Source organism: Pseudomonas sp. NY15356, from assembly GCF_048068175.1.
Lineage (GTDB): Bacteria > Pseudomonadota > Gammaproteobacteria > Pseudomonadales > Pseudomonadaceae > Aquipseudomonas > Aquipseudomonas putida_K.
Map to the genome: position 1 here is coordinate 1 of NZ_JBLUPW010000005.1, position 113,653 is coordinate 113,653.

Annotated in this window: 104 protein-coding genes and 1 pseudogene (1 of these 105 cut by a window edge); 51 read left to right on the top strand and 54 right to left on the bottom strand. The window is 63.6% G+C overall.

The features are described 5' to 3' along the window. Nucleotides 1-202: 202 nt before the first annotated feature. Nucleotides 203-1,090, top strand: coding sequence for a threonine/homoserine exporter RhtA (rhtA, locus tag ACNFCI_RS06015; protein WP_084854740.1), 888 nt, complete (start codon nt 203-205; stop codon nt 1,088-1,090). 190 nt (nt 1,091-1,280) lie between these two features. Then, complete coding sequence (locus ACNFCI_RS06020; RefSeq protein ID WP_084854739.1) at nt 1,281-1,562, top strand: hypothetical protein; 282 nt, start codon at nt 1,281-1,283, stop codon at nt 1,560-1,562. Nucleotides 1,563-1,612: 50 nt separating this feature from the next. Here ACNFCI_RS06020 and ACNFCI_RS06025 read toward each other — a convergent pair whose 3' ends face one another. Further along, nucleotides 1,613-3,421: an aminopeptidase P family protein gene (locus ACNFCI_RS06025; RefSeq protein WP_368830136.1), complete on the bottom strand. Its 1,809-nt coding sequence runs from the start codon at nt 3,419-3,421 to the stop codon at nt 1,613-1,615. A 197-nt stretch (nt 3,422-3,618) separates the two neighbouring features. Between ACNFCI_RS06025 and ACNFCI_RS06030 the strand changes: the two genes are divergently transcribed. Then, complete coding sequence (locus ACNFCI_RS06030) at nt 3,619-4,731, top strand: DUF3182 family protein (RefSeq protein ID WP_368830135.1); 1,113 nt, start codon at nt 3,619-3,621, stop codon at nt 4,729-4,731. Further along, a complete protein-coding gene (locus ACNFCI_RS06035) occupies nt 4,715-5,485 on the top strand; it encodes an alpha/beta hydrolase family protein (RefSeq protein ID WP_084854736.1) in 771 nt (256 codons plus the stop codon). The genes ACNFCI_RS06030 and ACNFCI_RS06035 overlap by 17 nt, the downstream gene beginning before the upstream one ends. On the opposite strand, the gene ACNFCI_RS06040 is transcribed toward ACNFCI_RS06035, so the two are convergent. After that, nucleotides 5,464-5,844, bottom strand: a complete 381-nt coding sequence (locus ACNFCI_RS06040) for an antibiotic biosynthesis monooxygenase (RefSeq protein WP_084854735.1) — start codon at nt 5,842-5,844, stop codon at nt 5,464-5,466. The two genes, ACNFCI_RS06035 and ACNFCI_RS06040, sit on opposite strands and share 22 nt — an antisense overlap. A gap of 87 nt (nt 5,845-5,931) precedes the next feature. Here ACNFCI_RS06040 and soxR point away from each other — a divergent pair, with 87 nt between their 5' ends. Beyond that, nucleotides 5,932-6,390, top strand: a complete 459-nt coding sequence (gene soxR / locus ACNFCI_RS06045) for a redox-sensitive transcriptional activator SoxR (RefSeq protein WP_084854734.1) — start codon at nt 5,932-5,934, stop codon at nt 6,388-6,390. Between the two features lie 6 nt (nt 6,391-6,396). Here the strand turns inward: soxR and ACNFCI_RS06050 are convergent, their stop codons facing one another. Beyond that, complete coding sequence (locus ACNFCI_RS06050) at nt 6,397-7,380, bottom strand: GlxA family transcriptional regulator (protein ID WP_368830134.1); 984 nt, start codon at nt 7,378-7,380, stop codon at nt 6,397-6,399. A gap of 82 nt (nt 7,381-7,462) precedes the next feature. Here ACNFCI_RS06050 and ACNFCI_RS06055 point away from each other — a divergent pair, with 82 nt between their 5' ends. After that, complete coding sequence (locus tag ACNFCI_RS06055; protein ID WP_084854733.1) at nt 7,463-8,020, top strand: cysteine hydrolase family protein; 558 nt, start codon at nt 7,463-7,465, stop codon at nt 8,018-8,020. Nucleotides 8,021-8,025: 5 nt separating this feature from the next. On the opposite strand, the gene ACNFCI_RS06060 is transcribed toward ACNFCI_RS06055, so the two are convergent. Continuing rightward, entirely contained in the window at nt 8,026-8,589 is a 564-nt protein-coding gene (locus tag ACNFCI_RS06060; protein ID WP_084854732.1) for a helix-turn-helix domain-containing protein, read from the bottom strand. 83 nt (nt 8,590-8,672) lie between these two features. Here ACNFCI_RS06060 and ACNFCI_RS06065 point away from each other — a divergent pair, with 83 nt between their 5' ends. The 7 genes from ACNFCI_RS06065 (at nt 8,673) to ACNFCI_RS06095 (ending at nt 15,831) form a co-directional block, all read left to right on the top strand. Continuing rightward, nucleotides 8,673-9,623, top strand: a complete 951-nt coding sequence (locus tag ACNFCI_RS06065) for a DMT family transporter (RefSeq protein ID WP_084854731.1) — start codon at nt 8,673-8,675, stop codon at nt 9,621-9,623. A 150-nt stretch (nt 9,624-9,773) separates the two neighbouring features. Continuing rightward, a complete protein-coding gene (locus ACNFCI_RS06070) occupies nt 9,774-12,689 on the top strand; it encodes a monovalent cation/H+ antiporter subunit A (RefSeq protein ID WP_084854730.1) in 2,916 nt (971 codons plus the stop codon). Beyond that, on the top strand, nt 12,689-13,033 hold the full coding sequence (locus ACNFCI_RS06075; RefSeq protein WP_084854729.1) for a Na+/H+ antiporter subunit C: 345 nt from the start codon (nt 12,689-12,691) through the stop codon (nt 13,031-13,033). The genes ACNFCI_RS06070 and ACNFCI_RS06075 overlap by 1 nt, the downstream gene beginning before the upstream one ends. Next, nucleotides 13,030-14,709 carry a monovalent cation/H+ antiporter subunit D gene (locus ACNFCI_RS06080; RefSeq protein ID WP_084854728.1) on the top strand — a complete coding sequence of 560 codons (1,680 nt, stop codon included), beginning with the start codon at nt 13,030-13,032 and terminating at the stop codon, nt 14,707-14,709. The genes ACNFCI_RS06075 and ACNFCI_RS06080 overlap by 4 nt, the downstream gene beginning before the upstream one ends. After that, nucleotides 14,706-15,194, top strand: coding sequence for a Na+/H+ antiporter subunit E (locus ACNFCI_RS06085; RefSeq protein WP_084854727.1), 489 nt, complete (start codon nt 14,706-14,708; stop codon nt 15,192-15,194). The genes ACNFCI_RS06080 and ACNFCI_RS06085 overlap by 4 nt, the downstream gene beginning before the upstream one ends. Beyond that, complete coding sequence (locus ACNFCI_RS06090) at nt 15,191-15,469, top strand: K+/H+ antiporter subunit F (RefSeq protein WP_084854726.1); 279 nt, start codon at nt 15,191-15,193, stop codon at nt 15,467-15,469. The genes ACNFCI_RS06085 and ACNFCI_RS06090 overlap by 4 nt, the downstream gene beginning before the upstream one ends. Next, a complete protein-coding gene (locus ACNFCI_RS06095; protein WP_084854725.1) occupies nt 15,466-15,831 on the top strand; it encodes a Na+/H+ antiporter subunit G in 366 nt (121 codons plus the stop codon). The genes ACNFCI_RS06090 and ACNFCI_RS06095 overlap by 4 nt, the downstream gene beginning before the upstream one ends. A 31-nt stretch (nt 15,832-15,862) precedes the next feature. On the opposite strand, the gene ACNFCI_RS06100 is transcribed toward ACNFCI_RS06095, so the two are convergent. From ACNFCI_RS06100 to ACNFCI_RS06110, 3 genes are all read right to left on the bottom strand, one after another. Beyond that, entirely contained in the window at nt 15,863-16,069 is a 207-nt protein-coding gene (locus ACNFCI_RS06100; protein ID WP_084854724.1) for a hypothetical protein, read from the bottom strand. Then, entirely contained in the window at nt 16,066-16,536 is a 471-nt protein-coding gene (locus tag ACNFCI_RS06105) for a hypothetical protein (RefSeq protein WP_084854723.1), read from the bottom strand. Before ACNFCI_RS06105 ends, ACNFCI_RS06100 begins: the two co-directional genes overlap by 4 nt. A gap of 445 nt (nt 16,537-16,981) precedes the next feature. Then, nucleotides 16,982-17,386: a TraR/DksA family transcriptional regulator gene (locus ACNFCI_RS06110; RefSeq protein ID WP_084854722.1), complete on the bottom strand. Its 405-nt coding sequence runs from the start codon at nt 17,384-17,386 to the stop codon at nt 16,982-16,984. A 325-nt stretch (nt 17,387-17,711) separates the two neighbouring features. On the opposite strand from ACNFCI_RS06110, the gene ACNFCI_RS06115 reads away from it, so the two are divergent. Beyond that, entirely contained in the window at nt 17,712-22,256 is a 4,545-nt protein-coding gene (locus ACNFCI_RS06115; protein ID WP_368830133.1) for a hypothetical protein, read from the top strand. A 35-nt stretch (nt 22,257-22,291) separates the two neighbouring features. On the opposite strand, the gene ACNFCI_RS06120 is transcribed toward ACNFCI_RS06115, so the two are convergent. The 7 genes from ACNFCI_RS06120 to ACNFCI_RS06150 all read right to left on the bottom strand — a co-directional run bounded on the left by ACNFCI_RS06120 (nt 22,292) and on the right by ACNFCI_RS06150 (nt 30,058). Next, nucleotides 22,292-23,065, bottom strand: a complete 774-nt coding sequence (locus ACNFCI_RS06120; RefSeq protein WP_368830132.1) for an enoyl-CoA hydratase — start codon at nt 23,063-23,065, stop codon at nt 22,292-22,294. 13 nt (nt 23,066-23,078) lie between these two features. After that, complete coding sequence (locus ACNFCI_RS06125; protein WP_368830131.1) at nt 23,079-24,206, bottom strand: acyl-CoA dehydrogenase; 1,128 nt, start codon at nt 24,204-24,206, stop codon at nt 23,079-23,081. Between the two features lie 8 nt (nt 24,207-24,214). Continuing rightward, the gene (locus ACNFCI_RS06130; RefSeq protein WP_084854718.1) at nt 24,215-25,408 is read right to left on the bottom strand and encodes an acetyl-CoA C-acyltransferase; all 1,194 of its coding nucleotides are present in this window, start codon (nt 25,406-25,408) and stop codon (nt 24,215-24,217) included. Nucleotides 25,409-25,420: 12 nt separating this feature from the next. Next, on the bottom strand, nt 25,421-26,188 hold the full coding sequence (locus ACNFCI_RS06135) for an SDR family NAD(P)-dependent oxidoreductase (RefSeq protein ID WP_084854717.1): 768 nt from the start codon (nt 26,186-26,188) through the stop codon (nt 25,421-25,423). 12 nt (nt 26,189-26,200) lie between these two features. Beyond that, nucleotides 26,201-27,847: an AMP-binding protein gene (locus tag ACNFCI_RS06140; protein WP_368830130.1), complete on the bottom strand. Its 1,647-nt coding sequence runs from the start codon at nt 27,845-27,847 to the stop codon at nt 26,201-26,203. Nucleotides 27,848-28,014: 167 nt separating this feature from the next. Then, nucleotides 28,015-29,043 carry an AraC family transcriptional regulator gene (locus ACNFCI_RS06145; RefSeq protein WP_368830129.1) on the bottom strand — a complete coding sequence of 343 codons (1,029 nt, stop codon included), beginning with the start codon at nt 29,041-29,043 and terminating at the stop codon, nt 28,015-28,017. Nucleotides 29,044-29,194: 151 nt separating this feature from the next. Further along, a complete protein-coding gene (locus ACNFCI_RS06150) occupies nt 29,195-30,058 on the bottom strand; it encodes a LysR substrate-binding domain-containing protein (RefSeq protein WP_416767650.1) in 864 nt (287 codons plus the stop codon). Nucleotides 30,059-30,170: 112 nt separating this feature from the next. Here ACNFCI_RS06150 and ACNFCI_RS06155 point away from each other — a divergent pair, with 112 nt between their 5' ends. Further along, nucleotides 30,171-31,277, top strand: a complete 1,107-nt coding sequence (locus tag ACNFCI_RS06155) for a 2-aminoethylphosphonate--pyruvate transaminase (protein ID WP_084854713.1) — start codon at nt 30,171-30,173, stop codon at nt 31,275-31,277. 37 nt (nt 31,278-31,314) lie between these two features. Next, nucleotides 31,315-32,142 (top strand): phosphonoacetaldehyde hydrolase, encoded by an 828-nt coding sequence (gene phnX, locus ACNFCI_RS06160; RefSeq protein WP_084854712.1) that lies wholly within the window; start codon nt 31,315-31,317, stop codon nt 32,140-32,142. A gap of 252 nt (nt 32,143-32,394) precedes the next feature. Here the strand turns inward: phnX and ACNFCI_RS06165 are convergent, their stop codons facing one another. After that, complete coding sequence (locus tag ACNFCI_RS06165; RefSeq protein WP_084854711.1) at nt 32,395-32,955, bottom strand: NADPH-dependent FMN reductase; 561 nt, start codon at nt 32,953-32,955, stop codon at nt 32,395-32,397. A 155-nt stretch (nt 32,956-33,110) separates the two neighbouring features. Between ACNFCI_RS06165 and ACNFCI_RS06170 the strand changes: the two genes are divergently transcribed. Continuing rightward, a complete protein-coding gene (locus ACNFCI_RS06170) occupies nt 33,111-33,329 on the top strand; it encodes a hypothetical protein (protein WP_368830128.1) in 219 nt (72 codons plus the stop codon). Here ACNFCI_RS06170 and ACNFCI_RS06175 read toward each other — a convergent pair. From ACNFCI_RS06175 to ACNFCI_RS06190, 4 genes are all read right to left on the bottom strand, one after another. Then, complete coding sequence (locus tag ACNFCI_RS06175; RefSeq protein ID WP_368830127.1) at nt 33,313-35,574, bottom strand: Orn/Lys/Arg decarboxylase N-terminal domain-containing protein; 2,262 nt, start codon at nt 35,572-35,574, stop codon at nt 33,313-33,315. The genes ACNFCI_RS06170 and ACNFCI_RS06175 overlap by 17 nt on opposite strands. A gap of 115 nt (nt 35,575-35,689) precedes the next feature. Beyond that, nucleotides 35,690-36,445 carry a DNA polymerase III subunit epsilon gene (gene dnaQ / locus ACNFCI_RS06180; RefSeq protein WP_324816617.1) on the bottom strand — a complete coding sequence of 252 codons (756 nt, stop codon included), beginning with the start codon at nt 36,443-36,445 and terminating at the stop codon, nt 35,690-35,692. Nucleotides 36,446-36,628: 183 nt separating this feature from the next. Beyond that, on the bottom strand, nt 36,629-37,075 hold the full coding sequence (gene rnhA, locus ACNFCI_RS06185; protein WP_084854707.1) for a ribonuclease HI: 447 nt from the start codon (nt 37,073-37,075) through the stop codon (nt 36,629-36,631). Between the two features lie 32 nt (nt 37,076-37,107). After that, entirely contained in the window at nt 37,108-37,866 is a 759-nt protein-coding gene (locus tag ACNFCI_RS06190; RefSeq protein WP_416767654.1) for a class I SAM-dependent methyltransferase, read from the bottom strand. Between the two features lie 83 nt (nt 37,867-37,949). Between ACNFCI_RS06190 and gloB the strand changes: the two genes are divergently transcribed. The 7 genes from gloB (at nt 37,950) to ACNFCI_RS06225 (ending at nt 47,844) form a co-directional block, all read left to right on the top strand. Next, nucleotides 37,950-38,717, top strand: a complete 768-nt coding sequence (gene gloB, locus ACNFCI_RS06195; protein ID WP_324816621.1) for a hydroxyacylglutathione hydrolase — start codon at nt 37,950-37,952, stop codon at nt 38,715-38,717. 100 nt (nt 38,718-38,817) lie between these two features. Beyond that, nucleotides 38,818-40,242 carry a lytic transglycosylase domain-containing protein gene (locus tag ACNFCI_RS06200; RefSeq protein ID WP_324816623.1) on the top strand — a complete coding sequence of 475 codons (1,425 nt, stop codon included), beginning with the start codon at nt 38,818-38,820 and terminating at the stop codon, nt 40,240-40,242. 226 nt (nt 40,243-40,468) lie between these two features. Then, nucleotides 40,469-42,298, top strand: a complete 1,830-nt coding sequence (locus ACNFCI_RS06205) for an extracellular solute-binding protein (protein ID WP_416767655.1) — start codon at nt 40,469-40,471, stop codon at nt 42,296-42,298. Further along, a complete protein-coding gene (locus ACNFCI_RS06210) occupies nt 42,295-44,136 on the top strand; it encodes an extracellular solute-binding protein (RefSeq protein ID WP_324816627.1) in 1,842 nt (613 codons plus the stop codon). Before ACNFCI_RS06205 ends, ACNFCI_RS06210 begins: the two co-directional genes overlap by 4 nt. 1 nt (nt 44,137) lies before the next feature. Further along, a complete protein-coding gene (locus tag ACNFCI_RS06215; RefSeq protein WP_084854702.1) occupies nt 44,138-45,211 on the top strand; it encodes a microcin C ABC transporter permease YejB in 1,074 nt (357 codons plus the stop codon). 1 nt (nt 45,212) lies between these two features. Continuing rightward, entirely contained in the window at nt 45,213-46,232 is a 1,020-nt protein-coding gene (locus ACNFCI_RS06220; protein WP_084854701.1) for an ABC transporter permease, read from the top strand. Nucleotide 46,233: 1 nt separating this feature from the next. Continuing rightward, entirely contained in the window at nt 46,234-47,844 is a 1,611-nt protein-coding gene (locus ACNFCI_RS06225; RefSeq protein ID WP_368830123.1) for an ABC transporter ATP-binding protein, read from the top strand. 40 nt (nt 47,845-47,884) lie between these two features. Here the strand turns inward: ACNFCI_RS06225 and ACNFCI_RS06230 are convergent, their stop codons facing one another. Then, the gene (locus ACNFCI_RS06230; RefSeq protein ID WP_416767657.1) at nt 47,885-49,138 is read right to left on the bottom strand and encodes an MFS transporter; all 1,254 of its coding nucleotides are present in this window, start codon (nt 49,136-49,138) and stop codon (nt 47,885-47,887) included. A gap of 146 nt (nt 49,139-49,284) precedes the next feature. Between ACNFCI_RS06230 and ACNFCI_RS06235 the strand changes: the two genes are divergently transcribed. Beyond that, nucleotides 49,285-49,740 (top strand): winged helix-turn-helix transcriptional regulator, encoded by a 456-nt coding sequence (locus ACNFCI_RS06235; protein WP_324818279.1) that lies wholly within the window; start codon nt 49,285-49,287, stop codon nt 49,738-49,740. Between the two features lie 141 nt (nt 49,741-49,881). Here the strand turns inward: ACNFCI_RS06235 and ACNFCI_RS06240 are convergent, their stop codons facing one another. Together ACNFCI_RS06240 and ACNFCI_RS06245 are read right to left on the bottom strand one after the other, a co-directional pair. Next, nucleotides 49,882-50,292 carry an SRPBCC family protein gene (locus ACNFCI_RS06240; RefSeq protein ID WP_368830121.1) on the bottom strand — a complete coding sequence of 137 codons (411 nt, stop codon included), beginning with the start codon at nt 50,290-50,292 and terminating at the stop codon, nt 49,882-49,884. 72 nt (nt 50,293-50,364) lie between these two features. Beyond that, nucleotides 50,365-51,375 (bottom strand): aldo/keto reductase, encoded by a 1,011-nt coding sequence (locus tag ACNFCI_RS06245; RefSeq protein WP_324818284.1) that lies wholly within the window; start codon nt 51,373-51,375, stop codon nt 50,365-50,367. A 286-nt stretch (nt 51,376-51,661) separates the two neighbouring features. On the opposite strand from ACNFCI_RS06245, the gene ACNFCI_RS06250 reads away from it, so the two are divergent. Continuing rightward, a complete protein-coding gene (locus ACNFCI_RS06250) occupies nt 51,662-52,123 on the top strand; it encodes a GFA family protein (protein ID WP_368830120.1) in 462 nt (153 codons plus the stop codon). A 371-nt stretch (nt 52,124-52,494) separates the two neighbouring features. Further along, the gene (locus tag ACNFCI_RS06255; RefSeq protein WP_043209625.1) at nt 52,495-52,734 is read left to right on the top strand and encodes a hypothetical protein; all 240 of its coding nucleotides are present in this window, start codon (nt 52,495-52,497) and stop codon (nt 52,732-52,734) included. Between the two features lie 205 nt (nt 52,735-52,939). Here the strand turns inward: ACNFCI_RS06255 and ACNFCI_RS06260 are convergent, their stop codons facing one another. Next, a complete protein-coding gene (locus ACNFCI_RS06260; RefSeq protein WP_416767661.1) occupies nt 52,940-53,950 on the bottom strand; it encodes a serine hydrolase domain-containing protein in 1,011 nt (336 codons plus the stop codon). Nucleotides 53,951-54,486: 536 nt separating this feature from the next. Beyond that, nucleotides 54,487-55,215, bottom strand: coding sequence for a carbon-nitrogen hydrolase family protein (locus ACNFCI_RS06265; protein ID WP_324818297.1), 729 nt, complete (start codon nt 55,213-55,215; stop codon nt 54,487-54,489). An 868-nt stretch (nt 55,216-56,083) separates the two neighbouring features. On the opposite strand from ACNFCI_RS06265, the pseudogene ACNFCI_RS06270 reads away from it, so the two are divergent. Next, nucleotides 56,084-56,324 (top strand): annotated as a pseudogene (locus tag ACNFCI_RS06270) (hypothetical protein). 68 nt (nt 56,325-56,392) lie between these two features. Continuing rightward, nucleotides 56,393-56,569 carry a DUF3077 domain-containing protein gene (locus ACNFCI_RS06275; protein ID WP_416767663.1) on the top strand — a complete coding sequence of 59 codons (177 nt, stop codon included), beginning with the start codon at nt 56,393-56,395 and terminating at the stop codon, nt 56,567-56,569. 102 nt (nt 56,570-56,671) lie between these two features. Here ACNFCI_RS06275 and ACNFCI_RS06280 read toward each other — a convergent pair whose 3' ends face one another. The 13 genes from ACNFCI_RS06280 to ACNFCI_RS06340 form a co-directional block, all read right to left on the bottom strand. Then, nucleotides 56,672-57,367 (bottom strand): response regulator, encoded by a 696-nt coding sequence (locus ACNFCI_RS06280; RefSeq protein WP_084854691.1) that lies wholly within the window; start codon nt 57,365-57,367, stop codon nt 56,672-56,674. Beyond that, nucleotides 57,364-60,018, bottom strand: coding sequence for a DUF4118 domain-containing protein (locus tag ACNFCI_RS06285; RefSeq protein ID WP_368829631.1), 2,655 nt, complete (start codon nt 60,016-60,018; stop codon nt 57,364-57,366). Before ACNFCI_RS06285 ends, ACNFCI_RS06280 begins: the two co-directional genes overlap by 4 nt. A 40-nt stretch (nt 60,019-60,058) precedes the next feature. After that, nucleotides 60,059-60,622, bottom strand: a complete 564-nt coding sequence (kdpC, locus tag ACNFCI_RS06290) for a potassium-transporting ATPase subunit KdpC (RefSeq protein WP_368829632.1) — start codon at nt 60,620-60,622, stop codon at nt 60,059-60,061. Between the two features lie 11 nt (nt 60,623-60,633). After that, a complete protein-coding gene (kdpB, locus tag ACNFCI_RS06295; protein WP_324812267.1) occupies nt 60,634-62,688 on the bottom strand; it encodes a potassium-transporting ATPase subunit KdpB in 2,055 nt (684 codons plus the stop codon). Nucleotides 62,689-62,698: 10 nt separating this feature from the next. Next, complete coding sequence (gene kdpA / locus ACNFCI_RS06300) at nt 62,699-64,393, bottom strand: potassium-transporting ATPase subunit KdpA (protein ID WP_368829633.1); 1,695 nt, start codon at nt 64,391-64,393, stop codon at nt 62,699-62,701. 9 nt (nt 64,394-64,402) lie between these two features. Further along, nucleotides 64,403-64,492 (bottom strand): K(+)-transporting ATPase subunit F, encoded by a 90-nt coding sequence (gene kdpF, locus ACNFCI_RS06305; protein WP_084854686.1) that lies wholly within the window; start codon nt 64,490-64,492, stop codon nt 64,403-64,405. A 296-nt stretch (nt 64,493-64,788) separates the two neighbouring features. Then, on the bottom strand, nt 64,789-65,850 hold the full coding sequence (locus ACNFCI_RS06310; RefSeq protein ID WP_324812273.1) for an AI-2E family transporter: 1,062 nt from the start codon (nt 65,848-65,850) through the stop codon (nt 64,789-64,791). Between the two features lie 13 nt (nt 65,851-65,863). After that, nucleotides 65,864-66,646, bottom strand: a complete 783-nt coding sequence (locus ACNFCI_RS06315; protein WP_084854685.1) for a DUF4892 domain-containing protein — start codon at nt 66,644-66,646, stop codon at nt 65,864-65,866. Nucleotides 66,647-66,755: 109 nt separating this feature from the next. After that, nucleotides 66,756-67,610 (bottom strand): alpha/beta hydrolase, encoded by an 855-nt coding sequence (locus ACNFCI_RS06320; protein ID WP_084854684.1) that lies wholly within the window; start codon nt 67,608-67,610, stop codon nt 66,756-66,758. After that, complete coding sequence (locus tag ACNFCI_RS06325) at nt 67,607-68,395, bottom strand: alpha/beta fold hydrolase (RefSeq protein WP_368829634.1); 789 nt, start codon at nt 68,393-68,395, stop codon at nt 67,607-67,609. The genes ACNFCI_RS06320 and ACNFCI_RS06325 overlap by 4 nt, the downstream gene beginning before the upstream one ends. A gap of 456 nt (nt 68,396-68,851) precedes the next feature. After that, nucleotides 68,852-69,310 (bottom strand): phosphohistidine phosphatase SixA, encoded by a 459-nt coding sequence (sixA, locus tag ACNFCI_RS06330; protein WP_084854682.1) that lies wholly within the window; start codon nt 69,308-69,310, stop codon nt 68,852-68,854. Then, on the bottom strand, nt 69,307-69,654 hold the full coding sequence (locus ACNFCI_RS06335; RefSeq protein WP_084854681.1) for a DUF4389 domain-containing protein: 348 nt from the start codon (nt 69,652-69,654) through the stop codon (nt 69,307-69,309). The genes sixA and ACNFCI_RS06335 overlap by 4 nt, the downstream gene beginning before the upstream one ends. 15 nt (nt 69,655-69,669) lie before the next feature. Beyond that, a complete protein-coding gene (locus ACNFCI_RS06340) occupies nt 69,670-70,695 on the bottom strand; it encodes an NAD(P)H-dependent glycerol-3-phosphate dehydrogenase (RefSeq protein ID WP_324812250.1) in 1,026 nt (341 codons plus the stop codon). Nucleotides 70,696-70,834: 139 nt separating this feature from the next. Between ACNFCI_RS06340 and ACNFCI_RS06345 the strand changes: the two genes are divergently transcribed. The 5 genes from ACNFCI_RS06345 to fabB all read left to right on the top strand — a co-directional run bounded on the left by ACNFCI_RS06345 (nt 70,835) and on the right by fabB (nt 77,839). Beyond that, nucleotides 70,835-72,988, top strand: coding sequence for a TonB-dependent receptor plug domain-containing protein (locus ACNFCI_RS06345; protein WP_368829635.1), 2,154 nt, complete (start codon nt 70,835-70,837; stop codon nt 72,986-72,988). Beyond that, complete coding sequence (locus ACNFCI_RS06350) at nt 72,988-73,878, top strand: ABC transporter substrate-binding protein (RefSeq protein ID WP_084854678.1); 891 nt, start codon at nt 72,988-72,990, stop codon at nt 73,876-73,878. The genes ACNFCI_RS06345 and ACNFCI_RS06350 overlap by 1 nt, the downstream gene beginning before the upstream one ends. Beyond that, nucleotides 73,875-75,797 carry an ATP-binding protein gene (locus tag ACNFCI_RS06355; protein ID WP_324812244.1) on the top strand — a complete coding sequence of 641 codons (1,923 nt, stop codon included), beginning with the start codon at nt 73,875-73,877 and terminating at the stop codon, nt 75,795-75,797. Before ACNFCI_RS06350 ends, ACNFCI_RS06355 begins: the two co-directional genes overlap by 4 nt. A 294-nt stretch (nt 75,798-76,091) precedes the next feature. Then, complete coding sequence (gene fabA / locus ACNFCI_RS06360; RefSeq protein ID WP_043211383.1) at nt 76,092-76,607, top strand: 3-hydroxyacyl-[acyl-carrier-protein] dehydratase FabA; 516 nt, start codon at nt 76,092-76,094, stop codon at nt 76,605-76,607. A gap of 11 nt (nt 76,608-76,618) precedes the next feature. Further along, nucleotides 76,619-77,839: a beta-ketoacyl-ACP synthase I gene (gene fabB, locus ACNFCI_RS06365; protein ID WP_084854676.1), complete on the top strand. Its 1,221-nt coding sequence runs from the start codon at nt 76,619-76,621 to the stop codon at nt 77,837-77,839. A 48-nt stretch (nt 77,840-77,887) separates the two neighbouring features. Here the strand turns inward: fabB and ACNFCI_RS06370 are convergent, their stop codons facing one another. Then, nucleotides 77,888-78,895 carry an amidohydrolase family protein gene (locus ACNFCI_RS06370; protein ID WP_368829636.1) on the bottom strand — a complete coding sequence of 336 codons (1,008 nt, stop codon included), beginning with the start codon at nt 78,893-78,895 and terminating at the stop codon, nt 77,888-77,890. 117 nt (nt 78,896-79,012) lie between these two features. Here ACNFCI_RS06370 and ACNFCI_RS06375 point away from each other — a divergent pair, with 117 nt between their 5' ends. Next, the gene (locus ACNFCI_RS06375) at nt 79,013-79,876 is read left to right on the top strand and encodes a pirin family protein (protein WP_324812237.1); all 864 of its coding nucleotides are present in this window, start codon (nt 79,013-79,015) and stop codon (nt 79,874-79,876) included. A 58-nt stretch (nt 79,877-79,934) separates the two neighbouring features. On the opposite strand, the gene ACNFCI_RS06380 is transcribed toward ACNFCI_RS06375, so the two are convergent. The 4 genes from ACNFCI_RS06380 to ACNFCI_RS06395 all read right to left on the bottom strand — a co-directional run bounded on the left by ACNFCI_RS06380 (nt 79,935) and on the right by ACNFCI_RS06395 (nt 83,649). Beyond that, nucleotides 79,935-80,660, bottom strand: coding sequence for a dienelactone hydrolase family protein (locus ACNFCI_RS06380; RefSeq protein ID WP_084854673.1), 726 nt, complete (start codon nt 80,658-80,660; stop codon nt 79,935-79,937). Nucleotides 80,661-80,718: 58 nt separating this feature from the next. Next, a complete protein-coding gene (gene htpG, locus ACNFCI_RS06385) occupies nt 80,719-82,623 on the bottom strand; it encodes a molecular chaperone HtpG (protein ID WP_084854672.1) in 1,905 nt (634 codons plus the stop codon). A gap of 94 nt (nt 82,624-82,717) precedes the next feature. After that, nucleotides 82,718-83,176 (bottom strand): PaaI family thioesterase, encoded by a 459-nt coding sequence (locus ACNFCI_RS06390; RefSeq protein WP_324812232.1) that lies wholly within the window; start codon nt 83,174-83,176, stop codon nt 82,718-82,720. Further along, nucleotides 83,173-83,649: a PaaI family thioesterase gene (locus ACNFCI_RS06395; RefSeq protein WP_368829637.1), complete on the bottom strand. Its 477-nt coding sequence runs from the start codon at nt 83,647-83,649 to the stop codon at nt 83,173-83,175. The genes ACNFCI_RS06390 and ACNFCI_RS06395 overlap by 4 nt, the downstream gene beginning before the upstream one ends. Nucleotides 83,650-83,808: 159 nt before the next feature. On the opposite strand from ACNFCI_RS06395, the gene ACNFCI_RS06400 reads away from it, so the two are divergent. Further along, nucleotides 83,809-84,054: a hypothetical protein gene (locus ACNFCI_RS06400; RefSeq protein ID WP_084854669.1), complete on the top strand. Its 246-nt coding sequence runs from the start codon at nt 83,809-83,811 to the stop codon at nt 84,052-84,054. A 66-nt stretch (nt 84,055-84,120) separates the two neighbouring features. On the opposite strand, the gene ACNFCI_RS06405 is transcribed toward ACNFCI_RS06400, so the two are convergent. From ACNFCI_RS06405 to sdhC, 11 genes are all read right to left on the bottom strand, one after another. Next, nucleotides 84,121-84,870 (bottom strand): DUF599 domain-containing protein, encoded by a 750-nt coding sequence (locus ACNFCI_RS06405; protein WP_084854668.1) that lies wholly within the window; start codon nt 84,868-84,870, stop codon nt 84,121-84,123. 179 nt (nt 84,871-85,049) lie between these two features. Continuing rightward, the gene (brnQ, locus tag ACNFCI_RS06410; protein ID WP_084854667.1) at nt 85,050-86,363 is read right to left on the bottom strand and encodes a branched-chain amino acid transport system II carrier protein; all 1,314 of its coding nucleotides are present in this window, start codon (nt 86,361-86,363) and stop codon (nt 85,050-85,052) included. 374 nt (nt 86,364-86,737) lie between these two features. Beyond that, nucleotides 86,738-87,622: a succinate--CoA ligase subunit alpha gene (gene sucD / locus ACNFCI_RS06415; RefSeq protein WP_084854666.1), complete on the bottom strand. Its 885-nt coding sequence runs from the start codon at nt 87,620-87,622 to the stop codon at nt 86,738-86,740. Further along, nucleotides 87,622-88,788, bottom strand: coding sequence for an ADP-forming succinate--CoA ligase subunit beta (gene sucC, locus ACNFCI_RS06420; RefSeq protein WP_011534748.1), 1,167 nt, complete (start codon nt 88,786-88,788; stop codon nt 87,622-87,624). Before sucC ends, sucD begins: the two co-directional genes overlap by 1 nt. Nucleotides 88,789-88,959: 171 nt before the next feature. Next, nucleotides 88,960-90,396 (bottom strand): dihydrolipoyl dehydrogenase, encoded by a 1,437-nt coding sequence (gene lpdA / locus ACNFCI_RS06425; RefSeq protein WP_084854665.1) that lies wholly within the window; start codon nt 90,394-90,396, stop codon nt 88,960-88,962. A 91-nt stretch (nt 90,397-90,487) separates the two neighbouring features. Then, nucleotides 90,488-91,702: a 2-oxoglutarate dehydrogenase complex dihydrolipoyllysine-residue succinyltransferase gene (odhB, locus tag ACNFCI_RS06430; protein WP_084854664.1), complete on the bottom strand. Its 1,215-nt coding sequence runs from the start codon at nt 91,700-91,702 to the stop codon at nt 90,488-90,490. A 42-nt stretch (nt 91,703-91,744) separates the two neighbouring features. Then, nucleotides 91,745-94,576, bottom strand: a complete 2,832-nt coding sequence (locus tag ACNFCI_RS06435; RefSeq protein WP_084854663.1) for a 2-oxoglutarate dehydrogenase E1 component — start codon at nt 94,574-94,576, stop codon at nt 91,745-91,747. A gap of 246 nt (nt 94,577-94,822) precedes the next feature. Further along, a complete protein-coding gene (locus tag ACNFCI_RS06440; RefSeq protein ID WP_084854662.1) occupies nt 94,823-95,527 on the bottom strand; it encodes a succinate dehydrogenase iron-sulfur subunit in 705 nt (234 codons plus the stop codon). A gap of 11 nt (nt 95,528-95,538) precedes the next feature. After that, complete coding sequence (gene sdhA / locus ACNFCI_RS06445; RefSeq protein WP_084854661.1) at nt 95,539-97,311, bottom strand: succinate dehydrogenase flavoprotein subunit; 1,773 nt, start codon at nt 97,309-97,311, stop codon at nt 95,539-95,541. Between the two features lie 3 nt (nt 97,312-97,314). Beyond that, nucleotides 97,315-97,683, bottom strand: a complete 369-nt coding sequence (sdhD, locus tag ACNFCI_RS06450; protein WP_043211427.1) for a succinate dehydrogenase, hydrophobic membrane anchor protein — start codon at nt 97,681-97,683, stop codon at nt 97,315-97,317. Next, a complete protein-coding gene (sdhC, locus tag ACNFCI_RS06455) occupies nt 97,677-98,063 on the bottom strand; it encodes a succinate dehydrogenase, cytochrome b556 subunit (RefSeq protein ID WP_172402947.1) in 387 nt (128 codons plus the stop codon). Before sdhC ends, sdhD begins: the two co-directional genes overlap by 7 nt. 351 nt (nt 98,064-98,414) lie before the next feature. Between sdhC and gltA the strand changes: the two genes are divergently transcribed. Next, complete coding sequence (gene gltA, locus ACNFCI_RS06460) at nt 98,415-99,704, top strand: citrate synthase (RefSeq protein ID WP_084854659.1); 1,290 nt, start codon at nt 98,415-98,417, stop codon at nt 99,702-99,704. A gap of 156 nt (nt 99,705-99,860) precedes the next feature. On the opposite strand, the gene ACNFCI_RS06465 is transcribed toward gltA, so the two are convergent. Next, nucleotides 99,861-100,553, bottom strand: coding sequence for an alpha/beta family hydrolase (locus tag ACNFCI_RS06465; RefSeq protein ID WP_368829638.1), 693 nt, complete (start codon nt 100,551-100,553; stop codon nt 99,861-99,863). 50 nt (nt 100,554-100,603) lie between these two features. Here ACNFCI_RS06465 and ccoN (ACNFCI_RS06470) point away from each other — a divergent pair, with 50 nt between their 5' ends. The 14 genes from ccoN (ACNFCI_RS06470) to hemN form a co-directional block, all read left to right on the top strand. Then, nucleotides 100,604-102,028, top strand: a complete 1,425-nt coding sequence (gene ccoN / locus ACNFCI_RS06470) for a cytochrome-c oxidase, cbb3-type subunit I (RefSeq protein WP_368829639.1) — start codon at nt 100,604-100,606, stop codon at nt 102,026-102,028. A 13-nt stretch (nt 102,029-102,041) separates the two neighbouring features. Further along, nucleotides 102,042-102,650 (top strand): cytochrome-c oxidase, cbb3-type subunit II, encoded by a 609-nt coding sequence (ccoO, locus tag ACNFCI_RS06475; protein ID WP_084854656.1) that lies wholly within the window; start codon nt 102,042-102,044, stop codon nt 102,648-102,650. A gap of 9 nt (nt 102,651-102,659) precedes the next feature. Next, nucleotides 102,660-102,848, top strand: a complete 189-nt coding sequence (locus ACNFCI_RS06480) for a cbb3-type cytochrome oxidase subunit 3 (RefSeq protein WP_084854742.1) — start codon at nt 102,660-102,662, stop codon at nt 102,846-102,848. Next, complete coding sequence (ccoP, locus tag ACNFCI_RS06485) at nt 102,848-103,789, top strand: cytochrome-c oxidase, cbb3-type subunit III (protein ID WP_368829640.1); 942 nt, start codon at nt 102,848-102,850, stop codon at nt 103,787-103,789. The genes ACNFCI_RS06480 and ccoP (ACNFCI_RS06485) overlap by 1 nt, the downstream gene beginning before the upstream one ends. A gap of 517 nt (nt 103,790-104,306) precedes the next feature. Then, complete coding sequence (gene ccoN / locus ACNFCI_RS06490) at nt 104,307-105,749, top strand: cytochrome-c oxidase, cbb3-type subunit I (protein WP_084854654.1); 1,443 nt, start codon at nt 104,307-104,309, stop codon at nt 105,747-105,749. Next, nucleotides 105,749-106,357: a cytochrome-c oxidase, cbb3-type subunit II gene (gene ccoO / locus ACNFCI_RS06495; RefSeq protein ID WP_084854653.1), complete on the top strand. Its 609-nt coding sequence runs from the start codon at nt 105,749-105,751 to the stop codon at nt 106,355-106,357. The genes ccoN (ACNFCI_RS06490) and ccoO (ACNFCI_RS06495) overlap by 1 nt, the downstream gene beginning before the upstream one ends. A 5-nt stretch (nt 106,358-106,362) precedes the next feature. Continuing rightward, nucleotides 106,363-106,560 (top strand): cbb3-type cytochrome oxidase subunit 3, encoded by a 198-nt coding sequence (locus ACNFCI_RS06500; RefSeq protein ID WP_084854741.1) that lies wholly within the window; start codon nt 106,363-106,365, stop codon nt 106,558-106,560. Continuing rightward, complete coding sequence (gene ccoP / locus ACNFCI_RS06505; protein ID WP_084854652.1) at nt 106,557-107,537, top strand: cytochrome-c oxidase, cbb3-type subunit III; 981 nt, start codon at nt 106,557-106,559, stop codon at nt 107,535-107,537. Before ACNFCI_RS06500 ends, ccoP (ACNFCI_RS06505) begins: the two co-directional genes overlap by 4 nt. Nucleotides 107,538-107,893: 356 nt before the next feature. Then, a complete protein-coding gene (gene ccoG / locus ACNFCI_RS06510) occupies nt 107,894-109,309 on the top strand; it encodes a cytochrome c oxidase accessory protein CcoG (RefSeq protein WP_324812204.1) in 1,416 nt (471 codons plus the stop codon). A gap of 11 nt (nt 109,310-109,320) precedes the next feature. Next, nucleotides 109,321-109,851: a FixH family protein gene (locus ACNFCI_RS06515; RefSeq protein ID WP_324812201.1), complete on the top strand. Its 531-nt coding sequence runs from the start codon at nt 109,321-109,323 to the stop codon at nt 109,849-109,851. 132 nt (nt 109,852-109,983) lie between these two features. Then, on the top strand, nt 109,984-112,458 hold the full coding sequence (locus ACNFCI_RS06520; protein WP_368829641.1) for a heavy metal translocating P-type ATPase: 2,475 nt from the start codon (nt 109,984-109,986) through the stop codon (nt 112,456-112,458). Further along, a complete protein-coding gene (ccoS, locus tag ACNFCI_RS06525) occupies nt 112,437-112,652 on the top strand; it encodes a cbb3-type cytochrome oxidase assembly protein CcoS (protein ID WP_084854648.1) in 216 nt (71 codons plus the stop codon). The genes ACNFCI_RS06520 and ccoS overlap by 22 nt, the downstream gene beginning before the upstream one ends. Next, on the top strand, nt 112,645-113,328 hold the full coding sequence (locus tag ACNFCI_RS06530) for a sulfite exporter TauE/SafE family protein (RefSeq protein ID WP_368829642.1): 684 nt from the start codon (nt 112,645-112,647) through the stop codon (nt 113,326-113,328). Before ccoS ends, ACNFCI_RS06530 begins: the two co-directional genes overlap by 8 nt. Nucleotides 113,329-113,480: 152 nt before the next feature. After that, on the top strand, nt 113,481-113,653 hold the beginning of the coding sequence (hemN, locus tag ACNFCI_RS06535; RefSeq protein ID WP_368829643.1) for an oxygen-independent coproporphyrinogen III oxidase. The gene runs 1,210 nt beyond the window's last position; only the first 173 of its 1,383 coding nucleotides appear in the window; its start codon is at nt 113,481-113,483; its stop codon lies beyond the right edge, outside the window.

Genomic DNA, 113,653 nt, shown 5'->3' on the forward strand with positions numbered 1-113,653 from the left:
CTGAAGCGTTCAACTCATTGAATCTCAAGGAGTTTTGCGTTTCGACTGCGTCGGAAGTGGGGCGCATTATAGGCCCCTGAAACGGCACGTCAACCGTTATTTTCAAAAAACGTTACCAAACCGCTCTTGCCGACGGCAGGGCCCATTGCGCACTATAGTGCTCAGCCGTATCACTTCCATTTATAAGGATTACCCTCCTGCAATGAACAACCAGCCTCGCAGCCTGGCCGCCACGCTGTTTCCCATCGGCCTGCTGCTGATCGCCATGGCCTCGATCCAGTCAGGAGCCTCCCTGGCCAAAAGCATGTTTCCCGCAGTCGGAGCCCAAGGCACCACCGCCCTTCGCCTGGTATTCGCCAGCATCATCATGTTGCTGTTGCTGCGCCCATGGCGTGCACGGATGGATGCCGCCACGCTGCGCAGCGTCGTCATCTATGGCCTGGCATTGGGCGGTATGAACCTGCTGTTCTATATGTCCGTGCGTACCGTCCCGCTGGGTATCGCCGTGGCACTGGAATTCACCGGGCCACTGGCCGTCGCGATCCTGGGCTCGCGGCGGGTGGTGGACTTCCTATGGATCGGCTTGGCGATCATCGGGTTGCTGCTGTTGATTCCTGTCGGCCAATCCGGCCAGGCCGTCGACTTGGTTGGCGCAGCCTACGCGCTAGGCGCGGGGGTGTGCTGGGCACTGTATATCCTCTATGGCCAACGCGCCGGTGCAGAACATGGCATCCAGACGGCCGCCCTGGGCGTGCTGGTGGCGGCGCTGTTCGTCGCGCCTATCGGCATCGCGCATGCTGGCAGTGCATTGCTCGCACCGGCCCTGATTCCGGTGGCCCTAGGCGTCGCAGTGCTCTCCACCGCCCTCCCCTACAGCCTGGAGATGGTCGCCCTGACCCGCATGCCCGCCCGCACCTTCGGCACCCTGATGAGCATCGAGCCCGTATTCGCTGCGCTTTCAGGGTTGTTGTTCCTGGGGGAAGTCCTATCCCTTTCCCAATGGCTCGCCATTCTGGCGATTATCACCGCTTCCGTCGGGGCGACCTTGTCGATGCGCAAGGAGACCCCGACAGCCGTAGCGGCGGATTGACATGAGAAATATTTTCATTTGCCCGGACTTTTCACATTGTCCCTCCAGCCTAGGCTGATTAAGCTGTCACAAAAATTTGATCTTTACGCTATCTACTGTACAAGACAGGGACGTTGGGGAAATTCCAGGAAGAAAAGAGCGATAACGACGGGGCCAGGCATGCTGGTCGGCCCTGCATTTAAGGACAGGAATGAAACGTATTTTGCTCATCCTGGCCATCTTGGCCATTGCTGGATGCGCCGCCACCGCCAAGACCGAGGTGAAGCGGGGGAAAAAAGGGCTGCATATCAATTGCTCCGGCCTCTCCTCCTCTTGGGAGAAATGCTACAGCAAGGCAGCCACGTCCTGCGGCAACCGCGGTTACAAGGTCATCGCCCGCTCCGGGGATACGGACGAAGAACCGGGCGACTACCTATTCGGTATCAATCCGGCCGGTTACACCAGCCGTAGCATGATCGTCCTGTGCAAATGAACTGAAAAGGGCAGCCAAACGGCTGCCCTTTTTCGTTGATGCCCGCCACGTCAGATCGGCACCGTTCGGGCCTCCAACCAGGCCAGCGCCTCTCCTTGGAGCAAAGGCGTCAACCGCTCACGCACGGTCGCGTGGTAGGCGTTGAGCCACTGGATCTCCTCCTGCCCCAACAGCTCGGGCAACAGGCAGCGCGTATCGATCGGACAAAGGGTCAGGGTCTCGAAGGCCAGGAAATCGCCAAAGGCGTTCTTGCCAACTTCCCGGTTGACCACCAGGTTCTCGATACGCACACCCCAGGCTCCCGGCCTGTAGGTGCCCGGCTCGATCGAACTGATCATGCCCACCTGCATCGCCGTCTGCGGCAATGTTGCAGCTTGATAGGCAATGACCTGGGGCCCTTCGTGTACATTCATGAAATACCCCACGCCATGACCGGTGCCATGGCCATAGTCGACCTGATCCGCCCAGATCGGCGCGCGGGCGATGGCGTCGAGCAGGGGCGAAAGAATGCCTCGCGGGAACTTGGCCCGCGACAACGCGATCATGCCCTTGAGCACCCGCGTGCAGTCCTGGCGCTGCTCGAGGCTCGGCGTGCCGATCGGTACCATCCGCGTGATATCGGTGGTACCGCCCAGGTATTGACCACCCGAGTCGATCAACAGCAAGCCATCGCCCTCGATCACCGCATGGGATTGTTCGGTGGCCCGATAATGCGGCATGGCGCCATTGGCGTTGAACGCCGCAATGGTGGAAAAGCTCAGCGACACGAAATCCGGCCGACGCGCCCGGGCTGCGGTCAACCGCTCGTCGATGGTCAGCTCGGTGATGGTTTCCTTGCCCAGGTTCGCCTCGAACCAGGCGAAGAACTCGCATAACGCGGCGCCGTCGTGCTCCATGACCCGGCGGATATGCACCAGGTCATCCTCGCCCTTGCGCGATTTGCTCAAGGTGGTGGGGTTGGCGCCCTCGACCAATTGCACGCGCTCATCCAGATGCCCCAGCAAGCCACAGGTGACGCGCGCCGGATCCACCAGCAAACGGCTGCCCGGCGCGATCGTGCCCAGGGCCTGGCCCACATCGGCATAATCGCGCACCTCGATGCCATCTGCCGCCAATACCTGTCGCAGATGCTCATCGACCTTGTCCCGTCCAACGAACAGGGTCGCTTGTTCCTGCCCGATCAGTGCGAAAGAAACGAACACCGGGTTGTAGGAGATATCGCTGCCCCGCAAGTTGAACAGCCAAGCGATATCATCGAGGGTGGCGAGGAAGTGCCAATCAGCGCCTCGCTCAACCAGCGTGCGACGCAACTCGACGAGCTTCTGCGCACGGTTGACGCTGGCATGGGGTGGCAGGTGCTGGTAGACCGCATTGCCCGGCAGTGCCGGCCGGTCATCCCACACCTTCCCCAGCACGTCCAGGTCAGTGCGCAGCCGCGCCTCCTTCGCCCTGAGGCGCTCCTCCAACAGCCGGGCGGACGCCAGGGCCATGACCGCACCATCGACGGCAACCGTGCCGTGGGGCTTGATATGTTCGCCAAGCCATTCCAGCGCTCCAGGCTGCCCAGGCAGCAGCTTCATCAGTTCGATGCCACTGCCGGCGAGTTCGTGCTGCGCCTGCTCCCAATAGCGGCTGTCGGCCCAGAGCCCGGCAAAGCCCGCCGTCACCACCAGGGTGCCCACCGATCCATGGAACCCCGACAGCCATTGGCGCCCCTGCCAGTGCCCCGGCAGGTATTCGGACAAGTGAGGATCGGCCGAGGGCACCAGGAGGGCATCCAGCCCGTCGTTGGCCATCACCTCGCGCACACGTGCCAGGCGGGCCTGCACGCTTTGCTGAATCGGGGACTGACTGTTCATACGCACTCCTGCGGATACATCTTCGACTATTCCAGGGCGCTGATAATGGAACAGCCGGCCAAGCGCCGCAATCGCGACGAGGTACGCAATGCTTCCCGGCCAACGATTCGAGCCACCTGCCACCGATCGATTGCGCTGAACTTTGGTCGGTCAAGCGGCTTCAGACACCATACATACCTAGCGGACACCCATCGCCCATGCCCCGACCCCGTGACCCGAAGACCGCCGTCGTACTGCTCGATACCCGCGAGCACACGCCCGACCACGAGCACGCCGTCCACCTCAAGCTCGTCGACTACCTGGCGCGCCTGCTCGGCATTGGCAAGGCCGCGCCTGACCAGCCCCCAGGCAGCAACGATCGCTACTACTACCTGCCGACCGAAACCTTGGTCGACCCGCAGCGCTACCGCCCCCTGGGAATCGTGGACGAGCACGACCTGTTCGGCGGCCTGGTCACGCACCCCTTCATGGCCACCAAGGCTATTTCCCACCCTCTGCCAACCGGGGCGAGCTTCCCATCAGGTTGGACCGATGCGTTCGCCCGCGACGCCCGCGACGCCCTGTTGCGCGGCTACACGGTGTTCAGCAAGACCGATGCCCGGCAGGCTGCGGCCTTGCTCCTGCGCGAGGGGCCGGTCCGGGTCAAGCCAGTGCTGGCCTGCGCCGGGCGTGGGCAGGAGGTGGTCGAGCACGCCGAGGACCTGGAGCCATTGCTGGCGCAGATGGACGACGCAACACTGGGGCTTGTCGGGCTCGTGCTGGAAGAGAACCTGGACGACGTCGAGACCTATAGCGTGGGCCAGGCCTGCGTCGGCGACCAGGTGTGCAGCTACTATGGCACCCAGCGCCTGACCCGCGATCATCAAGGCACCGAGGTCTATGGCGGTTCTGACCTGGTCGTGGTGCGAGGCGGCTATACGTCCCTGCTGCAGCTACCGCTTGAAGAACACGTGCGCCTGGCCATCAACCAGGCCATGGCCTATGAACGCGCCGCGCAGCGGCACTTTCCTGGCTTCGTCGCCTCCCGCCGCAACTATGACATCGCCCGCGGCATAGACCATCGGCAGCGCCTGCGCAGCGGGGTGCTGGAACAGTCCTGGCGCCTGGGCGGGGCCAGCAGCGCCGAGATCCTGGCCCTGCAAGCCTTCGCCGACGACCCGGCCCTGCAACGGGTGCATGCCTCGAGCCATGAAGTCTTCGGCCTTCCCGAACTGCCTGCCGACGCCACACTTTTCTACCAGGGAAACGACAGTGAACTCGGACAACTCAGCAAGTATGCACGGATACGCCACCATGACCATCCAGAGTGAATCAGTCGAGCTGCAGGTCGAGGACGACCGCATCGCCGGCACCGTGGTCAGCCCAGGCAGCAAGATGCCGGGCATTCTCTTCGTCCACGGCTGGGGCGGCAGCCAGCAACGCGACCTGGCCCGGGCACGCAACATCACCGGGCTGGGCTGCGTATGCATGACCTTCGACCTGCGCGGCCACGAAAAGACCGAAAGCCAGCGCCTGACCGTCACCCGCCGGCAGAACCTGGGCGACGTGCTGGCCGCCTACGACCAGCTAGCCAACCACCCAGCCGTGGACCCGGGGGCCATTGCCGTGATCGGCAGCAGCTATGGCGGCTACCTGGCGACCCTGCTGACTACCCAGAGGCCTGTCAAATGGCTGGCCCTGAGGGTGCCGGCCTTGTATTGGGACGATGACTGGGAAACGCCCAAGCAAGCCCTGGATCGGCAACGCCTGAACAGCTATCGCCAGCGTATCCTGGGCCCTGCCGACAATCGGGCCCTGGCCGCCTGTGCCGAGTTCGGCGGTGACGTGCTGCTGGTCGAGTCCGAAAACGACGACTATGTGCCGCACAATACGCTGATGAGCTATCGCTCGGCGTTCGTCGCGGCCCACTCGCTGACCCACCGTATCGTCGACGGCGCCGACCATGCCCTTTCCAGCGAGGAATGCCAGAAGGCCTACAGCGCCATGCTCGCGTCCTGGATCGAGGAGATGGTCATAGGCGCACGCCTGGACCGTTATCCGCATTACGCTCCCTGGTACGCCTGAGGCTCGCCCACCTGGCACTGCAACTCGCCATCGGCGCCCCGCACAAGGCTGCGCAGGGTCTGGTAGGCAGCGAAATTGATGCCCCGCGCCTGGTGCTGGCACAGCAAGTCGAGGAACGGCTCCTCCACGAAGCAATCTGCCGCCGCGGCCCACGCCTGGCGTGATTGCCATTGCAGGTACTGCAAGACCCGACTGCCATCGTCGCTGGCCTGGATACTGACCGCCAGCAGCCCCTCGCAACGCGCTGCCAACGCTTCGCTGCGCACCACCAATGCCTCGGCCAGCGCCTGCTGCTGGGTCGTTGGCACTTCGTATTCGATCATCTGGGTGAACCATAAGGTAGTGGGCTGGGCCGCCATGGACTGTCTCCTTGCTCCGGACGCTTGCAGCGCGATGGTTTGCAGGGTAAAACCTCGAGTTAAGTCAAGGTCAAGGAATTTCTTCCCATGCCAGGCAAAACGCCCTCTTGCGAAGAAAAGCTGCTGAGCGTCGGCCAACTGGCCGCACGCAGCGGCGTTGCCGTCACGGCGCTGCATTTCTACGAGACCAAGGGGTTGATCCACAGTATCCGCAATGCGGGCAACCAGCGCCGCTATCCCAGGGCCACGCTACGCCGGGTGGCGGTGATCAAGATGGCCCAGCGCCTGGGCATCGCCCTGGCCGACATCGCCCAGGCCCTGGACACCCTGCCCAGGGACCACACGCCCAGCGCCGAAGACTGGGGCCGGCTATCGGCGCGCTGGCGTGACGATCTCAGCCGGCGGATCGACGAACTGATCTTGCTGCGCGATCAGCTGGACGGCTGCATCGGCTGCGGCTGCCTGTCGTTGAAGGAGTGCCCCTTGCGCAATCATCACGACCGCCTGGCCGAGCAGGGCCCCGGGCCGCATCCACCCGCCCATTAGGAGATTTCAGGGCTGGGCGATGAAGCGTCGCCGGTAATCGCTGGGGGTCGACCCGACGATACGCTGGAACACCTTGCGAAACGCACCCGGGTCTTGGTAGCCCACGCCCCAGGCGATCTGGTCCACGCTGCGTCGGGTAAACTCCAGCAAGCGGCAGGCCCGCACCACACGCACCTGTTGGCAATACTCGGTCGGCCGCAGCCCGGTGGCCGCGCGAAAGCGGCGCAGGAAGGTCCGTGGCTCGAGGCCTGCGCATAACGCCATGCTGGCCAGGTCGGCCTCTTGCGCCCCGTTGCCCTGTAGCCAATGCTGGACCTTGAGCACCGCTTCGTCACCATGGTCCAACCGCGGGCTGAAACGCGCGCCCGGCAAGGCGCTGGCCAACGGCTCCACGGCCAGGTAACGGGCAGTTTCCCGGGCCAGGGTCGCACCGAGGAAACGCTCCAGCAAGCGCAGGCCAAGCTCGGTCCAGGCCATCAGGCCGGCAGATGTCACGATGTCGCCGTCATCGAGCAACGGCTGGTTGGCCTCCACCCGCACCTTGGGGAAGCGCTCACCCAGTGCCTGCGCATAGTTCCAGTGGGTACTCGCCGCTCGTCCATCGAGCAGCCCGCTGGCGGCAATGAAGAACACCCCGATGCACACCGAGGCGAGCACGGTGCCCTGCCCATGCCATTTCCACAGGGCAGTACGGTGACGCTCGAGCAACGCAGGGGCCGGTGCCGATTCCAGGCTCGGCGGGATCACCAGGGCACGCAGCGCATGGCGAGGTTGCGCCAGGCTGTCGTGAATAACCTGCAGCCGCCCTTCATCGTCGAGCTGCCAATGGCTGACACGCAGGCGTGGCAGGTTGCCTTCGCCCAGCTCGGCGGCGACCCGGTTGGCCACCGTGAACAAGTCCGTCAGGCCGTGCACGGCGGCACCTTGCGCCCCTGGATAGACAAGAACACCGATTTCCAGGGTAGCGGAGCTGTCAGTTTTTGCCGTCATTGTGTCGATCGCGCCAATCCCAGGGGACATCGCCCAAGCCTATAACTATCCTCAACCAACCACTACTGCCACAGGAGGCAGCATGAGCAAGCAGGCCCTGATCATCATCGACATCCAGAACGACTACTTCCCCGGTGGCAAGTGGACCCTCGACGGTGCCGAGAGCGCCGCCGACAACGCTGCCCGCCTGCTGGACGCGGCCCGCAGCCGGGGCGACCTGGTGGTGCACGTGCGCCATGAATTCGAAAGCGCCGACGCGCCATTCTTCACGCCGGGCTCGGACGGTGCGCAGATCCATCACAAGGTAGCGCCGGCCAGCGGCGAAGCCGTGGTCACCAAGCACCAGGTCAATGCTTTTCGCGACACCAACCTCAAGGCCCTGCTCGACCAGCATGATGTCCAGGCCCTGACCATCGTCGGCAGCATGAGCCACATGTGCATCGACGCGGCCACCCGCGCGGCGGCCGACCATGGCTATCAAGTGGCAGTAGCCCATGATGCCTGCGCGACCCTGCCCCTGGACTTCGCCGGCAAGCAGGTACCCGCAGCGCAGGTCCAGGCGGCCTCCATGGCGGCGCTGGCCTTCGCCTATGCCCGGGTCGAGAGCACCGAGCAACTGCTCGCAGAATATCGCCGCTGAAGCGCTCAGATCACGACGTTACGCACGAACCGCGTGGGCTCGCTGGCATCGTTGCGATACACGTACCGGCAGTTGCTGGGAAATACGTGGAACTCGCCCGCCTGCAAGCGCCGTTCACGCCCCTCGATGACCAACGTCAGGCAGCCTGCGGCCACGTAGATCTGCTCGCTCCACCCTTCGGCGTCGGCCTCACTGGCGTAGGACTCGCCCGGCGCCAGGGTCCATTCCCAAAGCTCGACTTCACGCCGGGCCGGGCTGCTGCCCAGCAGGATGGCCTTGCTGCCGGCATGCTCGCCGGCCCAGGCCAGCTCATCGATGCGGCTGGGGTCACGGCGATCAGGGGCCTGGATGAGTGTGCTGAACGCCACACCCAGGGCTTCGGCGATCAGGTCGAGGGTGGTGAGGCTGACATTCTTTTCGCCCGCCTCGATGGCCACCAGCATTCGCCGGCTGACCCCAGAGCGCTCGGCCAGTGCCGTCTGGCTCAGCCCGGCAACGCTGCGTAACTGGCGAACGTTCTGGCTGACATGTTGCAGCACCGATGCTCGGTGCGAAGAATCTTTGTGCACTATATTGCTCACAGATAGGGATTGCGCAGTATACTGCCCACTTTGCGGCGATTGTGCGCCGCCCCTGTCGAGTAAGCAAGCCCATGAGCCAGCCCAGCCTGCCCACCCAATCCGCCGTCTCCTTGCGTCTGAGCAAGGCGGAACTGGTGCTGGTATTCATCACCATGCTCTGGGGTGGCACCTTCCTGCTGGTACACAATGTCATGACCGTCAGTGGCCCGATGTTCTTCGTCGGTCTGCGCTTTGCCGCGGCCGCCGTGTTCGTCGGCCTGGTGTCGGCCCGCTCGCTGCCGGGGCTGACTTTCACGGAGCTCAAGGCCGGCATGCTCATCGGTGTGTCGATCATGCTCGGCTATGGTTTGCAGACCATGGGCCTGCAAACCATCAGCAGCAGCCAGTCGGCCTTCATCACGGCCCTCTACGTGCCCTTCGTACCACTGTTGCAATGGCTGGTACTCGGACGCCGCCCCGGCCTGATGCCAAGCCTTGGCATCTGCCTGGCGTTCGTCGGGCTGGTGCTGTTGGCCGGCCCGAACGGTGGCACCTTGCATTTCAGCGAAGGCGAGCTGGTTACCCTGGTCAGTGCCGTGGCGATCGCTGGCGAAATCATTCTCATCAGCCGCTATGCCGGCCAGGTCGATGTGCGCCGGGTCACCGTGGTGCAACTGGCGACCGCCTCGGCCCTGGCCTTCCTGATGATCGTTCCGACCCAGGAAGCCCTGCCGGGTTTCTCCTGGCTGCTGCTTTGCAGCGCCCTTGGCCTGGGGGCGATGAGCGCAGTGATCCAGGTGGCGATGAACTGGGCGCAGAAATCCGTTTCGCCCACCCGAGCCACCCTCATCTATGCCGGCGAGCCGGTCTGGGCGGGCGTCGTCGGCCGCATCGCCGGCGAGCGCCTTCCGGGCGTCGCGCTGCTCGGAGGCCTGCTGATCGTGATTGCCGTCGTGGTCAGCGAACTGAAAATCCGCCGTGCCAGCCAGGCCCCGGTGGTACAGGAACGCGAAGACCATCCAGAGCGCGAACCGGGCCTGTGAAGCGCTGGTCAGCGGCTATGCTTTGAAAAAAACTGTTATAAAAAAACAGCTTGTCACGCCGCATTTAGAGGATCGTGCAGCCGCTTGCGTGTTGGTGATCACCCGTGCGGCACGTATGATCTTTGTCAAACTTCTCCAGATTAGAACGCTATGTCCTTGATAGTGCTATTGCTTCTGCCGTTCGTGGGCAGTTGCCTGGCAGCCGTGCTGCCGCACAACGCACGTAACGCAGAGTCCATTCTTGCCGGGCTCGTGGCCCTGGCTGGCACCATCCAGGTGGCGTTGATGTACCCGCAGGTCGCCCACGGCGGCGTGATTCGCGAGGAATTCCTCTGGCTGCCGAGCCTGGGCCTGAACCTGGTGCTGCGCATGGACGGCTTCGCTTGGCTGTTCTCCCTGCTGGTGCTGGGCATCGGTACCCTGGTGTCGCTGTACGCACGCTACTATATGTCTCCCCAGGACCCGGTGCCGCGCTTCTTCGCGTTCTTCCTGGCCTTCATGGGTGCCATGCTCGGGGTTGTTATCTCCGGCAACCTGATCCAGCTGGTGTTCTTCTGGGAACTGACCAGCCTGTTCTCCTTCCTGTTGATCGGCTACTGGCACCATCGCAGCGATGCCCGCCGCGGTGCCTACATGGCGTTGATGGTCACTGGCGCGGGCGGCCTGTGCATGCTGGTGGGGGTGCTGCTGCTCGGCCATGTGGTCGGCAGCTACGACCTGGACAAGGTCCTGGCTGCCGGCCAGCTGATCCGCGAGCACACGCTGTACCCGGTGCTGCTGCCGTTGATCCTGATCGGCGCGCTGAGTAAGAGCGCGCAGTTCCCCTTCCAGTTCTGGCTGCCCCACGCCATGGCAGCCCCCACTCCGGTTTCGGCCTACCTGCACTCAGCCACCATGGTCAAAGCTGGCGTATTCCTGCTGGCACGGCTGTGGCCGGTGCTCTCGGGCAGCGAAGAATGGTTCTGGATCGTCGGCGGCGCCGGTGCCTTGACCTTGCTGCTGGGCGCGTTCGCGGCAATGTTCCAGAACGACCTCAAAGGGCTGCTGGCCTATTCGACCATCAGCCACCTAGGCCTGATCACTCTGCTGCTGGGTCTGAATAGCCCGCTCGCGGCCGTGGCGGCCGTGTTCCACATTCTCAACCATGCCACCTTCAAGGCCTCGCTGTTCATGGCCGCCGGCATCATCGACCACGAAAGCGGCACCCGCGACATTCGCCGCCTGAGCGGTTTGTTCCGCCTGATCCCTTTCACCGCCACGTTGGCCATGGTGGCCAGCGCTTCGATGGCTGGCGTGCCCTTGATGAACGGTTTCCTGTCCAAGGAAATGTTCTTCGCCGAAACGGTGTTCATCTCGTCCACCGCCTGGGTCGAGACCGCATTGCCGGTGATCGCCACCCTGGCCGGCACCTTCAGCGTGGCTTATGCGCTGCGCTTCACCGTCGACGTGTTCTTCGGCCCTACCGCCCAGGACCTGCCGCACACACCCCACGAGCCGCCCCGCTGGATGCGCGCTCCCGTGGAGCTGCTGGTACTGACCTGCCTGGTGGTGGGGATCTTCCCGGCGCAATCGGTCGGCCCGCTGCTGGCTGCCGCCGCGCTACCCGTGGTGGGCGGCACCTTGCCTGAATACAGCCTGGCCATCTGGCACGGCTGGAACGCCCCGCTGATCATGAGCCTGATCGCCATGAGCGGCGGCATCGTGCTCTACCTGCTGCTGCGTGAACAACTGCGCCGCGGCCGCTTCCCACACCCGCCGCTGATCGAGCGCTTCAACGGCAAGCGCCTGTTCGAACGCGGCCTCGTACACCTGATGCTGCTGGCCCGCCGCATCGAAAGGCTGCTGACCACCCGGCGCCTGCAGAAGCAGCTGTTCATGCTGACCCTGGCCGCGTTCATCGCCGGCCTCATGCCTATGCTCTACAGCGGCCTGAGCTGGGGCGACCGGCCAAAGATCCCGGGTTCGGGCGTGTTCGTCGCACTCTGGCTGATCGCCATCGCCTGCGCCATCGGGGCGGCCTGGCAGGCCAAGTATCACCGCTTGGCAGCCTTGATCATGGTCAGCGTATGCGGCCTGATGACCTGCATCACGTTCGTCTGGTTCTCGGCACCGGATCTGGCCCTGACCCAGCTCGCCGTCGAGGTGGTGACCACGGTGCTGATCCTGCTCGGCCTGCGCTGGCTGCCGCGACGGATCGAAGGTGTCTCGCCGCTGGCGGGCACCCAGGAGCGCGCACGCCTGCGGCGCCTGCGCGACCTGTTGCTGGCCGTGCTGGTCGGCGGCGGGATGGCCCTGCTCTCCTACGCCATGCTGACCCGGCCGACGCCCAACGACATCTCGTCGTTCTACCTGAGCCGGGCACTGCCCCAGGGCGGCGGCACCAATGTGGTCAATGTCATGCTGGTGGACTTCCGCGGCTTCGACACCTTGGGCGAGATCACCGTGCTGGTGGCCGTGTCCCTGACCGTGTTCGCCCTGCTGCGGCGCTTCCGCCCGCCGAAGGAGAGCATGCAATTGCCTGCCCAGCAGCGCCAGCTGGCACCGGACGTGGTCACCGACCTGATCAACCCGCGCCACGCCACCGACACCGCACTTGGCTTCATGATGGTGCCTGCGGCCCTGGTGCGCCTGTTGCTGCCGATCGCCCTGCTGGTGTCGATGTACCTGTTCATGCGCGGCCATAACCAGCCTGGCGGCGGCTTCGTCGCCGGGCTGGTGATGTCGGTGGCGTTCATCCTCCAGTACATGGTCGCCGGCACCCAGTGGGTCGAGGCGCAGATGAGCCTGCGCCCGCTGCGCTGGATGGGCACAGGGCTGCTATGCGCCACCTTGACCGGTGCCGGGGCAATGGTCCTGGGCTACCCGTTCCTGACCACCCACACCGCCCACCTGCACCTGCCGGTGCTCGGTGACCTGCACGTGGCCAGCGCGCTGTTCTTCGACATCGGCGTCTACACCGTCGTGGTCGGCTCCACGCTGCTGATCCTCACCGCCCTGGCGCACCAGTCGGTGCGCGCCCATCGCCCGGGCAACCCGTCCAAATCCAGCCAAGCAGGAGCCGCCTGATGGAAGAAGTCATTGCCGTGGCCATCGGTGTTCTGGCCGCCTCCGGGGTCTGGCTGATCCTGCGTCCACGGACCTACCAGGTCATCATGGGCCTGTGCCTGTTGTCCTATGGCGTCAACCTGTTCATTTTCAGCATGGGCAGCCTGTTCATCGGCAAGGAGCCGATCATCAAGGACGGCGTGCCCCAGGACCTGCTCAACTACACCGACCCATTGCCTCAGGCCCTGGTGCTCACCGCCATCGTCATCAGCTTCGCCATGACCGCGCTGTTCCTGGTGGTGCTGCTGGCCTCGCGCGGGCTGACCGGCACCGACCACGTCGACGGCCGGGAGCGTGAGGAATGAGCGGGTTGAACCAACTGATCATCGCCCCGATCCTGCTGCCACTGGTGACGGCAGCGTTGATGCTGTTGCTCGGCGAGAAGCGACGCCCGCTCAAGGGCCGTCTGAACCTGTTGTCGACCCTGGCTGGCCTGGGCATCGCCCTCACCCTGCTCGGCTGGGTACGCAGCCAGGGGCAGGCCGAATCCATCGGTGTCTACCTGCCGGGCAACTGGCCAGCGCCGTTCGGCATCGTCCTGGTCGTGGACCATCTGTCCGCGTTGATGCTGACCCTTACCGGCATCGTCGGGGTCAGTGCACTGTTGTTCGCCAGGGCTCGCTGGGATGGCGCAGGTGCCAGCTTCCACGCCCTGTTCCAGATCCAGCTCATGGGCCTGTACGGCGCCTTCCTGACCGCTGACCTGTTCAACCTGTTCGTGTTCTTCGAAGTGCTGCTGGCCGCCTCCTACGGCCTGCTGCTGCATGGTTCGGGGCGGGCGCGGGTCAAGGCGGGCCTGCACTATATCGCCATCAACCTGTTCGCCTCGTCGCTGTTCCTGATCGGCGCCGCCATGCTCTACGGCGTAACCGGCACCCTGAACATGGCTGACCTGGCGTTGAAGATCCCGCTGGTGCCGGAAGCCGATCGGGGCCTGCTGCACGCGGGCGCTGCGATCCTGGCCACGGCATTCCTGGTCAAGGCCGGCATCTGGCCGCTGAACTTCTGGCTGGTACCGGCCTATGCCTCGGCCAGCGCACCGGTGGCGGCGCTGTTCGCCATCATGACCAAGGTCGGCTTGTATACCGTGTTGCGCCTGTGGACCTTGCTGTTTTCCGGCCAGGCCGGCGCCTCGGCGCATTTCGGCGGCCAGTGGCTGGTCTATGGCGGGCTGGCGACCCTCGCGGTCGCCGCTGTGTCGATCCTCGCCGCCCAGCGCTTGGAGCGCCTGGCCGCGCTGAGCATCCTGGTATCGGCCGGCACCCTGCTGGGGGCTGTCGGCTTCGGCCAGCCGATCCTTACCGGCAGTGCCTTGTTCTACCTGGTGAGCTCGACCCTGGCCTTGTGCACACTGTTCCTGCTCGCCGAGCTGGTAGAACGCTCGCGCTCAGCCAACGAAGCGCCCCTGGACGACGAGGAAGATGCCATCCCGCCCCCCCTGGAGTCGCTACACCCGCCCAAGGGCATCAACCTCGACGACGAACAAAAGGCCGTGATCGGCCAGGTCATTCCCTGGACCATGGCCTTCCTGGGCCTGAGCTTCATCGCCTGCGCCCTGTTGATCATCGGCATGCCACCGTTGTCGGGCTTCATCGGCAAGCTGAGCCTGATCAGTGCGCTGTTCAACCCCCAGGGCCTGGGCACGCCGAACGATGAGCCCTTGTCCGCTACCGCCTGGGGCCTGGTGGCCCTGTTGATCCTCTCCGGCATGGCCTCGCTGATCGCCTTCGGGCGGGTTGGCATCCAGCGTTTCTGGAAGCCCGAGGAGCGCCCCTCGCCACTGCTGCGCCGCTATGAATGCCTGCCTATCGTCCTCTTGCTGGGCTTGTGCATCCTGCTCAGCATCCAGGCCGAACCCTTGCTGCGCTACACCCAGGACACGGCGGCCAGCCTGCAGGCACCCGATACCTATATCGAAGCCGTGATGGCGACCCGCCCGCTGCCTGGCCCAACCACCCTCGATGCGCAGGTACAGCCATGAAGCGACTGTTCCCCGCCCCGCTGCTGTCCGTGTCGCTGTTCGTCTTGTGGCTGTTGCTGAACCTGTCGGTCAGCCCAGGCAACCTGCTGCTCGCGGCGGTCCTTGCGACCCTGGCGCCGGTGCTGATGGCCCCGCTGCGCCCTCAGCACGCCCATGTGCGCCGGCCATTGGTGGTCGCCCGGCTGATCGGCCGGGTAGGCCTCGATGTCATTCATTCCAACCTGTTGGTGGCGCGCAGTGTGCTCATGGCCGGCAGACGCCCGCCACGCTCGGCCTTCGTGCATATTCCTTTGGCCCTGCGTGACGCCCATGGCCTGGCAGCGTTGTCGATGATCACCACGGTGGTACCTGGCACGGTCTGGTCGGAGCTGGCGCTGGACCGCAGCGTCCTGCTGCTGCATGTGTTCGACCTGGAGGACGAAGCAGCTTTCATCGAGCACTTCAAGCACACCTACGAACGCCCGCTGATGGAGATTTTCGAATGACTGGCCTGCTCGCCAACGCCATTCTCGCCAGCCTGTTCATCTTCGCCACTGCCATGGCCCTGGCGCTGGTCAGGCTGTTTCGCGGCCCCAGCGCCCAGGACCGGGTCCTGGCGCTGGACTACCTGTACATCCTCGGCATGTTGATGATGCTGGTACTGGGTATCCGCTACGCCAGCGATACCTACTTCGAAGGCGCCTTGCTGATCGCCCTGTTCGGCTTCGTCGGCTCGTTCGCCCTGGCCAAATTCCTGCTGCGCGGCGAGGTGATCGAATGAACGAAACCCTGGTGTTGCCATTCTGGCTGGAATTGATCACTGCACTGTTGTTGCTTGGCGGCAGCCTGTTCGCCCTGATCGGCGCCCTCGGCCTGCTGCGCCTGAAGGACTATTTCCAGCGCATGCACCCACCTGCCCTGGCTTCGACCCTCGGCGCCTGGTGTGTCTGCCTGGCTTCGATCCTGTATTTCTCGTGGATCAAGCAAGGCCCGGTGCTGCATGCCTGGCTGATTCCGGTCCTGCTGTCCATTACCGTGCCAGTGACCACGCTGCTGCTGGCCAGGGCGGCCCTGTTTCGCAAGCGCATGTCCGGCGAGCCGGTGCCTGAAGAGGTGAGCAGCGGGCGAGACCACGGCAACTGAGGCTGGCTGCCCGGGGCAAGCCAGGTATACCTCAACCCTGGGTCAGGCGTTGCAGCTCCCGCCGCACCATGGCGGCGAACTCGGGCGGGCTGAGCTGGTACAACTCACCTGCCACCCAAGCCAACCAGCCGGCCCCCAGCGCCTCACGCCTGGCCAGCAGGCGCTCGGCCTGCGCCACGGCCTGGGCCTGGTGCTGCTGATGAAAATGCGCTCTACCGGTGGGCGCCTTGTCGCTCATTCGCTGGCCTTGAAAGTGGTCAGCTCGCCCTTGCGCCATTTGGCGACCTTGCCGGTCACCGCCTTGAGCAGCTTGCCCAGGCCTTCCTGCACCTGTTGCTGGGCGGCGAACACCAGCATCACGCCATGGCCCTCGCGAAACACGATGCCTTCACCTTCCGGCACCGAGACGAAGGCGTAATCGCCGACGCCATAGACGTTCAGCTTGATATCGCGAAAGCGCAGCTCCAGCTTGCCACCCTCACGACTGGGCAATACCGCAGCGCGAAAGTGGTCGCCGACCTTCAATTCCAGGTGTTGTTTGTTATCGACCACCAAGGCGTCATCGGTGTCGATCTCGGCCATGTACAGGCCATCCGGGTTCTGTTCGGTCACATAGATGAAACGCCCTTGAAACAGCTTGGCCAACTTGGCCCGCAAATCGCCCAGGGCGAACAACGCGTGGGTATCCAGAGTACTGACTGCCAATGAAGAATTCCTCGAACCGGTTACAGGCACCCCCAACCCAATACGTGGGGGCGCGATCATTTCAAGTCGATGTCTGAAAGACTAATCAAGCGATGCGCGAAACGTCTGTACAGGTAGGCGATGCGGCAGGCAGGAATTATTACTCAAGCTTGCCAGCCAAGACCTCAAGACGGCTTTTCGGCAGTATTCCCTACAGGGAACGTAATGTCTGACAACAAAATTGCAGGAAAAGATGCAACAGATAGCGCCGGCCCTCGGCAGAACGGGCCTCGATATCCATCAGCACATTACAGGGGGAGAATATGCACGAAAAGACTGAAATCCGTCGAGAGGGCCAGCGCATTTCTTGCTGTTGAAGGAGGCCAGAACAGAGAGTTGCCGCCAGGACAAAGAAACGCAAAAAGCCCCAGGGATTGCTCCGTGGGGCCTCTGGAAACCGTGACGATCAGACCTGACGCTGGTGGCGGTCGAGCTGTTCGTGGCGCTCCTGGGCTTCGATGCAGTACTTGGTGGTCGGGCTGATCAGCAGGCGCTGCAGGCCGATCGGTTCGCCGCTGTCATCGCACCAACCGAAGCTTTCGTCAGCGATACGGCCCAGGGCCATTTCCAGCTGCGGGAGCAGACGCTGGTCACGCTCGATGGCGTTGACCAGCCAGTGACGCTCTTCTTCCACCGAGGCCACATCGGCAGGGTCCGAAGGCGTATCCAGGCTTTCGATGGTGTTGCGGCTCAGCTCGATGCGCTCGTGGGTTTCGACTTTCATCGCCTGCAGCAGCTCAGTGAAGAATGCCAGCTGTTCAGCGTTCATGTAGTCATCGGCCGGCATGGCCAGCAACTGTTCCTTGGTCATCGATTTCTCTATGAAAATATAGGCTTTTGGGCGTTTCGGGTGTCACCCACGATCGTGCGTGGGTAACGAAATTCTTAAAAGCGCCAACCGGCTCTTTTTACAGGGGGCGGCAGTCTAAGGCGGCAGGCCGCGAGGGGCAACACCATTGATCCGTGAATTTACCGAAATCCCCCCGATTGCGCCCACCGCCACGGCAACAGTTCGTCGGTTTTGCGCTGTAACGTGCAACAGCCAGGCGAGGTGTATGCAAAGTAGTACCTGGCTACCGACCGCAGCGGCATGAAAACGCCTTTGCTAATGGACCGTTTCACAGCCGGAGCAGTCCATGAGCAACACGTCCCAACGCCCCACAAGTCCAAGCCTGGAGTGCCAGGTAGCGATTCGCTTCAATGCCCGTCCCAGCCTGCTCGACATCGCCGCCCAGGTGCTGGCCGAACAATGGCTGACACGCCGTCTGCCATCCAGCGCAGACCCTCGCAACCTGTTTCTGGTCAGCCTCGGGCCGGCGTCGGCCCCTCCTTTTATCCGCCCATTGAGCCATGTGCTCGTCGAGCGCTACTGCCTACGCCGGACGCTGAACCTGACGCCGCACGAAGACTACGTCTCCCCGGTGCAGGAACATGACCCCAAGAACGCGCTGTCGCTGGATCTGGATCCTCTGACAGTCATGATCAATGAATGCGGCCCGTTCATGCTGGAAGCGTATCAACAGGCCTTGATCAGCTTCTGGAGCGATAGCGACGACAAGGGACAGACGCCCTGGCACTGGTACAGCGATTACCTGCAGCAACAGTTCACCCAGGCCGTCCTGGACGGCAAACGTGACGCGACGCTGCTTCCCGAGGCTCTGAGCACAGCGCTATGGGTGCAAGCGCATCCTGACCCACGCACGCAAGCCAGCCTGGAACGCTTTCAGGTTCGGGTCAGCAATCTGCGCATGGATTTCGTGAGCAACTGGCAACTGGACCCGGAGCTATCCAGTGCCCTTTTGATCGAACGCAGTGACGCCCCGGCCGAACGGGGCACGACATTGCTCTACACCCCTACCGGGAAATTGGTGTCCTTCCCTTCACGCCAAACGCTGCTGAGCCATGCCGCCAAGCCCTGGCCACTGTTGCCTGGTGTCTCCGGGCCGGACGTGCACTTGGTATCCCCGACCTTGCCATACTTCCAAAACCAGGCACTTGGCGTGCTGTGCCAGCAGTTGCACGGATCGCAGCTTACCGCCTGGCAGGGGGACGATCTGGTCCGCGCAACCGATATGTCGGTCGCCCTGGACCGACTGACATCGATGTTCGGTCTGTGCAGCCCGGCCGAGGCCAGCTTGCACGAGCGCCTGGCGAGCCATCTGCCCTCTTGGCTGAAGGAAGCTTCCCCGAAAAAACTGTTGCGCTACAGCACGCAGCTGACCCAAATCGCTCAAGGCTACCATGACGCCCAGTACACCTCTTGGCTCGATGGCGTGGCCGATGCCCAGACCTTCGCCACGCAACAACTTCTGGCTCGCATCCAGAACGATCATCCCGAGGCCGACCTGGACCTCTCGGCGCTCAGGGTCGTCAACGCCCAGACGACCATCGGCGCGTTGTCTGTCCACGAAACCATCGTCACAGACAACACACCCCATATCGAAACATTCACGCTCCCCCAACTGGCGATCAGCAACCTGGGGCTGCTGCGTCCAGGCAAGATCACGCTGCAGGCCCTCGACGGCAAGCCGGTGCCGGACTGGTTCGATGAAACCTACTTGCGCAACCTCATCACCGACGCGGATGTCGCAAAACACTACCCCGCCATGTTGCGCGCCACCCTATTGGACGATCCGTCGCAGCGGTCGCGTCGCGAATCGTTGTTAAGACGGCAACTGCACACCCAGCTACCCGCCCTTGCCATGGCGCTGAACCTGCAGGGCAAACCGATAGACTTCGACGCTATAAAAGGTATCGGTGACGTGTTTGCCGAGACCCCGCAACGCAGCACGTCCTGGCAACTGCGCCAGTTCGGGCTGCTCAGAAGCCTGGATGCCAGCCCCGACCACCCGCTCAACACATGGCTGATCGAGGCACAAACCGCCACCTCGCAGCCGTGCCTGCTATACCGCCCGTTGCACAGCGAACCCTTGCTGGCTTTCGACGACAGGCAGGCACTGCTTGATGCGATCGCCGCCCCCGGTGCACTGCAAGACGATCTGCTCGATCGCTTGCCTGAACAGGACCGCAAGGTCTATGCCCATGGCGGCTTCCTCGAACCCCACCTGTTCCACCCCCTGGAAGACGACTGGGCCGTCCCGTTCGGCGCTCCCGCACCGGTCACCCTGGCGCAGGAACCTGCATTGGCCGATCCTGCCCACGCCGTCTACCAAGGGTGCATCGATGAAACCATCAGCCAGTTCCAAGCCCATGCCCAGACCAGCGCCCAAGCCCGATGGGAACGATGGAAATCCCTGGGCTGGCTGCTCCTCAATACTGTACTGCCCTTCACAGCCGAGCCATTGGCCGCGCCGATCTGGACAATCCAACTGGAAACTGCCTTCCTCGAACTGGTGGGCGAACACCAACAGCGGAGTGCAGGCGAACGGATCGCCGCTCTCGTGGAGTTTCTCGTCAACCTGGCATTGCTCCTGCTCAACCATGCCTTCAAGCGCATCGAGGCGCTGCGCCAAGCCGCTTCGCGACGGTCTCGTACCGACCCTGCTACAGCCTTGCTACCGGCCCTGCCCACACTGAGCGTGTCGTCACGCGAGCAGGTCCTGGATTTTTCCTGGGCAAACCCCAAGCGCACGCTCGACCCCGTACAGCGAAAAAACCTGGAAGCACTCTGCGCGGATACCCCCCTGGCCCGGTTGGGCAAGCCCATCCCCAACGGCCTCCTAAAGGACCTGTATTTCTATAAAGACAGAAGCTGGGTTGCCCTCAACGACAAGGTCTACCAGGTCGAATTCGATGCCAATCAACAGTGTCCGCGCATCGTCGACAGCAAAGACGAACTCGTCAAAGGCCCTTGGCTGCGACGCGACGAGGCCGGTCGCTGGCAGCTGGACTTGGGCCTGCGCCTGCGCGCGGGCATGCCGTTGCATCGCCGGGTCGAGCAGCTGCGCAACGCCAACCAGCAAGAGCTGGCAGCGCTGCAGACCCAGATCCAGCAGGACGTGACCCACCAGAAGACCCAGCGCGAATACCTCGACAAGGCGGCAGGGCTGGCCCACCGCAAGGCACCTGAGCGCATCCTGCGCAACTATCTGGCGAAGCTCGAGGGCTTCACCACGTTCTGGCAAGAGCACTTGCAACGCATCAATCAATTCAATGCGCTCAAGCCGCTGCACGAATACAAGGTCAAGCGCGCCTATGCCCTGTCCCAGCAATTGCATTACGCAAAGAAGATCGATGAAACCCTGTCCTGGCTGCATGCGCCCATCCGGGAACAGATCGATGAAATGATCAAGCTGCAGCACGGGGGTTACGAGCTGACCGAGGCGGACAAGCGCAGCCTGGGGCAGCGCATCGATACGTTGCTGCCGCTGCTGGACAAGTTGCTGGACAACAGCCAGAGCCTGGTCGATGGCATGGAGCAACTTCAGCGGCTTGCCAGCCGTTCTCAACCGAAGATCATCGAATACCGCAACGCAGCCTCGATCGGTTGGGAGCTGGTCAAATCACCGCTGACGTGGCGCTGGTCGCGTATCGAGGCTTGCGTCAACCGCTTGTCGCTGCTCGAAACGCTCGACGACGACAGCGAGTATTGGCTGCAACGCTGTAGCGAAAGCCTTGACCTGGCATTTGCCCAGCGCCAGCAACTGTTGGCCCTTGAGCAGCACAATGACGATGTGGTCAGTCGGTTGGCCATCAGCATCGACGGTCATTTCAAGACAGCACGTCGCCGGTTGGGCAACCTCAAGGCCCACTTGAACCTGGACACAGCCCAGCAGCCCCTGACCCAACTGTTCGAAGACATCGACAGCGCGGCCAAGGAACTGCAACCCACGCTCGACGAATACGCCGCAACGCTCCCCAGCAACACGGTCACCCAACTGCGCAAGCAGGTGCCAGGCCTGATCGAAACCCAGGAAGGCGATGTACTGCTGGGCAATGTCCGCCCTGACGACGACACCATCGTCGATATCCCGACTGCGCCACACAATGCCAGTTCACTCAGCTACAAACTGGAAAACGATTGTTGGGTGGAGCTTGCGGCGCAGGCACCTGCCAAACCCTCTGCCGTGCGCAAACTCAAACATCTGCTCAAGGACAGCCAAGCGCGCCTGCAGACCGCGCGCAAAGAACTGCAACGCCTGGAAGGCGGCACCTTCAGCCAATACCTGCCCATCGAGATCGAAGAATTGCTGCACCATCAGCGCGACCGCCTGCGTACCTTGCGCGAGGCGATCGAGCAGCACCTGACGACGGACAACCAGACGGACGAGGTCAGTGGCAACCGCGATGCCGCAGGAACGATCAAGGAACTGGAGGACCTGGACGCTCAACTGACCCGCAAGGCGATCGAGCTGCGCACCAAAGCGGCGCTGGAACAAAAACCGCGAATGGCCGAGCTGCGCTTTCTCATCGATCAGGGCATTGTGACCGTCCGCGTGGAGAGCCCGCGCAAACGGCTCGCCCGGGTCAAGGGCAGGCCTGCGGACTACCTGGATGACTATGGGATCTACCAGGGCGAATCATTGCTTTGGGTCGCGCATTTTCACTACCGCACGCTCGAGGCCGACAAACGTGCCTTCGTCGCCGGCCACCTCAAGCCGGCAGCGCAGCGGTACGCCCAAGGCGCGCAAGCCGACCGGCCGGACACCGGGCAGGTCGAAGAGGTCTACCGCAGCCCGATTTCCCTGGCCGATGCGCAGCAGTACTTCTTCAACGTCTGAAACGACCGGGGCGCCTTCAGGCGCCCCGACTGTTCTCACCGATCCTTGAACTGCGCCTCGCGCTTGGCGATGAAGGCAGCCATGCCCTCTTTCTGATCCTCCGTGGCGAAGGCTGCGTGGAACACCCGACGCTCGAAGCGCACGCCCTCGCTCAGGGTGACTTCGAAGGCGCGGTTGACGCTTTCCTTGACCATCATGCTCACCGGGATGGATTTGCTGGCGATGGTCGCGGCGGCCTTCAAGGCCTCCTCGAGCAGCTCGGCTTGTGGCACCACGCGGGCCACCAACCCGGCGCGCTCGGCCTCTTCGGCGCCCATCAGGCGCCCGGTCAGACACAGCTCCATGGCCTTGGCCTTGCCCACCGCGCGGGTCAGGCGCTGGGTACCGCCCATGCCCGGCAGCACGCCCAGGTTGATCTCCGGCTGGCCGAACTTGGCGTTATCGGCGGCCAGGATGAAGTCGCACATCATCGCCAGTTCGCAACCACCGCCCAGGGCGAAGCCGGACACCGCGGCGATGATTGGCTTGCGGCGGTTGGCGATGCGGTCGGCGTCGCTGAACAGGTCCTCTACGTAGATCTGTGGGTACTTGAGCTCGGCCATTTCCTTGATGTCGGCACCTGCGGCAAAGGCCTTGGCGGAGCCGGTGAGCACCACGCAGCCGATGTTCGGGTCTCGCTCGAGCTGGTCCAGGGCCTGATTGATCTCGCCGACGATCTGCGCGTTCAAGGCGTTGAGCGCCTGCGGGCGGTTGAGGGTGATCAGGCCGACCTTGCCGTGGATGTCCAACAGGATGGTTTCGAATGCCATGCAGACTGCTCCTTCAAAGATTGCGCGCAATGACCATGCGCTGAATGTCGCTGGTGCCTTCGTAGATCTGGCAAACCCGAACGTCGCGGTAGATCCGCTCCAGCGGGAAGTCACTCAGATAGCCATATCCGCCGAGCGTCTGCAAGGCGTCCGAACAGACCTTTTCGGCCATTTCCGAGGCGAAAAGCTTCGCCATGGACGCCTCCACCAGCGCCGGGCGGCCAGCATCGCGCAGGGCCGCAGCATGCAGCACCATCTGCCGGGCCACGGCGATACGCGTGGTCATATCGGCCAGGCGGAAGGCCACTGCCTGGTGCTCGATCAGGGGCTTGCCGAAGCTCTGCCGCTCGTTGGCATAGTCGCGTGCCACCTCGAACGCCGCGCGGGCCATGCCCACCGACTGGGCGGCAATGCCGATACGCCCGCCTTCCAGGTTGGCCAGGGCGATCTTGTAGCCTTCGCCCTCCTCACCCAGGCGGTTCGCCACCGGTACACGCACGTTGTCGAACACGATCTGGCAGGTGTCGGAGGCATGCTGGCCCAGCTTGTCCTCGACCCGCGCCACCTGGTAACCCGGTGAGTCGGTGGGCACGATGAAAGCACTGATGCCACGCTTGCCGGCTTCAGGGTCGGTCACGGCAAAGACGATCACCACCCCGGCGTTCTGCCCGGAGGTGATGAACTGCTTGCTGCCGCTGAGCACATAGTGGTCGCCATCGCGGCGCGCCCGGGTCTTCAGGCTGCTGGCGTCGGAGCCGGCCTGAGGCTCGGTCAGGGCGAACGCCCCGAGCATCTGGCCGCTGGCCAGCGGCGTGAGGAACTGCGCCTTCTGCTGCTCGTTGCCAAAGCGCAGGATCGGCACGCAGCCCACCGAGTTGTGCACGCTCATGATGGTCGAGCAGGCACCATCGCCGGCGGCGATTTCTTCCAGGGCCATGGCATAGGCCACGTAGCCCGTGTCGCTGCCCCCCCACTGCTCTGGCACCAGCATGCCGAACAGGCCCAGGTCAGCCATCTCGACGATGGCCTCGCGGGGGAAGCGGTGTTCCTTGTCCCATTGCTCGGCAAAGGGCTTCAGGCGCTCTTGCGCGAATGAGCGGACGGCGTCGGCGATCTGTTGTTGCTCGTCAGTTACCAGCATGGCTCACCTCAGTACAGGCATTCGACGGCCATGGCCGTGGCCTCGCCACCGCCGATGCAGATGGCCGCCACGCCACGGCGTAGGTTGTTCTGGCGCAGGGCCGACAGCAGGGTCACCAGGATCCGTGCGCCGGACGCGCCGATCGGGTGGCCCAGGGCGCAGGCGCCGCCATGGATGTTGACCTTCTCATGGGGCAGGTCCAGGTGCTTCATGGCCGCCAGAGTGACCACCGCGAAGGCTTCGTTGATCTCGAACAGGTCAACCTCGGCCAGGTTCCAGCCGGTGCGTTTGAGCAGCTTGTCGATGGCGCCGATCGGCGCGGTAGGGAACAGCGACGGCGTATCGGCGAAGGCCGCATGGCCGTGGATCACCGCCAAGGGCTTGAGGCCACGCTTTTCGGCTTCGCTGCGGCGCATCAGCACCAACGCAGCGGCACCGTCGGAGATGGAACTGGAGTTGGCGGCGGTCACCGTACCGCCTTCGCGGAACGCCGGACGCAGTTGCGCGATCTTGTCCAGGCGCGCCTTGGGCGGCTGTTCGTCGTCACGGACGACGCGCGTTTGCTTGCCCTCGGTGACCTCCACCGGCACGATCTCGGCGGCGAAGCGGCCGTTCTTGATAGCGTCCTGGGCGCGGGTCAGCGAGGCGATGGCGAACTGGTCCTGGGCCTCGCGGCTGAACCCATTGGCCTGGGCGCAGTCTTCGGCGAAGGTGCCCATCAGGCGCCCCTTGTCGTAGGCATCTTCCAGGCCATCCATGAACATATGGTCGATAATCTTGCCGTGGCCCATGCGGTAGCCGCCGCGGGCCTTGTCCAGCAGGTACGGGGCATTGGTCATGCTTTCCATGCCACCGGCCACCACCACCTCTGCGCTGCCGGCCAGCAGCAGGTCATGGGCCATGATCGCCGCCTGCATGCCCGAGCCGCACATTTTGTTCAAGGTGGTGCAGGTGGTGTGCTTGTCCAGGCCTGCACCCAGGGCGGCCTGGCGAGCCGGCGCCTGGCCGAGCCCAGCCGGCAGCACGCAGCCGAACAGCACCTGCTCGACGCTGTCGCTGGCGATACCGGCGCGCTCGACCGCTGCACGAATGGCGGCAGCCCCCAGCTGCGGTGCGGTCAGGCTCTTGAGGTCGCCCTGCAGGCCACCCATGGGCGTGCGCACGGCGCTGACGATGACGATCGGGTCGTTGGCGAGAGTCATGTGCGGTTCTCCTTACTTGGCAGCCATGCGCAGGGCACCGTCGAGGCGGATCACCTCGCCGTTGAGCATGCTGTTCTCGATGATATGGCGGGCCAGGGCTGCGTATTCCTGCGGGCGCCCCAGGCGCGGCGGGAATGGCACGCCGGCGGCCAGCGAATCGCGGACCTCCTGGGTCATACCGGCCATCATGGGCGTTTCGAAGATGCCCGGGGCGATGGTCATGACGCGGATACCGAAACGCGCCAGTTCACGGGCTACCGGCAAGGTCAGGCTGGCGATGGCGCCCTTGGAGGCAGCATAGGCAGCCTGGCCGATCTGGCCGTCGTAGGCAGCGATGGAGGCGGTGTTGATGATCACGCCACGCTCGCCGCCTTCGTCCGCCTGCCCCTCGGCTATGGCCGCGGCGGCCAGGCGCAGCAGGTTGAAGCTGCCGACCAGGTTGACGTTGATGACCTTGGCGAAACTGGCCAGCCCATGGGGGCCTTGTTTGCCCAGGACCTTCTCGGCGCCGACGATGCCGGCGCAGTTGACCAGCCCGTGCAGGCTGCCGAAGGCGCTGACGGCGGCCTGCACCGCCGCCTGGGCGGCCTGCTCGTCGCTGATGTCGGCCACGGCGAAGCGGGCCTGCTCGCCCAGCTCGCGGGCCTTGGCCGCGACGGCCTCGGCATTGAGGTCGACCAGCATGACCTTGGCGCCGGCTTCGACCAGCATCTGCGCGGTGGCAGCACCGAGCCCGGAGGCGGCGCCGCTGACGATGAAGTGTTTGTTGGCTATGTGCATGGTGTCGTTCCTTCAGGCGCTGGCGCGGGCGGCCAGCGCGGCTTGTTGTAGGGCGATTTCCTGGTTGCGCAGGATGAAGCGTTGCAGCTTGCCGCTCGGGGTCTTGGGCAGCTCGCTGACGAATTCGATTTCCCGGGGGTAGGCATGGGCATAGAGGCGCTGGCGGACATGCTGGCGCAAGGTTTCTTGCAATTCGGCGCTGCCTTCGACGCCCTTGGCCAGCACCACGAATGCCTTGATCAGCTCGGTACGCTCGGGGTCGGGCTTGCCGATCACGGCGGCCTCGACCACAGCTGGGTGTTCGATCAGCGCGCTTTCCACATCGAACGGCCCGACCCGGTAGCCGGATGTGGTGATCACATCGTCGCTGCGCCCGACGAAGCTGATGCTGCCGTCGATATTGAGCTCGACGGTGTCGCCGCTCAGGTAGTACTTGCCGACGAAGGCCTTGGTCGGCAGGCCGTGGTAGCCACCGAACCAGCACAATGGCGATTGCTCGCGGTCGACCGCCAGGATCCCCGGTTGCCCGGCCGGCAGTTCATTGCCTTGCTCATCCAGTACCACGATGCGGTGGCCGGGAATGGCGAAACCCGCCGAGCCGGGATGCACCGGGTGCGCCAGGGCGTGGTGATTGCACAGCACCATGCCCAGCTCGGTCTGGCCGTAGTGGTCGTGAATGGTCACGTCCAGCTCGTCGGCGAACCAGCGGATCACCTCCGGGTTGAGCGGCTCGCCGGCGCTGCTGACCACTCGCAGGCGGCCTTTGATCGGCGCCGAGAACTCGCTGCCGGCAGCGATCAGCAGGCGATAGGCCGTGGGCGACCCGGCCAGGTTGCTGATGTCGTGTTTGTCGATCATCCGCGCGCAGCTTTCGACGCTGAACGGGCCATCGTAGAACGTAGTGGCGTGGCCCAGGGACAACGGCCCGGTGACCGCGTAGTACAGGCCATAGGCCCAGCCGGGGTCGGCCAGGTTCCAAAAGTTGTCCTCCGGGCGCAGGTCGATGGCATCGCGCATGTAGCCCTGGAACGCGACAATGGCCCGCAGCGGCACCTCCAGCGGCTTGGCGGGGCCTGTGGTGCCTGAGGTGAACATCAGCAGGAACGGGTCGTCGCCTGTGCGCAGCACCGGCTCGCAGTCAGCTTCGGCGGTGTCGACAGCGGTGTGGAAATCCAGCTCACCGGCCGTTGCACCGACGGTGATAATCGTCGGGCAGCCCTGCACCTCGTCCAGTTTGGGGCGGTTGTGGCGATCCGTGACCACCACCCGGGCACGGGATTGCTCAAGACGGTGCTCGATCGCCTTGGGGCCGAACGCCGTGAAAAGTGGCTGGTAGACCGCGCCCAGGCGCCAGGTGGCGAGGATGGTCACCAGTAATTCAGGGGTACGAGGCATCAGGCCGGCGACCCGGTCTCCCGCTGCCACACCCTGGCCCTTGAGGACATTGGCCAAGCGCGCCGCCAGGGCCTGCAGTTGCTCGAAACTGTAGCGCGCGCCGTTGCCGTCGCGATCTTCCCAGACCAACGCCGTCCGGTCGCCACCGACATGGCGGTCGCAACATTCGACACAGGCGTTCATGGCCTCGAGGCTGCCTTGCAGCGCCTGCTGGACAGCCCGGCTGTAATCGAACGAACGGGCGGCTTGAGCGTAGTCACGCATCGTCAGACTCCTGCTTGTTTTTATTGGAGTGCACTGGTTGCCTGACGATGTTCGCGCCGACCACCCAGGCCGGCAATGGCCAAACCTGTCAATCGCGATGACCGGTTTGGCCGCAGGGCCAGCGCTGACGTCGTATGTGTGGAAGCCGGCTTGCCGGCGATAACACGCTAAGGCAATGGCTTGACGTCACAGGCGCCGATCAGCTCGCGATAATGCCCAGGGTTGCAACCGAACCACTTGCGAAACGCCTTGTAGAACGAGCTGCTGTCGGCAAAGCCCAGGCGCTCGGCAATGGTACCCAAGGCCACCTCGCAATCGGCCAGCCATGCGATTGCCAGCTGACGCCGCACGCTGTCCTTGAGCCCCTGGTAGGTCTGGCCTTCATCGGCCAGGCGGCGACGCAGGGTCGAGACGGACAGGCACAGCTGGCGCGCGAGCGCTTCGGCATCGGGCCAGGCGGCTGGATCCAGCGCCAGCAGGTCGTGGCGGATACGCCGGGCCAAGCTGGCCGGGTCGCGGTACTTGACCAGGATATTGCCCGGCGCCTCGGCCAGGAACCGTTGCAGTTCCTCAGGCGTGCGGCGCAAGGGTACATCCAGGCAATCGGCGGCGAAGATCATGCGTGTGCGTGGCCGGTCGAACTGCAGGTTTTCCGAAAACATCACCCGGTAGTCATCGCAGAACGGCGGCTCGGCGCAACGCAGGTCGATGGCCAGGATCGGAATGCGCCGCCCGGCCAGCCAACAGGCCACGCCATGGACGATCATCCAGAAAGTGAAGTAGGTAAAGGCGCGCCGGGGTTCGTCGCGGGGCTCGTAGATGACGATCTCGGCCAGGCTCTGCTGGCGCACCAGGCTCGGTTGCAGGTCTTCGAGCATCAGCGAGAGGAAACTCACCACGGTGTCCAGCGCCGCGCCCAGGGTTGGCTGCGCCATGCTCGCCCGGCACAGGAAGGCCAGGCTCCCGGTGCGCAGGCCGCGCGGGTCCATGGCGAAGAACTCGTCGTTGCAACGCCGGGCCAACAGGCGCCAGAGCCGGGCGTAGGCCTCGGCGGTGACTCGGGCATCGAGCTGCTCGAGCTCGGCGGCGTCGATGCCGGCGCGGGCCAGCAAGGGCGCATCGGGGTGGCCGGCCGGGCAGGTCTGTAGCAGTGCCTCGCGCACCAGTTGCATGGAAATGGTGTCTTTGTCGCTCATTGGCCGTCCAGCGCCTGTGTTTATTCAGCCCCGATCTTACCAGTGCGGGCCCTATCGCGGGACGAGCCCGCTGCCACAGGTATGGGCTGTCCTTAACGGCAGCGGTACACCTGTGGGAGCGGGCTCGTCCCGCGATAGGGCCCGCACAGGCTCACAAGCTCGCCGCCAACCCCAGGAACGCCTGGATCAACCGCAGCTCACGGCGCCGCTCCAGGCAGCCGATCATGTGCCGGTTGACCAACCCGTCCCCCGCCAGCGGCCGCGCCACCACCCGTGGGTCATGGGCCACCTCCATCGACGACACGATACCGATCCCCAGCTCCGCCGCCACCGCCTCGGTGACCGCCTCGCGGCTGTCCAGCTCCAGCAGCACCCGAGGCTGCACCTTGGCTTCGCCGCAGACCTGGTCGAAGGTACGCCGGGTGATCGAACTGGGCTCGCGCAACACCATGATCTGCCGGTCCAGCTCCGCCAGGGGCAGGTCCCCCTCGCCGATCGCCCACGGGTGGCCCTCTGGCAACAATGCACAGATACGCGACTCGCCCAGGCTTTGCAGATACAGGCCTTTACGCGGTTCGACCTCGGTCAGCACCGCCACGTCGGCATGCTCGGACACCAGCGCCGCCAGGGTTTCCTGGGCGTTGCCCAGGCGCAGGTTGACGGTGATACCCGGGTAGCGCGCCCTCAACATGCCCAGCATCGGCATCACCCGGTGGGGCCCGTCCGCCGCCACTTCCAGGCGCCCGGTCAGCAACTGCCGGTTGGCTTCGAGCATGGCCTGGGCTTCCTCGGCCAGGCTGAACATCGCCCGGGTGATGGCCGCCAGGCGCGTGCCCTCCTCGGTCAGTTCCACCCGCCGTGCGGTGCGTCGCAACAAGGTGATCTGGTAGTGCTCTTCAAGGGCCTTCACATGCCCGGTCACCGCCGGCTGGCTGATGAACAGGCGCTCTGCAGCACGGGTAAAGCTGCCTTCACGGGCCACCGCATCGAAGGCACGCAGCTGGAACAGGTTCATATCTATCGGCCTGACTTATGGCTGGCATAACAAAAAACAATTTGATTGATGGAGCGGCAAATTGCAACTTAGGCCCCGTAGTTTCAGCCCACCGCTTGTGAGGAATAACGGAATGAGCAACGCCCCGATCCTGCTGACCCCCGGCCCACTGACCACCTCTTCCCGCACCCGCCAAGCTATGCTGGTGGACTGGGGCTCCTGGGACCGCGACTTCAACCAACTGACCGCCAGCCTGTGCGAACAACTGCTGGCCATCGTCAACGGCAACGCCACCCACCACTGCGTCCCGCTGCAAGGCAGTGGCACCTTCGCCGTGGAAGCGGCCATCGGCACCCTGGTACCGCGCGATGGCAAGGTCCTGGTATTGATCAACGGTGCCTATGGCCAGCGCCTGGCGAAGATCTGCAAGGTCCTGGGTCGTGCCTACAGCACCTTCGAGACTGCCGAAGACCAGCCGACCACCGCTGCCGATGTCGACCGCCTGCTGGCCGCCGACCCCGCCGTCACCCACGTGGCGCTGATCCACTGCGAAACCAGCACCGGCATCCTCAACCCCCTGCCGGAGATCGCCCAGGTGGTCAAACGCCACGGCAAACGCCTGGTCATCGATGCCATGAGTTCCTTCGGCGCCCTGCCGATCGATGCCAGCGAAGTGCCGTTCGAAGCACTGATCGCTGCCTCCGGCAAGTGCCTGGAAGGTGTGCCAGGCATGGGCTTCGTCTTCGCTGAGAAGAACGCCTTGGCCGCCGCCGAAGGCAACAGCCACTCCCTGGCGATGGACCTGCAGGACCAGCAGGCGTACATGGCCAAGACCGGCCAGTGGCGCTTCACCCCGCCGACCCATGTGGTCGCCGCCCTGCACGAAGCCCTGGTGCAATACAACGAGGAAGGCGGCTTGCCGGCGCGCCACCAGCGCTACGCCGATAACTGCAAGACCCTGCTCGACGGCATGGCCAAGATCGGCCTGCGCAGCTTCCTGCCCGCCGAGATCCAGGCACCGATCATCGTCACCTTCCATGCACCCAAAGACGCCCGCTACCAGTTCAAGGACTTCTACGAGCGGGTCAAGGCCAAGGGTTTCATCCTCTACCCGGGCAAGCTGACCCAGGTGGAAACCTTCCGCGTCGGCTGCATCGGCGTGGTGGGAGCCGAAGGCATGCAAGCTGCCGTCGACGCCGTAGCCGAAGTGCTGCGGGAAATGGAAGTGCTGGACATCTAACTCAACGACCGACCCGAATTGCCAGGAAACCGCGCACATGAACTACAGCAACCCCACCCAGCTGCAAGCCGCCATCCTCGACTGGGCCGGCACCGTGGTCGACTTCGGCTCCTTCGCCCCGACCCAGATCTTCGTCGAGGCCTTCGCCGAGTTCGACGTCCAGGTGTCCATCGAAGAAGCCCGTGGCCCGATGGGCATGGGCAAGTGGGATCACATCCGCACCCTGTGCAATGTGCCCGAAATCGCCGAGCGCTACCGCAAGGTGTTCGGCCGTACGCCGACCGATGACGATGTCACGGCCATCTATGAGCGCTTCATGCCGCTGCAGATCGAGAAGATCGCCGTGCACTCGGCGCTGATCCCCGGCGCCCTGGACACCCTCACGGGCCTGCGCAAGGACGGCCTGAAGATCGGCTCCTGCTCCGGCTACCCGAAAGTGGTGATGGACAAGGTGGTGGAGCTGGCCAAGCAGAACGGCTATGTCGCCGACCACGTGGTGGCCACCGACGAAACCCCCAATGGCCGCCCATGGCCGGCGCAGGCCCTGGCCAACGTGATCGCCCTGGGCATCGACGATGTGGCGGCTTGCGTGAAAGTCGACGACACCGTGCCGGGCATCCTTGAAGGCCGTCGCGCCGGCATGTGGACCGTTGCCCTGGTGTGCTCGGGCAACGCTCTGGGCCTGACCTGGGAAGGCTACCGCGCCCTGAGCGCCGAGAAGCTGGAAAGCGAGCGCAAGCGCATCCACGCGATGTTCGAAAGCTCCCGCCCGCACTACCTGATCGACACCATCAACGAGCTGCCCGAAGTTATCGCCGACATCAATCGTCGCCTGGCCAAGGGCGAAATGCCGCAGGCGTCGTAATGCCGGGGGCCGCTTTGCGGCCCTTTCGCGGGCCAACGCCCCGCCGGCACGTAAATCGCGCGTCCTGTAGAGCGGGCGGGTGGCGCCCAACGGCTGCAAAGCACCCCCCCGCCGGTCAAAGGCCGCGGGGGTGTTATGGCGGGGGGCGGGTTGGGGGCCTTTGGGGGGCACCCGGCCGCTCGTGCGGGTACAGGGCGGTTCGTGTCGCGGGGCGTTGGGCCGCGAAAGGGCTGCAAAGCAGCCCCGATCAGGTCAAACGGCGCGGTTGAGCTTCACCCACGCCGCGAACTTGTCGATGAACGCCTGCAGGAACGGCCGGGTCTTGTCATTGAGCTTGCCCGACTCGTCGAACAGGCTCGCCGCCCCGCCGATGTACGCCTCAGGCATCTGCATGCACGGCATGTCCAGGAACACCAGGGACTGGCGCACGCCATGGTTGGCGCCAAAGCCCCCGATGGCGCCGGGCGAGACGCTCACCACCGCCGCCGGCTTGCCGCTCCAGGCGCTCTGGCCATAAGGCCGCGAGCCGACATCGATAGCATTCTTCAGGCCGCCCGGCACCGAACGGTTGTACTCGGGCGTTACGAACAACACCGCGTCGCTGCGGCGGATCTCATCGCGAAAACGGGTCCAGGCTTCCGGTGCACCCTCGGCCTCTACGTCTTCGTTGTACAGCGGCAGGTCGCCGATCTCGACGATCTTCAGGGCGAGGCTGGACGGCGCCAGCTCCCCGAGGGCCCGGGCCACCTTGCGGTTGTAGGACTCCTTGCGCAAGCTGCCGACGACGACCGCTACCGAATAGACCTGGCTCATGGTGTTTGCAACCTCTGCTGGCTAGGGAAAGTTGTAGTTATAGATGACCGATCCCCGCCACCAGAGTTTTTTTGCCATCAACAGAAAACTTCCAGCCGCCTGCACGGGTCTATGCCTGCAGCTATTTCCCAAAAATTTCAGAGGTTCTCCCGCAAATGGCAGCAATACTGGTCGGCCAATTCCACGCACGTGACGCCGAGGGCCGTATCTACCCCGTGCATGAGTACCAGGAGTCCACCCTCCAGGCCGACGGCAGCAGCCGCGGTGCGCCGATCGTGACCTACCGCCTGCCCGTCGGCGACCGCGTCCGCCACCTGGGCGAGGACCGTTTCGAATTGGCCCACAGCGGCGTCGAGCTCATCCGCATTCCTTGATGCAGTCGACCGTGTACACCCGCCCCTGGCCATGATCCTCGCGCTGCAGGCCATGGACATCGGCGACGAAGCCAGGGAAGCCGCTGTCGAAGGCCCGGGCGAAGGCCAGGTAGTCGATGATCGAACGCGTGGCCTCGGTGAAGCGCTCGCCGGGCATGATCAACGGAATACCCGGTGGGTACGGCACCAGCATCACGGCGGCCACCCGCCCCAGCAAGGCCTCGATCGGCACTGCCTCCACCTCCCCGCGCACCATCCGGTCGTAGGCCTGGGCCGGGGTCATGGCCATTTCCGGCAAGCAGGTGAACAGGCGCTTGAGCTGCTTGGCCGTGGCGTTGGCCCGGTAGCAGCCGTGCAGTTGGTCGCATAGATCGCGCAGCCCCAAACCCTGGTAGCGTGACGGGTCGACCGCCATCACGCTCGGCAGACATTGGCCCAGGGCCGTGTTGCCATCGTAGTGGCGCTTGAACTCGAGCAACTCGGTGAGCAAGGTGCTCCACTTGCCCTTGGTGATCCCCATGGAAAACAGCACCAGGAAGCTGTACAAGCCCGTCTTCTCCACCACCAGCCCCCGCTCCCAGAGGAACTTGCCCACCACCGCTGCCGGGATGCCGTGCTCACCCAAGGCGCCGCCCACCGTCAGCCCTGGCATCACCAGGGTGACCTTCAGTGGATCGAGCAGCACGTAGTCCTGCTCCACCTCGCCGAAGCCGTGCCACTCGGCGCCCGGCAGCAGCAGCCAATCCTCGGCGGCCAGGCGCTGGGCACCCTCGGTCGCTGGCGGCTGCCAGATGCTGAACCACCAGTCATCGGCAGCGATGTGCTCGCGCAGGTTGGCCAGGGCTCGGCGAAAGCTCAGGGCCTCGTCGAACATTTCCTGCAGCAGCGAGGTGCCGGCCGGCCCCTCCATCATGGTCGAGGCAACGTCCAGCGAGGCCAGGATGCTGTATTGCGGCGAGGTGGAAATGTGCATCATGAAGGCTTCGTTGAAACGGTCGCGGTCCAACTGCCGCAGGCTCCCGTCCTGCACGTGGATCATCGACGCCTGGCTGAACGCCGCCAGCAGCTTGTGGGTGGAATGGGTGCTGAACAGCAACGGGCTGTCCTCGCCTCGCGGGGTGCCCATGGCGTAGCGGCCGGCGAAGAATTCGTGGAATGCGGCGTAGGCGAACCAGGCCTCATCGAAATGCAGGACCTCGACCCGGGTGCCCAGTACCTGTTTGATCAGCCCGGCGTGGTAGCACAGCCCGTCGTAGGTCGAGTTGGTCACCACGGCCAGGCGGATGCGCGACGTTCGCCCCCGGGCCAGTGGGTTGGCGTCGATCTTCGCCTGGATCGACGCCGGGCTGAATTCGCCCAGCGGGATCGGCCCGATGATGCCCAGCTCGTTGCGTTCCGGGCACAGGTAGAGCGGGATGGCGCCGGTCATGATGATGGCGTGCACCACCGACTTGTGGCAGTTGCGGTCCACCAGGACAAGGTCATCGCGCCCGACCATGGCGTGCCACACGATCTTGTTGGCGGTGGAGGTGCCGTTGATCACGAAGAAGGTGTGGTCGGCGCCGAAGTTGCGCGCGGCCCTGGCTTCGGCCTCGGCCAGGGGGCCCGTATGATCGAGCAGCGAGCCGAGTTCGGGCACCGATACCGACAGGTCCGAGCGCAGGGTGTTTTCCCCGAAGAACTGGTGGAATGCCTGGCCTACCGGGCTCTTGCGGTAGGCCACGCCACCGCCGTGACCAGGCGTATGCCAGGAGTAGTTCGATTGCGCGGTGTGCTGCACCAGGGCCTTGAAGAATGGCGGCAGCAGGCCGTCCAGGTAGTTGTGCGCGGCGCGGGCCACCTGGCGAGCGAGAAAAGGGACGGTATCTTCGAACAGGTAGAGGATGCCACGCAGCTGATTGAGCTCGCTCATGGCCTCGGCGGGGGCATTCTCCAGCGTCACCTGTTCGCCGAGGGCGAAGATGGGCAGGTTCGGTGCGCGTTGGCGGGCCAGGCGGATCAGCTCGGCCATGTTCTGCAGCAGGCGGGTGTCCTCTCCGACGCCTTCGGCGGCGATCAGCATGCAGGCCAGGCCGTGATGGGTCGCAGCCACCAGGCGGGCCTCTGCCTGGTCGGCTGCCGCGAGAATGGCGAAACCGTCCTGGGCCAGCTCATCGGCGATGCCGCGCACCCGCTCACCGGCGACGGTGTCAGCCTTGATGGCGCGGTGGACGATGAGGATGGGGAATTTCAGGTCCTTGTACATGGCGCGGTACTACCTCCGAAGGACGGGTCCGTCCTTTCAGGGTAGAAGCTGGCCGATCAGGCTGCGAGTTGGGCCAAGAACCAGGGGGCCGCTATACGGCCCCAGACGCTGAACGTCAGCCTGCGGCCGGCTCCGTCAACGCCTGCCACATCGACGGCGCACCCGCCGACTTGGCGATCGCCGCCAGGCGCTCGGCATGGGCCTCGAGCTCTTCGGCGCTGGCCATGATCACCCGCCCCGGCTGGCGCCCGACGATCCGCCGGATCTCACTACCGGTGCCACCCTCACCGCCTTCGTCGCCCTCGACACCGTGGGCCGCCAGCGACAGGCTGGTCTGGCCACCGGTCATCGCCAGGTAGACGTCGGCCAGCAGCTCCGAGTCGAGCAGTGCGCCGTGCAGTTCACGGCCGGAGTTGTCGATGCCGTAGCGTTTGCACAACGCGTCGAGGCTGTTGCGCTGGCCCGGGTGGCGGGCCCGCGCCAGCATCAGGGTATCGATGATGGTGCAATGCTGGGATATGTCGGCACGGTCGTGCTGACCCAGCAGGGCGAATTCGTTGTTGATGAAGCCAACGTCGAACGCCGCGTTGTGGATGACCAGGTGCGCGCCCTGGATGTATTCGAAGAACTCTTCGGCGACATCGGCGAAACGCGGCTTGCCGACCAGGAAGGCATCGGTGATGCCGTGTACCCCGATCGCGCCCTCGTCACTCTCGCGGTCCGGTTGCAGGTAGACGTGGAAGTTGCGCCCGGTCAGGCGCCGGCCGATGACCTCGACGCAGCCGATCTCGATGATCCGATGGCCTTCACTGACCGGCATACCGGTGGTTTCGGTATCGAGGACGACGTACCGGTTGACTTGCTGCTCCACGCGGGTGGCTCCAACTTGCATCACATGACGAAGCCGGTGATTGTAACCCAAACCGAAATGTTGGGGGCTAGTGTGGGAGCGGGTTCACCCGCGAACACGGACGAAGTCCGTGCCAGGCATAGCGCCGCATCCTTCGCGGGTAAACCCGCTCCCACAAAGGCTCGCATTGCCATGCCCAGAGATTCAGCGCTTGGTGCGGACCTCGTCGACGCCGCGGTTGGCCAATTGGTCGGCGCGCTCGTTGCCGGGATGGCCGATGTGCCCGCGCACCCACTTCCAGGTCACTTTGTGCCGATTGACCTGCTCGTCAAGCTGTTGCCACAGGTCGGCGTTCTTCACCGGCTCCTTGGCGGCGGTTTTCCAACCGCGCTTCTTCCAGTTGGCCATCCATTCGTTGATGCCCTTCATCACGTACTGCGAATCGGTGGTCAGCACCACCTCGCATTCGCGCTTGAGGGCCATCAAGCCCTGGATCGCTGCCATGAGCTCCATGCGGTTGTTGGTGGTCTCGCGCTCGCCGCCCCACAGCTCCTTCTCGACGCCCTTGTAAATCATCAGCACACCCCAGCCACCCGGGCCCGGGTTGCCCTTGCAGGCACCATCGGTGTAGATCTCGACGCTATCGCTCATGTACTCGCTCTGTGTTATCGACGCCAGGCCCCTCAAGGCTCGCTATGGCGGCGGTTGACCTTGGCCAGCGGCAACGGCAGCAGCTTGCCCATCGGCTCGCGCCGCTCCTGGCGCAGCGGCCGCAGGCCCACCACCATCTTGCGCGCCACCACCAGGTAGACGCCGCCCCCGGCGCCCTGCCAACCGCCGGCCATGCGCTCCCACCCGGCCAGGCGTTGTTGCCAGGCCGGCGAGGCAAGCGGCGGACGATAGCACCCGAAGCGGCGTTTCTCCAGCGCGAAGCCCAGCAGGTTGAGCCAGTCACCAAGCCGCGAAGGCGAGATGCAGCGCGCCTTGCGCAGGGCGCCGCGGCTGAACCAGTGGCGGATGCCCCAGCTGCTCCAAGGGTTGATCCCGACGATCAACAGGTGGCCACCGGGGCGCACCGCGCTGGCCGCTTCGCGCAGCAGGCTGTGGGGCGACAGGCTGAAGTCCAGGCCGTGTTGCAGCACCACCACGTCGGCGGCGTGCTCGGAAAGCGGCCAGGCCTGCTCCTCGCAGACGATCTCCACCCCCGGCAACGGCGCACCGAGGCGCACGTTACGCTGTACCTGCGGCGCGTTGGGCGCCGGTTCGGCGCACGGGCCGTAGTGCACCAGGAAGCCGCCGAAAAAGCGGCCAAGCTCGTCCTCGAGGAGTTTTTCCTCCTCGCGCAGCATCATCTGCCCCAGCGGCCCATTGAACCAGTCACGGGCCAGGCAGGTCAGTTCGATCCAGTCAGGATCGGCCTGGGCAAAGGCTTTGTCGGTCATTGCGTTCTCCCTCGAAGGTTCTCCCCCTGCGCCATCGCAGTTAAGATGCCTTCATGTTCACGCCAGGCGATTCGGTTACGCACATGATACAGATCGATGCTCTTCCCGCTTTCTCCGACAATTACATCTGGCTGTTACAGGATACTGCCAAACGTCGCTGCGCGGTGGTCGACCCAGGCGATGCCGGCCCTGTGCGCGAATGGCTCGAGGCCCACCCCGGCTGGGTGCTGGAAGACATCCTGGTGACCCATCATCACCATGACCACGTCGGCGGCGTACAAACCCTCAAGCAAGCGACCGGGGCGCGGGTTTGCGGGCCGGCCAACGAGCGCATCCCGGCCCGCGACCTGGCGCTGGACGACGGCGACCGGGTCCAGGTGCTGGGCATGGACTTCCAGGTCATCGCCGTGCCAGGCCACACCCTGGGGCACATCGCCTACTACGGTGCGCCGCTGCTGTTCTGTGGCGATACCCTGTTCGCCGGCGGCTGCGGCCGATTGTTCGAAGGCACCCCCGAGCAGATGCACCAGTCCCTGTCGCGCCTGGCCGCGCTGCCGGCCGAAACCCAGGTGTACTGCACCCATGAATACACCCTGAGCAACCTGCGCTTTGCCAAGGCAGTGGAACCTTCGAACCGCGAGCTGGGTCAACGGTTCGACGACGTTACCCGCTTGCGCGCCAACGATCGCATCACTTTGCCATCCACCATCGCTCTGGAACGCGCTACCAATCCCTTTCTTCGCACGGCTGAAACATCCGTTAAACAAAAAGCAGACGAATGGAAGGGGCATTCCAATCCAAGCCAAGCTGCTGTTTTTGCTGCCTTGAGGTCTTGGAAAGACACCTTCTGATAACCCCACGATATATCGCAAAGCGTGGTCAAAGGTTGACCACGCGGGGACCGGTTTCTAGAATCGCCGAAATTTTTCGCCCGGAAACCTGTCCCAGCCGATGTCTTCCCGTAGCCGCAGAACCTCTCAATCCGTCGCCCTGACGCGTCTGGCCCAAATCAGTGCGCTGGCCCTGGCCGCCACCCTGGTGGGCTGCCAGAGCACCCGTCAGCACGACGAATCCGACAGCGTTCGCGCAAGCTACCAGGCGCGGGTCAAGCACAAGCCTGCCCCCCTGCTGGTCAAGCCAGTCGAGCAGGCGCCGCAGGATGTCTGGGAGCGCATGCGACAGGGCTTCGCCCTGCAGGACGACATCGGGGTCAACCCGCGCATCGAGCAACAGCGCCTGTGGTTCGCCAGTAACCCTACGTTCCTGGAGAGCGCGGGCGAGCGCGGCAGCCTCTACTTGCACTACATCGTCGAGCGCCTCGAAGAACGCGACATGCCGCTGGAGCTGGCCCTGCTGCCGGCGATCGAGAGCGCCTACAACCCGATGGCCTATTCCCGCGCCCATGCGGTCGGCCTGTGGCAGTTCATCCCGTCCACCGGCCGCCACTTCAAGCTGCGCCAGACCAACTTCTATGACGGGCGCCGCGACATCACCGCGTCGACCAACGCCGCGCTGGACTACCTGGGCCGCCTGCACGACATGTTCAACGGCGACTGGCTGCTGGCCCTGGCGGCCTACAATGCCGGCGAAGGCACGGTCAGCCGGGCCATCGAGCGCAACGAGCGCCTGGGCCTGCCCACCGACTACTGGAACCTGCCCCTGCCCCAGGAAACCCGCGACTACGTGCCCAAGCTGCTGGCCCTTTCGCAGGTGGTGCTGACCCCCGATGCCTATGGCGTGAACCTCAGCCCGATCGCCAACGAGCCCTACTTCGAAGCTGTCGCCATCAACGAACGCCTGGACCTGTCCCGGGTCGCCGCATTCGCCGATATCGACGAAGACGAGCTGATCCAGCTCAACCCGGCCTTCAAGAAACGCATGACCGTGGACGGTCCCAAGCAGTTGCTGGTGCCCACCGCCAAGGCGCAGTTGCTGTCTGACAGCCTGTCCAACCTCAAGCCTGAGGAACTGGTCAGCCTGCAACCGAACAAGGCGGTGTTCCAGGCCGCCCTGGCCGAGGCCAAGGCGCCGGTGAAGGCGCGCAGCTATCGGGTCAAGCGTGGCGACAACCTGAGCAGCATCGCCAAGGCTCACCGCGTCTCGGTACGTGACCTGCAGCGCTGGAACCGCCTTTCCGGCAACCGCGTCAAGGCCGGGCAGGTGCTTGCCCTGCGCGGCGGCAGTTCGAGCGGTGCCGCCAACCGCGTCGCGTCGTCCAAGCAGCGTTCTACCCAATACAAGGTCCGCAAGGGTGACTCGCTCTATGCGGTAGCCAAGCGCTTCAATGTCGAGATGAAGCACCTCAAGCGCTGGAACCCGCGCAGCGGGCATGCCCTCAAGCCAGGGCAGACACTGACCGTCTACCTGTCGCACTGATCCGAGTGCCCGGGGCCGCTGCGCGCCCCTTCGCGGCACAAGGCCGCTCCTACAGGTTTGGCGCACCCCGAGTGGCCTGCGCCATGAAAGGGCTGCAAAGCAGCCCAGAGAAAAACCCCGTCACAAACCCCACCGCCAAAACCCCCGCCACATACTCTTTTTCCATCCCAGACAAGCTGTTACTGTAGCCCGATCAAAGCCCAACGCCCCTGGATCGGATGCCGACTTGATACGTCCCCTCCTGCTGTCCCTCAGCCTGGCCTTGAGCTTTCCCGCAGTCGCGACGGTGAGCGAAAGCCACGGTTATGCGCAGTTCGGCACGCTCAAGTATCCAGCCACTTTCACCCATTTCGACTGGGTCAACCCGCAAGCGCCCAAGGGCGGTACCTTGCGGGCCATGGCATTCGGAACCTTCGATACCCTCAACCCCTATACGTTCAAGGGTTCCAGCCCGGTCAGCACGCCGAACTTCCTGCAATACGGCATCAACGAGCTGAACGAACCGCTGATGGTCGGCACCGGCCAGTACGCCCCCTCCGGCGACGAGCCCACCTCCAGCTACGGCCTGATCGCCCGCTCGGTGGAGTACAGCGAGGACCGCAGCTGGGTGGTGTTCAACCTGCGCCCCGAAGCGCGCTTCCACGATGGCCACCCGATCACCTCGGCAGACGTGGCGTTCTCGTACCGCACCCTGCTCAAGGAAGGCCACCCGATGTACCGCACCAACCTGCAGGAAGTGCGGCGGGTGGACATCCTCGGGCCCAAGCGCATCCGCTTCGTCTTCAAACGCGCCGGCAACCCCTTGCTGATCCTGCGCCTGGGCGAAATGCCGGTGCTGCCCAAGCATTACTGGAAAGGCCGCGACTTCAAAGCCACCACCTTCGAGCCGCCACTGGGCAGTGGCCCCTACCGCATCACCCAGGTGGAGCCTGGCCGGCGCCTGGTGTTCGAGCGGGTGAAGAACTACTGGGGCAAGGACCTGGCGGTCAACCGTGGCAAGTACAACTTCGACCGCGTCGAGTACGAGTTCTACCGCGACGCCACGGTGGCCTTCGAAGCGTTCAAGGCCGGCGAGTTCGACATCTACATCGAGCATCAGGCCAAGAACTGGGCCAACGGCTACAACTTCCCGGCCATTCGCCGTGGCGAAGTGATCAAGGCGCAGATCCCTCATCGCATCCCCACCCAGACCCAGGGCCTGTTCATGAACAGCCGCCGGGCCGCCTTCAGCGACCCACGGGTGCGTCAGGCCCTGGGGCTGATGCTCGACTTCGAATGGACCAACCGCGCCCTGTTCAGCAGCGCCTACCGCCGCTCGACCAGCTATTACCCCAACAGCGAATTCGCCGCCACCGGCCTGCCCACAGGCAAGGAATGGCTGTTGCTCGCGCCGTTCCGTGACGAATTGCCGGCCAGGCTGTTCACCGAGCCGTACCGGATCAGCCACACCAATGGCCGCGGCATCGACCGCAAGACCCTGCGCCAGGCCCTGGCGCTGTTCGCCAAGGCCGGCTGGAAGCTCGACGGCCAGCGCCTGGTCAATGCCAAGGGCCAGCAGTTCCGCCTGGAGCTGTTGCTGGTCAACCCGAACCTGGAGCGTATCCTCCAGCCCTACGTGGAGAACCTGGCCAGCATGGGTATCGACGCGCGCCTGCGCACAGTCGATCGTGCCCAGTACAAGCAGCGCCTGGACCAGTTCGACTTCGACATGATCCTCATGACCCTGGGCCAGACCTTGAGCCCAGGCCTGGAGCAATGGCTGTACTTCCATTCCAGCCAGTCCTCGGTCAAGGGCAGCAAGAACTACGCAGGTGTGAAGGACCCGGTGGTCGACCACCTGCTCGACACCCTGCTCGCCGCCCGCACCCGTGACGACCAGGTCGCCGCCGCCCGCGCTCTGGACCGGGTGCTGTCATGGCAGTACTACATGATCCCCAACTGGTATCTCGACAATCACCGCCTGGCCTACCGCAACCGGTTCGCCTTCGTCACCACGCCGCCCTATACCCTGGGCCTGAACAGCTGGTGGCTCAAGACCTCGGAGAAAGCCCAATGATGCCAACGCACCCTCTGCGCCGGCTGGCCGGTAGCCTGCTGCTCGCCTGCCTGAGCCTGCCCGCGATGGCCGCACCGCAGCATGCGCTCACCCTGTACGATGAGCCGCCCAAGTACCCGGCCGATTTCAAGCACTTCGACTACGTCAACCCCGACGCGCCCAAGGGCGGCACCTTCCGCCAGTCCAGCTTCGGCAGCTTCGACAGCCTCAACCCCTTCATCAACAAAGGCGTGCCGGCCGATGACGTGAGCATCATCTACGACACCCTGATGCGCCAGAGCCTGGACGAGCCCTTCACCGAGTACGGCCTGGTGGCCGGCAAGATCGAAAAGGCCCCGGACAACAGTTGGGTGCGCTTCTACCTGCGCCCCGAAGCGCGCTTCCACGACGGCCACCCGATACGTGCCGAGGACGTGGTGTTCACCTTCAATACCCTGATGAGCAAGGGCGCACCGCTGTTTCGCGGCTACTACGCCGACGTCGCCGAGGTGGTCGCCGAAGACCCGCTGCGGGTGCTGTTCAGGTTCAAGCACAAGAACAACCGCGAGCTGCCACTGATCCTCGGCCAGTTGCCGGTACTGCCCAAGCACTGGTGGCAAGGCCGGGAGTTCGACCGTGGCAACTTGGAGATCCCCCTGGGCAGCGGCCCGTACAAGGTCGCCGAGGTCAAAGCCGGCCGCTCGGTGCGCTACGAGCGGGTCAAGGACTACTGGGCCAAGGATTTGCCGATCAACCGCGGCCACTACAACTTCGACCAGATGACCTACGATTCCTACCGCGACAACACCGTCGCGCTGGAAGCGCTCAAGGCCGGGCAATTCGACTATTGGCTGGAAACCAGCGCGAAGAACTGGGCCACGGCCTACAACGTGCCCGCCGTGGAGCAAGGCCGGCTGGTCCGCGAGGAGTTGGCCAACGGCAACCCCACCGGCATGCAGGGCTTCATTTTCAACCTGCGCCGCCCCGTGTTCCAGGACGTGCGCGTACGCCAGGCCCTGAGCCTGCTGCTGGACTATGAGTGGACCAACAAGCAGCTGTTCAACGGCGCCTATACCCGCACCGGCAGCTACTTCGAGAACTCCGAAATGGCCGCCGAGGGCCTGCCGGGGCCCGATGAACTGAAGATCCTCGAACCGCTGCGCGGCAAGATTCCCGAACAGGTCTTTACCGAGCCCTTCCACAACCCGGTCAGCGACGGCAGCGGCATGATCCGCGACCAGCAACGCAAGGCCTACAAGCTGTTGCAGGAAGCCGGCTGGAAGATCGCCGACGACAAGATGGTCGATGCCCAGGGCAAGCCGGTGGTCATCGAATTCCTGCTGGCCCAGACCGAGTTCGAGCGCATCCTGTTGCCGTTCAAGCGCAACCTCGCCGACCTCGGCATCGAGCTGAACATCCGCCGCGTGGACGTCTCGCAATACATCAACCGCCTGCGCTCGCGCGACTTCGACATGATCGTCGGCGGCTACCCGCAGTCGAGCTCCCCCGGCAACGAACAGCGCGAATTCTGGACCAGCGCCGCCGCCGACAACCCCGGCAGCCGCAACTTCATCGGCCTGCGCGACCCGGCCATCGACCAGTTGGTGGAGCAACTGATCAACGCCGACTCGCGGCAAAGCCTCATCGCGCATACCCGTGCCCTGGACCGCGTGCTGCTGTGGGGCTACTACGTGATCCCCAACTGGCACATCAAGACCTGGCGCGTGGCCTACTGGAACCACATCGGCCACCCGAAGGTGTCGCCCAAGTACGACATCGGCATCAACACCTGGTGGATCAAGCCCGAAGTGACCCCAGCGGTGGCCGAGCCTGCGGCACAACAGGACGAGGCGAACTGACATGCTCGCCTACATCCTGCGCCGCCTGCTGCTGATCATCCCGACCCTGTTCGGCATCCTGATCATCAACTTCATCATCGTCCAGGCCGCCCCCGGTGGCCCGGTGGAGCAGATGATCGCCAAGCTCGAAGGCTTCGAAGGCGCCACCAGCCGTATCGCCGGCGGCGGCGCCGAAGTGGCCGTGGCCGGTTCCAACTACCGCGGCGCCCAGGGCCTGGACCCGGCCCTGATCGCCGAGATCGAGCGCATGTACGGCTTCGACAAATCGGCGCCCGAGCGCTTGTGGATCATGATCAAGAACTACGCCCAGCTGGACTTCGGCGAGAGCTTCTTCCGTGACGCCAAGGTCATCGACCTGATCATCGAAAAAATGCCCGTGTCCATCTCGCTCGGGCTATGGAGCACGCTGATCATGTACCTGGTGTCGATCCCCCTGGGGGTCGCCAAGGCCGTGCGCCACGGCAGCCACTTCGACGTCTGGACCAGCTCGGCGATCATCGTCGGCTACGCCATCCCGGCGTTCCTGTTCGCCATCCTGCTGATCGTGCTGTTCGCCGGCGGCAGCTACTTCGACTGGTTCCCCCTGCGCGGCCTGACCTCCAACAACTTCGACGAGCTTTCCACCACCGGCAAGGTGCTCGACTACTTCTGGCACCTGGTGCTGCCGATCACCGCGCTGGTCATCGGCAACTTCGCCACCATGACCCTGCTGACCAAGAACAGCTTCCTCGACGAGATCAACAAGCAGTACGTCATCACCGCCAAGGCCAAGGGCCTGAGCCGGCCACGGGTGCTGTACGGCCATGTGTTCCGCAACGCCATGCTGCTGGTGATCGCCGGTTTTCCCTCGGCGTTCATCGGCATCTTCTTCACAGGCTCCTTGCTCATCGAGGTGATCTTCTCACTCGACGGCCTGGGCCTGATGAGCTTCGAGGCAGCGATCAACCGCGACTACCCGGTGGTCTTCGGCACCCTGTTCATCTTCACCCTGCTGGGGTTGGTGGTGAAGCTGATCGGCGATCTGACCTACACCCTGGTCGACCCCCGCATCGATTTCGCCAGCCGGGAGCAATGACATGGCACTCTCCCCTCTCAATCGCCGGCGCTTCGAGCGCTTCAAGGCCAACCGCCGCGGCTGGTGGTCGCTGTGGATCTTCATCGTGCTGTTCGGCCTGAGTCTGGGCGCCGAACTGATCGCCAACGACAAGCCCATCGCCGTGCGCTACGACGGCCAGTGGTACTTCCCGGCCTTCAAGCGCTACCCGGAGACCACCTTCGGCGGCGAATTCCCCCTGGAGGCCAACTACAAGAGCCCCTATATCCGCGAGCTGCTGGCCGCGAAGGACAGCTTCGTGCTGTGGGCACCGATCCCGTTCAGCTACCAGAGCATCAACTACGACCTCAAGGTCCCCGCCCCCGCCCCGCCCTCGGCGGACAACTGGCTGGGCACCGACGACCAGGGTCGCGACGTGCTGGCGCGGGTGATCTATGGCTTCCGCGTGTCGGTGCTGTTCGCCCTGACGCTCACCGTGCTCAGTTCCATCGTCGGCGTGATCGCTGGCGCCTTGCAGGGCTACTACGGCGGCTGGGTGGACCTGGCCGGCCAACGCTTTCTGGAGATCTGGTCGGGCCTGCCGGTGCTGTACCTGTTGATCATCCTGGCCAGCTTCGTGCAACCCAACTTCTGGTGGCTGCTGGGCATCATGCTGCTGTTCTCCTGGATGAGCCTGGTGGACGTGGTGCGCGCCGAGTTCCTGCGTGGGCGCAACCTCGAGTACGTGCGCGCCGCCCGTGCCCTGGGCATGCGCAACGGCGCGATCATGTACCGGCACATCCTGCCCAACGCCATGATCTCGACCATGACCTTCATGCCCTTCATCCTCACCGGCGCCATCGGCACCCTCACCGCCCTGGACTTCCTCGGCTTCGGCCTGCCGCCCGGCGCACCCTCGCTGGGCGAGCTGGTAGCCCAGGGCAAGTCCAACCTGCAGGCGCCGTGGCTCGGCATCAGCGCCTTCGCCGTGCTGGCGATCATGCTGAGCCTGCTGGTGTTCATCGGCGAATCCGCCCGCGATGCCTTCGACCCGAGGAAATGAGATGAGCGAACAGAACCTGATCGAAGTGCGCGACCTCGCCGTGGAATTCGTCACCGGCGAGCACGTGCATCGGGTGGTCGACGGCATCAGCTTCGACATCCGCAAGGGCGAAACCCTGGCCCTGGTCGGGGAAAGCGGCTCAGGCAAGTCCGTCACCGCCCACTCCATCCTGCGCCTGCTGCCCTACCCGCTGGCGCGCCACCCCAGCGGGAGCATCCGCTATGGCGACAAGGACATGCTGCAACTGGGCGAGAAACCCATGCAGCGCATTCGCGGTGACCGTATCGCGATGATCTTCCAGGAGCCGATGACCTCGCTGAACCCGCTGCATACCATCGAGAAGCAGATCAACGAAATCCTCCTGCTGCACAAAGGCCTCACCGGCAAGGAGGCCACCGCGCGAACCCTCGAACTGCTGGAGATGGTCGGCATCCCCGAGCCGCACAAACGCCTCAAGGCCCTGCCCCACGAGCTGTCTGGCGGCCAGCGCCAGCGTGTGATGATCGCCATGGCGCTGGCCAACGAGCCGGAGCTGTTGATCGCCGACGAGCCCACCACCGCGCTCGACGTGACCGTGCAGTTGAAAATCCTCGACCTGCTCAAGGCACTGCAGGCACGCCTGGGGATGGCCTTGCTGCTGATCAGCCATGATCTGAACCTGGTGCGGCGCATTGCCCACCGGGTGTGCGTGATGCAGTGCGGCAAGATCGTCGAACAAGCCGATTGCGCGACGCTGTTCCATTCGCCGCAGCATCACTACACCAAGATGCTGATCAATGCCGAGCCCAGCGGCGCGCCGGCGGACAACCCGGTGGGGTCGCCGCTGCTGGAAGTCGAGGACCTGCGGGTGTGGTTCCCGATCAAGAAAGGCCTGCTGCGGCGCACCGTCGATCACGTCAAAGCCGTGGATGGCATCGACTTCAGCCTGCCCCAGGGGCAGACCCTTGGCATCGTGGGTGAAAGCGGCTCGGGCAAGTCCACCCTGGGCCTTGCCATCCTGCGCCTGATCGCCAGCCGCGGCGGGATCCGCTTCCATGGCCAGAATCTCGAAGGGCTCAGCCAGAAGGAGGTTCGCCCCCTGCGCCGAGAAATGCAGGTGGTGTTCCAAGACCCCTTCGGCAGCCTCAGCCCCCGCATGTGCGTGGCCGATATCGTCGGTGAAGGCTTACGGATTCACCGCATCGGCACGCCTGCCGAACAGGAAGCCGCGATCATTGCAGCACTTGAGGAAGTGGGGCTTGATCCACGAACGCGTCACCGCTACCCGCATGAATTCTCCGGGGGCCAGCGCCAGCGCATCGCCATTGCCCGAGCGCTGGTACTCAAGCCTGCGTTGATTCTGCTGGATGAGCCGACCTCGGCACTGGACCGGACCGTGCAGCGGCAGGTGGTGGAGTTACTGCGCAATCTACAGCACAAGTACAACCTGACGTACCTGTTCATCAGCCATGACCTGGCGGTGGTCAAGGCACTCAGCCACCAGCTGATGGTGATCAAGCATGGGCACGTGGTGGAACAAGGGGATGCGCAGGCGATCTTCCAGGCGCCGCAGCATCCGTATACGCGGCAGTTGTTGGAGGCGGCATTCTTGGTGGCGGTTCCGGTTGCGTAGGCTTGTATCTCATGATACTCGCCTCCCCCAGGCCTGGGCGTTATCTTGGGGTCAGCTCAAGCCAGCCCCAGTAAAGCAACGCCGTAGCGCTGATAGCTGCACCCAATATACAGACGGCTACCCAGCCGGCTTGCGCATATGTATAGGTAGCCGCGATCGCACCCAACCCGCTGCCTGCTGAGTAGAAGCACATGTAGGCTCCCACGAGGCGGCTTTGCGCATCGGGCCGAGCGGCAAAAATCAGGCCCTGGTTGGTAACATGCACGGCCTGTACGGCGAAATCCAGAAGCACGACGCCCGCGATCATCGCCAGCAGCGAATTGTGCACGAATGCGGTGGGCAGCCACGACAATGTCAGCAACGCCAGAGCGATGCCCGTGGTGCGATTGCCCAGCCCCTGGTCGGCCAGCCGTCCGGCTCGCGCCGCAGCCAGCGCCCCGGCCACACCGGCCAGACCGAAGAGCCCAATTTGGGTATGTGAAAGGGCCAGGTCAGGCTCGCTGAGCGGCAGCACCATAGAGGTCCACAGCACACTGAACGCGGCAAAAATGAGAAGCGGGAACGTCCCTCGGACGCGGAGCGTGCGCTCGCTCAGGAACAGTTGAAATGCTGAGCGCAACAATGCCAGATAGCCACTTTGCAAGGTAGGCGTGGCGGCCGCCGGAAGCGTACGCCACAGCACCAATGCCATGCCTGTCATCAAAGCAGCTGAAACAAAATAGACGCTGCGCCACCCTGCCAAATCAGCCATCGCACCGGAAACGAAGCGCGCGAGCAGAATGCCCAGCACGACGCCGCTGGTCACGGTACCCACCGTCTGCCCGCGCTGCTCCGGACTTGCCAGCGTAGCTGCGTAAGCCACTACCACCTGCACCAGCACTGCCATGAGCCCCACCAGCACCATTGCTCCGAGCAGAACGCCCCATTCCTGCGCCATGCCAACGGCACACAGAGCCACGGCAGACAGAAGCATTTGCGTGAGAATGAGTTTCTTGCGGTTCAGCAGGTCCCCCAGCGGGACGATGAAAAGCAGCCCAACCGCATAACCGACCTGAGTGACAGTAACGACAACACCGATGGTACTGGCAGGCACCGACAGACTCGTGGCCATCGACTCCAGCAATGGCTGGGCAAAATAGACGTTGGCCACGGCCATAGCGCACGTAATAGCGAAGAGGAAGGTTTGGTAATTGCTCAAGGAGGTGTTGGAACCCTCCTGGCACGTCCTGTTGTGTCCGCCAGCAGCGCCCTCGGCTGCCGCCCGCTTTACGGGCGAATCAGGTTCGTACGGCATCGCTCCATCCTCTGAATAGGTTTCGAAAGAAAACCAGTTCGTTGCTTTCTAACCAATCTGGTTGTTAAATACAACCACTGGAGATGAAGCTTTTTCGTCTCTGTTGTCAGATCACTCTTTGACCACCAACCTGCTCGTGGAGAAACATGGCCAAACAGCAACTGCTGGCGCGCAGCGAATGCCCCGTGGCACGGACGCTCGAGGCTATCGGAGATCGTTGGATGTTGATGATCATCCGAGAAGCGTTTGATGACGTTCGACGATTCAGCGAATTCCAGAAGCGGCTCGGCGTGGCCAAAAACATTCTCACAGTGAAGCTCAAGGCATTGGTCGAACTGGGGGTTTTTGAGATTCAGCCGGCATCGGATGGAAGCGCTTACAAGGAATACGTGCTCACCGAAATGGGACGAGCGGCATTCCCAATCGTAATCAGCATGCGGCAATGGGGGGAGCGATTTTTGTATTGCTCAGGGGAGAGCCATTCGGTGCTATTGGACAATTTGATGGCGGAGCCGATTGAAACGATCGCCGTTCGATCTCGAAGCGGAAGGGAGCTGGGGCCAGAGGATTGTCATCGGCGGGTAGTCAAACGGGACGACTGATAAATCCTGAATCAACGGCGAGGCATGGTAAGCCGTGGCTCGACGGGACTGGCGACGGGTTGCTTTCGGCCATTAGCGGACGCTGCCCCCAATCGTCCAAGCTGCTGAGGCTTGGGGCCGTTTGACGGCCCCAATCGTCCATCAACCTTCCAATGTCTGCTTCAGCGCCGCCAGGCCATCCTGGTAGATGGAGGTGTACAGCGCGGTCGCTTCGGCATCACTGATACCCACCGGCACGAACGAACCGGACCATTCCACACGAGAACCGCTGCCCTCGGCTACCACGCGCAGGGTCGCCTGGTAGTCACGCACCGGCGCCGGGCCCTTGAGGATGGTGTAGCGGTAGCTGCGGCCAGCTTCGTTGAAGTCCAGCAGGCGCTCTATGATGGTCTCGCCATCCACGGTCTTCAGGGTACGGACGCGGCCGCCTTCGCTCAGGGCGCTTGCAGGGATGTACGGCAGCCAGTCGGGCAGCGCGTCGAAACCGCCAATCAGTTGCCAAACGCGCTTGGCATCGGCTGGCAGGGTGATGGACGCTTGTGCAGTTGCCATGATGATTCTCCCGGGGCATGGCCCCAATTGATTCAGGGTAGACAGGGCCGCGATGCGGCCCTGCAACATCGGTTAAACGGCAGGCACCGGGGCCAGGGCGTTGATCAACCCTTGTTGGCGCAGCTCGTTCCAGAAGGCCGCCGGGATCACGGCGCTCAGTGCCGCGAGGTCCTCGTTGGCGTGTGCCGGGCGGGTGGCACCGGGGATCACCGAGACCACGGCCGGATGGGCCAGGGCAAACTGCAGGGCAGCCGCCTTCACATCCACACCATGGGCACGGGCCACGGCACGGATGCGCTCGAGCTTGGCCAGCACCGGCTGGGTGGCTTTCTGGTACTCGAAGTGCTCGCCGCCGGCGGTGACACCCGAGCTGTACGGGCCACCCACGACGATGCCTACACCCTGCTCCACCGCTTGCGGCATGACACGTTGCAGGGCGCGGTCGTGGTCCAGCAGCGAGTAGCGGCCGGCCAACAGGAAGCCGTCCGGACGGGCTTCTTCCAGGTCCAGGGTCAGCTCGATCGGCTCGACGCGGTTCACACCCAGGCCCCAGGCCTTGATCACGCCCTCTTCGCGCAGACGGGTCAGTACGCGGAAGGCACCGGTACGGGCGGTTTCGAACTGGCTCAGCCATTCGTCGCCGTAGAAGTCCTGGGCGATGTCGTGAATCCAGACGATGTCCAGGCGGTCGGTCTTCAGGCGGCGCAGGCTGTCCTCGATGGAGCGCAGCGTGGCGTCGGCGCTGTAGTCGTTGACGATGCGGTTGCGGTTGCCGTGTTCGAACAGGCCGCTCTTTTCGCCCAGCTCGCGGCTGGTAGGATCTTCCAGTTCGTCGAGGATGATGCGACCGACCTTGGTGCTGAGCACGTACTCGTCACGAGGGCGGCCGACCAGGGCATTGCCCAAGCGGGTTTCGGAGAGGCCGGCGCCATAGAAGGGCGCGCTGTCGAAGTAGCGCACGCCGTTGTTCCAGGCAGCGTCGACGGTAGCTTGTACTTCGTCTTCAGGCACGTTACGGAACATGTTGCCCAATGGTGCGGTACCGAAGCCCAGTGGGTTGGCGATGAGGGACTTGAGGTTCATTGCAGTGTTTTCCTTTGGTGGGGAGTCGTTGTGAACTCCAGTGGCTGCAATCCTATGCCTCGCCCACCAAGACCGTCCAAGTCATAATTGGCCAGACTTCAGACCTTTCAAGCAACACCCTCCAAGCCGAGGTTTATCATGAGCAAACCGAAATATCACTGACTGCCGAAGGCCGAGGAGCCCTTATAAGATGCCTCTCTGGTTATTGGCATTTCAAAACCCCAGAGGTCACTGGGCCCTGACCCGTGAACATCCACTTCGACTTCTCAACAAGTAGAGGAACGTTATGGCTGATGAAATAGACGATGATCGTCCTGTCTACCGGGCGGCCTGCCATTGCGGGGCGGTACAGTTCTCATTGCGCTTGACCGATGGCACGCGTACAGCACGTAGATGTAACTGCTCCCTCTGCCGTATGCGTGGTGCCGTGGTGGTATCAGCTAACCTGGGCGACATCACTATTACCCAAGGGGGAGAGGTGCTCACGCTTTATCAGTTCAACACACGCGAAGCGAAGCACTACTTCTGCTCTAAGTGTGGCATCTACACCTTCCACCAGCGCCGTTCTGCGCCCGACCAGTATGGCGTTAATGTGGCCTGTATTGAGGGAATGAGCCCATTTGATTTCCCAGAGGTGCCTGTCAATGAGGGCCGGACTCATCCTAAAGACCGTGTAGGCGGGGGCTCCGGGGTTGCAGGATGGGTGCGATACGAGGCAATGCCGGTGGAGATTGGCGGGGATGCATAGGCGCTATAGAAGCGAAAATGGGATGCGCAGAGTCGCTCGCCTACGTACGCAAAAAATATGAGACAAGACTTCGGCCTGGCTGGATCGATCCATTCAAGCCCTGATGCGGAAGCTACATTATGATCGCATTCGGAAGTGGCCGGTAGTGAGTGACCGATAGTCAGCTCACTCGAAGTCGTTCGCTTTTGGCCGTTTGCTGCCCTCGGCGATGGCAGCTACGGGTCTAAAGCGCCTCTTCGCGAGTGGCCGCTGACGCCCCCTAGCGGTACGCCATATTCATGCAGCCGTGATCGGTACTCGCTTTGCATTTTTTGCTCAGCTCCTACAATCAGCACCACTGATTTCTATTACTACCCGCATGAGGCTAACCTTTGTCTACAGACCCGTTATGTCTGATTTTTATACCGGCGCTTGTCACTCTGCTAAAGGCGGCGGAGGATCGGAAAGGCTCTGCGCTCAGCGAAGCTGAGGTGCTTGAGATTCGAGATAATGCCACCGCGATGGCAGTGCCCTTCAGTGCTGCCTTCGCGTTAGAAAAAGATCGGGGTTATGAGGATATCGTTCCAGAGGATTGCTGGGAAGAATGGCTGCGGGTCCGTTCATCACTCTGACCACCATCGTTCAAAGCTTAACCCGGGAGACAAGCATATTGCTGATCCAGAATTTCACAGCGTCTCGGTCGTGATAGGTCATTAAGCCGACCGGCAGCTATCGAGCCTTTGCGGCCGTTCGATGTATCTACGAAACCGGCGGCTTCAAAAAATCATTCTATACCTGAGCTGTAATTGAGTTCCCTTCACTCACGTTAGAAAACTCCTAGACCTGTATATCAGGCAAGACTCGCTCAATTAATTTTTCAAGAATTAAGTCAACATCTGTGTCCGCAGCATTAGTTAGGACAACAAACGTCAGCCCATGGCTTTCGTATCGCCTTAGTCCCGTAACGAAACCCTGCCACGCCCCATCATGCCCTATCACCTCACAACCGCTATGTACATCATATATTTCCCAACCCAACCCATATGGATAAATTGCACCGCCCTGAGCCTTGGTTGGCTGTAGCGCAACGGTCCATGTTTCGGGCTTAAGTATTTTTCTTTCAGAGACCACCTTATCCCATGCTTGGTAATCATTAAGCGATAAGTACAAAGCCCCATCCCCAGTGGAATTCAGATACGGAGAAACCCAGTTTTGGTTTTTTAGCTCATCACCCACCCACTCATAGCCTGCAGCCCTATTAAATATGATATCTCGGTCGCTTATAACTCGCGCCGCACTCATGCCTGCCGGTTCAAAAATTCTGTTCTTTAAAAACTTTCCAAAATGCTCGCCGGTCTTAAGTTTTATAAGTACTCCCAATATTTCGTAGCCACCATTGCTGTATTCCCAGCCAGTGCCTGCTTCAAATTTCATTGGCCACGTATAAATTTTCTGCAGTAGCTCGATATCAGTATATTCATGCTGAAGATCAAGCTCACCATCTTCAAGGCCTGATGTGTGATTCAGAAAATTCCTTAATGCGATATTGCCCCATGTGGCAGGCGCATCTGGAAAATATGTAGTTATCTCGGCATCAAGATCAAGCACTCCATCTTCAACTAAAAGCAGAATGCATGCGGCTGTGAATATCTTCCCAATTGAACCCGACTGGAACAAAGTCTGAGAGCTAACATTTACGCCGAGCTCAATATTTGAGCTGCCATACCCTTTCTTTAACAATGGTTCGCCATTATGGAAAATCCCTAGAGCTAGGCCGGGCACTCTTTGAAGCTCCATTTGGGAGCTTATTATTTCATCTATATCAAATCTTATTTTTTCATCGAGCACGATCAGCTTCTCAATTAGCATATTCCGAAAATATTACCTTGGGAGCCCAGGGCTTAAGCTACCCAACTATAAGCTCTCTACCGTCCACAAGTGCACGTACCCCTGCTGCACAAGGCTGCCGAGCGGACCTCTCCAGTGAATGTAAGTGGGTGAAAATCCGTGTCCCACCTGAGCCGCTGTCCTGAAACCCTCTTCGCTCATCGTTATTCTTCTCTTCGAGAAATTCCTACCGTTCTATGGCGCCTTCCCTGTTGAGGCACAACGGATGGCCTCACGGGACGCGCCCTTGTAATTAGAACAAGGTCTTCGGTCGAGCCCTGTTTCACGCACGCACTCACGCCGGGCGCAACCGCATATTTTTAAACATAACGATCAACATCAGAGGTCTTTCCCTTCGGCGAAAATACTCCGTATGCGCCCGCACCTGCGCCGCCCTTCCGCCGAAGTCAAGGTATCCATCTAAGTAGTTGCAAACCATTTGGTCTGACATGCAGGTTCTCAGTTCTCTCAGTGTCATTCTCGGATTGAGTAGAGCTCTAGATGTAAATAATCTTACCTTCCCCAGCAAGTGAGTCATATATAACTAGTGCTTCACCGGACTCGTCAGCTTGAACAAGTAGATTACCTTCAGCACTCCAGATCCCAGAACGCCCAGCACCGATAAAGTTGTCCGCTGGCCCCACACAATTGGCCATTACGACGGCCATCCCGTATTGCAGAGCAATTTGCGGGTAATGGTTGTATGCCGCAGCCACTCCCTTTGGTGTTTTGGCAACGCTAGCAAAGTAAATTGTTGGCTCCGCTTTTGACGCCTGTTGCGCGTGAATATCCTGTAAAGACTCGTAGCAAATAGCAGGAACCAATACTTCATTGGCGATTGAGAACACGCGCTGATCGCTACCAGCGGCAAAATAGGCTAGCTCATCGGGGTGAAGGAAGCGCTTGGAGTAGTTGACTCGTTCCAACCCGGGTTGGAATACTAACATGGCAATCTCGATGCCCTGCGCTACACGCAGTGGAGCACCTACGGCAATAAAAACCCCAGAGCGGTCACTCAGTTTCTGAAACGCCTCAAGTCTGGGATCGTCGATCTGGATTGCCAAGTCCTCAGCAAGCAAGGGTTCGTAAGCAGTCAGCGATAGTTCAGGAAAAATTACACCATCCGCTCTATACCTCACTGCCTTTTCAATTACAGTGACATGCTTTGAAATGTTCTGTTCAATTTTTCCTTTGTAGGAAGATATTTGTGCGACAACAAGTTTCATGACTTTCCCATTGATTATGTTTTGGCAGAATTATTCACATATCAAACAGAACTTGAAAACCGGTTGTTGTACTTCTCGCAGCCTGGAAGCGTCTTGGCGCCTCATGGCTGCGATGACTGCGATGACTACTGAGCCCATCCGTATGAGTGAAACAGTATTTTGCTTGGTGCTCCCGTCAAGGCTACCCACAGCCCCTAGGCGGCTTCGCGAGAATATGGCAGCAAACACGGGGAGGGCAGCAAACTAAATTGTGAAATTTTGCAATGGTTCGCAGCACGGCGGATCCAGCGCTACAAAAATGGCAATTCATCATTTCCTAGGGGCGAGCTCCTGCCTGACAGAGCAGCACGAGCACGCATCAGCTACTTAGAATGCTGGCAGCTAATGATCGACCCTCTGTGCATTGACCACGATTTCGACGCTTGGGCGTGATGTCGCACCGCCAGCGAAGTGCTAGGCTGGCGCTACGCCAGCATCACAACTTACTGAACGTCCGCAATGGGTCGAAAGCAGCCCACCCTATGGAGCTACGGTCCTACCAAGCGCACCAATTCCGAGTCGGACCTGAACAGTAAAAATCAGACTTCCCCCCTTCCCTGTAGTCCATTTCCCAAACATACTCCTGTCGCTTTTTTCCGTTGCGGTCGCTCTGGCGGCGCTCTAGTCTCGGCATGTCGCTGAGATCAGCGATCGGCTTTGACAGGCCGTAACGGTAAATTGCATGCAGCAGCCTTTATGGCGACTGTACGTGTGGGCACGCTTGCGTGCGCCAGAACTTTGCAATTTCCGCCGGTCTGTCAACCCACGTACAGTTACCACCCTCTGTTTGACAGCAGGCAGGTGGCCGCATCTTGAAAGGAAATCTGCAATGTCGAAGATCGTTCCCGATCCACCCCAGAACCACCACCCTCGAAGACACGATCATCCAGGCCTCGGAGTATGCCCTGTGCGCGCAGCCCGTGGCGCATCAGGCGATTCAGCTGCTGCCCAAGTCACCCGTCTCGATGCTGATGATGGCCTCGATGCATGAGCTTGAAGCGCTGCGTGTGTTGCTTGAGTCGGCGTTGAACCAGATGCAGGTACCGGCAGGGCCGCGGACGCTGCATTGATAGATCGAGTTGTTCGTTGTCTGGGCTGGCCCTATCGCCGGCAAGCCGGCTCCCACCGGTCCTGCGCTATGTTCAGAGACACCGCCACACCTGTAGGAGCTGGCTTGCCAGCGATGGGGCGCATTGAGCCTGGCATTCCCTGCCACTATGCACGCGAGCAGGCTTCGGAGTTGATGGGGTATGTGCGGGATATGACCCTCACCGGGGTGATGGAAGACAAACCTCAGCTGGTTTGGGCGTCGTAGTACTTGGCGGCTCTGGCCAAGGCGCTGATGGATGATGCGAAGCTGGGAATGATGCGCCGGGTCTAGTGCACCGCTGATAATCGGTTTGTGAAGCAGCCCCAGTCAAGCCGTCGGCGCAACCAGGCGATAACCCACACCCGCCTCGGTGATGATGAACCGCGGCGCCGTCGGATCATCCCCCAGCTTCTGCCGCACATGCGCCACGACGATGCGCAGGTAGTGGGTGTCGTCCACATGGGTCGGCCCCCAGATGTCCTTGAGCAATTGCTGCTGGGTGATCACCCGCCCGGGATGGCCGGCCAGCTGGGCCAGGAAGGCGTACTCCTTGCGCGTCAGCGCCACCTCGGCGCCGTCAAGCGTCACCTTGCGAAACGCGAAATCCACCACCAGTGGCCCGAAGCTCGCCGACGACAGCGCGCTGCCCGTCTGGGGGGCCTGGCGCAGCAGTGCGCGCACACGCGCGAGGAACTCCTGGATGCCGAAGGGCTTGGTCACGTAGTCGTTGGCACCGCCGTCCAGGGCGTCGACCTTCTGCACTTCGCTGGCACGCACCGACAGCACCAGCACGGGCACGGTGCTCCATTCGCGCAGCTCACGCAATACCTGTTGGCCGTCCATGTCCGGCAGGCCGAGGTCGAGCACCACCAGGTCCGGCTTGGCCAACGCCGCCTGGGCCAGGCCTTCGCTGCCGGTGGCGGCTTCGAGCACCTTGTAGCCCTGGGAGGCCAGGCTGATACGCAGGAACTTGCGGATCTGTGGTTCATCGTCGATGACCAGCAGGGTGGCGGATTGACTCATGAGGCTTCGCTTTCAGGTTCGGGTTGAGGGGGCAGCGGCAAGCATAGAGTGATGCAGGTGCCCTGGCCATCGATGCCATCGCCGACCAGGATCTTGCCGCCGTGGGCACCGATCATGCCCTGGCAGATCGCCAGGCCCAGGCCGGTGCCCTGCCCGCCACGGTCGCCGCGGGCGGCGGTGTAGAACATGTCGAAGATCATCTCGCGCTCGGCCACCGGGATGCCTGGGCCCTGGTCGCTGACGGCAAAGCACAGTTGCTCGTCCTGGAGGGCGACGCGCAGTTCCAGGCGGCCGTTGGCAGGCGAGAAGCGCGCGGCATTTTCCAGCACGTTGATCAGGGCCTGTTCGATCAACGCTGCGTGAACGAACAGCAACGGCAGTTCGGCGGGGACGTCGGTATGCACGCGCAGGGGCGCCAGGACTACGCGCAGGCGGTTGAGGGCGCTGCCGACGATGTCGGCCGGGGCTACCCAGTCACGGGCGAGCTTGAGGGTGCCGTGGCCCAGGCGGGTCATGTCCAGCAGGTTCTGGATATAGCGATCCAGGCGTTCGGCTTCGTTGCGGGTGCCCTCCAGCAGCTCGCGGCGGTCATCCGGGGGGATGGCGTCGCCCAACGCCAGCAGGCTGTCGATGCTGCCGCGCATGGCGGTCAGGGGGGTGCGCAGGTCGTGGGACACCGAGGCGAGCAAGGCGCTGCGCAATTGCTCGGTCTCGCCATGCAGGCGCGCGGCCTCCAGCTGCTCGCCGAGCCGGGCGCGGGCCAGGGCCTGGGCCAGGGGTTGCCCCAAGGCCATGAGCAAGCGACGGCGCTGGGTGCTCAGGGAAGCATCCGCGCGTGGGCGCACACCGAGCAGGGCCAGGGGCTGGTCCTCCACCGACAACGGCCACCACCACCAACGCCCGTCGGGCAAGGTGTCGCTGCCATGCCCGGCAGCCTGGCCGTGTTGCCAGGCCCATTCGGCAGCGGCGCGCTCGTTGTCGGTCAGTTGCGGTTCGTGGCCACTGGCGGCACGCAGCTGGCGGTCGCTGTCGCGCTCCAGCAGGCACACCTGCATGTCCTGCCAACCGTCCAGATGCTGGCCAGCTGCGCTGAACACGGCCTGGCGGTCGGTGGCCACGGTCAGCCGGCGCGACAGGTCGAGCAATTGCGTGGTTTCGGCCTGGGTTTCCTTCAAGGCCTGTAGCTGCCGGCGCTGACGGGTGGCCAGGTTGCCGGTGAGGGCGGCCATGAGCAGGAAGAACACCAGGGTCAGTACGTCTTCTTCACGCTGGATGCTGAAGGAAAAGGTGGGCGGAATGAACAGGAAGTCGTAGCTCAGGAACGACAAGGCCGCACAGGCCAGGGCCGGCCCCAGGCTGCTACGCACCGCCACCAGCAGCACCGCGACGAGAAACACCAGAGACATGTTGGGCAGCGGCAACAGGCTCGACACGGCCCACGACACGCCAGCCGCCAGCACGGTCGCCAGCAACGCCAGGAGATAATGGCGCCACACCCACACTCGCTTGGCCGCCGCACCTGCTTTTTCGGGCTGGCCGTCACGATCGAGCACATTGATTTCCAGACCGTGGCTTTCGCGCAGCAGGCGCATCGCCACACCGCCTCCGAACAGACGCCGACGCAGGCGATCACGGGACTGGCCGACCAGCACCAGGCTGGCACGGCGCTCGATGGCGTGCTGGATCAATGTGCGGGTCACTTCACCGGCACGCAGCACCACCACTTCACCGCCCAGGCGTTCGGCGAGCTGTTGCGCGGCCTGCAAGCGTTGCCGAGCGACCTCGTCGCGCAGCCGGCCGCTGTCGACATGCACCAGGCTCCACGGCAAGTGTCGGCGCTGGGCAACCCGGCTGGCATGACGTACCAGGCGCTCGGCCTGCTCGTCGCCATCGACGCCCACCAGCAAGCGCCCGCGCAAGGCCGGAGCCTCCTGGCCGCGCTGGCGGTAGCCACTGGCAAGGTCCGCATCGACCTGGGCAGCGGCAGTCTGCATGGCCAGCTCGCGTAAGGCGGTGAGGTTGGTTTGGGAGAAGAAGGCATCGATCGCTGCCCTCGCCTGCTCCGGCACGTAGACCTTGCCCTCGCGCAGGCGCTCCAGCAGCTCGCGGGGCGGCAGGTCGATGAGCACCAGTTCGAAGGCTTCCTGCAGCACCCAGTCCGGCACGGTTTCGCGCACCTGCACGCCGGTGATGTCGCGGACCTTGTCGTTGAGGCTTTCCAGGTGCTGGACGTTGACCGTGGTGTAGATGTCGATACCGGCGGCCAGCAATTCCTGGACGTCCTGCCAGCGCTTGGCGTGGCGGCTGCCAGGGGCGTTGGTGTGGGCCAGCTCGTCGACCAGCACCAGGGATGCAGTGGCCTTGAGCAGGCCATCGAGGTCCATTTCCTCGAGGGTGACGCCGCGGTATTCGCTGCGCAGTAAAGGCTGTTGCGGCAGGCCGCCGAGCAGTGCTTCGGTCTCGGCGCGGCCGTGGGTTTCCACCACCCCGGCCAGCACCCGCATACCCTGGCGTTGCTGGGCGTGGGCAGCCTGGAGCATGGCGAACGTCTTGCCTACACCCGGGGCGGCGCCGAGAAATACCTTGAGCCTGCCGCGACCTTCGCGCGGCAGGCTCGCCAAGAGCGCATCGGCGCGGGTGGCGTTACTCATGTTTCATCCTTCATGTACGCGGCTGCTCCTACAGCACCCGTCAATGCTCAGGCACGGGTGCCAAACGCTCCAGGGCCTGGTTCAGCGCCAGCACATTGACCACAGGCGGGCCGATCAATGGGTGGAGGGTGGCCTCTTCGAGCAAGGCTTGCAAGCGCTCCACCGGCACCTGCCGCGCGGCCGCCACGCGCGGGAGCTGGTAGGCCACGGCCTGCGCAGGCAAATGCGGGTCCAGACCGCTGCCCGAAGTGGTCAGCAAAGCCAGCGGCACAGGGCCCTGCCCTGCGTGATAGAGCGCCGCCGCATCGGCCTTGACCCGCTCGGCCAACGCCGGATTGCTCGGTGAGAGATTGCTCGCGCTGCTCGCCACCGTGGCGTAGCCGCCCGCCGAAGGCCGTGAATGGAACCAGGCATCGCCCTCGAACGCCTGGGCGATCAGCGTCGAGCCGCGCACGCGGCCCTGCTCGTCGTGGACCAGGCTGCCATTGGCCTGTTCGGGGAAAGCCACCTGGGCGATGCCGGTCACTGCCAGGGGATAGAGGGCGCCGGTGATCAGCGTCATCAACAGGGCCAGGCTCAGGGCCGGGCGCAGGTAGGTCGTCATGTTCGTCTCCTTCAAACCAGGTGCAGGGCATTGAGCAGCAGGTCGATCAGCTTGATCCCGGCGAATGGCACGATGATGCCGCCCACGCCGTAGATCAGCAGGTTGCGCCGCAGCAGCTGGGCCGCGCTCGCGGCCTGCACCCGCACACCGCGCAGGGCCAAGGGAATCAGCACGATGATGATCAGGGCGTTGAACACGATGGCCGAGAGGATCGCGCTCTGCGGGCTCTGCAGTTGCATCAGGTTGAGTACGCCCAGCTGCGGATAGATCGAGGCGAACAGCGCCGGCAGGATGGCGAAGTACTTGGCCACGTCATTGGCGATGGAGAAGGTGGTCAGCGCACCACGGGTGACCAGCAGCTCCTTGCCCACCTGTACCACGTCCAGCAGCTTGGTCGGGTCGCTGTCCAAGTCGACCATATTGGCCGCCTCGCGTGCGGCCTGGGTGCCATCGTTCATGGCCATGCCGACATCGGCCTGGGCCAGGGCCGGGGCATCGTTGGCACCATCACCGCACATGGCCACCAGGCGACCGTCGCTTTGTTCCTGGCGGATGCGCGCCAGCTTCTTCTCCGGTGTGGCTTCGGCGAGCACATCGTCCACCCCGGCCTCGGCGGCGATAGCAGCGGCAGTGAGCGGGTTGTCGCCGGTGACCATCACCGTGCGGATACCCAGCTTGCGCAGTTCGGCGAAGCGCTCACGGATGCCGGGTTTGACCACGTCCTTGAGGTGGATCACCCCCAGCAGGCGCGTGTCCAGGCATACCAGCAGCGGCGTGCCGCCCCCCTGGGCGATACGCTCCACCTCGCGGGCCAGGGGTGCCGGCATGTCCAGACGTTGCATGCCGACGAAGGCCAGCACCGCATCCACCGCGCCCTTGCGGTAGCGGCGCTGTTGAAAGTCGATGCCGGACAAGCGGGTTTCGGCACTGAAGGCAATCGGCTCGACTTCGCCTGCAGCAGGTTCGTCGAAGTCGTACTGCTGGCGCAGGTACTCGACGATCGACTTGCCCTCGGCGGTGTCATCGGCGAGCGATGCAAGCAATGCCCCCTCCCCCAGCTCGCGCGCAGTGATGCCCGGTGCTGCATGCAGGGCGCTGCAGCGGCGGTTGCCGAAGGTGATGGTGCCGGTCTTGTCGAGCATTAGCGTGTGCACATCGCCGGCGGCCTCCACGGCGCGGCCCGAACGGGCGATGACGTTCAGCCGCACCAGGCGATCCATGCCGGCGATACCGATGGCCGAGAGCAGGCCGCCGATGGTGGTCGGGATCAGCGTCACCAGCAGCGCGGCGAGGAAGATCAGCGGCAGGCTGCCTCCGGCGAAATGGGCGAACGGCTGCAGGGTGACCACCACGATCAGGAAGATCAGGGTTAAGCCGATCAGCAGGATGTCCAGGGCGATCTCGTTGGGTGTCTTCTGGCGCTTGGCGCCTTCGACCAGGGCGATCATGCGGTCCAGGGTCGACTCGCCGGGGTTGCTGGTGATGCGGATCAGCAGCCAGTCGGAGACCAGGCGGGTGTTGCCGGTGACGGCCGAGCGGTCACCGCCGGACTCGCGGATCACCGGCGCCGACTCACCCGTGATGGCCGCCTCGTTGACCGCGGCGATGCCGTCGAGCACCTCGCCATCGCCCGGAATCAACTCGCCGGCGACGACCTTGACCACATCGCCCTTGCGCAACTGGGTGGCGGCGATAGTTTCGAACGAGCCGTCGCTTCTACGCCGTTTCGCGGCCAGGCCCTGGCTACCGGCCTTGAGGCTGTCGGCGCGGGCCTTGCCACGGCCTTCGGCGAGGGCTTCGGCAAAGTTGGCGAACAACACGGTGAACCACAGCCACAGGGCGATCTGCGCTGCGACGCCTACGCTCACGCCACTGCCGGGGGCCACACACAGCACAGTGGTCAGCACGGCGGTAAGCGCCACCACCAGCATCACCGGCGAGCGCTTGAGCTGGCGTGGGTCGAGCTTGACGAAGGCTTGCACCAGGGCCGGGCGCCAGAGGGCGGCAAAACGGGTCTGGTCGGCAGCAGCGTGATGGGTGTTCACATCGGAAATGGGCATGTTCATGGAGGATTCCTCAGAAACCCAGACTCAGGTATTCGGCGATCGGCCCTAGGGCCAGGGTCGGCAGGAAGGTCAGGCCACCGACCAGCAGGATGGTCACCAGCAGCAGGACGGTGAACAGCGGGCCGTGGGTGGGGAAGCTGTTCAAGCCTTGGGGGGCGCGCTGCTTCGCCGCCAGGCTGCCCGCCAGCGCCAGCACCGGCAGGATGTAGCCGAAGCGGCCGAGGAGCATGGCCAGGCCGATCATCAGGTTGTGGTACGGGGTGTTGGCGCCGAAGCCGGCGAACGCCGAGCCGTTGTTGGCCGTGCCCGAGGTGTAGGCATAGAGCAACTGGCTGAAGCCGTGGGGGCCCGGGTTGGTCACCGCACCAGCAGGGCCTGGCAGGCTGGCGGCGAGGGCACCGAGCACCAGCACACCGACCGGCATCACCAACAAGGTCGCCACCAGCAGTTGCACCTCCCGCGCCTGGAGTTTCTTGCCCAGGTATTCCGGCGTGCGCCCGATCATCAGGCCCGCCAGGAACACGGCGACCAGCACGAACAACAGCATGCCGTACAGGCCAGCCCCCACGCCGCCGAAGATCACCTCGCCCACCATCATGTTGACCATGGCTACCATGCCGGTCAGGGGGTTGAGGCTGTCATGCATGGCATTGACCGAACCGTTGGAGGCAGCCGTGGTGGTGACCGTCCACAGCACCGAGGCGGTCGTGCCGAAGCGGCTCTCCTTGCCTTCCAGCGGTGCGGCTTGTTGCACCTGGGCGCTTTGCAGGGCCGGGTTGGGCTGTTGCTCGGACCACAGCGCCGCAGCACCGCCGATCAGGAACAAACCGAGCATGCAGGCGAGGATGGCGCGGCTCTGGCGCAGGTCCTTGACGTAGTGGCCGAACGTGGACACCAGCGCTGCCGGAATGAGGATGATCGATGCCACCTCGAACAGGTTGCTCCACGCCGTGGGGTTCTCGAAGGGGTGGGCGGAGTTGACGCCGAAGAAGCCACCGCCGTTGGTGCCCAGTTGCTTGATGGCGACCTGGCTGGCGGCCGGGCCCAGGGGGATGGTCTGGTCGGCGCCTTGCAGGGTCAGGGCATGGGTGTAGCCGGCGAAGGTCTGCGGCACGCCCTGCCATACCAGCAGCAGGGCCAGCACCAGGCACAGCGGCAGCAGCACGTAGAGGGTGGCGCGCGTCAGGTCCACCCAGAAGTTGCCCACCGTGGTGGCCGAACGCCGGGCGATGCCCCGGCACAAGGCGACCAGCAAGGCCAGGCCGGTGGCGGCACTGACGAAGTTCTGCACGGTCAGGCCGATCATCTGGCTCAGGTAGCTGACCGAGGCCTCGCCGCTATAGGCCTGCCAATTGGTGTTGGTCATGAAGCTCACGGCAGTGTTGAACGCCAGCGACCACTCCTGGCCCGCCAGGTGTTGCGGGTTGAGCGGCAGGCTGCCCTGCAGCAGCAGTACCGCGAATAGGATCACGAAGCCCACCAGGTTGAACGCCAGCAGCGCCAAGGTGTACTGCTTCCAGGTCTGTTCCTGCTCGGCACGTACGCCAGCCAGGCGGTAGCACCCCCGCTCCACCGGCCCGAGCACCGGTGACAGCCAGGTCCGCCGACCTTCCATGACCCTGAAGCAGAACCGCCCAAGCCAAGGCGCCGGCAGCAGCACGATGGCGAAGAATGCCGCCAGCAAGACATAGTCGTAACTGTGCATGGCCGCTCCCTAGCCGCGATCGGCGCGCAGCAGCGCCACCAGCAGGTAAACCGCCAACGCCACTGCCAAGAGCAGCGACACCCCATCGAGTATGTTCATGTGCAAATCTCCCGTTCCACGGCTTGGGCCGCTTTAGGGAAATTGTCCGAGTCAGGGGCGTAAAGGGGCGAGATCGGGGGGTGGGTCAGGGCATAAAGAGTGCGTAAAGATCAGCTGTTTTCGGTGCCTGAACCGGCCCAATCGCGGGACAAGTAGGAGCGGCCTTGTGCCGCGAAAGGGCCGCAAGGCGGCCCCAGTTGTCGTGGCGTTATCGATGAAATCCTGGGGCCGCTGTGCGGCCCTTTCGCGGCGCGAGGCCGCTCCTACAAGGAAACCGCGTGGGGCTATCGTTATGGCTACGCCTGCGGAGGCTGCGGGGGCTGCTGCCCGGCGTTGCGGCTCCAGTCCAGCAGCAGGCTGTAGCCCACGGCCAGCAAGGTCGGGCCGATGAACAGGCCGATGAAGCCGAAGGCAATCAACCCACCGAACACCCCGAGCAGCACGATCACCAACGGCAGGTTGCCGCCGCGGCTGATCAGATAGGGCTTGAGCACGTTGTCCACGCCACTGATGATGAAGGTGCCCCACAAGCCGAGGAACACCGCCATGCCGTACTCGCCCTTCCACACCAACCAGCCGGTGGCAGGTATCCAGGCCAGCGGCGGCCCCATGGGGATCAGGCTGAGCATAAAGGTGACCAACCCCAGCACGATGGCGCCCGGTACGCCGGCGATCAAGAAACCGATCATGGCCAGCAGGCCCTGGGCGGCGGCGGTGCCGATCACGCCGTTGACCACACGCTGCACGGTCCCGGCCACCAGGTCCAGGTAGTACTCGGCGCGCTCGCCCATCAGCCGCTGCAGCAGACGCAGGACGAAGGCCGCCAGGCGTGGCCCATCGCGGTAGAAGAAGAACACGAACACCAGGCTCAGGGTCAGCTCGAGTACGCCGCTGCCGATCTGCGCGCTGCGTGCCAGCAACCAGTTGCCCACCTGGCCCAGGTGCGGCTTGACCGACGCCAGCAGCGCAGCGCCCTGTTGGTCCAGGGACGCCCACCAAGCCACCAGGCGTTCACCCACGAAGGGCATGTTGCCCAGCCAGGACGGCGCATCGGGCAGGCCATCGACCTGCACGTCGCGCACGAAAGCGGTGGCATCGCGGATGTGGTCGGCCAGGTTGAAGCCCAGCCACACCAGGGGCAAGGCCACCAGCAGAATCCACACGGCGGTGAGCAGGCCCGCAGCGAGGGTTTCCCGCCCACCCAGGGCCCGCGTGAGCAGGCGCATCAACGGCCAGCTGGCAAAGGCCAGGATCGCGCCCCACAGCAACGCCGAGATGAACGGTGCCATGACCCACAGGCCGGCGCCGAGCAAGGCCAGGAGAAGGATCTGGATCAACAGCCGGTCGTTGTTGGCCATCATGGCACTCCGCTCAACGGATCAATTCCAGGTGCAGCCCATCGGTGGTGGCAGTGCCCACTTCCAGGCGCGCGGCGCGCACGCCAGCCTGTACCAGTTGCTCGCGCCAGGCTTCGGCCTGGGCGCCGCTGAGGCTGGCGCGCAAGGTGCTGTCCAGGTTCAGGCTGCGCCCGAGCAAGGCCACCCACGCCGGTTGCGGCGCGGCCAGGTCAGGGTAGTCCAGCTTGCCGGTGTCGCGCAGCTCGCGCAGCACCGTGGCCGGGGTCGGCAGCAGCTCGCCCAGGGGGCTGGCGGAGACGAACTCCTCGACATGCAGATAGGCGCGACGGTTGCCACGGGTGACACTGTAGAGTGAAACCAGGGTGTCGGCCTCGTCGGCAGAACGGCGCAGGAGGATGAACGCCTGCTGCTCGTCGCCACCGTTGAGCCGGGCGTTGGCGAATACCTCGTTGGCCCATAGGCTGGCCTCGCCGCAATCGCGGCCCTGGCACCAGAACAGCGGGTAGCCGCCATCGCGCTGCAGGGCTTCGCGGGCGCTGGTGAAGGCTTCACGGGCTGTGCGCTCCACGGGCAGCTCATAGGTGACGGAGCTCACCTGCCCGCGGCTTTCGACTTTCTCCTCGACCCGCAACCGGCCGCTGATCTTGCGCAGCGGGCCCATGGGGTAGACCCGTTCCTGCTCCACGGCCGGACGCTGGTCGACCACCTTGGCGTCCACCGGCACCGGCAGGCTGCCCGCCCACGACAACGGGCTGGCCAGGCCCAGGCATGCGGCGATAAGAATACGTGCGCTCATCGGCCACCCTTCTCGCCCAGGGCGCCGGTGAAAGTGTCCAGGATGTCTGGCATGTGCATGGTTGTCTCCCTCTTCAACCCGCCAAGCCTCGACACTTGTCCGGTGCAAGTCAAGAAAAGCCGAAGAAGCGATTGAAACAGTCTGCAACAAGGGTTGCACCGTGTTCGTCGTTCAGGTGCAGGTGATGGCCACCGGGCAAGGTGACCTGCTCGAAGGGTAGCTGCTCCAGCAAGGCCGTGTGGCGGGCGAGCATGCCGTCGGCGGCCACCACCAAGCAGGCCGGGCATGCGACTCGCTGGACGAAGGCCATGGCCTGGGCGTCGTTCAAGCGCATCGGCGATGGCAGGGTCAGACGGCTGTCGCTGCGCCAGCTGTAGCCACCCGGTACCGGCATCAGGCCACGCTGGGCGAGCAGCTCGGCGGCTTCGCGGCTGACCGCGACCATGCCCTTCATGCGCGCCTGCACGCCCTCCTCCAGGGTCGCATACACCGACTTGCGCTTGCCGTCCAGGCGCAGCTGCGCCTGCAGGGCCATGCCCAGGCGCTCGGCAGCGTCCTGTTCACGCCCGGTGGGCGGCACCACGCCGTCGATCAGCGCCAGATGGCTGACTCGGTCTGGCAAGGCGCCGGCCAACTGCACCGAAATGATCGCCCCCAAGGAGTGCCCGAGCAGGCCAAAGCGCTGCCAGCCCAACTGCTCGGCCACCCGCAGCACGTCGTGGGCGTAGTCGGTCAAGGCGTAGCCGGCGCCTTGGGGGCGGTGCTCGGAATACCCATGCCCGGCCAGGTCCAGGGCGACGATGCGCAGGCCTTTCAAGCGCGGCGCCAGGCGGATGAAGCTGTTGGCGTTGTCCAGCCAGCCGTGCAGGGCGATCACCGGCAGGCCATCGGCCGGGCCGAACAGGTGCGCGGCCAGCTCGATGTGCCCCAGGGCGAGGCGGACCTCCTCGACCTGCGTGTTCATGGGCGGCTCCAGCGGTCGAACAGGCTCTTGAGCAAGCTGGCGGTATCGCCCGGACGCTCCAGCGGGAACATGTGCCCGCCCGGGATGCTGTGGTATTCACCCTTGGGCAGGGTACGTACGGCCAGGGCATGGTGCCGGCGGATCACCCCGCTGTGATCGCCCCGCACCATGGCCAAGGGCACCTGCAACCGGCGCACGGGCGCTGGGCTCACATGGGGAATGCTGCGGTAGATGCGGATTTCGGTGTCCGGGTCGAAGCAAAGGCGCAACCCCACCTCGGTCGCCTGCAGGCCGTGGTCGAGATACGCCTCCAGGCACTCGGGGTCGAAGTGGCGGAACAGGGTCTTGCTGGCGAAGTAGGCCCGGGCGCTGTCGCGATCGGGAAAGGCCTCGCGTCGCCCCAGGGTGCGCCCAGCCGGCGTGATGCGGTCGATGAAACCAAAGCGCTTGGCCGCACGGATCAGCCACTGGTCGGCACGGGTCAGCACCGGGGAGTCGAGCATCACCACGCCACGGTAGTACTGCGGGCAGCGTAATGCCGCATGCAGGTGCAGCACCCCGCCCAGGGAATGGCCGACACCCCACACCGGCTGCTCTTGCCGGGCAAGGTGGTGCAGCAGTTCATCGACCAGGTTCTGCCAGTTGTCGTCGACCGGGAAGCGCGGGTCATGGGCATGCTGGGCCAGGTGCTTGACCTGGTAGTCCGGCGCCAGGGCGGCGAACAGCTTGCCGTAGGTGGCCGAGGGGAAGCCGTTGGCGTGGGCGAAGAAGATCTGCTGCGACATGACGGCCGGGTCTGCGTGGAAAACGAGCGTTCATTTTCGGCAAGGGGCGCAAGGGCGGCAACGTTCGGAAAAGTCATCCGAGACGGCGATCAGGCCATTCGCGGACCTTTATGGCACTTGAGGCCCTTTGTGTGCTGCTTCGTCCGTTATTTAACGTGGTCAGGGTAGGCCTTGAGACGGGTGCTGCCCGTCAGATCGAGCGCCGCCCGCGCGGCGCATCGCGAGCTGCGCTCGCTCCTACGTTTATTTCGGGCCAGTTCATCCTGTGGGATTTTCGCGCGGGCGTTTTGGTGCCTGACGCGAGGTCGTGTCGTACCAACCAGGCGGTCGCGCGCGCCTGTCACAGGCGTTACTGGCCGTAAACAAACGTAGGAGCGAGCGCAGCTCGCGATGCGCCGCGCGGGCGGCGCTCGATCTGACAAGCACCGAGGCGCTTTAGATGAACAGCATGACCACTCACCCCGCGTGATGCAGCCCCCGCAAGGTCATCAACCCCGCCAGCGGCCAATCCCCTTCGAGCTCCGCCAGGCTGGCGGTGCTCATGGGCGCCGGTTGCTGGCCATGGCCATGCTCCAGCATGCCCACCAGGTTGCCCACCAACGGTTGGTGGCTCACCAGCAGCACATGCTCCAGGCCCAGCTTGTCCAGCTCGCTGATCACCTCGCCGGCAGCGCTGTCAGGGGTCAGCCAGGAAACCGTGCGCACCGGTTCGGCGAACCCGAGCGCATCGCGTACCAGCGCCGCCGTCTGCTGGGCCCGCACGTAGGGGCTGGCGATGATCGCATCCAATGGCTGCCCCAACAGGCGCGCAGCGCTGCGCACGACCTGCTCGCGTCCGTGGGCGGTCAGGCGCCGCTCGGCATCGGTGTTGGCCCGCGGCTCGGCCTCGCCATGGCGCAGCACCCAGAGCTTCACAGCTTTGGCTCCTCGTCACGCACCGGGTGGGCGGCCGCGGCCACTTCATGGGGTGGCTCGCCCTCCGGGGCGCGAGGCGCTGGCCAGTCGGCGAACGGCCAGGGCTTCTGGTCGCTGTGGAAGGTGCCGAAGCGACCGATCTGTGCCAGGTACTGGCTGAGGCTGTCGCCGAAGTTCATCAGGCTGCCGTTGGGCGCGCCATAGACCAGGCGGTAGATCAGTTGCACCAGCACCAGGCCGCCCAGCAGCAGCTGGGCCACGTGCCAAACCAACAGGAATACCAGCATCCACAGTACCCGCAGGATGATCGATTCGCGCTCGGCGCGGTTTACAGGGTCATTCATGGATTGGCTCCGGGGTCAGTTGAAACCGCTGATGGAAATGAAATCGACGTCGGTCTTGGGTTCGGCACGCATCAGGTGCTCGATCACCTGGTTCAGGGTACGCCCTTCGAACAGGATCGCATGCAGCCCGGCCACCAGCGGCATGTACACCTGAACCTCCTGGGCCTTGGCCTTGAGCACTTTGAGCGTGTTGACGCCCTCGGCCACCTCGCCCAGGCGGCTGACCGCCTGCTCCAGGCTCAGGCCCTGGCCAAGGGCGTGGCCAACCTGGTAGTTGCGGCTTTTGGGCGAGGAGCAGGTGACGATCAGGTCGCCTACGCCGGCAAGGCCCAGGAAGGTCATGGGGTTGGCGCCCTGGCTCACCGCGAAGCGGGTCATCTCGGCCAGGGCACGGGTGATCAGCATGCTCTTGGTGTTCTCACCCATGCCCAGGGCCACGGCCATGCCAGCGATGATCGCGTAGACGTTCTTCAGCGCCCCACCCAGCTCGACACCGAAGCGGTCGGCGCTGGCGTACACGCGGAAGGTGCGCCCGTGCAACACGGCCTGGACCCGCTGGCAGAGGTCTTCATCCTCGCTCGCCACGACAGTGGCGGTCAGGGCGTGCTCGGCGATCTCGCGTGCCAGGTTCGGCCCCGAGAGCACGCCGATGCGGGCCTGGGGAGCGATCTCTTCGAGGATCTGGCTCATCAGCTTGAAGCTTTGCGCCTCGATGCCCTTGGTCAGGCTCACCAGGCCCTTGCCACGCAGCAACTGGGCATGGGGCGCCAACACGCTGCGCAGAGCGCTGGACGGCAGCGCGACGAAGATCAGGTCGCAAGCCTGCAGGGTGGCCAGCAGGTCATTGACCGGCTCGACCCCGTCGTGCAGGCGGATGCCCTTGAGGTAGCGCGGATTCTCGCGATTGACGCGCATGGCCTCGGCCTGCTCCGGGTCACGCATCCATTGGCGCACCGGCACGCCGTTCTCCGCCAGCAGGTTCGCCACGGCGGTGCCGAAGCTGCCGCCTCCCAGAACTGCAACAGGTTGCTGTTCAGTCATATCCAATCCGTTAAAGCCAATAAGTTAAGTGGCGACCGGGGCATTATACGGTGCGTATGCGACAGGGCCAGTGTCAGAGCTGTCGCAAACAGGGCATGGGCAGCACAGAGCACTGGCAAAACCCAAACGGTCGGTTAACATGCCTGTTTCATCCCCGAAACAAGGCCGTACCGTGTTCCCTGGCACGCCACCCTTCCCGCGCCTGTTGTTGCTGACTGCCCTCGTGGGCGGCCCGGCCGTGGCCGACGACATGTTCCTCGACAACCAGGACCTGCCCCAGGTTCTGACCGCAACCCGCCTCAAACAATCCCCGGCGGCCGTACCCGGCAGCATGACCGTGCTCGACGCCGAGCTGATCCGCGCCAGCGGCGCGCGCGATATCCCCGAACTGATGCGCCTGGTGCCCGGCATGATGGTCGGCTACGGTGCCGGCAACCAGCCGACGGTCAACTACCACGGCAGCAACGTCAGCGATGCCCGGCGCATGCAGGTGCTGATCGATGGCCGCTCGGTGTACCGCGCGGGCCTGGCCACGGTGGACTGGAGCGACATCCCGCTGGCGATCGAGGACATCGACCGCATCGAGGTGTTCCGCGGCCCCAATACCGTCAGCTATGGCGCCAACGCGCTGATGGCGGTGGTGAACATCCTCACCCGCAATCCGGCCGACAGCCACGGCACCCGGCTTAAGGTGACCCGTGGCCAGGATGGCATCAATGACTATTACGCCAGCCAGGGCTTTGGCTGGGAAGGCGGTGACATGCGCCTGTCGCTGTCGGGCATGCAGGATGATGGCTTCGATTCGGACCAGTTCGGCAACGACTACCGTGACAGCCGTCGCCTGAACCGCTTCAACCTCAGTGCCAGCCACAACCTGGCCATGAACCAGACCCTGGAGTGGCAACTGGCGGCCAAGGAAGGCAGCAACCAGCGCCCGTATACCTACCAGCCGGTGTTTCGCAACACCCTCACCGGTGACAATGCCGACGTCAACGCCAAGGACTACGCAGGCTCGATACGCTGGAACATCGACTTCAACCCCGAGCACAGCTTCTATATCCAGAGCTCGGCCCAGCATTTCGAGCGCGAGCAGGTCTGGCGCGCCTGTGATGCCGCGCTGGCGTTCAGCCCGCAGATGACGCGGATGTGGCAACTGGACCCGAATTTCGCTGAACGCGTGGCGCGCAACATCAACAAGGGCAAGGACAGCCTGCCCACCACGAGCGACCCGGTGCTCAACGACCTGCTCGACCAGGTCCAGAGTGAATGGAGCAACGGTGCCAGCGACACCGTCTGCGGCGATGTCGACCAAAGTACCCGCGAAAGCCGCTTCGACCTGGAGATCCAGGACACCCTGAGCCTGACCGAAAACCTGCGTCTGCTCAGCGGCATGAACTACCGTTACGACCGTGCCGATTCGCAGACCTACTTCAACGGCAGCCTGGACGACCAGACCTGGCGCCTGTTCGGCCAACTGGAATGGCGCGCGAACGAACACTGGATCGTCCAGGGCGGTGCGATGTTCGAAGACTCGCGGCTTTCCGGCAGTTCACTGACGCCACGCATGGCCGTCAACTACCTGATCACCCCACGCCATGGGTTGCGTGCGGTGTACTCCGAGGCCGTGCGTTCGCCGGACATGTTCGAGAACAATGTCAACTGGAGCTACACCGTCGACAACCTCAGCAACAACATCTACGGGTTCAACAGCGGCGAATACTTCGTCAAGACCCGCGGCCCGGGCAACCTCGACCAGGAGCGCATGCGCTCGCGCGAGCTGGGCTACAACGGCAACTTCAGCGACATCGACCTGAGCATGGATGTGAAGCTGTTCTACGACGAGATCACCGGAATGATCAGCGAGCCGTTGCGCAACAACCAGTACATCGCCAGCAATGCCAACAAGGCCCGTTTCAGTGGCAGCGAGGCGCAACTGGACTGGCGCCCGACCCTGCACGACCGCCTGCGCCTGACCTACGCCTACGTCGACGCCTGGGCCAGCAACCCCAACGACCGCCGCCTCAGCGCGCGCAACAGCGGTTCGGCCGGCTGGATGCGCGATTGGGGCGAGGGCTGGTCGAGCGCCCTCTTCTACTACGGCGACGACGCCCTCAACGGCTACCGCTACGAGCGCATGGACCTGCGCCTGGCCAAGCGCTTTCGCTTCCAGGGCACCAGCCTTGAGCTGGCTGCACTGTGGCAGCAACGCCTGGACGACGAGCCGGTCACCATCGAACAGAACCGCTACGACAGCCGCCATCGCCTGAGTGTCAGCGCGGAGCTCGAGTTCTGATGCGCCTGTTGCTGCGCCTGTTGCTGTTCTGCCTCTGGCCGCTGGGTACGGTATCGGCCAGTGAGGTGCTGCTGGTCGGGGCCAGCGACCAACCGGGCATCCGCAGCTTCGTCAGCGCCCTGCAAGCGCACCGCCCTCAGGATCAGGTGCACTTCAAGGCCGTGGCGGATCTGCCGCGGCCCGGCCAGTTGAAGGCCGACGTGCGCCTGGTGTTGCTCGATGTCGCGGCCCTGGAGTGGCGCCTGGGCGAGGCTGTGGGGCCGCCTGCCCTGGCCCTGAGGGTCAGCCGTGTACAGGCCGAACAACGCCTGGGAAAGTCGCGGCCGGCGTACCTCTGCCTGTTGTGGAGCGACCCACCGCCCGCTCGGCAGTTGCGCCTGGTTCGTTACCTGCTGCCCCAGGCACGCCGGGTCGGTGTGCTGTATGGCGAGCACAGCCGCTTCCTGCTTGACGAGCTGCGCCTGGCAGCCCGTCCGCTGGGCCTGGAGATCGTCGCCCAGGACTGGCCGGACCCACGTGACAGCCGGCCCCTGCAACGCCTGCTGGGTAACAGCGACGTTCTGCTGGGGATCGACGACCCGGACCTGTACAACTCCAAGACCGCCAAGAACGTCCTGCTCAGCACCTATGGCCGGCAGATGGCGCTGGTAGGCCCGAATGCCGGCTTCGTCCGCGCCGGGGCCCTGGCCAGTACCTTCAGCGACCAGGACGACTGGCTGGCCGTACTCGATCAGTTGCTCGACCGCCCTCCAGCCAGTTGGCCACGCAGCCACTACCCCGCGCACTATGGGGTGACCGGCAACCAGCAGGTGGCGCGTGCCCTGGGCCTTGAGCCGATCGACGCCGAGGCCGCGGCCGTGGTGCTGGCCGAAGGAGAACCCCTGCCATGAGCAACCGCCTGAGCTGGGACATCCATACCCGCACCCAGATGATCAGCCTGGGCCCTGCCCTGCTGCTCACCTTGCTGCTGATCAGCTTCTTCACCTTCGTGCGTATCCAGGACTTGCGCCAGGAGCTCAACCATACCGGCCAGCTGATCGCCAACCAGCTGGCGCCTGCCTCGGAGTACGGCGTGATCTCCGGTAACAACGAGGTGCTGGAGAGCCTGATGCGGGCCACGTTGAGCATTCCCCACGTGCGCTTTCTGGAAGTCCAGGACAGCCGCAACCATATCCTGGTGTACGTCGAGCAGAACGGCGAGAACATCAACCGAGCCCAGCGTGTGGAAGTGTTCCAGGCGCCGATACGCCTGCAGCAGATCCGCCTGGACAACGACTTCCTGCAAGAAGGCAACACGCCCGTCCCAAGCGTCGGCGACGACTACCTGGGCCGCGTCATCGTCGGCATGTCAGACGACGCATTCAGCCAGCGCCAGCAGGAAATCGTCACCAAGGCGGGCATCCTGGCCTTGTTCGCCCTGCTGTTCACCTTCCTCCTCGCGCGGCGCCTGGCCATGAGCCTGGCCAAGCCGATCAGCGACATGGGGCATGCGGTCAAGGCCATCCAGAAGGGTGAATTCAACGTGCCGTTGCCGGTGGTCGACGACAGTGAACTGGGTCACCTGGCCCGCCACATCAACAACCTGGCCAGCGCCCTGGACCAGGCCAGCGCCGAACAGAAGCAGGCCATCGCCCAGCTGACCCAGGCCCGCGAAGAGGCCGAGCAGGCCAACCGGGCCAAGTCGGACTTCCTGGCGATGATGAGCCACGAACTGCGTACCCCCATGAACGGCGTGCTGGGCATGCTGCAGCTGCTCGAGACCACCCAGCTGACCAGCGAGCAGGCCGACTACACCGCAGTGGCCAGCGAATCGACCGGCCACCTGCTCAAGGTGATCAACGACATCCTCGACTTCTCGCGCATCGAGCGCACCGCCGTGGAGCTGGAGCAGATCGGCTTCAACCTCGGCGAGCTGGTCGCCAATTGCGTGCAGTCGTTCCAGCACAGTGCCCAGCAGCGCGGGCTGGACCTGCGCCTGCAACTGCTGCCAGGGATCGACCGGTTGCAGGTCACCGGCGACCCGACCCGGATCCGCCAGATCCTGCTGAACCTGATCGGCAACGCCTTGAAGTTCACCGAACAAGGCCAGGTGGAGGTGGACGCCCGCTGGCACATGCTCGACCCGCAGCTGGCGTGGTTCACCTGTGCAGTACGCGACACCGGCATCGGCATCGACAGCGACCGGCTGGAAATGATGTTCGTGGCGTTCCAGCAAGCCGACAGTTCGATTTCCCGGCGCTATGGCGGTACCGGCCTGGGCCTGGCGATCGCGCGCACCCTGGCCGAACGCATGGGTGGGCAACTGCGTGGCGAAAGCCGCGAGGGCCTGGGTTCGACCTTCACCCTGGAAATCCCCCTGCCCCTGGCCTCGCCCTCGGCAGCCCTGCCCAGCACCAACACGGAGCGCCACACGCCGCTGCAAGGCGGACGCATCTTGCTGGTGGAGGACAACCCAGTCAACCAGAGCGTCATCGATGCCATGCTGCGCAGCCTGGGCTTCGATGTCAGCATCGCCAGCGATGGTGCCCAGGCGGTGGACCAGGTCGCCCAGCAGTCGTTCGCCGCCGTCCTGATGGACTGCCGCCTGCCTGTGGTGGACGGCTATGAGGCCACCCGGCGCATTCGGCTGCTGCCGGATACCGCACAGCTGCCGATCATCGCCCTGACCGCCAACGCGTTGCAGGGCGACCGCGAGCGGTGCCTGGCCGCGGGCATGAACGACTACCTGAGCAAGCCGTTCAAACGCACGGAGTTGCAGCAGGTGCTGCAACACTGGTTGTCCGGCCGGACAGCCGCCACTGGCGATTAGCGCGCAAATGCGTCAGTCTAGGGGAAATATGGGCCGGGCGAGGCTCGTTCGATGTCATGGAGGGGGTCGCCTGGCGACGCAAGCATCGGAATTCGCGCCCTGGCCACTAGACAGGACCCGCCCAGGCCCTGAAAATAAGCGTTTCAGTGCACACCTGTACTTCTTTGCCAGGTGCGCTGTGACTTTCACCACAACGCAATAGTCTACTTGTAGGCTGCCGCCCCGGACTCAACGTACGTCGGGCCGGCCGGGAAGATTCAGCCCCAGCCGCACGGGGATTATTGAGGAGCTCGCATGACCAAACAAAACGCCTTTACTCGGGAAGATTTGCTGCGCTGCAGTCGCGGTGAGCTGTTCGGCCCAGGTAATGCGCAACTGCCCGCCCCGAACATGCTGATGGTCGATCGCATCACCCATATCAGCGCCGAAGGCGGCAAGTACGGCAAAGGTGAATTGGTCGCCGAGCTGGATATCAATCCGGACCTGTGGTTCTTCGCCTGCCACTTCGAAGGCGATCCGGTCATGCCGGGCTGCCTGGGCCTGGACGCCATGTGGCAGCTGGTCGGCTTCTTCCTCGGCTGGCAGGGCCTGCCGGGCCGTGGCCGCGCCCTGGGCTCGGGCGAAGTGAAATTCTTCGGCCAGGTACTGCCGTCGGCTCAGAAGGTCACCTACAACATTCACATCAAGCGCGTCCTGAAGGGCAAGCTGAACATGGCCATCGCCGATGGCTCGGTCAGCGTCGACGGTCGCGAGATCTACACCGCCGAAGGCCTGCGGGTCGGCGTGTTCACCTCCACTGACAATTTCTAAGGGTTATTCGCATGCGCCGCGTCGTTATCACTGGTCTGGGCATCGTATCGTGCCTGGGCAATGACAAAGCTACCGTCACCGAAAACCTGCGCAACAGCCGTCCGGGTATCCGTTACAACCCGGAATACAAGGAAATGGGGCTGCGTAGCCAGGTTTCCGGCTCCATCGACCTCAACCTCGAAGAGCTGATCGACCGCAAGGTCTATCGCTTCGTCGGCCACGCCGCTGCCTATGCCTACCTGGCGATGCAGGACGCGATCAAGGACGCCGGCCTGACCGAGGAGCAAGTCTCCAACCCGCGTACCGGCCTGGTGGCAGGTTCCGGCGGTGCCTCCACCCTGAACCAGATGGAAGCCCTGGACACCCTGCGCGAGAAAGGCGTCAAGCGCGTCGGCCCGTACCGCGTCACCCGCACCATGGGCAGCACCGTGTCGGCGTGCCTGGCCACCCCGTTCAAGATCAAGGGCATCAACTACTCGATCTCGTCGGCCTGCGCCACTTCGGCACACTGCATCGGCACCGCCCTGGAGCAGATCCAGTGGGGCAAACAGGACATCGTCTTCGCCGGCGGCGGTGAAGAAGAGCACTGGAGCCAGTCGTTCCTGTTCGATGCCATGGGCGCCCTGTCGACCAAGCGCAACGAAACCCCTGAACTGGCTTCGCGCGCCTACGACGCCGACCGTGATGGCTTCGTCATCGCAGGCGGCGGCGGCATGGTGGTGGTCGAGGAGCTGGAACACGCCTTGGCCCGTGGCGCCAAGATCTACGCCGAAATCGTTGGCTACGGCGCGACGTCCGACGGCTACGACATGGTCGCTCCGAGCGGCGAAGGCGCGATCCGCTGCATGCAGCAGGCGCTGTCCACCGTCGACACCCCGATCGACTACCTGAACACCCACGGTACCTCCACCCCGGTCGGCGACGTCGCCGAGATCAAGGGCGTGCGTGAAGTGTTCGGCGACAAGGCACCGAAGATCAGCTCGACCAAGAGCCTGTCGGGCCACTCGCTGGGCGCCGCAGGCGTGCACGAGGCGATCTACTGCCTGCTGATGATGGAAAACAACTTCATCGCCGGCTCCGCCAACATCGACGAGCTGGACCCGGAGGTCGCCGACCTGCCGATCCTGCGCAAGACCGAAGAAAACGCCAAGATCGATACGGTCATGAGCAACAGCTTCGGCTTCGGTGGCACCAACGCCACCCTGGTGCTCAAGCGCTGGACAGGCAAGTAACAGCCGACGCCGCCGTAACGAAAACGCCCCGACTGGTTCGGGGCGTTTTCATTTGTGCACCCCAGGCAATACGCTGAGGAAATTCTCCCGCGCCACCTTGTGGGCCACCTCGTCAGGCAGCGCATCCAGGAACGGGTCGAAGCCCTTCATCTGCTCGCCGAGGCTGGAGAAGCGCCCCACCACATCGGAGCCGAGCATGAAGCGCTCGGGGAAGCGCTCGACCAGCGCCAGCCACACCTTGCGCGGCTTGCCATGCTCATCGAGCAGGTAAGGCTCGCGCATGCTCCAGGACAGGTCGATATAGAGGTTCGGGTAGGTCTCCAGCAGCCGGGTGACCACAGGCAGAAGGAATTTCATCTGCGTCTGGTGCCGGTGGATCTCCATGCTGGTACCGGCATGGGCCCAGATGAAGCGGGTATGCGGATGGTCGCGCAGCGGCTGCTCGATCTCAGCCAAGTAGAGCGGGTTGCGTTCGCGCTTGGAGGTGATGTTGGAATGGATCAGCACCGGCAGGTCGTGCTCGGCGGCCAGATGATAGATGCGGGTCATGGCCTCGTTATTGGCCCGTGGGGTATCGCCGCTGGTCAAGGCGGTCAGGTCGTCGTGGCGGGTGAACACCTCGCCGATGCCCTGCCACAGGCCGGGATAGAGTTCGAGCATTCGCTCGACATGATGCACGGCATTCTTGTCCACCGGGTTGAAGCCACTGATGAACGGGTGAAAGCGCCGCCGCTGCTCGGCCGGCAGTTTCTCCAGCGCCGCGGCCACATAGAGATCAGTGGCGCTGTACCAGTAGGCTTCGGCGTCGTCGCCTGCGTAGTAGCGGGGGCGCTTGGGCTCGTCCTCGTGCCATTTCTTGGCCACCGGAATGCCGGAAATCATCGACTGGTCGATGCCCGCCGCATCCATTGCCTGGAGCAATGCCGGCATGCCTTCGCTTTCCTGGAAGAAATCGACGTAGTGCAGGTGAGCGTCGCTGTAGCGGTAATCGCGAGCCTGCACCGCCAGGCACAACCCTCCCGACAACAGCAAGCAAGTCAGCGCTCTGACAATCATGGGCAATGTCCTTTTCGGGCGTACGAAAACAGTAGACCGACAGGTAAGCCAGGCGGTTCAGCGCTGCGCCCCAACCCGCTATGCTAGGGACATCCGTTGCCTGCCTGGAGCCCTGCCATGAGCCGCCCCCTGGTCATCCACCCACGCGCCGAATCGGTCGAGGGCCAGCCCATCCTGCGCCCGCTGCCGTCGGCCCAGTGCCGTAGCGTCGGCCCCTTCGTGTTCTTCGATCACATGCTGGAAACCGACTACGCCCCCGGCAACGGCATGGACATCCGTCAGCACCCGCATATCGGCCTGTCGACCCTGACCTACCTGTTCGAAGGCCAGATCCTGCACAAGGACAGCCTGGGCTCCGAGCAGCGCGTACTGCCCGGCGACGTGAGCTGGATGACCGCAGGCAGCGGCGTGGCCCATGTCGAACGTACGCCGGCCGATGCCTTCGCCGCCGGCTCGCGCCTGCACGGTCTGCAGGTCTGGTTGGCTTCACCCAGGGCGTTCGAGCAAGGGCCTGCGAGCTACAGCCATCACCCGGCGGCCAGCCTGCCGGTCAGCGACAACCTGGGCGTGCGCATCTGCATGATTGCCGGCCAAGGCTTTTGCCTGCAATCTCCGGTACCGGTGCTCTCCCCTACCCTGTATGCCCTGGTGCAGATGCAGGCGGCGACCACGCTGACGGTGCCCACCGAACATGCCCAGCGTGCCTTGTACCTGCTCGATGGCGAACTGCTGGTGGGAGAAGACGAAGTCGAGCCCTGCAATCTGCTGGTGCTGCCGGAAGGCGAGGAAGTGACACTGTACGCGCAAGGCGAATGCCAGCTGGTGTTGATCGGTGGTGCGCCGCTGGACGGGCCGCGGCGGATGAACTGGAACTTCGTGGCCAGTGACCCGGAGTTGATCGAGCAGGCCCGAGCCAGATGGGCTGCGGGAGATTGGCCCAAGGTACCGGGGGAGACCTCGCGGATCGAACTGCCGCGCTAGGCGCGACAACAAGCCGCCTTCATCGCGGTCCGACTTGCCCCGCGATGAAGGTAACGCACTACTTCTGGAACACTTCATCCAGCAGGTTGAACATCGCTCGGAAGGCGCGCTCGGACGTGCGCCGGTCGTACTGCATCTTGCCTGGCACATTGGCCGCAGGGTCGGTGAACGAATGCACCGCGCCGCCGTAGCTCAGCAGCTGCCAGTCCACCTTGGCAGCATTCATCTCGTCCTCGAACGCCGGCAACTGCTCCTTGGGCACCAGCGGGTCGGACGCACCATGCAGCACCAGCACCGAGCCCTTGATGCGCTTGGCATCGGCCGGGTTCGGCGTATCCAGGGTGCCGTGGAACGACACCGCAGCCTGCAGGTCGGCACCGGTACGGGCCAGCTCCAGGGCACAACAACCGCCGAAGCAGAAGCCGAAGGTCGCGACCTTGCCCGGAGCCAGCAATGCCTTGGACTGCCCCAACAGCTGCGCCAGAGCCTCTTCCATGCGCTTGCGCAGCTCGGCGCGGTCGTTCTTGAGCGGCATCATCGCCGCCCCAGCCTCGTCCGCATTCGAAGGCCGCAGCGACTGCCCGTACAGGTCGGCGATCAACACCACGTAGCCCTGGCTGGCGACTTCCTTGGCGATCCGCTCGGCGCCCTCACCGATGCCCATCCAGTTCGGCGCCATCACCAGGCCCGGCTGCGGCAGTGCACCTGGCGCGTAGACCAGGCGGCTCTCGTAGGCCTTGCCGGCCAGGTGATAGACCAGCGACTCGACGATTACCTTGCTCATCAAACTCCTCCTTGCACCATGAAAAAAGCCCGCCGAAGCGGGCTTTCCTTGCATCAACTCAAGCAGACAACTCGACCAGCAGCTTGTTCAGGCGACGAACGTAGGCCGCCGGGTCCTTCAGGCTGTCGCCGGCCGCCAGGGCCGCCTGGTCGAACAGGATGTGCGACAGCTCCGCGAAGCGGTCCTCGCTCTGTTCGTTGTCCAGCTTCTCGATCAGCGGGTGGCCCGGATTGAACTCGAAGATCGGCTTGGATTCAGGCACCTTCTGGCCGCTGGCCTCGAGGATCTGGCGCATCTGCAGGCCCAGGTCCTGCTCACCGATGGCCAGGATCGCCGGCGAGTCGGTCAGGCGGTGCGAGACGCGCACCTCGGCGACGCTGTCACCCAAGGCAGTCTTCAGGCGCTCGACCAGGCCTTCCTTCTCCTTGGCGACTTCTTCCTGGGCCTTCTTGTCTTCCTCCGAATCCAGGGCACCGAGGTCCAGGTCACCACGGGCGACGTCGACGAAGGCCTTGCCATCGAACTCGTTGAGGTAGCTCATCAGCCACTCGTCGATGCGATCGGTCAGCAGCAGGACCTCGATGCCTTTCTTGCGGAAGACTTCCAGGTGCGGGCTGTTCTTGACCTGAGCATAGGACTCGCCGGTCAGGTAATAGATCTTGTCCTGGCCTTCCTTGGCGCGAGCCAGGTAGTCGGCCAGGGCAACGCTCTGCTCGCCGCTGTCGTCGGAGGTCGAGGCGAAGCGCAACAGGCCTGCGATCTTCTCTTTGTTGGCGAAGTCCTCGGCCGGGCCTTCCTTCATCACCTGGCCGAAGTTCTTCCAGAAGCCCTTGTACTGCTCCGGCTCGTTCTTGGCCAGTTTTTCCAGCATGTCCAGCACACGCTTGGTCAGGGCCGACTTCATCGAATCGATGATCGGGTCCTTCTGCAGGATCTCGCGGGAAACGTTCAGCGAAAGGTCGTTGGAGTCGACCACACCCTTGATGAAGCGCAGGTACAGCGGCAGGAACGATTCGGCCTGGTCCATGATGAACACGCGCTGCACGTACAGTTTCAGGCCGCGTGGCGCTTCGCGCTGGTACAGGTCGAACGGCGCACGGGCCGGCACGTACAGCAGCGAGTTGTATTCGAGCTTGCCTTCGACCTTGTTGTGGCTCCAGGCCAGCGGGTTCTCGAAATCATGGCCGATGTGCTTGTAGAACTCCTGGTATTCCTCGTCCTTGATCTCGGTACGCGGACGGGTCCACAGGGCGCTGGCGCGGTTGACGGTCTCCCATTCCTCGGCTGGCTGCTCCTCGCCTTCTGCGACAGCCTGTTCCTTGGGCAGTTGGATCGGCAGGGCAATGTGGTCGGAGTACTTCTTGACCACGTTGCGCAGGCGCCAGCCGTCGGCGAACTCTTCCTCGCCTTTTTTCAGGTGCAGGACGATGCGGGTACCGCGCTGTGGTTTCTCGACGGTGGCGACTTCGAACTCGCCCTCGCCCTTGGACGACCAGTGCACGCCCTCGGCGGCCGGCAAGCCGGCGCGGCGGCTGAAGACATCGACCTTGTCGGCGACGATGAACGCCGAATAGAAGCCGACGCCGAACTGGCCGATCAGGTGCGAGTCTTTCTTCTGGTCACCGGTCAGGTTCTTCATGAAGTCGGCAGTGCCGGACTTGGCGATGGTGCCCAGGTGGGTGATGACGTCCTCGCGGCTCATGCCGATGCCGTTGTCCTCGAGGGTCACGGTGCCGGCGTCCTTGTCGAAGCTCACGCGGATCTTCAGGTCGGCATCATTCTCGAACAGCTCGGGCTTGGCCAAGGCCTCGAAACGCAGCTTGTCGGCGGCGTCGGAGGCGTTGGAGATCAGCTCGCGCAGGAAGATCTCCTTGTTCGAATACAGCGAATGGATCATGAGGTGCAGCAGCTGCTTCACCTCGGTCTGGAAGCCCAGGGTTTCCTTTTGAGTTTCCACACTCATGGTCTTCAACACTCCGATCTGATGGCAGTTGTCGCCTTGCGCCCTGTTAGGCTGCTTTCGGCGGCGGATGTCCAGCAGATGGGGGCAGCCCGGACTATTTCAAGGGCTTTTCCGGTTCGATCTTGAAATGCGCCCGTGCCGTGGCGATCGGCGACGCAGGGTCGGCCTGCCAGGCCGTGATGGCGACATTGGTCACCCGCCGTCCCTGGCGCCACAGCTGGCAGCGGGCGAAGGTGTCACGGTAATGGCCGGCGCGCAGGTAATCGATGGAAAAATCGATGATCTTGGGGATGCTCGCGCTTTCGCTGTAGATGAGCAGGTACAACGCCGCCGAAAGCTCCATGAAGCCTGCGATCACCCCGCCATGGATCGCCGGCAGCAGCGGGTTGCCGATATTGTCCGGGTTGGCCGGCAGGCGAAACAGCAGGTCGTCGTTCTCGCGCGCGCATTCGATGCCGATCAGCCCGGCGTAGGGAATCAACGCCAGCAACGGCTCATAGTCGCCTATTGCATGCGCTTCATTGAGGCGCTGGCGAACGTCCCGGGGAATCATGGGCGGCCCTCCTTGAGCGTATTGCCGAAGCGGATGCCGCCCTTGATGTCCTGGCCCAGGCGTATGAAGGTGCCAACCACATGGCAGATCGGCTGGGCCGGGCCGTCCTGGTAGGCCGTACCGCGAGTGAAGATCACGTCCCGGGTCACTCGGTAGCATTGGGCATGACCATATATAGGCTTGCCGGCTTGTGCCGGGTGCATGTAGTCGATACGCAGATCGAGGGTCGGGCACACTTCGAACGTGGGCAACACGCAGAGCGTGGCCATACCACAGGTAGTATCCATCAAGGTGGTCAGGGCGCCGCCATGCACCGCGCCCGTTTGCGGATTACCTACGATCGACGGCGACCAGGGCAGTACCAGCGTAATGCCTTCGGTATTGGCATGATGCACCTGCATCTGCAAGCGCTGGCAATGTTTCAATGCCGAAAGAAAGCGTTCGGCCATGGCCATCAGGTCGTTATCAGACATGGGCAACCTTATTTTTCGTGAAGATGTTCACTCTGCACAAATTCAGTGAAAAGTCTATCTAGATCCGCTCGCGATATATCTGTAATCTGCGCGGAACTAATTCCGCTTACTTGAGCTCAAATGGAACAAGTAAGTTATTCCACAAGGAGAGACACCCCCATGCGTAAACCTTTTGCTTTTGCCCTGATGCTGGCCGCTGCCATGGGCCTGGCCGCTTGTGACAAGGCGAACGAAGAGAAAGCTCCGGAAACCAAGACCGAGCAAGCCGCTCCGGAAGCCGCTCCTGCTGCTCCGGCTCCAGAAGCTGCCCCGGCTGCTCCTGCTCCGGAAGCTGCTCCTGCTACTCCGGCTCCAGAAGCCACTCCTGCTCCGGAAGCCGCCCCAAGCGAGCCAGCCAAGCAGTAAGCAACACCCACAAAAAACCCGGCGATCGCCGGGTTTTTTTATGCCTGGTCTTTTTAATAAAACGTTTCAGCCTATGCCAGTGACGTTGTCCTTGCCCGCCTCCGCCGGCGCACTTTCGGTTGGCGTGAAGACCATGACGTCCAGCACGTCGGAATGGAATTCACGGCGATACAGAATGCACACCACCCCCACACTCATGGCCATGAACAACCATGGGCTGATGAACCAGCTCAGCATCGCCATGCCGAAATAATAGGAACGCAGGCCGAAGTTGAACTGATTCGCCGCCAGCGACAGTACACGCGCGGCACGGGAAGCAAATGCCTTGCGTTCCAATTCATTGACCAGGCGCTCGCCGATCATCGGCGCCGACCCGACCAACACCGCTGCAAAGTTGTATTGACGCATGCACCAGCTGAACGTGAAGAACGCATACACGAACACCATTGCCAGGCACAGCAGTTTGAGCTCGGAAACGCCTTGCGACGCCTCCTGCACCAACGGCAGGTCAGCCAGCAATGACAGCGCGCGATCAGAGGCGCCCAGCACCGTCAGGATGCCCGCCAGGATGATCAGCGTGCTCGAGGCGAAGAACGACGCGTTGCGCTCCAGGTTGCCGATCACGCTGGCATCGGCGATACGGTTGTCGCGCAGCAACATGCGTCGCATCCAGTCTTCCCGGTACAAGTGCAGTACGCTGGCCAGGCAGGCCGTGTCGCGGCCCTTCCAGATGGCGTAGCGGGTGTAGCCGCCCCAGCACAGGGCGAACCAGCAGATGGCGAGCACATTGCTCAGGTTGCTTTGGATGAAGTTCATGCAGGTTCCTATCGTTCAGGCACGGTGAATGATATAGACCGGCTTTCGACGCCCAGGGCCGGGAAAAGGCACGCACCGGAAATAAAAAACCCCGTGTCCGGATAGACACGGGGTCAGGGTTTCAACCAAGGCTGGTGCCCTCGGGCTTGTGGCCGGCACCAGCAGTTGGCATCAACACATCAGGCCAACGCCTCGCGCGGCTTGCCCAGCATGCGGTCGCATGCCACGGCCAGGCCCAAGGTGACCACCGAAGGCACCAGCCAGGCCAGGCCCTGGTCGCTCAGCGGCAGGTGTGCCATGGCGTCCGGCAGCATGTGTGCCAGGCTGCTGCCCTTGATCGCGTCGACCAGGCCAAACAGCAGCGATACCAGCATCACCGGCGCCAGGATGCGCACGGGCGAATTCCACAGCTCCTTGACGAAGCTCAGGCCTACGACAACGATGCACGGCGGGTAGATGGCCGTGAGCACCGGGATCGAGAACATGATCAGCTTGGTCAGACCCAGGTTGGAGATCAACAGCGAGAAGCCGGCCAGAATCACCACCAGCGTGCGGTACGACAGCGGCAGGATCTGGCTGAAGTACTCGGCACAGGCGCAGGTCAGGCCCACGGCGGTGACCAGGCAGGCCAGGGCGATCAGTACCGCGAGGAAGCCGCTGCCCAGCGAACCGAAGGTGTGCTGCACGTAGGCATGCAGGACGGCCGCGCCATTGGAGGCACCCATGGCGATGTCATGGCTGCCCGCGCCCAGGCGGAACAGGCTGACATACACCATCGCCAGGCCGACACCGGCGATCAGGCCGGCGATGATGGCGTAGCGGGTGATCAGCTTCGGCGACTCGACACCGCGCGAACGGATGGCGTTGACGATGACGATACCGAATACCAGGGCACCCAGGGTATCCATGGTCAGGTAGCCGTTGACGAAGCCTTGGGAGAACGGTGCGGCCACGTATTGCGGCTGCGCCTCGCCGATGGTGCCGGCCGGCAGCGCGAACGCGGCGATGCCGAGCACCGCCAGGGCGATGATCTTCAGCGGCGCGAGGAAGCGGCCGACGGTGTCGAGCAGCTTGGTCGGATACATCGACACGGCCAGTACCACGGCGAAATACACCAGGCTGTAGATGAACAGCGCCAACGGGCTTTCACCGGTCAGCGGTGCCACGCCCACTTCGAACGACACGGTAGCGGTGCGCGGAGTCGCGAACAGCGGGCCTACCGAGAGGTAGCACACAGCTGCCAGCAGGCCGCCGAAGAACTTGCCGATCGGGCTACTCAGCGCGTCCATGCCGCCGCCCACCTTGGCCAGGGCGACCACGGTGATGACCGGCAGGCCGACTGCGGTGACCAGAAAGCCTAGGGCCGCCATCCATACATGCGGGCCGGACTGCAGGCCTACGATGGGCGGGAAGATGATATTGCCGGCGCCGACGAACAATGCGAACGTCATAAAGCCAAGTGCCAGGATGTCCTGGCCTTTTAACACTTTCATTTAAGGAAGTACCACACTGCTGAAATCGGGATTCGTGAGGGGATTTCCCCATGGGTGAGGGAAATGCTGCCCGGCTTGGTGAGCCAGACCCGTTTAGCGTGTCGTTCCCTTTTGGGGGACGGGCACAGAGTGAGGGCGTAGGTTAACCGTTTTACCCGGCAAACGCACTGGGACAGACGTGCTTGTCCGATGTGCGTATGTTCTTGTCGTCTGGGTGACTCTGTACAGCGGCTATTCTCACCGGAGCATCGACCAGCGTCTGTCAGAAAATACCTATCAAACCCATCGAAAAAATCGTTGCCAGCACCGGCCCTGAAAACACAAAGGCCACCCGAAGGTGGCCTTTGTGTTGCGTGGGGGGTATTGCGTGTTACTTACTTCTTGATTTCCCAGCCGGTCAGCTCGGCCAGGGCCTTGCCGATGTCAGCCAGGGAACGCACGGTCTTGACACCGGCGTCTTGCAGGGCGGCGAACTTCTCGTCCGCAGTGCCCTTGCCACCCGAAATGATGGCGCCAGCGTGGCCCATGCGCTTGCCCGCAGGTGCGGTAACACCGGCGATGTAGGAAACGACAGGCTTGGTCACGTTGGCCTTGATGAAGGCCGCGGCTTCTTCTTCGGCCGAACCGCCGATCTCACCGATCATGACGATCGCTTCGGTCTGCGGGTCTTCCTGGAACAGCTTCAGAATGTCGATGAAGTTGGAGCCCGGGATCGGGTCACCGCCGATACCGACGCAGGTCGACTGGCCGAAGCCGGCGTCGGTGGTCTGCTTGACCGCTTCGTAGGTCAGGGTGCCGGAGCGGGAAACGATACCGACCTTGCCCGGCAGGTGGATGTGGCCTGGCATGATGCCGATCTTGCACTCGCCCGGGGTGATGACACCTGGGCAGTTAGGGCCGATCAGGCGTACGCCCAGCTCGTCGCACTTGACCTTGGCGTCCAGCATGTCGAGGGTAGGAATACCCTCGGTGATGCAGACGATCAGCTTGATGCCACCGAAGGCCGCTTCCAGGATCGAGTCCTTGCAGAACGGAGCCGGAACGTAGATCACCGAAGCTTCGGCGCCGGTCGCCTCGACGGCTTCCTTGACGGTGTTGAACACCGGCAGGCCCAGGTGGGTGGTGCCACCCTTGCCTGGGGTTACACCGCCGACCATCTTGGTGCCGTAGGCGATGGCTTGTTCGGAGTGGAAAGTACCCTGCGAGCCGGTGAAGCCCTGGCAGATGACCTTGGTGTCTTTATTGATCAGGACGCTCATTACTTGCCCTCCGCAGCTTTGACAACTTGTTGAGCAGCGTCGGTCAGGCTGGTTGCCGCAATGATGTTCAAACCGCTTTCTGCCAGTACTTTAGCGCCCAGTTCGGCGTTGTTGCCTTCGAGGCGAACGACGACCGGAACCTTGACGCCGACTTCCTTCACTGCACCGATGATGCCTTCGGCAATCATGTCGCAGCGAACGATGCCGCCGAAGATGTTGACCAGAACGGCCGCGACATTGCTGTCGGACAGGATGATCTTGAACGCTTCGGTCACACGCTCCTTGGTAGCGCCACCGCCAACGTCGAGGAAGTTGGCCGGCTTGCCGCCGTGCAGGTTGACGATGTCCATGGTACCCATGGCCAGGCCGGCACCGTTGACCATGCAGCCGATGTTGCCTTCCAGCGCCACGTAGTTCAGTTCGAACTTGGCGGCGTGAGCTTCGCGAGCGTCGTCCTGGGAAGGATCGTGGAAGGTTTTCAGCTTAGGCTGACGGTACATGGCGTTGGCGTCGATGTTGATCTTGGCATCGAGGCAGTGCAGGTCGCCGTCGGCCTTGATGACCAGCGGGTTGACTTCCAGCAGGGCCAGGTCGTGGTCCTTGAACAGCTTGGCCAGGCCTACGAAGATCTTGGCGAACTGTTGAACCTGCTTGCCTTCCAGACCCAGCTGGAATGCCAGCTCACGACCCTGGAACGGCTGGGCGCCGACCAGCGGGTCGATGGTAGCCTTGAGGATCTTCTCGGGAGTTTCGTGAGCGACTTTCTCGATGTCCACGCCACCTTCGGTGGAGGCCATGAACACGATACGACGGCTCGAACGATCGACTACAGCGCCCAGGTACAGTTCCTTGGCGATGTCAGTGCAGGATTCGACCAGGATCTTGGAGACTGGCTGACCATTGGCGTCGGTCTGGTAGGTAACCAGGTTCTTGCCCAGCCACTGCGCAGCGAACGCCTTGGCGTCTTCTTTGCTGCGAACCAGCTTGACGCCGCCCGCTTTACCGCGACCACCGGCGTGGACCTGGGCTTTTACCACCCACTCCGAGCCGCCGATCTTGTCGCAGGCTTCTGCAGCTTGCTCAGGGGTATCGACTGCGAAACCCTTGGAAACTGGCAGGCCGTATTCAGCGAACAGCTGTTTACCCTGATACTCGTGAAGATTCATGCTTTTTACCGTCTTCGTTAGGTACTGCGCTTCGGCGCTGCGCCATTTCTGGCGCCGCGCCACCTGTGACCGTTTGCCCCGGGTTATCCCGGTGGCCCGGTCCGGCGGACGTTCCGCGGTGAGTCTTGCACGCAAGACCCACGACGGGCAGCCCGCCGTGGTTTCTTATAATTAACGCTTCTTACGGTTGGCCACGTGGATGGCACCGCCATTCACGGCCAGCGCGGCTTCATGCAGCGCTTCGGACAGGGTCGGATGGCTGAACACCATCATGCCCAGGTCTTCTGCGCTGGTACCGAATTCCATCGCGATCGCACCCTGCTGCACCAGTTCGGCAGCCGATGGGCCGATCACGTGAACGCCCAGTACGCGGTCGGTCTTGGCATCGGCGATGACCTTGACGAAACCACCGGTGTCGTTGGCAGCCATCGCACGGCCGCTGGCCGCGAACGGGAAGGTGCCCACGTTAACCTCAACGCCCTCGGCTTTCAACGCCTGTTCGGTCTTGCCGACCCACGCGATTTCCGGGTGGGTATAGATGACCGACGGGATCAGGTCGTAGTTCATCTGGGCCTTGTGGCCCTTGATGCGCTCGACGACCATGATGCCCTCTTCCGAAGCCTTGTGGGCCAGCATCAGGCCACGCACCACGTCACCGATGGCGTAGACGCCCGGTACGCTGGTGGCGCAGTGGTCATCGACGTAGATGTAGCCACGCTCGTCGATGGTCACGCCGCTGTCGGCGGCCAGCAGGTCGGTGGTCACAGGACGACGGCCGACGGCGACGATCAGCTTGTCGAAGACGATCTTCTGCTCGCCATTGGCGTCGGTGTAGGTGACTTCGACTTCTTCGCCGTTGACCTTCGAGCCGGTCACGCGGGCGCCCAGCTTGATGTCCAGGCCCTGCTTGGTCAGGGTCTTCTGGGCTTCCTTGGAAACCGCGGTGTCGGCGGCCATCAGGAAGGTATCCAGGGCTTCCAGGACGGTGACCTGGGCACCCAGGCGCGACCATACCGAACCCAGCTCCAGGCCGATCACGCCAGCGCCGATGACGCCCAGACGCTTCGGTACGGTCTGGAATTCCAGGGCGCCGGTGGAGTCGACGATGACTTTCTGGTCGACCGGAGCCGGCGGAATGTCGATCGGACGCGAACCGGAGGCCAGGATCACGTTCTCGGCTTCGATGACTTCGGTGGTGCCGTCGGGCTTGGTGACTTCGACCTTCTTGCCGGCCAGCAGTTTGCCGTGGCCCTGGATCGAGGTCACGCCGTTGGCCTTGAACAGGGTGGCGACGCCACCGGTCAGGTTCTTGACGATGCCAGCCTTACGGCCAACCATCGCGGCGACGTCCATCTTCACTTCGCCAGTGGAGATACCGTGGACGTTGAAGCTCTCTTTGGCTTCCTTGTACTTCCAGGAGCTGTCCAGCAGGGCCTTGGAAGGAATGCAACCCACGTTCAGGCAGGTACCGCCCAGGGCCAGCTTGCCCTCGGCGTCGGTGTATTTCTCGATGCAGGCGGTCTTGAGGCCGAGCTGAGCAGCCTTGATCGCGGCCACGTAGCCGCCAGGACCTGCACCAATCACTACCACGTCGAATTTCTGGGTCATAAAAGATTCCTTTTAAGCTTCAAGCGGCAAGCCTCAAGCGGCAAGCGACGCACTCCCGAGGGAGCAGCCACTTGCCGCTTGCAGCTGTGCGTTAGATGTCCAGCAGCAGACGAGCCGGGTCTTCCAGCAGGTTCTTGATGGTCACCAGGAAGGTTACCGCTTCCTTGCCGTCGATCAGGCGGTGGTCATAGGACAGCGCCAGGTACATCATCGGGCGAATGACCACTTGGCCATTGATCGCCATAGGACGCTGGATGATGTTGTGCATGCCCAGGATGGCCGCCTGCGGCGGGTTGACGATCGGGGTCGACATCATCGAGCCGAAGGTACCACCGTTGGTGATGGTGAAGGTACCGCCAGTCATCTCTTCGATGGCCAGCTTGCCTTCACGGGCCTTCTTGCCGAAGGTGGCGATGCCGTTCTCGATTTCGGCCAGCGACATCGACTCGGCGTTACGCAGGACCGGCACCACCAGGCCACGGTCGCTGGAGACGGCTACGCCGACGTCAGCGTAGCCGTGGTAGACGATGTCGTTGCCGTCGATCGAGGCGTTGACTGCCGGGAAGCGCTTGAGCGCCTCGGTGGCGGCCTTGACGAAGAACGACATGAAGCCCAGGCGTACACCGTTGTGGGTCTTCTCGAACAGGTCCTTGTACTTCGAACGCAGGGCCATGACTTCGGTCATGTCCACTTCGTTGAAGGTGGTCAGCATGGCCATGTTCGACTGGGCTTCGACCAGGCGCTCGGCGATCTTGGCGCGCAGACGGGTCATCGGCACGCGCTTCTCGGTGCGATCGCCCGCGGCAGCGACTACAGGCGCGGCAGCAGCAGCGGCGGCAGGCTTGGCGGCGGCAGGTGCGGCCTTCTTGTTGGCGATGGCGGCAACCACGTCTTCCTTGGTCACGCGGCCACCCTTGCCGGTGCCGGCAACGGAAGCCAGGTCGATGCCGTTTTCTTCAGCCAGCTTGCGCGCGGCCGGGGCGGCAACCGGGTCGTCTTCGCCAGCGTCGGCGGCAGCGGCAGCCGGAGCAGCAGCGGCAGGCGCGGCAGCCGGAGCGGCAGCAGCGCCACCTTCAACGATCGAGCCCAGGACTTCGTCGGACAGGACGGTGTCGCCTTCGCCCTTGACGATGTCGCCCAGCACGCCATCGGCGGTGGCCAGCACTTCCAGGACGACCTTGTCGGTCTCGATGTCGACGATCAGTTCGTCACGCTTGACGGCTTCGCCCGGCTTCTTGTGCCAGGTGGCAACGGTGCCGTCGGCGACCGATTCCGGGAAGGTTGGGGCTTTGATCTCAATAGCCATTGTCAGTGTTTCCTTAAATTCGGTTTCAGGTGCGCGAAGGCGTTAGACAGTGAAGGCATCCTGCAGCAGTTTTTCCTGCTGCTCGGCGTGCATCGAGGCGTAACCACAGGCTGGCGCGGCGGAAGCGTCGCGGCCGGCGTACTCCAGGACCAGCGCCTTGTTGTGGCGGGTCAGGATGCGGCGCATGTGATGCTGGCTGCTGTACCAGGCGCCCTGGTTCATCGGTTCTTCCTGGCACCACACCGCATGCTTGAGGTTGGTGTACGGCGCCAGGATTTCCACCAGGTCGTCCTCAGGGAACGGATACAGCTGCTCGATACGCACGATGGCGATGTCCTCGCGGCCTTCGGCACGGCGCTTTTCCAGCAGGTCGTAGTAGACCTTGCCGCTGCACAGCACGAGGCGTTCGACCTTGGCCGGATCGAGGGCGTCGATTTCCGGGATCACGGTCTGGAACGAGCCTTCGGCCAGGTCTTCCAAGGTCGAGACGGCCAGCTTGTGGCGCAGCAGCGACTTCGGCGTCAGGACGATCAGCGGCTTGCGCAGCGGGCGGATGACCTGGCGGCGCAGCAGGTGATAGATCTGTGCCGGGGTGGTCGGTACGCACACCTGGATGTTGTGCTCGGCGCACAGCTGCAGGTAACGCTCCAGACGCGCGGAGGAGTGCTCCGGCCCCTGCCCTTCGTAACCGTGCGGCAGCAGCATGGTCAGGCCGCACAGACGGCCCCACTTGTGCTCGCCGCTGGTGATGAACTGGTCGATCACCACCTGGGCACCGTTGGCGAAGTCACCGAACTGGGCTTCCCAGATCACCAGCGCGTTCGGCGTGGTGGTCGAGTAACCGTATTCGAAGGCCAGTACCGCTTCTTCCGACAGGAAGGAGTCGTACAGCTCGAACTTCGGCTGGCCCGGGAACAGGTTCTGCAGCGGTACGTAGGTGCTGGCGTCCTTCTGGTTGTGCAGCACCGCGTGGCGGTGCGAGAAGGTGCCACGGCCGATGTCCTGGCCGGTCATGCGGATCGGGTGGCCTTCGAACTGCAGCGTGGCGTAGGCCATGGTCTCTGCATAACCCCAGTTGATCGGCAGGCCGCCGGCCTGCATCTTCTGGCGGTCTTCGTAGATCTTCGCCACCTGGCGCTGGACCACGAAGCCTTCCGGCAGCTCAAGCAGCTTGGCCGAGAGGTCCTGCAGGGTCTTGAGGTCGAAGCGGGTGTCGTGACGCGCGGTCCAGGCATGGCCCAGGTAGGGACGCCAGTCGACGAACAGCTCGCGGTTCGGCTCCTTGACCAGGCTCTTGACCACGTGCAGGCCGTTGTCCAGCGCGTTGCGGTACTCGTCGATCTTGGCCTGGGCACGCTCGGCGTCGATACGCCCGGCCTGGATCAGGGCCTCGGCGTACAGCTCGCGGGTAGTGCGCTGCTTGCTGATCTGCTGGTACATCAGCGGCTGGGTGCCGTTCGGCTCGTCGGCCTCGTTGTGGCCGCGACGACGGTAGCAGACCAGGTCGATGACCACGTCACGCTTGAACTGCATGCGGTAGTCGATGGCCAGCTGGGTCACGAACAGGACCGCTTCCGGATCATCGCCGTTCACGTGCAGGATCGGCGCCTGGATCATCTTGGCGACGTCGGTGGCGTACTCGGTGGAGCGCGAGTCCAGCGGGTTGGAGATGGTGAAACCAACCTGGTTGTTGATCACGATGTGCACGGTGCCGCCGGTCTTGAAACCGCGGGTCTGCGACATCTGGAAGGTTTCCATGACCACGCCCTGGCCAGCGAACGCGGCGTCGCCGTGGATCGAGATCGGCAGGACCTTGTCACCGACGGTGTCGTTGCGACGGTCTTGGCGGGCGCGAACCGAACCTTCCACCACCGGCGAGACGATTTCCAGGTGGGATGGGTTGAACGCCATGGCCAGGTGGACTTCGCCACCGGGGGTCATCACGTTGGAGGAGAAGCCCTGGTGATACTTCACGTCACCGGAGCCCAGCTCGTTCATCTTCTTGCCTTCGAACTCGTCGAACAGCTCGCGCGGGTTCTTGCCGAAGGTGTTGACCAGCACGTTGAGGCGGCCGCGGTGGGCCATGCCGATCACGACCTCCTTGGTGCCGTAGGAGCCGGAGCGCTGGATCATTTCGTCCAGCATCGGGATCAGGCTTTCGCCGCCCTCGAGGCCGAAACGCTTGGTGCCCGGGTACTTGGTGCCCAGGTATTTCTCCAGGCCTTCGCCTGCGGTGACGCGCTCGAGCAGGTGGGTCTGCACGTCGGCGGAGAATTCAGGACGGCCACGGACGCTTTCCAGGCGCTGCTGGAACCAGCTGCGCTGTTCGGAATCGACGATGTGGGTGAACTCGGCGCCGATGGTGCGACAATATGTCTTCTGCAGCGCATCGAAGATTTCGCGTAGGCTCGCTTCCTCTTTGCCGATGAACAGGTCACCGGTACGGAAGGTCGTATCAAGGTCGGCATTGGTCAAGCCGTAGTGATTGATCGACAGGTCTACGGGCGCAGGGCGCTGCCACAACCCCAACGGGTCGAGCTTGGCAGCCTGATGGCCGCGCATACGATAGGCCTGGATCAGTCGCAGAACTTCAACCTGCTTCTTCTCGTGTTCACTGCTCACGCTCCCGGCGGAAACCGGTTGGGCGCGGCGCTGGTTCTTTGCCAGCAGTACGAAATGGTCGCGGATTGTAGAGTGCGATACATCGGTAGCGGTGCTGCCGTCGGCGGGCAACTTCTGGAAGTAGGTGCGCCACTCTTCTGGCACAGCGTTAGGGTCGTGCAGGTAGAGCTCATAAAGCTCTTCCACATATGCAGCGTTACCACCTGAAAGGTGGGCGCTTTCCCACATGCGCTGCATCACGCTTTCTTGCATGCTTGGTCACCCTCGGTTAGGGGACTGATCGGCAAGAGCCACAGCAAACCTGGAAAAGTCCGAACACAGCGACTGAACCACGCCACCTGGATCCTGCAGATTTTCCGGGTACCAGCCCGGAAGCCCCTGCTGGTCTCATATCTTCATAGGTAATGAGCGCAGGCTTTGTGGGCCCGTGCTCGGGTTTTACCTCAGTGCGGGCTCAACGCCCGCACCTCGGCTTACTGCTGGTGCAACATTTTTGGATCAGGTGCCGCTTTGCAGCAGCATGTTACGTACGTGACCGATTGCCTTGGTCGGGTTCAGACCTTTCGGGCAAACGTTTACGCAGTTCATGATCCCGCGGCAGCGGAATACGCTGAACGGGTCATCCAGGGACGCCAGGCGCTCCTGGGTCTTGGTGTCACGGCTGTCGGCCAGGAAGCGATAGGCCTGCAGCAGAGCGGCGGGGCCCAGGAACTTGTCCGGGTTCCACCAGAACGACGGGCAGGAGGTCGAGCAGCAGGCGCACAGGATGCACTCGTACAGGCCGTCCAGCTTGTCGCGGTCTTCCGGCGACTGCAGACGCTCGATGGCCGGGGCCGGGGTGTCGTTCTGCAGGTACGGCTTCACCTTCTCGTACTGCTTGTAGAAGATGCTCATGTCGACGACCAGGTCACGAATGACCGGCAGGCCCGGCAGAGGGCGCAGGACCAGCTTGTTGCCCTTGACCACCGACGACAGCGGGGTGATGCAGGCCAGGCCGTTCTTGCCGTTGATGTTCATGCCATCGGAGCCGCAAACGCCTTCACGGCAGGAGCGACGGTAGGAGAAGCCCTCGTCCTGCTCCTTGATCAATGCCAGCACGTCCAGAACCATCAGATCCTTGCCACCGGTGTCGACCTGGAAGGTCTGCATCTTCGGCGCCGAATCGGTGTCCGGGTTGTAACGATAAACTTCGACTTGCAACATAGCGGCCACCCTTAGTAAGTCCGGACTTTTGGTTCGAAGGCAGGAACTGTCTTCGGCGCAAAGTTGACGCCACGCTTGGCGACGCGCTTCTCACCCGGGTAGTACAGGGTGTGGCACAGCCAGTTCTCGTCGTCACGGTCTTCGTAGTCTTCACGGGCGTGAGCGCCGCGGGACTCTTTGCGGGCTTCGGCCGCGATGGCGGTCGCTTCAGCGACTTCCAGCAGGTTCTGCAGCTCCAGCGCTTCGATACGCGCGGTGTTGAAGGCCTGGGACTTGTCGTTGATCTTGACGTTGGCGATACGGTCGCGCAGGCCAGCCAGCTGCTCGATACCCTTCTGCATGTATTCGCCGGTACGGAATACACCGAAGTAGTTCTGCATGCAGCTCTGCAGCTCGCGCTTGAGGCTGGCGACGTCTTCGCCGGTGGTGCGCTCGTTGAGCTTGCTCAGGCGGTTCAGGGCAACATCGACGTCGGTGTCGCTGGCATCGCGGTACTCGACGCCTTCGGTCAGCGCCTTCTCCAGGTGCAGGCCGGCAGCACGGCCGAACACGACCAGGTCGAGCAGCGAGTTGCCGCCCAGGCGGTTGGCACCGTGGACCGATACGCACGCCACTTCACCTACGGCGAACAGGCCAGGAATGATCTGGTCGTTGCCTTGGGCGTCCATGGTGATGGCCTGGCCATGAATGTTGGTGGCAACACCACCCATCATGTAGTGGCAGGTCGGAATGACCGGAACCGGCGCGACCACAGGGTCGACGTGGGCGAAGGTCTTGGACAGCTCGCAGATACCTGGCAGGCGGCTGTGCAGCACTTCCTCACCCAGGTGGTCCAGCTTCAGCAGTACGTGGTCCTTGTTCGGGCCCACGCCGTTGCCGGCGATGATTTCCTTGACCATGGAACGGGCGACCACGTCGCGGCCAGCCAGGTCCTTCGCGTTCGGCGCGTAACGCTCCATGAAGCGCTCGCCGTGGGCGTTGATCAGGTAGCCACCCTCACCGCGGCAACCTTCGGTGACCAGTACACCGGCGCCGGCGATGCCGGTCGGGTGGAACTGCCACATCTCGATGTCCTGCACCGGCACGCCGGCGCGCAGGGCCATGCCGACACCGTCGCCGGTGTTGATCAGGGCGTTGGTGGTGGAGGCGTAGATACGGCCCGCACCGCCGGTAGCCAGAACGGTGGCCTTGGACTTGATGTACATGGTTTCGCCGGTTTCGATGCAGATCGCGATCACACCGACGAAGGCGCCGTCCTGGTTCTTCACCAGGTCAACGGCGTAGTACTCGTTGAGGAAGGTGGTGCCCGCCTTCAGGTTGCCCTGATAGAGGGTGTGCAGCAGCGCGTGACCGGTACGGTCGGAGGCTGCGCAGGTACGGGCGGCCTGGCCACCCTTGCCGAAGTCCTTGGACTGGCCACCGAACGGACGCTGGTAGATACGGCCGGTTTCGGTACGGGAGAACGGCAGGCCCATGTGGTCCAGCTCGAAGACCGCGGCCGGGCCTTCCTGACACATGTATTCGATCGCGTCCTGGTCACCGATGTAGTCGGAGCCCTTGACGGTATCGTACATGTGCCAGCGCCAGTCGTCGTTCGGGTCGGCCGAAGCGATGGCGCAGGTGATGCCGCCCTGGGCGGAAACGGTGTGCGAACGGGTCGGGAACACCTTGGTGACCACAGCAGTCTTGTGACCGCCCTGGGCCAGCTGCAGCGCAGCGCGCATGCCGGCACCGCCGCCACCGATGATGATGGCGTCGAAGGAAATCGTTGGAATTTTAGCCATGGATCAGATACCCCAGAGAATCTGCACACCCCAGACGAAGTAGGCGAACATCGCAACGCCGCATACAGCCTGGAACAGGAAACGAATCGCAGTCGCCGACTTGCCGAACGACATCGGCGTCAGGTAGTCGGTGGCAATGGTCCACATGCCGACCCAGGCGTGGGCGCCCAGGGCAACGAGTGCCAGCAGACTGAAGATTCGCATCGCGTTGTTGGAGAACAGACCGTGCCACTGGGCATAGTCGAGACCCGGGTGAACGGCGACGTAGCCGATCAGGAAGATGAAGTAAGCCGCGAGAACGACCGCAGATACGCGCTGCGCCATCCAGTCATAGAGGCCCGAACGCGACAGGTTCGTGACATTAGTTACCATACCCAAACTCCCGCCAGAACGATCAGCACCACGGAGATGACGATCACGATTTTCGAGCCCAGCTTGCCGCCTTCCAGCGTCTCGCCGACGCCCATGTCCATGATCAGGTGACGAATGCCGGCCACCAGGTGATACAGCAGGCCGGACAGCAGGCCCCAGGTCACCAGTTTGGCCAGCGGGCTGGTCAGACACGCCTTCACCTCGGCAAAGCCCTCCTCGGAACCCAGCGACTTGCCCAGTGCATACAGCATGATGGCAAGGCCGAGGAACAGGATGACGCCGGAGATACGGTGAAGAATGGACGTGTATGCGGTGATCGGGAGTTTGATGGTCCTTAGGTCTAGGTTTACAGGTCGTTGGCTTTTCACGGCTTTTTTCACACTGAAGAGCCCCTAGCTAACAGGGCAAAGTTGTTGGTAAGTGTACTGGTCAGGTACCCACCACCCAGGGAGCGACGACCCCCAGCGGAACGGGCTTGCAAGCCCCTGGCGGTCGGTTGCGGAGTATAGACAGTTAGGCTGCTTATGACAACGTGAGGGGCTCGCCCAAATAGCGCATTGCCTTTAATGGATAAAAGGCGTAAATGGGCGACAATTTCGCGAAAAACCAGGGCTCAGAGGGCGTTTCAACCAGTCTTTAGGCAAATTGACATTCGAATTTATCCCTCTATAGTGGTGCGGGCCCTGCGTGGGGGGTCTGTCTGATGATTTCAAGCATTAATAGGAGGCCACATGGCTGACAAAAAAGCGCAGTTGGTCATCGAGGGCGCAGCCCCCGTCGAGCTGCCCATTTTAACCGGCACCGTTGGTCCCGATGTTATCGACGTCCGCGGGTTGGGGGCTACTGGTCACTTCACCTTCGACCCCGGCTTCATGGCGACCGCCTCGTGCGAATCGAAGATTACCTATATTGACGGCGACAAGGGTGTCCTGCTGCACCGCGGCTACCCGATCGAACAGCTCGCCGAAAAATCGGACTACCTGGAAACCTGCTACCTGCTGCTCAACGGCGAATTGCCCAATGCCGAGCAGAAGGCCCAGTTCGTCAGCACCGTGAAGAACCACACCATGGTTCACGAGCAGCTGAAATCCTTCTTCAACGGCTTCCGCCGCGACGCCCACCCGATGGCGGTGATGTGCGGCGTGGTCGGCGCCCTTTCGGCGTTCTATCACGACTCCCTGGATATCAACAACCCGCAGCACCGCGAAATCTCCGCGGTGCGCCTGGTCGCCAAGATGCCGACCCTGGCCGCGATGGTCTACAAGTACTCCATGGGCCAGCCGATGATGTACCCGCGTAACGACCTGTCGTACGCGGAGAACTTCCTGCACATGATGTTCAACACCCCGTGCGAGATCAAACCGATCAGCCCGGTGCTGGCCAAGGCGATGGACCGGATCTTCATCCTCCATGCCGACCACGAGCAGAACGCCTCCACCTCTACCGTGCGTTTGGCGGGCTCCTCGGGTGCCAACCCGTTCGCCTGTATCGCTGCCGGCATCGCCGCGCTGTGGGGCCCTGCCCATGGCGGCGCCAACGAAGCCGTGCTGACCATGCTCGATGAAATTGGCGATGTTTCGAACATCGACAAGTACATCGCCAAGGCCAAGGACAAGAACGATCCGTTCAAGCTCATGGGCTTCGGTCACCGCGTGTACAAGAACCGCGACCCGCGCGCCACCGTGATGAAGCAGACCTGCGACGAAGTCCTGAGCGAACTGGGCATCAAGAACGACCCGCAGCTGGAACTGGCCATGCGCCTGGAAGAGATCGCCCTGACCGATCCATACTTCATCGAGCGCTCGCTGTACCCGAACGTCGACTTCTACTCGGGCATCATTCTCAAGGCGATCGGCATTCCGACCAGCATGTTCACCGTGATCTTCGCCCTGGCACGTACCGTGGGCTGGATCTCGCACTGGAAGGAAATGCTCTCCAGCCCGTACAAGATCGGCCGTCCGCGCCAGCTGTACACCGGCCACGAGCAGCGTGACATCGTTGATCTGAAGGACCGCAAGTAAGCGTTGCCCGGCAACACTGAACGCACCTTCCAAGAAGGCCACCCTTGCGGTGGCCTTTTTCATCGCCGGCAAGCCGACTCCCACAGGCATGGCGGTGTCCTTGAAACAGCGCAGGACAGGTGGGAGCCGGCTTGCCGGCGATAGGCCGCAACGCACCTACATCTGCAGAAACGCCGCCACCCGCTGCGCCGCCGCCTGCAGATGCTGCTCGTGGGTGAACCCCGACGCCTTCAACGGCTTGAGGTCATGATCCCCTGCCGTCAGCCAGCAGATCTGGATCGAAGGCGAAAGCACATAACCCTCCACCGCCCCCCGGTTACCCAGGGCATCACGCTCCCCCTGGACGATCAAGGTACGCGTACGCAGCCCCGCCAGATGCTCGACCCGAGGCTTGTCAGGCTTGCCCACCGCATAGAACGGATACCCCAGGCACACCAGCGCGTCGGCGCCCAGCTCATCGGCCAGAAGGCTCGCCATCCGCCCACCCATGGACTTGCCGCCGATCGCCAGCGGCCCCGTGACCAATGGCCGCACCTGGGCATACACCTGACGCCAGCAATCGAGCAACACCGGCTGCGGATTGGGCGGTCGCTTGCCACCCCCCACGCGGCGCTGCGCCATGTAGGGAAATTCGAAGCGCACAACCCCTACCCCTTGCTCCGCGAGGCTTTGCGCCATGCCCTCCATGAAACCGCTGTCCATCGGCGCGCCTGCGCCGTGGGCCAGGATCAGGCAGCCTTTGTAACCCTCCCTGTCCCCCACCCTAGGTGGATCGCAGCGCAAGCCTGAGACATTTCCCACCTGCGCCCATTGATCCCCGTCAATACCGGCAATGTGCCCATTACTCATGCTTCGCCTCGCTATCTAGCCTGCCTATAACCGTGGATGGGAACCCATACATGAACACAACCAGCAGTACCGCCTATAACTACAAGGTGGTCCGCCAATTCGCCATCATGACGGTGGTGTGGGGAATCGTCGGGATGGGGCTCGGCGTATTCATCGCCGCACAGCTCGTCTGGCCCGCCCTGAACCTCGACCTCCCGTGGACCAGCTTCGGCCGCCTGCGACCACTGCACACCAATGCGGTGATCTTCGCCTTCGGCGGCTGCGCCTTGTTCGCCACCTCCTATTATTCGGTGCAACGCACCTGTCAGACCACCCTGTTCGCGCCGCGCCTGGCGGCGTTCACGTTCTGGGGCTGGCAACTGGTGATCCTGCTGGCAGCCATTACCCTGCCACTGGGCTACACCAGCTCCAAGGAGTACGCCGAACTGGAATGGCCGATCGACATTCTGATCACCATCGTCTGGGTCGCCTACGCCGTGGTGTTCTTCGGCACGCTGATCAAGCGCAACACCAAGCACATCTACGTCGGCAACTGGTTCTACGGTGGCTTCATCCTCACCGTGGCGATGTTGCACATCGTCAACAACCTGGAGATGCCGGTCAGCCTGACCAAGTCCTACTCGCTGTACGCCGGCGCCACCGACGCGATGGTGCAATGGTGGTACGGCCACAACGCCGTGGGCTTCTTCCTGACCGCAGGCTTCCTGGGCATGATGTATTACTACGTGCCCAAGCAGGCCGAGCGCCCGGTGTATTCCTATCGCCTGTCGATCGTGCACTTCTGGGCGCTGATCACCCTGTACATCTGGGCCGGCCCGCACCATTTGCACTACACCGCGCTGCCTGACTGGGCGCAATCGCTGGGCATGATCATGTCGCTGATCCTGCTGGCCCCGAGCTGGGGCGGCATGATCAACGGCATGATGACCCTCTCCGGGGCCTGGCACAAACTGCGCAGCGACCCGATCCTGCGTTTCCTGGTGGTGTCGCTGGCCTTCTACGGCATGTCCACCTTCGAAGGCCCGATGATGGCCATCAAGACCGTCAACGCCCTCTCCCACTACACCGACTGGACCATCGGCCACGTCCATGCCGGCGCCCTCGGCTGGGTGGCGATGATCTCCATCGGCGCGCTGTACCACACCATCCCGAAAGTGTTCGGCAAGGAGCGCATGTACAGCATCGGCCTGATCAACGCGCACTTCTGGCTGGCCACCATCGGCACCGTGCTGTACATCGCCTCGATGTGGGTCAACGGCATCGCCCAGGGCCTGATGTGGCGCGCGGTCAACCCCGACGGCACGCTCACCTATTCCTTCGTGGAGACCCTGGTGGCCAGCCACCCAGGCTTCATCGTCCGCTTCGTCGGCGGCGCGATTTTCCTCACCGGCATGCTGCTGATGGCCTGGAACACCTGGCGCACCGTGCGCGCACCAGCCACCGCCGCCGCCCCTGCGAACGCCCAGCTGGCCTGAGGAGAGAAGCCTGATGAAACACGAAGTCATCGAGAAAAACGTAGGCCTGCTGGCATTGCTGATGGTATTTGCCGTCAGCATCGGCGGCCTGACCCAGATCGTCCCGCTGTTCTTCCAGGACGTGACCAACAAGCCGGTCGAAGGCATGAAGCCCTATACCGCCCTGCAGCTCGAAGGCCGCGACATCTACATCCGCGAAGGTTGCGTAGGCTGCCACTCGCAGATGATCCGCCCGTTCCGCGCCGAGACCGAGCGCTACGGCCATTACTCGGTCGCTGGCGAAAGCGTCTGGGACCACCCGTTCCTGTGGGGCTCCAAGCGCACCGGGCCAGACCTGGCCCGCGTCGGTGGCCGCTACTCCGACGACTGGCACCGTGCGCACCTGTACAACCCGCGCAACGTCGTGCCCGAGTCGAAGATGCCGTCCTACCCGTGGCTGGTGGCGCAGAAGGTCGACAACAGCCATACCGACACCAAGATGCGCACCCTGCGCACCCTGGGCGTGCCCTACACCGACGAGGACATCGCCGGCGCCCGCGACGCGGTCAAGGGCAAGACCGAGATGGACGCCCTGGTGGCCTACCTGCAGGTGCTGGGCACCTCGATCAAGAACAAGAGGTAAGCGATGGAACTGTCATTGGATATCGGCATGATCCGCGGCCTGGGCACCCTGATGGTGATGATCGCCTTCATCGGCCTGAGCCTGTGGGTATTCAACCGTCGCCGCGACCGCGACTTCGCCGAAGCGCGCCTGCTGCCCTTCGTCGATGACCGCCTGCCCCCGGCCGGGCAGGAACCTGCCACAAGGAGTAACCGGTAATGACCACCTTCTGGAGTACGTACATCAGCGTACTGACCCTCGGCAGCCTCATCGGCCTGACCTGGCTGCTGCTCGGCACCCGCAAGGGCCAGAGCAGGAACACCACCGACCAGACCATGGGCCACAGCTTCGATGGCATCGAGGAATACGACAACCCACTGCCCAAGTGGTGGTTCTGGCTGTTCGTCGGCACCCTGGTGTTCGCGGTCGGCTACTTGATCCTCTACCCGGGCCTTGGCAACTGGAAAGGCGTTCTGCCGGGCTATGAGAATGGCTGGACCCAGGTCAACGAATGGCAGAAGGAGATGGACAAGGCCGACGCCAAGTTCGGGCCAATCTTCGCCAAGTATGCCGCCATGCCCGTGGAAGAAGTGGCCAAGGACCCGCAAGCCCTGAAGATGGGCGGCCGCCTGTTCGCCTCGAACTGCTCGGTGTGCCATGGCTCCGACGCCAAGGGCGCCTATGGCTTCCCCAACCTGACCGACAAGGACTGGCGTTGGGGTGGCGAGCCGGAGACCATCAAGGCCTCGATCATGGACGGGCGTCACGGCGTGATGCCGGGCTGGGCCGAGGTGATCGGCGAGCAGGGCGTAGCCGACGTGGCCGCCTTCGTGCTGACCAACCTGGACGGGCGCAGCCTGCCGGAAGGCGCCAAGGCCGACCCGGCCAAGGGCCAGGAGATCTTCGCCGCCAACTGCGTGGCCTGCCACGGGCCTGAGGGCAAAGGCACCCCGGCCATGGGCGCACCGAACCTGACCCACCCGCAGGCGTTCATCTACGGTTCGAGCTTCGCCCAGCTGCAGCAGACCATCCGCTACGGTCGCCAGGGCCAGATGCCGGCCCAGCGCGAGATCCAGGGCAACGACAAGGTCCACTTGCTCGCCGCCTATGTGTATAGCCTGTCGCAGGATGTCGGGTCCGAAACCGTGTCCGCCAAGTAACACCCTTCGCGGGTAGACTCGCCCCCACAAGGATCACCGCTGTCCCTGTGGAGCGCGTTTACCCGCGAAAATCCCGCCGAAGTGCCAGGACGAACCGCATCCGTCAAGGGCCTCAGCACTGCCCTCCCCGCCTCATCCCTCCTTGCACCCCCTCTGAACGGAACTAAGCTTGTTGCCACAGCAGCCTCGCTTATCGCGAGACGCTCTGGCACGGCGTGGGGCCTGACGCCGTGCAACGTCTTCGACCTCGATCACCCGCGGCCCTGGAAGCCCGTCCCGCATTCAAGGACCGCGTAGAAAAAAGCTTGACCGATCGATCAGAAAAAGGCGAAAAACGGTACACATTACAAACATTTATTTGTGTACAATCATCCAGCCCCTAAACCGCGGGACGGTGGTGGAAAGGGCCTGGACACGGGTCGGCGCGAGTATCCTTGCGTTGCCATAACCCTGGTGGTTATCGATACTGGCGCCGATTTTCGACCAACAAGAACACCCTAAACCGTGGAACCTTAGAATGAGCACTGTAATCAGTCCGACTGCTTATAACTATAAGGTCGTCCGCCAGTTCGCCATCATGACGGTGGTCTGGGGGATCCTTGGCATGGGGCTCGGCGTCTTCATCGCCTCGCAACTGGTATGGCCCCAGCTGAACCTGGACCTGCCATGGACGAGCTTCGGCCGCCTTCGCCCGCTGCACACCAACCTGGTGATCTTCGCCTTCGGAGGTTGCGCGCTGTTCGCCACTTCCTACTACGTCGTGCAGCGCACCTGCCAGACCCGGCTGATCTCCGACAGCATGGCCGCCTTCACCTTCTGGGGTTGGCAGGCAGTGATCGTCGGCGCCCTGATCACCCTGCCGATGGGCTACACCACCACCAAGGAATACGCCGAGCTCGAGTGGCCGCTGGCGATTCTCCTGGCCATCGTCTGGGTCACCTACGGCCTGGTGTTCTTCGGCACCATCGTCAAGCGCAAGACCAAGCACATCTACGTCGGCAACTGGTTCTACGGTGGCTTCATCGTGGTCACGGCGATGCTGCACATCGTCAACCACATGTCCCTGCCGGTCAGCCTGTTCAAGTCGTACTCGGCCTACTCCGGCGCCACCGACGCAATGATCCAGTGGTGGTACGGGCACAACGCCGTGGGCTTCTTCCTGACCACCGGCTTCCTGGGGATGATGTACTACTTCGTGCCCAAGCAGGCCGAACGCCCGATCTACTCCTATCGCCTGTCGATCGTGCACTTCTGGGCGCTGATCACCCTGTACATCTGGGCAGGCCCGCACCACCTGCACTACACCGCGCTGCCTGACTGGGCACAGTCGCTGGGCATGGTGATGTCGATCATCCTGCTGGCCCCGAGCTGGGGCGGCATGATCAACGGCATGATGACCCTCTCCGGCGCCTGGCACAAACTGCGCACCGACCCGATCCTGCGTTTCCTGGTGGTGTCGCTGGCCTTCTACGGCATGTCCACCTTCGAAGGCCCGATGATGGCCATCAAGACGGTCAACTCGCTGTCGCACTACACCGACTGGACCATCGGCCACGTCCACGCCGGCGCCCTCGGCTGGGTGGCGATGATTTCCATCGGCTCGGTCTACCACATGATTCCCAAGCTCTACGGCCGCCAGCAGATGCACAGCGTCGGCCTGATCAACGCGCACTTCTGGCTGGCGACCATCGGCACCGTGCTGTACATCGCCTCGATGTGGGTCAACGGCATCACCCAGGGCCTGATGTGGCGCGCCATCAACGACGACGGCACCCTCACCTATTCCTTCGTCGAAGCCCTCCAGGCCAGCCACCCGGGTTACATCGTCCGCGCCCTGGGCGGTGCGTTCTTCGCCTCCGGCATGCTGCTGATGGCCTACAACGTCTACCGCACCGTCCGCGCCTCGAAGCCGGCCGAAGCTGAGGAAGCCGCCAAGATCGTCGTCGTGGGAGCTCACTGATGAAACACGAAGCAGTCGAGAAGAATATCGGCCTGCTGGCCTTCTTCATGGTCATCGCCGTCAGCATCGGCGGCCTGACCCAGATCGTCCCGCTGTTCTTCCAGGACGTGACCAACAAGCCGGTCGAGGGCATGAAGCCCCGAACCGCGCTGGAGCTCGAAGGCCGCGACATCTACATCCGCGAAGGCTGCGTGGGCTGCCACTCGCAGATGATCCGCCCGTTCCGCGCCGAGACCGAGCGTTACGGCCATTACTCGGTCGCTGGCGAGAGCGTCTGGGACCACCCGTTCCTGTGGGGCTCCAAGCGTACCGGGCCTGACCTGGCTCGCGTCGGTGGCCGCTACTCCGACGACTGGCACCGCGCACACCTGTACAACCCGCGCAACGTGGTGCCCGAGTCGAAGATGCCGTCCTACCCGTGGCTGGTAGAGAACAAGCTCGACGGCAAGGATACGCCGAAGAAGATGGAAGTCCTGCGCACCCTGGGCGTGCCCTACACCGACGAGGACATCGCCGGCGCCCGCGACGCGGTCAAGGGCAAGACCGAGATGGACGCCATCGTGGCGTACCTGCAAGGCCTTGGCACCATCATCAAGAGCAAGCGGTGACACTGATGGATATCGGGATGATTCGCGGCCTGGGCACCGTCGTGGTGATGGTGGCCTTCGTTGGCCTGGCGCTGTGGGTGTTCAACCCACGGCGCAAGAAGGAGTTCGACGAGGCGACCCGGTTGCCGTTCGCCGATGACCCCGAGGCCAGCCAGCACGTCGAGCAAGCGCAAGCGAAAGCTTCTAGGAGCAACGAACAATGACAACCTTCTGGAGTCTGTACGTCACCGTCCTGACCCTGGGCACCATCTTCTCTCTGACCTGGCTGTTGCTTTCCACCCGCAAGGGCCAGCGCGAGGAAGCGACCGACGAGACCGTCGGCCATGCCTTCGACGGTATCGAGGAATACGACAACCCGCTGCCCAAGTGGTGGTTCTGGCTGTTCGTCGGCACCATTGTGTTCGCCCTGGGCTACCTGGTGCTGTACCCGGGCCTGGGTAACTGGAAAGGCATCCTGCCCGGCTACCAGTACCTGGATAACGAGAAGAAGACCGAGTTCAGCAACGGCCAGCCGGGCTGGACCGGCGTGCACGAGTGGGAAAAGGAAATGGCCAAGGCCGACGCCCGCTTCGGACCGATCTTCGCCAAGTTCGCCGCCATGCCCATCGAGGAAGTGGCCAAGGACCCGCAAGCACTGAAGATGGGCGGCCGCCTGTTCGCCTCCAACTGCTCGGTGTGCCACGGCTCTGACGCCAAGGGCGCCTATGGCTTCCCCAACCTGACCGACAACGATTGGCGTTGGGGCGGCGAGCCGGAGACCATCAAGGCCACTATCATGAATGGTCGCCATGGCGTGATGCCGGCCTGGGCCGAAGTGCTCGGCGAGCAGGGCGTGGCCGACGTGGCCGCCTTCGTGCTGACCAACCTGGACGGGCGCAGCCTGCCGGAAGGCGCCAAGGCCGACCCGGCCAATGGCCAGAAGCTCTTCGCCGCCAACTGCGTGGCCTGCCACGGGCCTGAAGGCAAAGGCACCCCGGCCATGGGCGCGCCGAACCTGACCCACCCACAGGCGTTCATCTACGGCTCGAGCTTCGCCCAGCTGCAACAGACCATCCGCTACGGTCGCCAGGGCCAGATGCCGGCCCAGGCGCAGATGCAGGGCAACGACAAGGTCCACCTGCTGGCGGCCTATGTCTACAGCCTCTCGCATCAAGAACAGGAAACGGCCAAGGCCGAGTGAGTGTGTGACCCAGGCCCCGCCAGTGACCCTGCCGGGGCCTTTTTCTTGAGCAGGGGTTCCGGCGCTATCGCCGGCAAGCCCCCACCTGTCCCACGCTGTTTTCAGAGACACCGCCATACCTGTGGGAGCCGGCTTGCCGGCGATGAAGCCAGACAATTCAACCCTTGATGACCTGGATCAATTGACAGCTGCCACTACACGATCCAATCCATAAACCCAATGCGACTAAAGGTCGCGGCGCGCTCCCTGCCTGCCAGCACAGGCGTATCATGGGCCGCAGAGCGCTAGCAGAATGCGTAGGACTGCGGCCGGCAGGTACTGGCCGCGGCATTTCTCCACTGCCGTGGGACACGATGATGAGCAAGCAAATTCCGGTACATGATGTCACCCCGCCCGCCAAGAAAGGCCAGGAATCCCTCGACCTCTATGCCTCCCGGGAAAAGATCTACACCCGTGCCTTCACCGGCGTGTTCCGCAGGCTGCGGATGGTCGGCGGAGCCATCCTGTTCCTGCTCTACTTCGGCACCGTGTGGCTGAACTGGGGCGACCACCAGGCCGTGTGGTGGAACCTGCCCGAGCGCAAGTTCTACATCTTCGGCGCTACCATCTGGCCCCAGGACTTCATCCTGCTCTCGGGCCTGCTGATCGTCGCCGCCTTCGGCCTGTTCTTCATCACCGTGTTCGCCGGACGCGTGTGGTGCGGCTATACCTGCCCGCAAAGCGTCTGGACCTGGATCTTCATGTGGTGCGAGAAAGTCACCGAGGGCGACCGCAACCAACGCATGAAGCTGGACAAGGCGCCGATGAGCGGCAACAAGCTGTTGCGCAAGACCGCCAAGCACAGCCTGTGGCTGCTGATCGGCTTCGTCACCGGCATGACCTTCGTGGGCTATTTCTCGCCGATCCGCGAACTGGTCGGCGAATTCTTCACCGGCCAGGCCGATGGCTGGGCCTATTTCTGGGTCGGTTTCTTCACCCTCGCCACCTATGGCAATGCTGGCTGGTTGCGTGAACAGGTGTGCGTGCATATGTGCCCCTACGCGCGCTTCCAGAGCGTGATGTTCGACAAGGACACCCTGATCGTTTCCTACGACCCGCGCCGCGGCGAAACCCGCGGGCCACGCAAGAAGGACATGGACTACAAGGCCAAGGGCCTGGGCGACTGCATCGACTGCACCATGTGCGTACAGGTCTGCCCGACCGGCATCGACATCCGCGACGGCCTGCAGATCGAATGCATCGGCTGCGCGGCGTGCATCGACGCCTGCGACAACATCATGGAGAAGATGAACTACCCCAAGGGCCTGATCAGCTATACCACCGAACACAACCTGTCGGGGCAGAAGACCCACATGCTGCGTCCGCGTCTGATCGGCTATGCCCTGGTGCTGCTGGTGATGATCGGCCTGCTGGTCACCGCATTCGCCACCCGCTCGCTGGTGGGCTTCGATGTCAGCAAGGACCGCGTGCTGTATCGCGAGAACGCCCAGGGGCGGATCGAAAACGTGTACAGCCTCAAGGTCATGAACAAGGACCAGCGCGACCACGTGTACGTGCTCGACGCCGCCGGCCTGCCCGGCCTGCAGCTCGAAGGCCACCGCGAGGTGCGTGTCGCCGCCGGCGATATCGTCAGCCTGCCGGTGCAATTGTCGGTCGCGCCCGAGCAATTGCCTTCGACCACCAACGAAATCACCTTCATCCTCAGGGACGCCGACGACAGCGCCACCCAGGTTGAAGCCAAGAGCCGCTTCATCGGCCCGCAAATCCGCTGAGAGAGAACGACATGCCTGCCGCAACCGCCGCCAGCCCCTGGTACAAGCACCTCTGGCCCTGGATCATCATCGGCATCCTGACCACTTCGGTGTGCCTGAGCCTGGCCATGGTCAGCATTGCCGTACGCAACCCCGACAACCTGGTGAACGACAACTACTACGAGGCTGGCAAGGGCATCAACCGCTCCCTGGACCGCGAGTTGCTGGCCCAGACCCTCAACCTCAAGGCGAGCGTACACTTGGACGAGCTGACCGGCGAAGTCCAGGTACGCCTGAGCGGCGACAGCGACCCACAGACGCTGGAACTGAACCTGATCTCGCCGACCCAGCCGGAACGCGACCGCAAGGTACAACTGACCCGTACCGAACCTGGCCGTTATGTCGGCCAGCTGGAAGACAAGGTAGAAGGCCGACGCTTCGTGGAACTGCTGGGCAGCCAGGACGGCCGCGTGTGGCGGCTGTTCGAGGAGGAGAAGGTCGCCCATGGGGTGAACCTGGAACTGGGCGATGAAGCCCTGCAAGGTGCCGAGCACCAAGAATGACCTGGGCGCGTTGCGCCCCTTTCGCGGCACAAGGCCGCTCCTACAAGGCTTGGTGCTCCTGTAGGAGCGGGCTTGCCCCGCGACGGGCGGCATAGCCGCCCCAGCAATCCAATGGCATAAGACATCATCACAATGACCTCCCCTACCCCCTGCTACCACTGCGCCCTGCCCGTCCCCGCCGGCAGCCGCTTCACCGCCGTGGTCCTCGGTGAACCGCGGTCGTTCTGCTGCCCAGGCTGCCAGGCCGTGGCCGAGTCGATCGTGGCCGGTGGCCTGGAAAGCTACTACCAGCACCGCAGCGACACTAGCGCCAACCCAGAAGCCTTGCCGCGCCAGTTGCAGGACGAGCTGGCACTCTACGACCGCGCCGATGTGCAGCAGGGCTTCGTCCGCCAGCAGGGCGAGCTTCGCGAAACCACGCTGATGATCGAAGGCATCAGCTGCGCCGCCTGTGGCTGGCTGATCGAGAAACACCTGCGCAACCTGCCGGGCGTGGCCGAGGCGCGCCTGAACCTGTCCAATCATCGCCTGCTGGTGGCCTGGGACGACCGCCGGGTACCCCTCTCGCACCTGCTGGCCGAGCTGCGCCAGATCGGCTACGCCGCCCACCCCTACCAGCCCGACCAGGCCGCCGAGCAACTGGCCCGGGAGAACCGCAGCGCCCTGCGTCGCCTCGGCGTGGCGGGCCTGCTGTGGTTCCAGGCGATGATGGCGACCATGGCCACCTGGCCCGAGTTCAACATCGACCTGAGCCCCGAGCTTCATACCATCCTGCGCTGGGTCGCGCTGTTCCTGACCACACCCATCGTCTTCTATAGCTGCGCACCGTTCTTCAAGGGCGCCGCCCGCGACCTGCGCACCCGCCACCTGACCATGGACGTCTCGGTGTCGCTGGCCATCGGCCTGGCCTACGGCGCCGGGATCTGGACAGCCATGACCGGCAGCGGCGAGCTGTACTTCGACACGGTCGGCATGTTCGCCCTGTTCCTGCTCACCGGCCGCTACCTGGAACGCCGTGCCCGGGAGCGCACCGCCGCCGCCACCGCCCAGTTGGTCAACCTGCTGCCGGCTTCGTGCCTGCGCCTGGATGCCGCCGGCCACAGCGAGCGCATTCTGCTGGCGGAACTGCGCCAAGGTGATCGGGTGCAGGTGCTGCCCGGCGCGGTGATCCCGGCCGATGGCCGCATCGTCGATGGCCGCTCCAGCATCGACGAGTCGCTGCTGACCGGCGAATACCTGCCCTTGGCGCGCCAGGCTGGCGACCGGGTCACCGGCGGCACGCTGAACGTCGAAAGCACCCTGACCGTGGCAGTCGAGGCACTGGGCCAGGACTCACGCCTCTCGGCCATCGTCCGCCTGCTCGAACGGGCCCAGTCGGAAAAACCCCGGCTGGCCGAGATCGCCGACCGGGCCTCCCAGTGGTTCCTGTTGTTCACGCTGGTGGCCAGTGTCGCCATTGGCCTGCTGTGGTGGCAGATCGACGCGCCACGTGCGTTCTGGATCGTCCTGGCCATGCTGGTGGCAACCTGCCCGTGTGCGCTGTCCCTGGCCACGCCCACCGCCCTCACCGCAGCCACCGGCACCCTGCACCGGCTAGGCCTGCTGGTAACACGCGGTCATGTGCTCGAGGGCCTGAACCAGATCGACACGGTGATCTTCGACAAGACCGGCACATTGACCGAAGGCCGCCTGGCCCTGCGCAGCATCCACCCGCTGGGCGCCTTGCCCGCCGACCGTTGCTTGGCCCTGGCCGCCGCGCTCGAAAACCGCTCGGAACACCCAATCGCACGCGCCTTCGGTCGTGCCGCCACAGCCGCCGAAGATGTCCAGACGGTGCCTGGGCTGGGCCTTGAGGGGCAGTTCGAAGGCGAGCGCCTGCGCATCGGCCAGGCCACGTTCGTCTGCGCCTTAAGCGGCGCGCCCGTGCCGAGCGTGCCGCAACCGCGTGGCCAATGGCTGTTGCTGGGCGATAGCCAGGGCCCCCTGGCCTGGTTCGGCCTCGATGACCGCCTGCGCGAGGACGCCCCTGCCCTGCTGGCTGCCTGCAAAGCCCGAGGGTGGAAGACACTGCTGCTGTCCGGCGACAGTTCGCCGATGGTCACCGAGGTGGCGACGCAACTGGGCATCGAGCAGGCTATCGGCGGCCTACGCCCGGACGACAAGCTGGACCGCCTCAAGGCCTTGCAGGCCGAAGGCCGCAAGGTGCTGATGCTGGGTGATGGTGTCAACGACGTGCCAGTGCTGGCCGCCGCCGACATCAGCATCGCCATGGGCTCGGCCACGGACCTGGCCAAGACCTGCGCCGACGCGGTGCTGTTGTCCAACCGCCTCGAGGCACTGGTACAGGCCTTCGACCTGGCCCGTCGTACCCGCCGCAATATCCTCGAGAACCTGCTCTGGGCAACCTTGTATAATGGCCTCATGTTGCCGTTCGCCGCCCTGGGCTGGATCACGCCGGTCTGGGCGGCCATCGGCATGTCGGTCAGCTCGCTGATCGTGGTCCTCAACGCCCTGCGTCTGACCCGCCTGCCCAGCGCAACGGGCCTGCCCGCACACGAGCCCTCGACACCCGGAAGGAAACCGCTATGCCCGCCCTCTACGTCATGATCCCAGCGGCCCTGCTGATCGTAGGCGTGGCCGTGTACATCTTCTTCTGGGCAGTGGACAGTGGCCAGTACGACGACCTTGACAGCCCGGCCCACAGCATCCTGTTCGATGACCAGGACCCGCGCCACCAGGCTGCCGTGAAACCTGACCAGGCCCCCGCCGAAGAAGACAAGGATTCCAAACCACGTGCCTGACCTGCTCCCGCTCCTCGGCTCGGCGCTGGTCCTGGGCCTGCTTGGCGGCGGCCACTGCCTGGGCATGTGCGGCGGCCTGATGGGCGCCCTGACCCTCGCCATCCCGCCCGAGCAACATGGCCGACGCCTGCGCCTGCTGCTGGCCTACAACCTGGGGCGCATCCTCAGCTACGCCACTGCCGGCCTGGTCCTGGGCCTTGCCGGCGTGGCACTGGCCAGCAGCCCATTGGCCCAAGGGCTGCGTGTGGTAGCCGCGCTGTTGCTCATCGCCATGGGGCTGTACCTGGCCGGCTGGTGGAGCGGCCTGACTCGTATCGAGGCGCTTGGCCGCGGCCTGTGGCGGCATGTGCAACCGCTTGCGACGCGCTTGCTGCCGGTATCGAGCCTGCCCCGTGCCCTGTTGCTTGGCGCCCTGTGGGGCTGGCTGCCGTGCGGCCTGGTCTACAGCACGCTGCTGTGGGCGGCCAGCCAGGGCAATGCGGCCCACAGTGCCTTGCTGATGCTGGCGTTCGGGCTGGGGACCTGGCCTGTGCTGGTGGCCACAGGCCTTGCCGCCGAGCGTGTCGGCGCCGTGCTGCGCAAGCGTGGCGTGCGCATGGCGGGCGGGTTGCTGGTGATCCTGTTCGGCCTGTGGACGCTGCCAGGGCCGCATCAGCATTGGTTGATGGGGCATTGATCAGGGTCGCCGTACCAGTGGGAGCCGGCTTGCCGGCGATCGGGCCGCGCAGCGGCCCGGATGCATCATCCGAAGCCCGTTGATGCAAATCAAGACGGCGTTTTCACCGGCCCCCTAGACTCCGGACTCTGCTGCTCTATCCGGGGACCACCATGCTCGACGACCTACGCTGGGACTCCGACCTGATCCGCCGCTACGATCTGGCCGGGCCACGCTACACCTCATACCCGACCGCCGTGCAACTGCATGGCGAAGTGGGCTCGTTCGACCTGCTCCACGCCCTGCGCGAGAGCCGCCGTGCAGTTCGCCCATTGTCGCTGTACGT

Coding starts and splice junctions, on each gene's coding strand:
- sdhD (WP_043211427.1), bottom strand. CDS start 97,683: ATGGTAACTAATGTCACGAACCTGTCGCGTTCGGGCCTCTATGACTGG.
- ACNFCI_RS06500 (WP_084854741.1), top strand. CDS start 106,363: ATGGATATCGGGATGATTCGCGGCCTGGGCACCGTCGTGGTGATGGTG.
- ACNFCI_RS06125 (WP_368830131.1), bottom strand. CDS start 24,206: ATGCTGGTAACTGACGAGCAACAACAGATCGCCGACGCCGTCCGCTCA.
- fabB (WP_084854676.1), top strand. CDS start 76,619: ATGCGCCGCGTCGTTATCACTGGTCTGGGCATCGTATCGTGCCTGGGC.
- ACNFCI_RS06155 (WP_084854713.1), top strand. CDS start 30,171: ATGAGCAACGCCCCGATCCTGCTGACCCCCGGCCCACTGACCACCTCT.
- ACNFCI_RS06120 (WP_368830132.1), bottom strand. CDS start 23,065: ATGGCATTCGAAACCATCCTGTTGGACATCCACGGCAAGGTCGGCCTG.
- ACNFCI_RS06055 (WP_084854733.1), top strand. CDS start 7,463: ATGAGCAAGCAGGCCCTGATCATCATCGACATCCAGAACGACTACTTC.
- ACNFCI_RS06085 (WP_084854727.1), top strand. CDS start 14,706: ATGAAGCGACTGTTCCCCGCCCCGCTGCTGTCCGTGTCGCTGTTCGTC.
- ACNFCI_RS06405 (WP_084854668.1), bottom strand. CDS start 84,870: ATGAACTTCATCCAAAGCAACCTGAGCAATGTGCTCGCCATCTGCTGG.
- ACNFCI_RS06150 (WP_416767650.1), bottom strand. CDS start 30,058: ATGAACCTGTTCCAGCTGCGTGCCTTCGATGCGGTGGCCCGTGAAGGC.
- ACNFCI_RS06170 (WP_368830128.1), top strand. CDS start 33,111: ATGGCAGCAATACTGGTCGGCCAATTCCACGCACGTGACGCCGAGGGC.
- soxR (WP_084854734.1), top strand. CDS start 5,932: ATGCCAGGCAAAACGCCCTCTTGCGAAGAAAAGCTGCTGAGCGTCGGC.
- ACNFCI_RS06280 (WP_084854691.1), bottom strand. CDS start 57,367: ATGAGTCAATCCGCCACCCTGCTGGTCATCGACGATGAACCACAGATC.
- sdhA (WP_084854661.1), bottom strand. CDS start 97,311: ATGGCTAAAATTCCAACGATTTCCTTCGACGCCATCATCATCGGTGGC.
- ACNFCI_RS06200 (WP_324816623.1), top strand. CDS start 38,818: ATGTCTTCCCGTAGCCGCAGAACCTCTCAATCCGTCGCCCTGACGCGT.
- ccoO (WP_084854653.1), top strand. CDS start 105,749: ATGAAACACGAAGCAGTCGAGAAGAATATCGGCCTGCTGGCCTTCTTC.
- ACNFCI_RS06020 (WP_084854739.1), top strand. CDS start 1,281: ATGAAACGTATTTTGCTCATCCTGGCCATCTTGGCCATTGCTGGATGC.
- ccoN (WP_368829639.1), top strand. CDS start 100,604: ATGAACACAACCAGCAGTACCGCCTATAACTACAAGGTGGTCCGCCAA.
- ACNFCI_RS06320 (WP_084854684.1), bottom strand. CDS start 67,610: ATGAACACGCAGGTCGAGGAGGTCCGCCTCGCCCTGGGGCACATCGAG.
- gltA (WP_084854659.1), top strand. CDS start 98,415: ATGGCTGACAAAAAAGCGCAGTTGGTCATCGAGGGCGCAGCCCCCGTC.
- sucC (WP_011534748.1), bottom strand. CDS start 88,788: ATGAATCTTCACGAGTATCAGGGTAAACAGCTGTTCGCTGAATACGGC.
- ACNFCI_RS06265 (WP_324818297.1), bottom strand. CDS start 55,215: ATGAAACTTGTTGTCGCACAAATATCTTCCTACAAAGGAAAAATTGAA.
- ACNFCI_RS06250 (WP_368830120.1), top strand. CDS start 51,662: ATGGCTGATGAAATAGACGATGATCGTCCTGTCTACCGGGCGGCCTGC.
- ACNFCI_RS06345 (WP_368829635.1), top strand. CDS start 70,835: ATGCCTGTTTCATCCCCGAAACAAGGCCGTACCGTGTTCCCTGGCACG.
- ACNFCI_RS06230 (WP_416767657.1), bottom strand. CDS start 49,138: ATGCCGTACGAACCTGATTCGCCCGTAAAGCGGGCGGCAGCCGAGGGC.
- ACNFCI_RS06465 (WP_368829638.1), bottom strand. CDS start 100,553: ATGAGTAATGGGCACATTGCCGGTATTGACGGGGATCAATGGGCGCAG.
- ACNFCI_RS06070 (WP_084854730.1), top strand. CDS start 9,774: ATGTCCTTGATAGTGCTATTGCTTCTGCCGTTCGTGGGCAGTTGCCTG.
- ACNFCI_RS06245 (WP_324818284.1), bottom strand. CDS start 51,375: ATGAACCTCAAGTCCCTCATCGCCAACCCACTGGGCTTCGGTACCGCA.
- ACNFCI_RS06030 (WP_368830135.1), top strand. CDS start 3,619: ATGCCCCGACCCCGTGACCCGAAGACCGCCGTCGTACTGCTCGATACC.
- ACNFCI_RS06315 (WP_084854685.1), bottom strand. CDS start 66,646: ATGAGCGCACGTATTCTTATCGCCGCATGCCTGGGCCTGGCCAGCCCG.
- ccoS (WP_084854648.1), top strand. CDS start 112,437: ATGCCCGCCCTCTACGTCATGATCCCAGCGGCCCTGCTGATCGTAGGC.
- lpdA (WP_084854665.1), bottom strand. CDS start 90,396: ATGACCCAGAAATTCGACGTGGTAGTGATTGGTGCAGGTCCTGGCGGC.
- ACNFCI_RS06400 (WP_084854669.1), top strand. CDS start 83,809: ATGCGTAAACCTTTTGCTTTTGCCCTGATGCTGGCCGCTGCCATGGGC.
- ACNFCI_RS06390 (WP_324812232.1), bottom strand. CDS start 83,176: ATGATTCCCCGGGACGTTCGCCAGCGCCTCAATGAAGCGCATGCAATA.
- ACNFCI_RS06335 (WP_084854681.1), bottom strand. CDS start 69,654: ATGAATGACCCTGTAAACCGCGCCGAGCGCGAATCGATCATCCTGCGG.
- ACNFCI_RS06110 (WP_084854722.1), bottom strand. CDS start 17,386: ATGACCAAGGAACAGTTGCTGGCCATGCCGGCCGATGACTACATGAAC.
- ACNFCI_RS06115 (WP_368830133.1), top strand. CDS start 17,712: ATGAGCAACACGTCCCAACGCCCCACAAGTCCAAGCCTGGAGTGCCAG.
- ACNFCI_RS06145 (WP_368830129.1), bottom strand. CDS start 29,043: ATGAGCGACAAAGACACCATTTCCATGCAACTGGTGCGCGAGGCACTG.
- ACNFCI_RS06130 (WP_084854718.1), bottom strand. CDS start 25,408: ATGACTCTCGCCAACGACCCGATCGTCATCGTCAGCGCCGTGCGCACG.
- ACNFCI_RS06140 (WP_368830130.1), bottom strand. CDS start 27,847: ATGCGTGACTACGCTCAAGCCGCCCGTTCGTTCGATTACAGCCGGGCT.
- gloB (WP_324816621.1), top strand. CDS start 37,950: ATGATACAGATCGATGCTCTTCCCGCTTTCTCCGACAATTACATCTGG.
- kdpB (WP_324812267.1), bottom strand. CDS start 62,688: ATGAACATGCCCATTTCCGATGTGAACACCCATCACGCTGCTGCCGAC.
- odhB (WP_084854664.1), bottom strand. CDS start 91,702: ATGGCTATTGAGATCAAAGCCCCAACCTTCCCGGAATCGGTCGCCGAC.
- ACNFCI_RS06340 (WP_324812250.1), bottom strand. CDS start 70,695: ATGACTGAACAGCAACCTGTTGCAGTTCTGGGAGGCGGCAGCTTCGGC.
- ACNFCI_RS06065 (WP_084854731.1), top strand. CDS start 8,673: ATGAGCCAGCCCAGCCTGCCCACCCAATCCGCCGTCTCCTTGCGTCTG.
- kdpA (WP_368829633.1), bottom strand. CDS start 64,393: ATGCACAGTTACGACTATGTCTTGCTGGCGGCATTCTTCGCCATCGTG.
- rhtA (WP_084854740.1), top strand. CDS start 203: ATGAACAACCAGCCTCGCAGCCTGGCCGCCACGCTGTTTCCCATCGGC.
- sucD (WP_084854666.1), bottom strand. CDS start 87,622: ATGAGCGTCCTGATCAATAAAGACACCAAGGTCATCTGCCAGGGCTTC.
- kdpF (WP_084854686.1), bottom strand. CDS start 64,492: ATGAACATACTCGATGGGGTGTCGCTGCTCTTGGCAGTGGCGTTGGCG.
- ACNFCI_RS06080 (WP_084854728.1), top strand. CDS start 13,030: ATGAGCGGGTTGAACCAACTGATCATCGCCCCGATCCTGCTGCCACTG.
- htpG (WP_084854672.1), bottom strand. CDS start 82,623: ATGAGTGTGGAAACTCAAAAGGAAACCCTGGGCTTCCAGACCGAGGTG.
- ACNFCI_RS06370 (WP_368829636.1), bottom strand. CDS start 78,895: ATGATTGTCAGAGCGCTGACTTGCTTGCTGTTGTCGGGAGGGTTGTGC.
- ACNFCI_RS06165 (WP_084854711.1), bottom strand. CDS start 32,955: ATGAGCCAGGTCTATTCGGTAGCGGTCGTCGTCGGCAGCTTGCGCAAG.
- ccoO (WP_084854656.1), top strand. CDS start 102,042: ATGAAACACGAAGTCATCGAGAAAAACGTAGGCCTGCTGGCATTGCTG.
- ccoN (WP_084854654.1), top strand. CDS start 104,307: ATGAGCACTGTAATCAGTCCGACTGCTTATAACTATAAGGTCGTCCGC.
- ACNFCI_RS06325 (WP_368829634.1), bottom strand. CDS start 68,395: ATGTCGCAGCAGATCTTCTTCGCCCACGCCAACGGCTTCCCCTCGGCC.
- ACNFCI_RS06075 (WP_084854729.1), top strand. CDS start 12,689: ATGGAAGAAGTCATTGCCGTGGCCATCGGTGTTCTGGCCGCCTCCGGG.
- kdpC (WP_368829632.1), bottom strand. CDS start 60,622: ATGACGACCTACCTGCGCCCGGCCCTGAGCCTGGCCCTGTTGATGACG.
- ACNFCI_RS06215 (WP_084854702.1), top strand. CDS start 44,138: ATGCTCGCCTACATCCTGCGCCGCCTGCTGCTGATCATCCCGACCCTG.
- ACNFCI_RS06190 (WP_416767654.1), bottom strand. CDS start 37,866: ATGACCGACAAAGCCTTTGCCCAGGCCGATCCTGACTGGATCGAACTG.
- brnQ (WP_084854667.1), bottom strand. CDS start 86,363: ATGAAAGTGTTAAAAGGCCAGGACATCCTGGCACTTGGCTTTATGACG.
- ACNFCI_RS06235 (WP_324818279.1), top strand. CDS start 49,285: ATGGCCAAACAGCAACTGCTGGCGCGCAGCGAATGCCCCGTGGCACGG.
- ACNFCI_RS06275 (WP_416767663.1), top strand. CDS start 56,393: ATGTTCAGAGACACCGCCACACCTGTAGGAGCTGGCTTGCCAGCGATG.
- ACNFCI_RS06350 (WP_084854678.1), top strand. CDS start 72,988: ATGCGCCTGTTGCTGCGCCTGTTGCTGTTCTGCCTCTGGCCGCTGGGT.
- ACNFCI_RS06380 (WP_084854673.1), bottom strand. CDS start 80,660: ATGAGCAAGGTAATCGTCGAGTCGCTGGTCTATCACCTGGCCGGCAAG.
- ACNFCI_RS06090 (WP_084854726.1), top strand. CDS start 15,191: ATGACTGGCCTGCTCGCCAACGCCATTCTCGCCAGCCTGTTCATCTTC.
- ACNFCI_RS06240 (WP_368830121.1), bottom strand. CDS start 50,292: ATGGCAACTGCACAAGCGTCCATCACCCTGCCAGCCGATGCCAAGCGC.
- ACNFCI_RS06040 (WP_084854735.1), bottom strand. CDS start 5,844: ATGGCGGCCCAGCCCACTACCTTATGGTTCACCCAGATGATCGAATAC.
- ACNFCI_RS06225 (WP_368830123.1), top strand. CDS start 46,234: ATGAGCGAACAGAACCTGATCGAAGTGCGCGACCTCGCCGTGGAATTC.
- ACNFCI_RS06520 (WP_368829641.1), top strand. CDS start 109,984: ATGACCTCCCCTACCCCCTGCTACCACTGCGCCCTGCCCGTCCCCGCC.
- ACNFCI_RS06355 (WP_324812244.1), top strand. CDS start 73,875: ATGAGCAACCGCCTGAGCTGGGACATCCATACCCGCACCCAGATGATC.
- ACNFCI_RS06175 (WP_368830127.1), bottom strand. CDS start 35,574: ATGTACAAGGACCTGAAATTCCCCATCCTCATCGTCCACCGCGCCATC.
- ccoP (WP_368829640.1), top strand. CDS start 102,848: ATGACCACCTTCTGGAGTACGTACATCAGCGTACTGACCCTCGGCAGC.
- ACNFCI_RS06310 (WP_324812273.1), bottom strand. CDS start 65,850: ATGGCCAACAACGACCGGCTGTTGATCCAGATCCTTCTCCTGGCCTTG.
- ACNFCI_RS06025 (WP_368830136.1), bottom strand. CDS start 3,421: ATGAACAGTCAGTCCCCGATTCAGCAAAGCGTGCAGGCCCGCCTGGCA.
- ACNFCI_RS06440 (WP_084854662.1), bottom strand. CDS start 95,527: ATGTTGCAAGTCGAAGTTTATCGTTACAACCCGGACACCGATTCGGCG.
- ACNFCI_RS06035 (WP_084854736.1), top strand. CDS start 4,715: ATGACCATCCAGAGTGAATCAGTCGAGCTGCAGGTCGAGGACGACCGC.
- phnX (WP_084854712.1), top strand. CDS start 31,315: ATGAACTACAGCAACCCCACCCAGCTGCAAGCCGCCATCCTCGACTGG.
- ACNFCI_RS06100 (WP_084854724.1), bottom strand. CDS start 16,069: ATGAGCGACAAGGCGCCCACCGGTAGAGCGCATTTTCATCAGCAGCAC.
- ACNFCI_RS06210 (WP_324816627.1), top strand. CDS start 42,295: ATGATGCCAACGCACCCTCTGCGCCGGCTGGCCGGTAGCCTGCTGCTC.
- ACNFCI_RS06220 (WP_084854701.1), top strand. CDS start 45,213: ATGGCACTCTCCCCTCTCAATCGCCGGCGCTTCGAGCGCTTCAAGGCC.
- ACNFCI_RS06135 (WP_084854717.1), bottom strand. CDS start 26,188: ATGCACATAGCCAACAAACACTTCATCGTCAGCGGCGCCGCCTCCGGG.
- ccoG (WP_324812204.1), top strand. CDS start 107,894: ATGAGCAAGCAAATTCCGGTACATGATGTCACCCCGCCCGCCAAGAAA.
- ACNFCI_RS06095 (WP_084854725.1), top strand. CDS start 15,466: ATGAACGAAACCCTGGTGTTGCCATTCTGGCTGGAATTGATCACTGCA.
- ACNFCI_RS06435 (WP_084854663.1), bottom strand. CDS start 94,576: ATGCAAGAAAGCGTGATGCAGCGCATGTGGGAAAGCGCCCACCTTTCA.
- ccoP (WP_084854652.1), top strand. CDS start 106,557: ATGACAACCTTCTGGAGTCTGTACGTCACCGTCCTGACCCTGGGCACC.
- fabA (WP_043211383.1), top strand. CDS start 76,092: ATGACCAAACAAAACGCCTTTACTCGGGAAGATTTGCTGCGCTGCAGT.
- ACNFCI_RS06285 (WP_368829631.1), bottom strand. CDS start 60,018: ATGAGTAACGCCACCCGCGCCGATGCGCTCTTGGCGAGCCTGCCGCGC.
- ACNFCI_RS06395 (WP_368829637.1), bottom strand. CDS start 83,649: ATGTCTGATAACGACCTGATGGCCATGGCCGAACGCTTTCTTTCGGCA.
- ACNFCI_RS06050 (WP_368830134.1), bottom strand. CDS start 7,380: ATGACGGCAAAAACTGACAGCTCCGCTACCCTGGAAATCGGTGTTCTT.
- ACNFCI_RS06375 (WP_324812237.1), top strand. CDS start 79,013: ATGAGCCGCCCCCTGGTCATCCACCCACGCGCCGAATCGGTCGAGGGC.
- rnhA (WP_084854707.1), bottom strand. CDS start 37,075: ATGAGCGATAGCGTCGAGATCTACACCGATGGTGCCTGCAAGGGCAAC.
- ACNFCI_RS06515 (WP_324812201.1), top strand. CDS start 109,321: ATGCCTGCCGCAACCGCCGCCAGCCCCTGGTACAAGCACCTCTGGCCC.